General features: G+C 59.3%; 105 protein-coding genes and 3 tRNA genes (2 of these 108 running past the window's edge). 79 read left to right on the top strand and 29 right to left on the bottom strand.

The window, feature by feature from the left end:
• The 8 genes in view from RAH42_RS08660 to RAH42_RS08625 are tightly spaced (at most 59 nt apart) and all read left to right on the top strand, a layout consistent with a single transcriptional unit that may run on beyond the window.
• Positions 1-539, top strand: partial view of a DUF5693 family protein gene (locus RAH42_RS08660; RefSeq protein WP_143521668.1) — the 3' portion only. It extends 1,372 nt beyond the left edge of the window; only the last 539 of its 1,911 coding nucleotides appear in the window; the start codon falls outside the window, past its left edge; its stop codon occupies positions 537-539.
• 1 nt (position 540) lies between these two features.
• Positions 541-1,533 carry a polysaccharide pyruvyl transferase family protein gene (locus RAH42_RS08655; protein WP_317539269.1) on the top strand — a complete coding sequence of 331 codons (993 nt, stop codon included), beginning with the start codon at positions 541-543 and terminating at the stop codon, positions 1,531-1,533.
• Between the two features lie 59 nt (positions 1,534-1,592).
• A complete protein-coding gene (locus RAH42_RS08650; RefSeq protein ID WP_296427544.1) occupies positions 1,593-2,288 on the top strand; it encodes an ATP-binding cassette domain-containing protein in 696 nt (231 codons plus the stop codon).
• Positions 2,275-3,159, top strand: coding sequence for a permease-like cell division protein FtsX (locus RAH42_RS08645; RefSeq protein WP_078015179.1), 885 nt, complete (start codon positions 2,275-2,277; stop codon positions 3,157-3,159). The genes RAH42_RS08650 and RAH42_RS08645 overlap by 14 nt, the downstream gene beginning before the upstream one ends.
• A complete protein-coding gene (locus RAH42_RS08640; protein WP_296427541.1) occupies positions 3,140-4,369 on the top strand; it encodes a peptidoglycan DD-metalloendopeptidase family protein in 1,230 nt (409 codons plus the stop codon). The genes RAH42_RS08645 and RAH42_RS08640 overlap by 20 nt, the downstream gene beginning before the upstream one ends.
• 34 nt (positions 4,370-4,403) lie before the next feature.
• On the top strand, positions 4,404-5,861 hold the full coding sequence (locus RAH42_RS08635) for a S41 family peptidase (protein WP_296427539.1): 1,458 nt from the start codon (positions 4,404-4,406) through the stop codon (positions 5,859-5,861).
• Positions 5,858-6,829 carry a divergent polysaccharide deacetylase family protein gene (locus RAH42_RS08630; RefSeq protein ID WP_296427537.1) on the top strand — a complete coding sequence of 324 codons (972 nt, stop codon included), beginning with the start codon at positions 5,858-5,860 and terminating at the stop codon, positions 6,827-6,829. Before RAH42_RS08635 ends, RAH42_RS08630 begins: the two co-directional genes overlap by 4 nt.
• Complete coding sequence (locus RAH42_RS08625) at positions 6,826-8,112, top strand: adenylosuccinate synthase (RefSeq protein WP_296427535.1); 1,287 nt, start codon at positions 6,826-6,828, stop codon at positions 8,110-8,112. Before RAH42_RS08630 ends, RAH42_RS08625 begins: the two co-directional genes overlap by 4 nt.
• A gap of 73 nt (positions 8,113-8,185) precedes the next feature.
• Here the strand turns inward: RAH42_RS08625 and purE are convergent, their stop codons facing one another.
• The 8 genes from purE to purS all read right to left on the bottom strand — a co-directional run bounded on the left by purE (position 8,186) and on the right by purS (position 16,349).
• Positions 8,186-8,713: a 5-(carboxyamino)imidazole ribonucleotide mutase gene (purE, locus tag RAH42_RS08620; protein ID WP_078015174.1), complete on the bottom strand. Its 528-nt coding sequence runs from the start codon at positions 8,711-8,713 to the stop codon at positions 8,186-8,188.
• Positions 8,714-8,725: 12 nt separating this feature from the next.
• The gene (purD, locus tag RAH42_RS08615; protein ID WP_078015173.1) at positions 8,726-10,021 is read right to left on the bottom strand and encodes a phosphoribosylamine--glycine ligase; all 1,296 of its coding nucleotides are present in this window, start codon (positions 10,019-10,021) and stop codon (positions 8,726-8,728) included.
• A gap of 3 nt (positions 10,022-10,024) precedes the next feature.
• Entirely contained in the window at positions 10,025-11,545 is a 1,521-nt protein-coding gene (gene purH, locus RAH42_RS08610; RefSeq protein ID WP_078015172.1) for a bifunctional phosphoribosylaminoimidazolecarboxamide formyltransferase/IMP cyclohydrolase, read from the bottom strand.
• An 11-nt stretch (positions 11,546-11,556) separates the two neighbouring features.
• A complete protein-coding gene (gene purN / locus RAH42_RS08605) occupies positions 11,557-12,126 on the bottom strand; it encodes a phosphoribosylglycinamide formyltransferase (RefSeq protein ID WP_143521667.1) in 570 nt (189 codons plus the stop codon).
• A complete protein-coding gene (purM, locus tag RAH42_RS08600) occupies positions 12,123-13,118 on the bottom strand; it encodes a phosphoribosylformylglycinamidine cyclo-ligase (RefSeq protein WP_317539268.1) in 996 nt (331 codons plus the stop codon). The genes purN and purM overlap by 4 nt, the downstream gene beginning before the upstream one ends.
• 149 nt (positions 13,119-13,267) lie before the next feature.
• Positions 13,268-15,391 carry a phosphoribosylformylglycinamidine synthase subunit PurL gene (gene purL, locus RAH42_RS08595; protein WP_317539267.1) on the bottom strand — a complete coding sequence of 708 codons (2,124 nt, stop codon included), beginning with the start codon at positions 15,389-15,391 and terminating at the stop codon, positions 13,268-13,270.
• On the bottom strand, positions 15,388-16,095 hold the full coding sequence (gene purQ / locus RAH42_RS08590) for a phosphoribosylformylglycinamidine synthase subunit PurQ (protein ID WP_078015169.1): 708 nt from the start codon (positions 16,093-16,095) through the stop codon (positions 15,388-15,390). The genes purL and purQ overlap by 4 nt, the downstream gene beginning before the upstream one ends.
• Positions 16,092-16,349 carry a phosphoribosylformylglycinamidine synthase subunit PurS gene (gene purS, locus RAH42_RS08585; RefSeq protein ID WP_078015168.1) on the bottom strand — a complete coding sequence of 86 codons (258 nt, stop codon included), beginning with the start codon at positions 16,347-16,349 and terminating at the stop codon, positions 16,092-16,094. The genes purQ and purS overlap by 4 nt, the downstream gene beginning before the upstream one ends.
• Before the next feature lie 399 nt (positions 16,350-16,748).
• On the opposite strand from purS, the gene lepA reads away from it, so the two are divergent.
• Genes lepA through murB form a run of 4 tightly spaced genes read left to right on the top strand, consistent with a single transcriptional unit; the run spans position 16,749 to position 22,517 of the window.
• A complete protein-coding gene (gene lepA, locus RAH42_RS08580) occupies positions 16,749-18,569 on the top strand; it encodes a translation elongation factor 4 (protein WP_078015167.1) in 1,821 nt (606 codons plus the stop codon).
• A complete protein-coding gene (hemW, locus tag RAH42_RS08575) occupies positions 18,559-19,689 on the top strand; it encodes a radical SAM family heme chaperone HemW (RefSeq protein WP_317539266.1) in 1,131 nt (376 codons plus the stop codon). The genes lepA and hemW overlap by 11 nt, the downstream gene beginning before the upstream one ends.
• Positions 19,690-19,702: 13 nt before the next feature.
• The gene (locus RAH42_RS08570) at positions 19,703-21,598 is read left to right on the top strand and encodes a YgiQ family radical SAM protein (RefSeq protein WP_317539265.1); all 1,896 of its coding nucleotides are present in this window, start codon (positions 19,703-19,705) and stop codon (positions 21,596-21,598) included.
• Entirely contained in the window at positions 21,567-22,517 is a 951-nt protein-coding gene (gene murB / locus RAH42_RS08565; RefSeq protein ID WP_078015164.1) for a UDP-N-acetylmuramate dehydrogenase, read from the top strand. The genes RAH42_RS08570 and murB overlap by 32 nt, the downstream gene beginning before the upstream one ends.
• Positions 22,518-22,584: 67 nt before the next feature.
• Here the strand turns inward: murB and yedF are convergent, their stop codons facing one another.
• Complete coding sequence (gene yedF, locus RAH42_RS08560) at positions 22,585-23,184, bottom strand: sulfurtransferase-like selenium metabolism protein YedF (protein ID WP_078015163.1); 600 nt, start codon at positions 23,182-23,184, stop codon at positions 22,585-22,587.
• Positions 23,185-23,336: 152 nt separating this feature from the next.
• On the opposite strand from yedF, the gene selA reads away from it, so the two are divergent.
• From selA to RAH42_RS08500, 12 genes are all read left to right on the top strand, one after another.
• Positions 23,337-24,722 carry an L-seryl-tRNA(Sec) selenium transferase gene (gene selA / locus RAH42_RS08555; RefSeq protein ID WP_078015162.1) on the top strand — a complete coding sequence of 462 codons (1,386 nt, stop codon included), beginning with the start codon at positions 23,337-23,339 and terminating at the stop codon, positions 24,720-24,722.
• Positions 24,719-26,638 (top strand): selenocysteine-specific translation elongation factor, encoded by a 1,920-nt coding sequence (gene selB / locus RAH42_RS08550; protein ID WP_078015161.1) that lies wholly within the window; start codon positions 24,719-24,721, stop codon positions 26,636-26,638. Before selA ends, selB begins: the two co-directional genes overlap by 4 nt.
• A 95-nt stretch (positions 26,639-26,733) precedes the next feature.
• Positions 26,734-27,246 carry a hypothetical protein gene (locus RAH42_RS08545; protein WP_317539264.1) on the top strand — a complete coding sequence of 171 codons (513 nt, stop codon included), beginning with the start codon at positions 26,734-26,736 and terminating at the stop codon, positions 27,244-27,246.
• Complete coding sequence (locus RAH42_RS08540) at positions 27,243-27,569, top strand: hypothetical protein (protein ID WP_317539263.1); 327 nt, start codon at positions 27,243-27,245, stop codon at positions 27,567-27,569. Before RAH42_RS08545 ends, RAH42_RS08540 begins: the two co-directional genes overlap by 4 nt.
• Before the next feature lie 31 nt (positions 27,570-27,600).
• Entirely contained in the window at positions 27,601-28,389 is a 789-nt protein-coding gene (locus tag RAH42_RS08535; protein ID WP_078015159.1) for a phosphoribosyltransferase family protein, read from the top strand.
• A gap of 75 nt (positions 28,390-28,464) precedes the next feature.
• Positions 28,465-28,644: a ferredoxin gene (locus tag RAH42_RS08530; RefSeq protein ID WP_078015158.1), complete on the top strand. Its 180-nt coding sequence runs from the start codon at positions 28,465-28,467 to the stop codon at positions 28,642-28,644.
• A gap of 30 nt (positions 28,645-28,674) precedes the next feature.
• Positions 28,675-28,749: transfer RNA gene (locus RAH42_RS08525), tRNA-Ile, on the top strand.
• 183 nt (positions 28,750-28,932) lie between these two features.
• Positions 28,933-29,166: a hypothetical protein gene (locus RAH42_RS08520; protein WP_317539262.1), complete on the top strand. Its 234-nt coding sequence runs from the start codon at positions 28,933-28,935 to the stop codon at positions 29,164-29,166.
• Between the two features lie 74 nt (positions 29,167-29,240).
• Positions 29,241-31,034: an IS1634 family transposase gene (locus RAH42_RS08515; RefSeq protein ID WP_317539261.1), complete on the top strand. Its 1,794-nt coding sequence runs from the start codon at positions 29,241-29,243 to the stop codon at positions 31,032-31,034.
• 98 nt (positions 31,035-31,132) lie between these two features.
• Positions 31,133-31,207: transfer RNA gene (locus RAH42_RS08510), tRNA-Ile, on the top strand.
• Positions 31,208-31,390: 183 nt separating this feature from the next.
• The gene (locus RAH42_RS08505; protein WP_240496078.1) at positions 31,391-32,929 is read left to right on the top strand and encodes a DUF1538 domain-containing protein; all 1,539 of its coding nucleotides are present in this window, start codon (positions 31,391-31,393) and stop codon (positions 32,927-32,929) included.
• Positions 32,922-33,632, top strand: a complete 711-nt coding sequence (locus RAH42_RS08500) for a hypothetical protein (protein ID WP_078015156.1) — start codon at positions 32,922-32,924, stop codon at positions 33,630-33,632. Before RAH42_RS08505 ends, RAH42_RS08500 begins: the two co-directional genes overlap by 8 nt.
• 192 nt (positions 33,633-33,824) lie before the next feature.
• On the opposite strand, the gene RAH42_RS08495 is transcribed toward RAH42_RS08500, so the two are convergent.
• Positions 33,825-33,899, bottom strand: a tRNA-Val gene (locus RAH42_RS08495).
• A gap of 176 nt (positions 33,900-34,075) precedes the next feature.
• Here RAH42_RS08495 and RAH42_RS08490 point away from each other — a divergent pair.
• Both RAH42_RS08490 and RAH42_RS08485 read left to right on the top strand, forming a co-directional pair.
• Positions 34,076-34,507: a hypothetical protein gene (locus RAH42_RS08490; protein ID WP_078015155.1), complete on the top strand. Its 432-nt coding sequence runs from the start codon at positions 34,076-34,078 to the stop codon at positions 34,505-34,507.
• A 120-nt stretch (positions 34,508-34,627) separates the two neighbouring features.
• On the top strand, positions 34,628-36,286 hold the full coding sequence (locus tag RAH42_RS08485; protein WP_078015154.1) for a carbon starvation CstA family protein: 1,659 nt from the start codon (positions 34,628-34,630) through the stop codon (positions 36,284-36,286).
• Between the two features lie 394 nt (positions 36,287-36,680).
• Here the strand turns inward: RAH42_RS08485 and RAH42_RS08480 are convergent, their stop codons facing one another.
• Together RAH42_RS08480 and RAH42_RS08475 are read right to left on the bottom strand one after the other, a co-directional pair.
• The gene (locus RAH42_RS08480; RefSeq protein ID WP_317539260.1) at positions 36,681-37,316 is read right to left on the bottom strand and encodes an IS630 family transposase; all 636 of its coding nucleotides are present in this window, start codon (positions 37,314-37,316) and stop codon (positions 36,681-36,683) included.
• On the bottom strand, positions 37,237-37,719 hold the full coding sequence (locus RAH42_RS08475) for a winged helix-turn-helix domain-containing protein (RefSeq protein ID WP_317539259.1): 483 nt from the start codon (positions 37,717-37,719) through the stop codon (positions 37,237-37,239). Before RAH42_RS08475 ends, RAH42_RS08480 begins: the two co-directional genes overlap by 80 nt.
• A 341-nt stretch (positions 37,720-38,060) precedes the next feature.
• On the opposite strand from RAH42_RS08475, the gene RAH42_RS08470 reads away from it, so the two are divergent.
• The 9 genes from RAH42_RS08470 to RAH42_RS08430 all read left to right on the top strand — a co-directional run bounded on the left by RAH42_RS08470 (position 38,061) and on the right by RAH42_RS08430 (position 48,840).
• Complete coding sequence (locus tag RAH42_RS08470) at positions 38,061-38,687, top strand: GntR family transcriptional regulator (RefSeq protein ID WP_078015153.1); 627 nt, start codon at positions 38,061-38,063, stop codon at positions 38,685-38,687.
• A gap of 99 nt (positions 38,688-38,786) precedes the next feature.
• A complete protein-coding gene (locus tag RAH42_RS08465) occupies positions 38,787-39,791 on the top strand; it encodes a thiamine pyrophosphate-dependent dehydrogenase E1 component subunit alpha (protein ID WP_078015152.1) in 1,005 nt (334 codons plus the stop codon).
• A gap of 15 nt (positions 39,792-39,806) precedes the next feature.
• Positions 39,807-40,784, top strand: coding sequence for an alpha-ketoacid dehydrogenase subunit beta (locus tag RAH42_RS08460; RefSeq protein ID WP_078015151.1), 978 nt, complete (start codon positions 39,807-39,809; stop codon positions 40,782-40,784).
• Positions 40,785-40,993: 209 nt separating this feature from the next.
• Entirely contained in the window at positions 40,994-42,004 is a 1,011-nt protein-coding gene (locus tag RAH42_RS08455) for a DctP family TRAP transporter solute-binding subunit (RefSeq protein WP_317539258.1), read from the top strand.
• A 121-nt stretch (positions 42,005-42,125) separates the two neighbouring features.
• On the top strand, positions 42,126-42,596 hold the full coding sequence (locus RAH42_RS08450) for a TRAP transporter small permease (RefSeq protein ID WP_078015149.1): 471 nt from the start codon (positions 42,126-42,128) through the stop codon (positions 42,594-42,596).
• Between the two features lie 16 nt (positions 42,597-42,612).
• Complete coding sequence (locus tag RAH42_RS08445; protein WP_078015148.1) at positions 42,613-43,911, top strand: TRAP transporter large permease; 1,299 nt, start codon at positions 42,613-42,615, stop codon at positions 43,909-43,911.
• A 176-nt stretch (positions 43,912-44,087) separates the two neighbouring features.
• Positions 44,088-45,542 (top strand): 2-oxo acid dehydrogenase subunit E2, encoded by a 1,455-nt coding sequence (locus tag RAH42_RS08440; protein WP_078015147.1) that lies wholly within the window; start codon positions 44,088-44,090, stop codon positions 45,540-45,542.
• A gap of 69 nt (positions 45,543-45,611) precedes the next feature.
• Positions 45,612-47,333 (top strand): dihydrolipoyl dehydrogenase, encoded by a 1,722-nt coding sequence (lpdA, locus tag RAH42_RS08435; RefSeq protein ID WP_078015146.1) that lies wholly within the window; start codon positions 45,612-45,614, stop codon positions 47,331-47,333.
• A gap of 508 nt (positions 47,334-47,841) precedes the next feature.
• Positions 47,842-48,840 (top strand): lipoate--protein ligase, encoded by a 999-nt coding sequence (locus tag RAH42_RS08430; RefSeq protein ID WP_078015145.1) that lies wholly within the window; start codon positions 47,842-47,844, stop codon positions 48,838-48,840.
• A gap of 25 nt (positions 48,841-48,865) precedes the next feature.
• Here the strand turns inward: RAH42_RS08430 and RAH42_RS08425 are convergent, their stop codons facing one another.
• Positions 48,866-49,444, bottom strand: coding sequence for a GDSL-type esterase/lipase family protein (locus RAH42_RS08425; protein ID WP_078015144.1), 579 nt, complete (start codon positions 49,442-49,444; stop codon positions 48,866-48,868).
• A gap of 749 nt (positions 49,445-50,193) precedes the next feature.
• On the opposite strand from RAH42_RS08425, the gene RAH42_RS08420 reads away from it, so the two are divergent.
• From RAH42_RS08420 to RAH42_RS08370, 11 genes are all read left to right on the top strand, one after another.
• Positions 50,194-50,997, top strand: coding sequence for a PfkB family carbohydrate kinase (locus RAH42_RS08420; RefSeq protein WP_317539257.1), 804 nt, complete (start codon positions 50,194-50,196; stop codon positions 50,995-50,997).
• 248 nt (positions 50,998-51,245) lie between these two features.
• The gene (locus RAH42_RS08415) at positions 51,246-52,244 is read left to right on the top strand and encodes a M48 family metalloprotease (protein WP_168169948.1); all 999 of its coding nucleotides are present in this window, start codon (positions 51,246-51,248) and stop codon (positions 52,242-52,244) included.
• Positions 52,245-52,317: 73 nt separating this feature from the next.
• The gene (gene dnaX / locus RAH42_RS08410) at positions 52,318-54,270 is read left to right on the top strand and encodes a DNA polymerase III subunit gamma/tau (protein ID WP_317539256.1); all 1,953 of its coding nucleotides are present in this window, start codon (positions 52,318-52,320) and stop codon (positions 54,268-54,270) included.
• Between the two features lie 17 nt (positions 54,271-54,287).
• Positions 54,288-57,755, top strand: a complete 3,468-nt coding sequence (gene dnaE, locus RAH42_RS08405; RefSeq protein WP_078015140.1) for a DNA polymerase III subunit alpha — start codon at positions 54,288-54,290, stop codon at positions 57,753-57,755.
• On the top strand, positions 57,745-59,514 hold the full coding sequence (gene pyk, locus RAH42_RS08400) for a pyruvate kinase (protein ID WP_078015139.1): 1,770 nt from the start codon (positions 57,745-57,747) through the stop codon (positions 59,512-59,514). Before dnaE ends, pyk begins: the two co-directional genes overlap by 11 nt.
• Positions 59,515-59,615: 101 nt before the next feature.
• On the top strand, positions 59,616-60,443 hold the full coding sequence (gene cdaA / locus RAH42_RS08395; protein WP_078015138.1) for a diadenylate cyclase CdaA: 828 nt from the start codon (positions 59,616-59,618) through the stop codon (positions 60,441-60,443).
• 10 nt (positions 60,444-60,453) lie between these two features.
• Positions 60,454-61,671 (top strand): hypothetical protein, encoded by a 1,218-nt coding sequence (locus tag RAH42_RS08390; RefSeq protein WP_143521666.1) that lies wholly within the window; start codon positions 60,454-60,456, stop codon positions 61,669-61,671.
• Positions 61,672-61,695: 24 nt separating this feature from the next.
• Complete coding sequence (gene glmM, locus RAH42_RS08385; RefSeq protein WP_078015136.1) at positions 61,696-63,066, top strand: phosphoglucosamine mutase; 1,371 nt, start codon at positions 61,696-61,698, stop codon at positions 63,064-63,066.
• 279 nt (positions 63,067-63,345) lie between these two features.
• The gene (gene glmS / locus RAH42_RS08380) at positions 63,346-65,169 is read left to right on the top strand and encodes a glutamine--fructose-6-phosphate transaminase (isomerizing) (protein ID WP_078015135.1); all 1,824 of its coding nucleotides are present in this window, start codon (positions 63,346-63,348) and stop codon (positions 65,167-65,169) included.
• Positions 65,170-65,299: 130 nt separating this feature from the next.
• Positions 65,300-65,698 carry a hypothetical protein gene (locus RAH42_RS08375; RefSeq protein WP_078015134.1) on the top strand — a complete coding sequence of 133 codons (399 nt, stop codon included), beginning with the start codon at positions 65,300-65,302 and terminating at the stop codon, positions 65,696-65,698.
• Between the two features lie 20 nt (positions 65,699-65,718).
• On the top strand, positions 65,719-66,564 hold the full coding sequence (locus tag RAH42_RS08370; protein ID WP_317539255.1) for a GNAT family N-acetyltransferase: 846 nt from the start codon (positions 65,719-65,721) through the stop codon (positions 66,562-66,564).
• Positions 66,565-66,613: 49 nt separating this feature from the next.
• On the opposite strand, the gene RAH42_RS08365 is transcribed toward RAH42_RS08370, so the two are convergent.
• From RAH42_RS08365 to RAH42_RS08325, 9 genes are all read right to left on the bottom strand, one after another.
• Positions 66,614-68,299, bottom strand: a complete 1,686-nt coding sequence (locus tag RAH42_RS08365) for an ATP-binding protein (protein WP_317539254.1) — start codon at positions 68,297-68,299, stop codon at positions 66,614-66,616.
• Positions 68,300-68,302: 3 nt separating this feature from the next.
• Positions 68,303-68,971, bottom strand: a complete 669-nt coding sequence (locus tag RAH42_RS08360) for a response regulator transcription factor (RefSeq protein ID WP_317539253.1) — start codon at positions 68,969-68,971, stop codon at positions 68,303-68,305.
• The gene (gene phoU / locus RAH42_RS08355) at positions 68,968-69,624 is read right to left on the bottom strand and encodes a phosphate signaling complex protein PhoU (RefSeq protein ID WP_317539252.1); all 657 of its coding nucleotides are present in this window, start codon (positions 69,622-69,624) and stop codon (positions 68,968-68,970) included. The genes RAH42_RS08360 and phoU overlap by 4 nt, the downstream gene beginning before the upstream one ends.
• 1 nt (position 69,625) lies before the next feature.
• A complete protein-coding gene (gene pstB / locus RAH42_RS08350; RefSeq protein WP_296428681.1) occupies positions 69,626-70,375 on the bottom strand; it encodes a phosphate ABC transporter ATP-binding protein PstB in 750 nt (249 codons plus the stop codon).
• A complete protein-coding gene (pstA, locus tag RAH42_RS08345; protein ID WP_317539251.1) occupies positions 70,362-71,192 on the bottom strand; it encodes a phosphate ABC transporter permease PstA in 831 nt (276 codons plus the stop codon). Before pstA ends, pstB begins: the two co-directional genes overlap by 14 nt.
• Positions 71,189-72,040, bottom strand: a complete 852-nt coding sequence (pstC, locus tag RAH42_RS08340) for a phosphate ABC transporter permease subunit PstC (RefSeq protein WP_078015128.1) — start codon at positions 72,038-72,040, stop codon at positions 71,189-71,191. Before pstC ends, pstA begins: the two co-directional genes overlap by 4 nt.
• 4 nt (positions 72,041-72,044) lie before the next feature.
• Entirely contained in the window at positions 72,045-72,902 is an 858-nt protein-coding gene (locus tag RAH42_RS08335) for a substrate-binding domain-containing protein (protein ID WP_078015127.1), read from the bottom strand.
• A gap of 256 nt (positions 72,903-73,158) precedes the next feature.
• Complete coding sequence (locus tag RAH42_RS08330) at positions 73,159-73,725, bottom strand: chromate transporter (protein ID WP_199674628.1); 567 nt, start codon at positions 73,723-73,725, stop codon at positions 73,159-73,161.
• The gene (locus tag RAH42_RS08325) at positions 73,722-74,309 is read right to left on the bottom strand and encodes a chromate transporter (RefSeq protein ID WP_078015126.1); all 588 of its coding nucleotides are present in this window, start codon (positions 74,307-74,309) and stop codon (positions 73,722-73,724) included. The genes RAH42_RS08330 and RAH42_RS08325 overlap by 4 nt, the downstream gene beginning before the upstream one ends.
• A 287-nt stretch (positions 74,310-74,596) precedes the next feature.
• On the opposite strand from RAH42_RS08325, the gene RAH42_RS08320 reads away from it, so the two are divergent.
• From RAH42_RS08320 to RAH42_RS08290, 7 genes are all read left to right on the top strand, one after another.
• Positions 74,597-75,634: a ketoacyl-ACP synthase III gene (locus tag RAH42_RS08320; RefSeq protein WP_317539250.1), complete on the top strand. Its 1,038-nt coding sequence runs from the start codon at positions 74,597-74,599 to the stop codon at positions 75,632-75,634.
• Between the two features lie 101 nt (positions 75,635-75,735).
• Positions 75,736-75,888, top strand: coding sequence for a hypothetical protein (locus tag RAH42_RS08315; RefSeq protein WP_317539249.1), 153 nt, complete (start codon positions 75,736-75,738; stop codon positions 75,886-75,888).
• A gap of 124 nt (positions 75,889-76,012) precedes the next feature.
• On the top strand, positions 76,013-76,141 hold the full coding sequence (locus RAH42_RS08310; protein ID WP_255415953.1) for a hypothetical protein: 129 nt from the start codon (positions 76,013-76,015) through the stop codon (positions 76,139-76,141).
• Positions 76,142-76,218: 77 nt separating this feature from the next.
• On the top strand, positions 76,219-77,379 hold the full coding sequence (locus RAH42_RS08305; protein WP_078015124.1) for a sodium ion-translocating decarboxylase subunit beta: 1,161 nt from the start codon (positions 76,219-76,221) through the stop codon (positions 77,377-77,379).
• Positions 77,380-77,735: 356 nt separating this feature from the next.
• The gene (locus RAH42_RS08300) at positions 77,736-78,917 is read left to right on the top strand and encodes an MFS transporter (protein ID WP_120371633.1); all 1,182 of its coding nucleotides are present in this window, start codon (positions 77,736-77,738) and stop codon (positions 78,915-78,917) included.
• A complete protein-coding gene (locus RAH42_RS08295; RefSeq protein WP_078015122.1) occupies positions 78,917-79,573 on the top strand; it encodes a ribonuclease HI family protein in 657 nt (218 codons plus the stop codon). Before RAH42_RS08300 ends, RAH42_RS08295 begins: the two co-directional genes overlap by 1 nt.
• A 355-nt stretch (positions 79,574-79,928) precedes the next feature.
• On the top strand, positions 79,929-81,128 hold the full coding sequence (locus RAH42_RS08290; RefSeq protein ID WP_078015121.1) for a sugar diacid recognition domain-containing protein: 1,200 nt from the start codon (positions 79,929-79,931) through the stop codon (positions 81,126-81,128).
• Between the two features lie 149 nt (positions 81,129-81,277).
• On the opposite strand, the gene RAH42_RS08285 is transcribed toward RAH42_RS08290, so the two are convergent.
• Positions 81,278-82,885: a gamma-glutamyltransferase family protein gene (locus RAH42_RS08285; RefSeq protein ID WP_317539248.1), complete on the bottom strand. Its 1,608-nt coding sequence runs from the start codon at positions 82,883-82,885 to the stop codon at positions 81,278-81,280.
• Positions 82,886-83,017: 132 nt separating this feature from the next.
• A complete protein-coding gene (locus RAH42_RS08280; protein ID WP_078015119.1) occupies positions 83,018-84,223 on the bottom strand; it encodes a hypothetical protein in 1,206 nt (401 codons plus the stop codon).
• Between the two features lie 123 nt (positions 84,224-84,346).
• Between RAH42_RS08280 and RAH42_RS08275 the strand changes: the two genes are divergently transcribed.
• Positions 84,347-85,741, top strand: coding sequence for a hypothetical protein (locus tag RAH42_RS08275; RefSeq protein ID WP_317539247.1), 1,395 nt, complete (start codon positions 84,347-84,349; stop codon positions 85,739-85,741).
• Between the two features lie 115 nt (positions 85,742-85,856).
• Here the strand turns inward: RAH42_RS08275 and RAH42_RS08270 are convergent, their stop codons facing one another.
• The 3 genes from RAH42_RS08270 to RAH42_RS08260 all read right to left on the bottom strand — a co-directional run bounded on the left by RAH42_RS08270 (position 85,857) and on the right by RAH42_RS08260 (position 88,123).
• On the bottom strand, positions 85,857-86,111 hold the full coding sequence (locus RAH42_RS08270; RefSeq protein ID WP_317539246.1) for a hypothetical protein: 255 nt from the start codon (positions 86,109-86,111) through the stop codon (positions 85,857-85,859).
• A gap of 136 nt (positions 86,112-86,247) precedes the next feature.
• Positions 86,248-86,730, bottom strand: coding sequence for a YbaK/EbsC family protein (locus RAH42_RS08265; protein WP_078015117.1), 483 nt, complete (start codon positions 86,728-86,730; stop codon positions 86,248-86,250).
• 10 nt (positions 86,731-86,740) lie between these two features.
• Positions 86,741-88,123, bottom strand: coding sequence for a phosphomannomutase/phosphoglucomutase (locus tag RAH42_RS08260; protein ID WP_317540253.1), 1,383 nt, complete (start codon positions 88,121-88,123; stop codon positions 86,741-86,743).
• Between the two features lie 167 nt (positions 88,124-88,290).
• Between RAH42_RS08260 and RAH42_RS08255 the strand changes: the two genes are divergently transcribed.
• A complete protein-coding gene (locus RAH42_RS08255; protein WP_317539245.1) occupies positions 88,291-89,217 on the top strand; it encodes an AEC family transporter in 927 nt (308 codons plus the stop codon).
• Between the two features lie 112 nt (positions 89,218-89,329).
• Positions 89,330-89,815: a hypothetical protein gene (locus RAH42_RS08250; protein WP_120371638.1), complete on the top strand. Its 486-nt coding sequence runs from the start codon at positions 89,330-89,332 to the stop codon at positions 89,813-89,815.
• A gap of 40 nt (positions 89,816-89,855) precedes the next feature.
• Here the strand turns inward: RAH42_RS08250 and RAH42_RS08245 are convergent, their stop codons facing one another.
• Positions 89,856-90,008, bottom strand: a complete 153-nt coding sequence (locus tag RAH42_RS08245) for a hypothetical protein (protein ID WP_158606209.1) — start codon at positions 90,006-90,008, stop codon at positions 89,856-89,858.
• Between the two features lie 132 nt (positions 90,009-90,140).
• On the opposite strand from RAH42_RS08245, the gene RAH42_RS08240 reads away from it, so the two are divergent.
• From RAH42_RS08240 to coaD, 6 genes are all read left to right on the top strand, one after another.
• A complete protein-coding gene (locus tag RAH42_RS08240; protein ID WP_078015113.1) occupies positions 90,141-91,817 on the top strand; it encodes a nucleoside kinase in 1,677 nt (558 codons plus the stop codon).
• A 10-nt stretch (positions 91,818-91,827) separates the two neighbouring features.
• Entirely contained in the window at positions 91,828-92,655 is an 828-nt protein-coding gene (locus RAH42_RS08235; protein ID WP_317539244.1) for a LacI family DNA-binding transcriptional regulator, read from the top strand.
• Between the two features lie 58 nt (positions 92,656-92,713).
• Positions 92,714-93,538 carry an Mrp/NBP35 family ATP-binding protein gene (locus RAH42_RS08230; RefSeq protein ID WP_317539243.1) on the top strand — a complete coding sequence of 275 codons (825 nt, stop codon included), beginning with the start codon at positions 92,714-92,716 and terminating at the stop codon, positions 93,536-93,538.
• A gap of 328 nt (positions 93,539-93,866) precedes the next feature.
• Positions 93,867-94,811, top strand: coding sequence for a tRNA (guanosine(46)-N7)-methyltransferase TrmB (gene trmB, locus RAH42_RS08225; RefSeq protein ID WP_317539242.1), 945 nt, complete (start codon positions 93,867-93,869; stop codon positions 94,809-94,811).
• Positions 94,808-95,314 (top strand): RsmD family RNA methyltransferase, encoded by a 507-nt coding sequence (locus RAH42_RS08220; RefSeq protein ID WP_078015110.1) that lies wholly within the window; start codon positions 94,808-94,810, stop codon positions 95,312-95,314. Before trmB ends, RAH42_RS08220 begins: the two co-directional genes overlap by 4 nt.
• Positions 95,301-95,819 carry a pantetheine-phosphate adenylyltransferase gene (gene coaD, locus RAH42_RS08215; RefSeq protein ID WP_078015109.1) on the top strand — a complete coding sequence of 173 codons (519 nt, stop codon included), beginning with the start codon at positions 95,301-95,303 and terminating at the stop codon, positions 95,817-95,819. The genes RAH42_RS08220 and coaD overlap by 14 nt, the downstream gene beginning before the upstream one ends.
• Here coaD and RAH42_RS08210 read toward each other — a convergent pair.
• Entirely contained in the window at positions 95,816-97,027 is a 1,212-nt protein-coding gene (locus RAH42_RS08210; RefSeq protein ID WP_120371643.1) for a nucleotidyltransferase family protein, read from the bottom strand. The two genes, coaD and RAH42_RS08210, sit on opposite strands and share 4 nt — an antisense overlap.
• Positions 97,028-97,124: 97 nt before the next feature.
• Between RAH42_RS08210 and RAH42_RS08205 the strand changes: the two genes are divergently transcribed.
• From RAH42_RS08205 to rlmB, 17 genes are all read left to right on the top strand, one after another.
• Positions 97,125-98,312, top strand: coding sequence for an acetate kinase (locus tag RAH42_RS08205; protein WP_317539241.1), 1,188 nt, complete (start codon positions 97,125-97,127; stop codon positions 98,310-98,312).
• A 31-nt stretch (positions 98,313-98,343) separates the two neighbouring features.
• Positions 98,344-98,910, top strand: coding sequence for a DUF177 domain-containing protein (locus RAH42_RS08200; protein ID WP_317539240.1), 567 nt, complete (start codon positions 98,344-98,346; stop codon positions 98,908-98,910).
• Between the two features lie 2 nt (positions 98,911-98,912).
• Complete coding sequence (gene rpmF, locus RAH42_RS08195; RefSeq protein WP_078015105.1) at positions 98,913-99,128, top strand: 50S ribosomal protein L32; 216 nt, start codon at positions 98,913-98,915, stop codon at positions 99,126-99,128.
• Between the two features lie 301 nt (positions 99,129-99,429).
• Entirely contained in the window at positions 99,430-100,032 is a 603-nt protein-coding gene (fapR, locus tag RAH42_RS08190) for a transcription factor FapR (RefSeq protein ID WP_120371646.1), read from the top strand.
• A gap of 2 nt (positions 100,033-100,034) precedes the next feature.
• A complete protein-coding gene (plsX, locus tag RAH42_RS08185) occupies positions 100,035-101,066 on the top strand; it encodes a phosphate acyltransferase PlsX (RefSeq protein WP_317539239.1) in 1,032 nt (343 codons plus the stop codon).
• Positions 101,067-101,162: 96 nt separating this feature from the next.
• Complete coding sequence (locus tag RAH42_RS08180; protein ID WP_078015102.1) at positions 101,163-102,104, top strand: nitronate monooxygenase; 942 nt, start codon at positions 101,163-101,165, stop codon at positions 102,102-102,104.
• A gap of 15 nt (positions 102,105-102,119) precedes the next feature.
• Positions 102,120-103,070: an ACP S-malonyltransferase gene (gene fabD, locus RAH42_RS08175; protein WP_317539238.1), complete on the top strand. Its 951-nt coding sequence runs from the start codon at positions 102,120-102,122 to the stop codon at positions 103,068-103,070.
• A 2-nt stretch (positions 103,071-103,072) separates the two neighbouring features.
• Positions 103,073-103,810, top strand: coding sequence for a 3-oxoacyl-[acyl-carrier-protein] reductase (gene fabG, locus RAH42_RS08170; RefSeq protein WP_296428871.1), 738 nt, complete (start codon positions 103,073-103,075; stop codon positions 103,808-103,810).
• Positions 103,811-103,858: 48 nt separating this feature from the next.
• Positions 103,859-104,110 (top strand): acyl carrier protein, encoded by a 252-nt coding sequence (acpP, locus tag RAH42_RS08165; RefSeq protein ID WP_009164755.1) that lies wholly within the window; start codon positions 103,859-103,861, stop codon positions 104,108-104,110.
• 105 nt (positions 104,111-104,215) lie between these two features.
• Entirely contained in the window at positions 104,216-105,454 is a 1,239-nt protein-coding gene (gene fabF, locus RAH42_RS08160; protein WP_120371650.1) for a beta-ketoacyl-ACP synthase II, read from the top strand.
• Positions 105,454-106,149, top strand: coding sequence for a ribonuclease III (rnc, locus tag RAH42_RS08155; protein WP_317539237.1), 696 nt, complete (start codon positions 105,454-105,456; stop codon positions 106,147-106,149). The genes fabF and rnc overlap by 1 nt, the downstream gene beginning before the upstream one ends.
• Positions 106,150-106,287: 138 nt before the next feature.
• Entirely contained in the window at positions 106,288-107,592 is a 1,305-nt protein-coding gene (gene tilS, locus RAH42_RS08150) for a tRNA lysidine(34) synthetase TilS (RefSeq protein ID WP_317539236.1), read from the top strand.
• On the top strand, positions 107,583-108,122 hold the full coding sequence (gene hpt / locus RAH42_RS08145) for a hypoxanthine phosphoribosyltransferase (RefSeq protein WP_078015096.1): 540 nt from the start codon (positions 107,583-107,585) through the stop codon (positions 108,120-108,122). Before tilS ends, hpt begins: the two co-directional genes overlap by 10 nt.
• Before the next feature lie 27 nt (positions 108,123-108,149).
• Complete coding sequence (gene ftsH / locus RAH42_RS08140) at positions 108,150-110,126, top strand: ATP-dependent zinc metalloprotease FtsH (RefSeq protein ID WP_078015095.1); 1,977 nt, start codon at positions 108,150-108,152, stop codon at positions 110,124-110,126.
• A gap of 90 nt (positions 110,127-110,216) precedes the next feature.
• A complete protein-coding gene (gene uvrB, locus RAH42_RS08135) occupies positions 110,217-112,268 on the top strand; it encodes an excinuclease ABC subunit UvrB (RefSeq protein ID WP_317539235.1) in 2,052 nt (683 codons plus the stop codon).
• Positions 112,225-115,080 carry an excinuclease ABC subunit UvrA gene (uvrA, locus tag RAH42_RS08130; RefSeq protein ID WP_317539234.1) on the top strand — a complete coding sequence of 952 codons (2,856 nt, stop codon included), beginning with the start codon at positions 112,225-112,227 and terminating at the stop codon, positions 115,078-115,080. The genes uvrB and uvrA overlap by 44 nt, the downstream gene beginning before the upstream one ends.
• Positions 115,081-115,107: 27 nt before the next feature.
• A protein-coding gene (gene rlmB / locus RAH42_RS08125; RefSeq protein WP_317539233.1) for a 23S rRNA (guanosine(2251)-2'-O)-methyltransferase RlmB crosses the window boundary here: on the top strand, positions 115,108-115,343 show its 5' end (the start). 640 nt of this gene lie beyond the right edge of the window; the window shows 236 of its 876 coding nt (coding positions 1-236); the start codon lies at positions 115,108-115,110; its stop codon lies beyond the right edge, outside the window.

Below are 115,343 nucleotides of genomic sequence, written 5' to 3'. Positions count from 1 at the left end.
GCACGTTCAGCGGCGTCAAGCTGAGCTTGCTCCTTCCGCTGCTCCTCATTCTGCTGATCGACGTGCATAAGCGCGAACATCCCGAATCATTGCCCGAGATTTTGTCGCGGCCGCCGCTTTGGGGCGAAATCGTGCTGGCGGGAACGCTGCTGCTGGGCGCCGCAGTAATGCTGCTGCGCAGCGGAAATTACGGGCTCGTCGGAACGTCCGAGATCATGTTCCGCGACTGGCTTGAGAAAATCCTCGGCGCCCGTCCCAGAACCAAGGAATTTCTTATCGGCTATCCAGCCCTGGTCGTCTGGTACTATCTAAAACGTCAGGAAATGTGGGCTCATTGGCGGGAAATCCTTCGCCTGGCCGTGACGCTGGCTTTCTCCTCCGCGGTGAACAGCTTCTGCCATTTCCATACGCCCTTGCCTTTGACGTTGCTTCGGGGCTTCAACGGATGGTGGATCGGCCTGGTGCTGGGCAGCCTCGTCCTGTTTGTCGGCGTACGCGTGGGGCGGCCGCTCTTCCGGCGGCTGCGCAGTCTCTTGTAAAATGACGCGCCGCTGGAAAGTTCTGCTCTGCGGCTATTACGGCATGGGAAATCTCGGCGACGAGCTGCTGGCGGCCGCGACCATTCGGCTTCTGAAAAACTGCGGCCTGAAGGAACGCGAGATCGCCATGCTGTCGGGAGAACCGAAAAAAAGCGTGGAACAGCATCGCGTTTATCCAATCGACCGCTGGTCCCGCCGGGATGTTGTCCGGGCTTTGAGGCTCAGCGAGACTTTGCTGCTCGGCGGCGGCGGGATTTTTCAGGACAGTTCCAGTTTTCGCAGTCCGTGGTATTATTGGACGGTAGTTAGATTGGCTAAACTCTGCGGCTGCAAAACATGGGCGGTCGGCCAGTCCATCGGCCCGCTGTCGCGCCGGATCAATCGCCTTTTGGCCCAAGACGCCTTCCGAAGCTGCGAGATCGTTTCGGTCCGGGATCTTCACTCGCAGACTTTTCTCAATGGACAGTGCCTTCTTTCGGACGATCTGGCCCTGGCGCTTCCTTTCGGGAGAGAGAGCCGGCGCCCCGAATATTTCCTCGTAAATTTCCGCCGTCATGACGGGGAACTGGAGTACGAAGCCGCGAGGGCTTACGCCCGTTCGTCTCCTGCCGGGAAACTGAAAACCGTCGGAGTCGCGATGGACAAGAACGATCTCCAGCTGATGCGGGAGATCCGGGAACGCGGCGTGTGCGGAGTCGACGAGCTTATATATCCCGACGCTGAACAGCTGTCGAAACTTTTCAGCGGCGCCGCGGGAGCGTTTGGCATGCGCCTTCACTTTGGCGTGCTCTCGCTGAAGGCGGGCGTCCCATGCACGCTGATCCCGTACGATTCGAAAGTGTCCGATTTCGCCGGGCGTTGGGGAGGAACTCTATGGAACGGCGGCGGGGTCCTCTTTCCCCGCCCATGGCAAAAGCGGGCCGATCTGGAAGCGGCGTGCGCGGCGATCCAGTCCGACTTTGTCCTCTGCTTCGAAAGGGCAATGCGCTCGTGATTGTGGTATGATAATCAGCGGCGCTTTTGATTGGGAATGGCGACAGGAGGTGCATTGCTATGGAGATCCACATAAACGGACTGACGAAAATCTTTCCGCCGAACATCCTGGCCCTCAGCGATATCTATCTGGACATTTCGGAAGGAGAGTTCGTATACCTGATCGGCACTACCGGTTCCGGAAAAACGACGCTGATGCGGATGCTGACCCGGGAAGTGCTGCCGACACGAGGACAGGTCAGCCTCGACGGAATCGACCTGCGCCGGCTCTCGTCTTCCAGTCTGCCATACTTTCGACGCGACATCGGCGTGGTGTTTCAGGATTACAAATTGTTGCCGAATCTGACGGCATGGGAGAACGTGGCCTTTGTTCTCGAAGTGTGCGGGGTGCCGCGCGCGGAGGCACGCGAAAGAACCGACGACGTCATCGATAAGGTCGGCCTTTGGAACCGCAGGGGGCTTATGCCCGATCAGCTTTCCGGCGGAGAACAACAGAGAGTCGCCATCGCGCGGGCGATCGTGAATGCGCCGCGCCTCTTTTTGGCGGACGAACCGACCGGCAACCTGGACGTGCATACGGCGGAGTACGTGATGAAACTGCTGCTGTCCATCCATGCCGCGGGAACCACCGTGATCGTGGCGACGCACGATCAGCACTTGGTCGATACGTATCGTCAGCGCGTGGTGGAACTGCACATGGGACGCCTGGTCCGCGACGAGCGGGAAGGGAGGTACAGCATCAGTGGGGACTTATAGGTATGTTGTGCGCGACACGCTGCGGCTGTTTTTTCGTCACTGGGGTTTGAGCCTTCTGACGCTGGTCACCGCCGCCTCGGTCTTTTTTCTTGTCGGGGCAAGCTCTCTTCTGGCGCTGAATATCCGCAAAATTGCCGTGAACATCCAGAGCGACTTGGTAATACAGGCTTATGCTTCCTCGGAGGAAGCGGTGCATCACATTATCGACGCTTTGAAGGATAACCGTGACATTGCGGAGCTGAAGTACATCTCCCCTCAGGAGGGGCTGGATCGTCTGCGCGCGAAAATGGGCGCCCAGTCGAAAGCGGTGACGCTGTTGGGAGACAATCCTTTGCCCTGGACGATCGAGATCAAGGTGAGACAAGCTCCGCTGGTGACTTCGATCGTCAAGCAGCTTTCGGGGATGAGCGAGATCGACGACTTGATGTACTCCGGAGCGCTGGCCGAACGTCTGGTGAAGCTGTCCTCGCTGATTTCCAAAATCGCTCTGACGGTTCTCGTGATCGCGATGCTTGTGAGCGGCCTGGTCTTCTATAACACGATTCGCATCGGCATTTATTCAAGGCGTCAGGAGATATCGGTGATGCTTCTTGTCGGCTCGACCCGCTCATACGTGGCGTCTCCCTTCGTCCTCAACGGGATGCTGCTGGGGCTGTTAGGCGCTGTGGCCGCTGTGATCCTGCTGCATTATGGACAGTTGCATGTCATGGGGACGATCGATGCGGTCCTGCCGTTTCTGCGTCAGCAGTTGCAGTGGAGAGAGATCGTTTTGCTCGATCAGGTCCTGCTTTGCGCAGGTGTGACGATGGGGTGGCTGTGCAGCTTTATCGCTGTGCGCCATTACATAAAAAATGCGGCTGCCCCGCTTTAGAACCTGCGTCCTGCCGGTCTTGAAACGCCGCTTGCGCTCAGGAAAAGCCGTCTGGCTTTCCCTTTGTGCGGCGCTCGTTCTCGGCTCTCCGGCCTTGAGCGCGTCAAGCCTCGACGACAAGATCGCTCAGCAGAAAAAGCAGCTGGATCTGCTGAACAAACGCATTCAATATCATACTCGCGAACTTGCCGAAGCGAAGGCAAAGGAAAAGGGGTATCTGCGCGAACTGTCTGTGTTCGATCACCGCGTTCAGCAGTCCGAGGAGCAGATTGCCCTGCTTGATCTGCAGATCGAAAAGAACGAGCGGGAACTCAAAGAGGTCGGCGAAAGCATTGAGGAGCATAATAAGCGCATCGGAGCTTTGCAGGATATCCTCTCAAGACGGTGCGTCGCTATTTACAAATACGGCGGCGCGGCTGATTTGAACGCGATGCTCTCGGCGGCGGACCTGGCGGAGCTCAACAACCTGACGTATCTCATGAATCGTTTGAGTCGCCAGGACGAGAAAGACATCGAAGCTCTTGAAGCGGAAAAGTTAGCTCTGAAAAGCGACGAATTGAAACTTCAACAGACGCGCGGGCAATTGGCTCAGCGCCATAAACAGCGCACGCGGGAACAACAGGCCAATAAGCAGGCTGGAGCTCACCGCAGGGAACTTTTAGCTCGCGTGGAGAAGGATAAAAAAGCCCACGAAGCGGCGATGCGGGAGAGCGAAGAAGCCGAAAAAGCCCTGCAGAAAAAGATTGCCGAATACCTTAAGAAGAAGGCCCTTGCCGCTCGACCGGGGAAAAATAAAGGCGGCCGTATTCCCGCTTACGAAGGCAACGGCAAGTTCGACTGGCCGGTTCCAGACCGAAAGGTGACAAGCCGCTTCGGGATGCGGGTTCATCCTCGGTTCAAAACGAAACGTCAGCATACGGGCATCGATATCGCCTCTCCTCTGGGGACGCCGATCAAGACTGCCGGCCCTGGGGAGGTCATCTTTGCGGGGTGGATGAGAGGATACGGCCAAGTGGTCATCATCGATCACGGCGGCGGTTACGCCACTGTTTACGCTCATATGAGCAGGATTCAGGTCGATGAAGGGGACACCGTGAAGAGAGGGGCCACGATCGGCAGGGTCGGCATGACCGGCGTGGCGACCGGGGCGCATCTCCATTTCGAAGTGCGTGTGAATGGAGAGGCTCGCAATCCGTTGAAATATTTGTAGTGGAAGGAGTAGAAAGAGCCCTTTTGGGGAACTCATGAAAATACTGAAAAAATATCGCGATGTGGCGCTGGGGATTCTGATCGGCGCGGTCCTCATGACTCTTATCCCCGTGGTGTACGCCAGCAAGGGGGAATTGTCGCAGGTCGCTCCTTTCTCGACTGATTCGCTGTGGCTCCTGAAACAGGCGCGCGTTATTGTCGAGGCGTATCAGGTCGATGCGGCAAGCAACGACATCGATGAGAGTGAAATGGTCCATGGGGCCATGCGCGGAATGCTGGGCGCGTGGAAAGACCCATATACGCGTTTTCTCGATCCTCAGCAGTTGGAAGACGAGAAAACTTCCTTGGAGGGATCCTTTGGCGGTTTGGGAATCAATATCGCCAGCCGCGACGGGAAAATCCTCGTCATAAATCCCATTGAAGGAACGCCCGCCGATAAGGCCGGGCTGCGTCCCATGGACGAAATTGTCAGAGTGAACGATGATATCGTCATCGGCTGGGACCTCGACAAGGTTGTGAAACTGCTTCGCGGCGATCCCGGCACGGAAGTCTCCGTGGGGATCCGTCGCGCCGATACGGCCAGGCTGATCGATTTCAAGATCGTGCGGGACACGATCAAGATCGAGACCGTGCACGCGGAGATCCTCAGCGACGATATCGGTTACATTCGCCTGCGCCAGTTCATCAAGACCAGCGCGCCGGATGTGGGCAAGGCCGTCATCGATCTCAAAAACAAAAAAGCGAAGGGATTGATTCTCGATCTCAGGAATAATGGCGGCGGTCTGCTCGACTCAGCGCGCGATATCTGCGACCTGTTTATCGACGGAGGACTTGTCGTTTCGACGAAGGGGCGCGTTGATTCGGCGAACGAAGAGTTCTATGCGCATGAAGGCGTCCTGACTCAATTGCCCCTGGTCGTGCTGATCAACGAGGGCAGCGCCAGCGCTTCCGAGATCGTCTCCGGCGCTCTGCGCGACCGCAACGGTACGCTTCTGATCGGCGCCAAGAGTTTTGGCAAGGGATCGGTTCAGGTCCTCTTCAATCTTTCCGATGGCTCGGGGATGTTCGTGACGACGGCTCGCTATTTCACTCCGAAAGGAGTCCGCATTGACCACGTCGGCCTTTCTCCCGATATTTACGTGAAATCCCTGTGGAGCGACGAAGATCGCGACAAGGCGGATTCAAGCCAGGGAGACAAAGGCGAGGCGGAAGGAACTGGAACGCCGAATGGGAAAGCGAAAAACGGGCCGTCAGAAGAAAAATCCACAAAAGACGCCAGCCCCCGCGATCCCCAGCTGGACAAAGCGAAAGAGACGCTCTTGAAACTGATTGCGGGAGAAAAACCGGAAACGCTGAGGGATCCCATCCCTGAGCCCGTGTCTTCCGACGTTTCCGTCATTTCCGCAGATCAGGGCAGCGATGACGCTGCAGTGAAGAGCGAACGCGACGATAAGAGTTCGAATCCCGACAAGAAACCCGTTCTTGGCAAATGAAGAATCCCTTCTGGGTTCTGGCGGCGGTGATCTCCTTTGCCGTCGTTTGCGTTTTTACGAACATGATGCACAATGGAGAGAGCGTACGGCGTCGAGAGGCAAGAAAAGCGGAGAACGCGGTCGTCTTGTCGGCGGAGGAGCGGCTGTGGCGTCCAGGGGCGTTTCTTTCTCTGGAAAAAACGCTGTCCTCGACGAAGAAAACGATTCTCGTGGCGGCCTCTTGGGTGGCGAGGCTCCAGTCGGCGGCGCTGCCAAAGAAAGGGAAGCCCGCCGCGGCGTCCCGCCCTCGTCTGGCCCTTGTTATTGATGATTTCGGCTATAATTACGGCATGGCCGAGCGCATCGCCCAGTTGAGACTGCGCGCGACGTGGGCGATTATTCCCGGTACGCCGCACGGTCACAAGATCGCCGAATATGCAGTCAGACAGGGGCAGCCCTTTCTGCTGCACGTGCCGATGCAGGCGATAGGAGATCCGGACGGCGGGCGTAGTTACGTTGTCGGAGTCGATGTGCCGGAAGAGAAAATGACCGTGTACCTTGCGTCGCTGCAGAAAGATTTTCCGCATGCGATCGGCATCAACAATCACAGAGGTTCAAAAGCGACTTCCGACGCGCCGACAATGCGCCGCTTTATGAAAGCGCTGTCGGCGACCCGGTGGGGCTTTCTGGACAGCCGCACCAGCGGCAGGACAGTCGCCGAAAAAACGGCTCGGAACTATCATATCCCGACCGCTCAGAACAAAGTGTTTATCGATGGGACAACGGATTTGCCCACGATGAAGGCGCGCTTCAACGCGGCGCTTCATCTGGCGAGAAAATATGGCAACGCTGTCGCGATTTGCCATGCGCGCGAGAAAACGTTGCCTTTTCTGGCCTACCTGAGCACACTTGACCCGAATCCGGTGGAGCTGGTGACGGTAGACGAGATCTGGAATTCGCAGCAGCCTGTTAAGGAGGAAAAACAATGAAGGGCAAGATCGAGGCGCTTATCGGCGCTCAATGGGGAGACGAGGGAAAGGGCCGCGTTGTCGATTCCATCGGCTCGAGAGTGGATGTTTTCGCCCGTTATCAGGGCGGAGCGAACGCCGGCCATACCGTGTACGTCGACGGGGAGAAATACGTGTTTCGCCTTTTGCCTTCGGGAATGCTTTATCCCGGCAAAACCTGCGTGATCGGCAACGGCGTCGTCATCGACCCCGAGCAGCTGCTGAAAGAGTTGGGCGAACTGCGCGCCCGGGGGAAAGACCGCGCGTGCCTTCGCGTCAGCGGAGCGGCTCACGTGGTGATGCCGTACCATAAGCTTTTCGACCAGCTCCAGGAGGAATCCCGCGACAGCGAGCATAAGATCGGCACGACCGGGCGCGGCATCGGTCCTTGCTATGCCGATAAATACACGCGCATTGGCATCCGCGTGGAAGACCTCCTGGACGAACATGTGCTGCGCGAAAAACTCGGCGTCGCTTTGGCCGAGAAGAACCGGATCCTTACCGGCGTGTACGGCAAAGAACCGTTGGCTCTCGGCCCCATTTATGAGCAGGCGTTCCAATGGGGCAAGGAGCTCTCGCCTTATGTGGCGGACGTTTCGCTTGAGGTATACAACGCGCTCGAGAACGGACAGACGGTGTTGTGCGAAGGCGCGCAGGGCACGTTGCTCGACGTCGACCACGGCACCTATCCCATGGTGACGAGTTCCAATCCCGTTTCTTCGGGCGGCTGCGTCGGTCTGGGGATCGGCATGAAGTACGTGGACCGCGTCATCGGCGTGGCCAAAGCCTATCTGACCCGCGTCGGTTCGGGCCCGTTCCCGACGGAGGATTGCGGCCCCGACGGCGAAGAGATCCGCCGCAAGGGCGGCGAATTCGGCGCCGTGACCGGACGTCCGCGCCGCTGCGGCTGGCTCGATCTCGTCGCGCTCCGTTACGCCGTGCGGGTGAACGGCTTCACCTGTCTGGCTCTGACCAAGCTCGATATCCTGACCGGCTTCAAAGAGCTGAAAGTTTGCAATTCTTATAAAGTGGGCGACAAGATCGTCGCGGATTTTCCCTCCGCCATCGCCAAGCTGGCTCAAGTCGACCCCGTGTATTACTCGCTGCCCGGCTGGAGCGAAGACATTTCGGCGGCGCGTGCTTTCGAAGATCTGCCGGAAAACGCCCGCGAATATGTGCGGCACATCGAACAGGTCATCGGCATCCCCGTCGTTCTGATCGGCGTCGGCCCGGATCGCGAGCAGCTTGTGCTGCGCGGATTGTAAAAAACTCGTAAAAACAAAAATGGAATGAGGAAACGAATTTTCGTTTCCTCATTCCATTTTTGTTTTTTGAAGATCAGCGCAACGCTTCTTCGGGGGCCATGGGCAAGTCGGCGAAGACCTGGGCGTCGCGGCGCGACGAGCGCACCTTGGCCGCTTTCTCGTCGGCGTAGGACTGCAGCTTCTCAGCGACGGCGCCGTCATGGGCGGCGACGATGCGCGCCGCCAGCAGCGCGGCGTTGGCAGCGCCGTTGATGCCGACGGAGGCCACGGGCACTCCGGGCGGCATCATCGCCGTGGAGAGCAGCGCGTCCATGCCGAGCAGCGTGCCCGACTCGACGGGGATGCCGATCACTGGCAGCGTCGTCTGGGCGGCGACGGCGCCGGGAAGAGCTGCGGAAAGGCCGGCTACGGCGATGATCGCTTCCAAGCCGCGAGAGCGCGCGCTTTGAGCGTAATGCGCCGCGTCTTCGGGCGTGCGGTGAGCCGAAGCGACCGTAACCTCGAAGGGGATGCCGAGCTCGCGCAGCGTGGCGCCGATTTTCCGGGCGTGCGGGGCGTCGCTGGCGGAGCCGAGGATGATGCCGATTCTGGGATGGTTCATAAACGTTCTCCTTTAAACGGAATTTTTCTCGAAAACCTGATGGCCGATGTCGTTTCGATACTGCATGCCTTGGAAACGGATTTTGCCGACGGCCTCGTAGGCGCGTCCCCGGGCCTGCTGCAGCGTATCGCCGGTCGCCGTGACGCAGAGCACGCGGCCGCCGGCCGCCATGATTTTGCCGTCCTGGGCGGACGTTCCCGCATGGAACACGGTCACGCCCGCGACGGCGCCGGCGGCGTCAAGGCCGTGGATTTCCGCCGCAGCGGATGCGGCGGCGGGGTAACCGGCGGAGGCGAGGATCACGCAGAGGGCGTTTTTCTTTTCCGTGCGCCACGGGAAGGACGCCAGCTCGCCCCGGGCGACATGCCAGCACAGATCGACCCAATCTCCCTCGAACAGGGGCAGGAGCACTTCCGTTTCGGGATCGCCGAGGCGCACGTTGTACTCCAGCACTTTGGGCGTGCCGTCCGGGGCGATCATCAGGCCGACGTACAGAACGCCGCGATAGTCGAGCTTTTCTTTCCCGAGCGCGGCGACGGACGGTTCGATGATCTCGCGGCGGACGCGGTCCATCAGCTCTTCCGTGACCCACGGCGCGGGGGCGTAGGCGCCCATGCCGCCGGTGTTGGGGCCGCGGTCGCCGTCGAGAAGGCGCTTGTGGTCCTGGCTGGTGCTGAGGAGCCGGTACGTCGTGCCGTCGGTGACGACCATCAACGACAGCTCGCGTCCTGGCAGCGCTTCTTCGATGACCAGCGTCTCGCCGGCGGCGCCGAGCTTTTTGCCGACGAGCATCCGACGCGCCGCCTCGCGCGCGCCCTCGAGCGTGGGTTCGACGAAAACGCCCTTGCCGGCGGCCAGACCGGAAGCTTTGACGATATAGGGACTGGAAAAGTTGGAAAGCGCGGTTTCCGCTTCCTCCATCGTGCGGCACACGTAAAAGTCCGCGGTGGGAATACGATGGCGCGCCATGAATTTTTTGGAGAACTCTTTGCTCGCTTCGAGCTGCGCGCCCGCGCCGGACGGGCCGAACACGGCCACGCCGCGGGCGCGCAGCGCGTCGGCGACGCCGGCGGCAAGCGGCCCTTCGGGACCGACGATGGCCAGGTCGATCTGATGATCCAGACAGAAGGCGGCCAAAGCGGCGCCGTCCGTGACGTTCAGCGCATGGCACTCCGCCTCCTGGGCGATGCCGGGATTGCCGGGGACGGCGTAGAGTCTGCCGCAGCGAGGCGAGCGGGCGCAGGCGGACACGAGCGCGTGTTCGCGCCCGCCGCTGCCGATGACGACGACGTTCAGTCTGCTGTCCATGGCTTAATGGCGGAAGGTTCGGTGCCCGCTGATGAACATGGACACGCCGAGTTCCTGGGCGCGCGCGGCGACTTCTTCGTCGCGCACCGAGCCGCCCGGCTGGATGATGGCGGCGATCCCGGCGGCGGCCGCTTTTTCGACGCCGTCGGGGAACGGGAAGAAGGCGTCGGAAGCCATCACCGCGCCTTTGGCCTTTTCGCCGGCCTGGCGCGCCGCGAAATCGACGGCGAAGACGCGGCTGCAAAAGCCCATGCCGATGCCGACGGCCTCGCCGTCTTTGACCATGGCGACGGCGTTGCTCTTCGACACGGCCGCGACTTTCCAGGCCAGCACGAGATCGTCCCAGAGATCGGGGCGGGGCGCGCCGACCCACTGTCCCTTGCTTTGATCGGGCAGAGGCGCCAGTTCGTCGTCCTGCATCAGCATCCCGCACCAGGTCGAAACCATCTGCTTGTCGAAGGCGCGTCCGCCCTTCCACGTCATGACGCGCAGATTTTTGCGCTTTTCGGTCAGGAGCTTCAGCGCCGCGTCGTCGATGGAGGGGCACAGCAGCACCTCGGTGAAATGTTTGGAAATGGCTGCGGCCGTTTCGAGATCGATGTGGCGGGTGACGCCGACGACGCCGCCGAACGCCGACAGCGAATCGCAGGCGAAGGCGCGGTCGTAGGCTTCGGCGACCGATTTCCCGACCGCCATGCCGCAGGGCGTGGTGTGCTTGATGACGACGGCGCCGACGTCGCTTTGCAGCATGGCGGTGGCGCGCATGGCCGCGTCGAGGTCGAGCAGATTGTTGTAGGAGAGTTCCTTGCCGGCCAGCTGCGTCACGGGCGAGTCGGCCAGCGGCGGAAGATAGACGCCGGCCCGCTGATGGGGATTTTCGCCGTAGCGCAGTTCCTGCGTGCGCACGAGCGGCAGCGTCACGGAATCCTCGCCGGATTTTTCGCCCAGCTCGCGGCGCAGTCCGTCGCCGATGGTCGCGTCGTAGCGGGCGGTGGCGTCGAAAGCGCGCAGCGCCAGGCGGCGGCGCGTCGCGGGCGTCACGTCACCTTCGGCCTTGAGCTCTTCGAGAACGGGAGCGTAGTCGGCCGGATCGGTCATGACCGTCACGTAGCGGTAGTTCTTGGCGGCCGCGCGGATCAGAGCCACGCCGCCGATGTCGATGTTTTCGATCAGCGCGTCGAGGGCGGCGCCGGAGCGGGCCGTCTTTTCGAACGGATAGAGATTGACCGCCACCATGTCGATGCCGGCGATGTCATGATCTTTCATGTCCTTGACGTCGGCGGGCAGATCGCGGCGGGCCAGGATGCCGCCGAAAACGAGAGGATGAAGCGTCTTCACCCGTCCGCCGAGGATGTGGGGGAACTTTGTCAGATCGGAAACTTCGACGACGGGGACGCCCGCGTCGCGGAACATCTTCGCCGTGCCGGAGCTCGACAAAATCTCCCAGCCCAGCTCCGCGAGAGTTTGCCCGAGCTCAAGCGCCCCCGATTTGTCGGCCACCGAAATAAGCGCTCTGCGTTTCATGTACAGACCTCCTATGAAATCCGCTTGATGTAGTCTTTCAACGCCTGCCAGTAGAGCTGATGCTCCACGGCGTGGATTTTGGCCTCGAACGTCTCGATCGTGTCTCCGCTTTCGCGGGCCACTTCGCGCTGCGCCAGGATCGGGCCGTGATCCATCTTGTCGTCGACGAGGTGGACCGTGACGCCGCTGACCGGTTCGCCGCTTTTCCAAAAGTCCTCGATGCCGTGCGCACCGGGAAACTTCGGCAGCAGCGCCGGATGGATGTTGAGGATCCGTCCTTCGTGGCGGCCGACGAACTTGCCCGTCAGCAGGCGCATGAAGCCGGCCAGGACGAGCAGGTCGATCCCGCGCTCCTGCCAGAGCTTTTCGACGGCCGCCTCGCCGGCGGCGCGTCCGTCTTCATAGGGCAGCACGGCCGTGGGAATGCCGCGCTGCCGGGCGAGGCGCAGCCCCGCCGCGGAAGCGTTGTCGCTGGCCACGAAAAGCACCTGCACGTCGGCTTTTTCCGCGGCGACGTGAGCGACGATGGCCTCCATGTTCGTGCCGCGGCCGGAGATGAGAATGCCGATCTTGCAGGTCATGCTCTGACGACGCGCCCGACGCGGCGCGGTTTTTCGCCGAGCGATTCGAGGACCGCGGCGACCTCGGCCTCGTCTTCGGGCGAGACGATGAAGACGTAGCCGATGCCGAGGTTGAAGACACGGCGCATCTCCTCTTCGGAAACGCCCTTGGAGGCGATCAGATCGAAAACGGCCGGGCGCGGCCAGTCGTAGCTCAGCTTGCAGACGCAGGGAGAGGGAACGACGCGGTTGATGTTGTCTTCGAGACCGCTGCCGGTGATGTGCGCCATGGCCCTGACCTTGCCCGTCTTCGTCGCCGCGATGGCCTGGGGAACATAGAGGCGCGTCGGCTTCATCAGCGTCTGTCCCAGCGTTTCGCCCGCGACGGGGCCTTCTTTGTCCAGACCGTGGGCGATCTCCTCCGCCAGCGCCGAACGGACCAGCGTGTAGCCGTTGCTGTGGATGCCGGAACTGTGCAGGCCGATGATGACGTCCCCCTCTTTGACCTTGGAGCCGTCGATGATCTCCGATTCTCTGAGCGTGCCGACGGCGAAGCCGGCCAGATCGAAACTTTCCCTGCCGTAAACGCCGGGCATCTCCGCCGTCTCGCCGCCGAGCAGCACGCAGCCGCAATATTCGCAGGCCTCGACGACCGACGTGACCACGGCGGACATCATCTTTTCGTTCAGCGCGCCGCAGGCGATGTAATCGAGAAAGAAGAGCGGCACGGCGCCGCCGGTGACTAGATCGTTGACGTTCATGGCCACGAGGTCCTGTCCGAGGCCGTCGTAGATCCCCGAGGCGCGGGCGATCTCGACTTTTGTCCCCACGCCGTCGCAGCAGCCGGCGATCAGCCGGTCCCCGTCGAGGCGCATCAGCCCGCTGAATCCGCCGATGCCGCCGACCACCCGCGGGTCGGATTTGCGGCGTTTCATAATGCCCTTGATCGTTTCAACCCAATGGTCGCCGCCCTTGATGTCGACGCCGGCCTTTTCGTACGTCAGATTGCCCATGATCTTCTGTCCTCCAATTAGTCAAAGCCAGATATTTCGATTGCAGACGGTTCAGCCGCGTCCGTCAGCCCAAACTTCGGCGCGGCGCGAAAAAACGCCGTGGTCACACGAGCCGCTGCCGATGAAAGGACGCGGCTTGCACTTGAATTTTAAAGATTTCTGAACGCCTTGTTCAGCTCCTCGACGCTGCGAAGGCATTTCCCGCCGACGGCGAGGCATGGACCGCCGACAACGCCGATCTCCTCGAGAGGCACGTCCTTCCAGCAGCGGCGGAATTCTTCGACCTTCGCGGTCGGCACGGCGTAGATCGCCGCGGTCGCTCCTTCTCCGAAAAGATCGGCGGCGCTGTAATCCTTCTCTTTCAGATCAACGCCGACGCCGCTCTCGATCGCCTCTTTGGCGACGACGACGAGCAGTCCGCCGCCGATGATCGGGCGGGCGCTGTCTGCCGCCTGGGCTTTCGCCGTGGCCAGCGCCGCGGCGTTGAAGGCCCGCTCGCGCTCGGGCACGAAGGGAACGGGACGGCCGGCGAAGTCGCGCGCGTAATGGCGTTGATAGACGCTCGCCGCCAAAGTGCCTTCGTTCCAGCCGGCCAGGAAGAGCACGTCGCCTTCCCTCCACTGGCCGCATTTCATCACCGCCGGCGCTTCGACGATGCCGACCACGCCGAGCAGCGGCGTCGGCAGGATCGCCGTGGCGGACGTTTCGTTATAGAGGCTGACGTTGCCGGAGACGACGGGACAGTCGAGCTCGCGGCAGGCGGAAGCCATGCCCTCGACGCTGTGCGAGAGCACCCAGAAATGCTGCGGGTTTTCCGGCGACGGGAAGTTGAGGCAGTTGGTCAAACCGCCGGGAACGGCGCCGGCGACGGCCAGCGCGCGGCAGGAACGGGCCACCAGATTGGCGGTCGCCCGCTCCGGATCGAGCTCGCAGCCCCAGGGATCGGCTTCCATGCTGACGGCGCACAGCCGTCCCGAGTCGGCGACGCGGAAGACGCTGACCGGCGATCCCGGGCCGACGACGGTGTTCGTCTGCACCATCGAGTCGTACTGGACGTAAATGTCTTCCTTGCAGTGCAGATTGGAATCTCCCAACAGATCGACAAGGGCCTGTCCCGGGCAGGGCGCGTCGAATTTCAGATCCTCGTTCCAACGGGCTTCGAGATCGGGGCGCTGCTGCGGCCAGTCGATGGTGGGGCAGTCGCTGCCGATCGTCGTCGCGGGAATGTCGGCGGCCAGCGCGCCCTTCCAGTAAATGCGGTAATGGTCGCCCTCTTCGGTGCGGCCGATCTCCGTGGCGTCGAGCCCCCACTTCTCGGCGATCGCGTAAATTTCGGGCATCTTCGCGTCTTCGACGATCAGCAGCATGCGCTCCTGGGACTCCGACAGGGCGATTTCCCACGGCTCCATGCCTTCCGCCCGCAGCGGCACCTTGTCGAAGTCGATCGTCATGCCGACGCCGCTCTTGGCGGCCACTTCCGACGAGGAAGAAAGGATCCCGGCCGCGCCCATGTCCTGCATCGACACGAACAATCCGGCGTCGCGCATCTCCAGGCACGCTTCGGTGAGCAGCTTTTCGACGAACGGATCGCCGATCTGAATCGACGGACGGCTTTCCTTGGTGTTGTCCTTCAGTTCCGCGGAGGCGAACGCCGCGCCGGCGATGCCGTCGCGTCCCGTTTTGGAGCCGAGGATGACGACCGCCTGGCCGGGTCTGGCCGTCTGTGAGCTGACGATCTTGTCGAGACGGACCGTGCCGATGTTCATGGCGTTGACGAGCGGATTGCCCTCGTAGGTGGGATCGTAACAGGTCTTGCCGCCGATGGTGGGCACGCCGATGCAGTTGCCGTAGCCGCCGACGCCCTTGACGACGCCGTCGTGGACCGGCGACTGCTCGGAGCCGAAGAACAATCCGTCAAGCGAGGCGACCGGCCGAGCGCCCAGAGCGATGATGTCGCGGATGATGCCGCCCACGCCGGTTGCCGCGCCCTGATAGGGTGCGACCGCCGAGGGATGGTTGTGGCTCTCGACCTTGAAGGCGATGCCGATTCCTGCGCCGCCGTCGATGATGCCGGCGTTTTCCCCCGGACCGAGGACGACGTACTGCCCTTCCTTGGGCAGTTTCTTGAGCAGCGGGCGCGTGGATTTGTAGCTGCAGTGCTCCGACCACATCACGCCCATGATGCGCAGTTCGAGTTCGTTGGGCTCGCGCCCCAGCGTTTTCTTTAAAGAAAGATATTCGGACTCGCGGAGTCCTGCTTCTTTGTAATTCATCGGCGAAGGCCTCCTTCAAGCCAGCTTTTTACGGAAGTCCAGAATCCGGCGCCGTCGTTTCCGCCCAGCAGCGGATCGCTGTAGCGTTCGGGATGCGGCATCAGCCCCAGCACGTTGCCGCGATCGTTGACGATGCCGGCGATGTTGTTCAGCGCGCCGTTGGGATTGCTTTCCGGGGTGATATTGCCCCGCGCGTCGCAGTAGCGGAAGGCGACCCGTCCTTCGCCTTCCAGGCGTTTCAGGCCTTCGGCGTCGATGTAATAGCGTCCCTCGTTGTGGGCGATCGGGATCGTGAGGACCTCGTTTTTCTTGTATCGAAGCGTGAAGGGCAGATCGTCGCGCTCGACGCGGACAGTTATGGGCTTGCAGACGAAATGCATGCAGTCGTTGGCCAAAAGCGCGCCGGGGAGCAGACGGCTTTCCGTCAGCACCTGAAAGCCGTTGCAGATGCCGAGAACAAGCCCGCCTTTGGCGGCGTGTCCCTTGACCGCATTCATGATCGCCGAGTTCGCGGCCATGGCGCCGCAGCGCAGATAGTCGCCGTACGAGAAGCCTCCGGGGAGGATGACCAGGTCGGTGCGGTCCGGCAGAGACGTCTCCTTGTGCCAGACCGTGACGGCCGTCGCGCCGGCGACCGAGGCCGCCGCTTTTACGGCGTCCTGGTCGCAGTTGCTGCCGGGGAAAACGACAACGGCAGTCTTCATGCGCGGGCCGCCTCTGGTTCGATCGTGAACTCTTCGATAATATCGTTGACAAGCAGATCGTCGCACATCTTCTCAACCTGCGCGACGGCTTCGGCCTCGGAGGCGGCGTCGACGTCGAGATGGATGTACTTGCCGACGCGCAGATTTTTCAGGCAGCCGTATCCCATGCCCTTGAGAGACGCCGCGACCGTTTTGCCCTGAGTGTCGAGCACGCCTTCCTTGAGAAAAACAAGCAGACGGATTCCGTAAGTCATCAGTTCATACCTCTTTCTGGAAATTGCATTCCAAATAATTTTCTCCTTCAGGTTCAAAAAATATCCACGGACCTGAACGCAAAATCGCACTGACATTATTCTTCATCATGAAATAAAAGTCAATAAATAGAGCGCATGATTTTTGCCGAAAGAGACCCCGTTTTTTGTTCGAGGCCGTTCATAACGATAAAACGAGTCGTTGCGCGAGCCTTGAAACCTCTTCCACAAATAATAACAGAGAAAGGGCTCTTTCGCGAAAGTTTTTAACTTTTTCGAGATGGATCGGCACTCGAAAGCGTCGAATCAAAAAGACTTTGTGCCGGCCGGAAAATCGTGTATACTAGCTTGCAGATCAGAAATCGCAATTTTTGTATCACGCACGAAGGAAGGACGATTTTTGTGACAGCCGATCCTCGAAAAATACGCAACTTTTCAATTATCGCTCATATCGACCACGGCAAGTCTACGATTGCCGACCGGCTGCTGGAATCGACGGGAACGATCGCCAAAAGAAACATGAAGGAGCAGATCCTCGACAACATGGCGATCGAACGGGAGCGGGGCATCACCATCAAATCCGTCCCCGTGCGCATGGAGTATCGTGCCGCCGACGGGCAGGCGTACGTGCTGAACCTGATCGACACGCCGGGGCACGTCGATTTCGGCTACGAAGTGTCGCGCTCTCTGGCGGCCTGCGAGGGCGCGCTGCTCGTCGTGGATTCCACGCAGGGGGTGCAGGCGCAGACGCTGGCGAACGCTTACAAGGCGGTCGATCACGATCTGACGGTGCTCCCGGTTCTGAACAAAATCGATCTGCCCTCGGCGCGCCCGGAGGAAATCCGCCGCGAGATCGAGGACGTGATCGGCATCGACGCTTCGGAGGCCGTGTGCTGCAGCGCCAAGGAAGGCACCGGCATCCGGGACATTTTGGAGCAGGTCGTCGCTCGCGTTCCCGCGCCGCGGGGGAGCGAGGGCGCCCCGCTGCAGGCGCTGATCTTCGACGCCGTTTACGACAACTACCGGGGCATCGTCTGCTACGTCCGCATCATGAACGGCGCCATGCGCCCCGGCGACACGGTGAAGATGATGGCGACGGGGGCTTCCTATGCGGTCGAAGAGGTGGGCGTCTTTTCACCGGGCTGGACGCCGGTCGACGCGCTCGGGGTGGGGGAAGTCGGATACTTTACGGCGAGCATCAAGACGCTTGACGAAGCGCGCGTCGGCGATACCGTGACGAGCGTCGCCCGGCCGGCGGAAAAGGCGCTGCCCGGTTACCAGGCGGTGAAATCGGTGGTCTATTGCGGCTTTTATCCGGTCGAGCGCGACGACTTCCCGCAGCTGCGCGACGCTTTGGAGAAACTGAAGCTGAACGACGCCTCGCTGACTTACGATCCCGAGACTTCGACGGCTCTCGGCTTCGGATTCCGCTGCGGCTTTTTGGGGCTGCTGCATATGGACATCTCGCGCGAGCGGCTCGAACGCGAGTTCGACGTCCGTCTCGTCGCCACGGCGCCCAACGTGGTGTACCGCGTCGTCAAAAAAGACGGCGAAGTCGTCGAAGCGCACCGTCCCAGCGATTTTCCTCCGGAAGGAGAGATCCAGGAAGTCCTGGAGCCGATGATCCGCCTGACGGTCTACACGCCCAAGGACTACGTGGGCAAGGTCATGCAGCTCTGCCAGGACAAACGCGGCGTCTATATCAACCTCGACTACATCACGCCCGAGCGGGCGCGGCTGGTCTATGATCTGCCGCTGGCCGAGTTCATCGTGGAATTCTACGACAAGCTGCAGTCGCTGACGCGCGGCTATGCGTCTCTCGATTACGAGCACATCGGCTTCCGGGCCTCGAATCTGGTCAAGGTGGACATGCTCATCAATCAGGAGCCGATCGACGCGTTCTCGTTCATCTGCCACGTCGACGACGCCTATCACCGCGGCCACGCTTCGGCCATGAAGCTGAAAACGCTGATCCCCAACCAGCTGTTCGAGGTGCCGATCCAGGCTTCGATCGGCAAAAAGGTGATCGTGCGCACCAACGTGCGCGCGCTGCGCAAGGATGTGCTCGCCAAGTGCTACGGCGGCGACATCTCGCGCAAGAACAAGCTGCTCGAAAAGCAGAAGAAGGGCAAGGAACGCCTGAAGCAGATCGGCAAAGTTTCCATCCCGCCGGAAGCGTTCCTTTCGTTCCTCGACGTGAACGATGAAGAGGATGGCAGATAAACGCCGCCTTTCGCTTTACGTCCACGTGCCTTTCTGCCGTTCCAAGTGCCCGTACTGCGCGTTTTACAGCTTTGCGCCGCGAAGCGGGCAGATGGAACGGTGGCTGGCGTGCGTCGCCGCGGAACTGGGAACGATACGTCGCGGGGTGTCGGAAGGAGAACGTTTTTCAACGGTCTACGTCGGCGGCGGCACGCCGTCGTATCTGCCGTCGTCTCTTTGGCGCGGACTGCTCGGCGCGCTGGGCACGATGCCGCGGGAGCTCGCCTGCGAGTTCACGGTCGAAGCCAATCCCGAGAGCGTCGACGAGGAAAAACTGGCGCTCTGGAAAGATTTTGGCGTCACTCGCGTCAGCGTGGGCGTGCAGTCCCTCGACGATCGGGAACTGAAGATGCTGGCCCGACCGCACGACAGCGCGCAGGCGCTGAGGATTCTCGAACTCTGCATGAAAAAAGGTTTTCGCGTCAGCGCCGATCTGATCTTCGGCCTGCCGCGCCAGACGCTGAGGCGCTGGCACGAAAACATGTCGAAACTCGTCGCCGAAGGCGTGACGCACCTGTCCGTCTACCAGCTCATGATCGAAGACGGCAGTTTCTGGGGGCGCCGTCGGCCGTCGGCGCTTCCCGACGGTTATCCGATGTACCGTTGGGCGCAGTATTATCTGCCGCGCCAAGGATTGAAACAATACGAGATCGCCAGTTTTGCGGTCCCGGGATTTGAAAGCCGGCACAATCAAGCCTATTGGAAGCGCAGCGACGTATATGCCGCCGGGCCCGCCGCCTGGGGCTTCCTGGACGGCGTCCGCTTCGCCAACTGCCGCAGCTTGGAGCTCTGGGCGGAGCGGATCGAGGACGGCCAAAGCCCCGTGGAATTTCGCGAGGAACTGTCCGGCGCCGAAGAGGCCTCGGAGGCGGCGGTACTGGCGCTGCGCACGAGCGAAGGCATCCATTTCGAGGAGTTTGCCGCGCGCTATGGCAAAAGGTGGCTCGACGCGATAACGGAGCGCCTGCATTCCTTGCCGGAGCCGGATTTTTTATGGGGCGAAGGCCGAGTGGCTCTTTCGCCGCAGGGAATGCGCGTCGGCAATTCGATCTGGGCGGAACTGATGGATTTGGAACGGTAAAGAGACCATGGGAATGAACGATTTTTTGCCGGTCTGCCGGCACGACATGGAGCGCCGCGGCTGGGAACAATTGGACTTCTTGTTTGTCACCGGCGACGCTTACGTGGACCACCCGACGTTTGCCAACGGACTGATCGCCCGCTGGATGGAGTACCTGGGCTATCGCATCGGCGTGATCGCCCAGCCCGACTGGCGCAGCCGCCGCGATTTCGAAGCGATGGGGGAGCCGCGGCTGGCCGTCTTCGTCTCGGCGGGCAACCTCGATTCCATGCTGAACAAGCTGACCGCCTCGCGCAACAAGCGGGGGCGCGACGCCTATTCGCCCAACGGCGAAGCCGGACATCGGCCCGACCGGGCCACGATCGTCTACTGCAACCGCGTCCGCGAGATCTGGGGGACGAAGCCGTTGATCGTCGGCGGCATCGAGGCCAGCATGCGCCGTTTCAGCCATTACGACTACTGGTCGGACAAGGTGCGTCGGCCGATGCTTGCCGACTGCAAAGCGGATCTTCTGATTTACGGTATGGGCGAACTTCAGCTGAAAGAAATCGCCGCCCGGCTCGAGGCGGGCGTGCCGGCGCGTGAAATCGACTCGGTGCCGGGCACCTGCGTGATGAAAAGGTCCAAACCGGAGGGCTGCGTGGAAATCCCGTCCTACGAGGCGGTCGCGGCCGACAAGACGACTTATGCCGAAGCGTTCCGCCTGCAAAGCCTGGAGCAGGATCCCATCTGCGGCACGGCGGTGGCGCAAAAAGTCGGCGACCGCTACATGGTGCAGAACAAGCCCATGCGCCCGCTGACGACGGCAGAGTTCGATCTGGTCAACGAGCTGCCGTTTACCCGCGAAGCCCATCCCATGTACGACGCCCGCGGCGGCATCCCCGCCATTGAAGAGGTGCGCTTCAGCATCAACAGCACGCGCGGATGCTTCGGCAGCTGCGCTTTCTGCGCGATCCACGCCCACCAGGGGCGCATCGTTCAGGCGCGGAGCGAAGCTTCGATCCTGCGGGAAGCCCGCGAGATGACGCGCCACCCGAAATTCAAAGGCTACATTCACGACGTCGGCGGCCCGACGGGGAACTTCCGCGCGCCCGCCTGCGAGGCTCAGCTGCGCCGCGGCTGCTGCCGCCACCGGCAGTGCCTTTCGCCGAAGCCGTGCCCGCATCTGCACGCGACTCATCGCGAATTCATCCGGCTGCTCGAAAAACTGAGAGCCGTTCCCGGCGTGAAAAAAGTTTTTCTCCGTTCGGGACTGCGGTATGATTATATCCTCGCCGATCCCGAGGGGAAAAAGTTTATCGAGGCGCTGTGCCGCCATCACGTCTCCGGGCAGTTGCGCGTGGCGCCGGAGCATGCCAGCCTGCGCGTGCTGCGTTTGATGGGCAAGCCGCCCATCGAAGAGTACGTGCGCTTTAAAAAGCTCTTCGAAGAGGCGACGCGGCGCGCGGGAAAAGAACAGTACGTCTTGCCGTATCTGATTTCCAGCCACCCGGGATGTACGCTGAAGGACGCGGTCGAACTGGCGGAGTTCCTGCGCGACCAGCATTTTACGCCGGAGCAGGTGCAGGATTTTATCCCGACGCCGGGCAGCCTCTCGACCTGCATGTTCTATACGGGGCTCGACCCGACGACGGGCGAAAAGCTGTACGTTCCCCGCGGCGGCCACGAAAAAGCCCTGCAGCGCGCGCTGCTTCAGTATCGAAAGCCCGAAAATCGCGACCTTGTGGCGGAAGCTCTGCACAAAGCCGGCCGCGACGACCTGATCGGCTGGGACGAGCGCTGCCTGATCCGCCCGCCGAAAAGGAACCGGCAGGAATTTTCTGTGAAACGAAAAAAATTAAGCACGTCATTCGCTTCGGGAGGAGAAAAGAGGAAATATGGCCAACACACTCGCCGAAACCCTGACTGACTCGGGATTGATCTGGAGAAACGGAGTGCCGCTGCGGAACCTGTGCCACTGGAAGATCGGCGGCCCCGCGGATTATGTGATCGAACCGCGCAGCGCGGAGGAGGCTGCGGCGGCGCAGCGCATCGCCAGAGAAGCAAACGTTCCGTTTCTTGTCATCGGTCACGGTTCCAACATGCTTTTCGACGACGCCGGTTACCGCGGCGTCATCATAAAGTTGGGCAGCAGGATGAGCCGTTGCCGCTTTTCCGGCTCGAGGGTCAGGGCGGAAGCCGGGATCTGGGCGCCGATGCTGGCGCGGGCATGCGCCGGGCGTGGCCTGACGGGACTCGAACATATCGTGGGCATCCCTGGCAATCTCGGCGGACTGCTTTATATGAACGGCGGCAGCCTGAGGCAGAGCATCGGAGACGCCGTGGTCCGCGTGGACATTTTGGACGGGCAGGGGAATATCGCCGCCGTCTCTGCTGCGGAGTGTGATTTCTCCTACCGTCATTCGGTCTTTCAGGAAAAGAAGAGCATCGTTCTCGGCGTGGAATTGGAACTTCAACAAAGCACGCCCGGTGAAGTGCGCCGAAAGATGCTGGACATTCTGAGGGAACGCCGGGAAAAGTTCCCATTGGACCTGCCCAACTGCGGTTCGGTGTTCAGCAACGAGCCCCGGCTTTACGAAGCGTACGGGCCGCCGGGCATGGTGATCGAGCAGACGGGGCTGAAAGGCGCTCGTATCGGCGACGCGGAGCTCAGCGTGCGCCATGCCAACTTTATCGTCAACCGCGGACGGGCGTCCTCGGCGGATGTTTTCGCGCTGATCAGACACGTCCGGCGGAAAGTCCTGGAGCGAACGGGATTTCTGCTGCACTGCGAGGTCTGTTATGCGGCTCCGGACGGCCGATGCGGGCGTCTTGACGCTTTCCTGTAGATAAAAAATATGGAAGCTCCTCATTCTCAGAAGAGCTTCCATCATTTTTAGATTTGCAGTTGGGAATTTATAGAGAAAGAGTATTGCAGGCAAGCAAAGTGGAAACGATCTCGAACATGTTGGAGACGATCCCGACTCCGACTTTTTCCATCAGGCCGAAGTGCTTCAGGCAGGTCCCGCAGACAAGCACCGTGCCGCCCCGCGCCACATAATCGCGAAGCGTTTCGGCGCTGGACGTGCCCCGCTCCGCAAGCGTGACGCCCTCGTTCATCAGGGCGATGACTGACGGGCGTTCGTTTTCGTCGTACTGCACCAGCGTGCCGAGGAAGGCTTTCATCAGCACTTCGCCAAGCTCCGGATCGTCGCCGCCGATCCTGCTGTGAGCGATGAAAACGGCGTTCTTCAGCTTGGCCGACGGCACGAGATTGCCGCCGCAGGCTGCGGGGGCCGGCAGCGAACCGTCGCGGGTGCCGGTCACGGTGAAATCTGTGCCTTCTCCGCTGACAACGGCTTTGTAGCCCCTGCTTTCGAAGAAGCGCGAGACGTTCTGCGTGGCCGGGACGTTGTCCACGCGCACGGCGACGGCGTCAGGATTGTCGGCGACGGCGTTCTTGGTCATGATCACGGGTTCGGGGCAGGCTTTGCCTCTGGCATCGATTTGAATCATCTTTTTTCCTCCAATTCCGATATTCGTGAGATAATAAATGACAACAATAATGATTATAGCATTCAAGGTTGAAAATGCTACTCGAAATTTACTGTGGGAGCGTGTTCATATTGGTTAAGAAGCAGCGTAAGGTCGAGTCCGTCCAGGAGTTGATGCGTTCACTCCCTTCCATGGAAAAAATCCTCACCGACGGCCGCTTGGGCGAATTCGGCGGCATTATCGACCGCGACAGTCTCAAGCATCTGTGCCGCGACGCTCTGGAACGCTGGCGCGACATGATCCTCGACAGAGAGGTGCTGAATTTTGACGACGACGTTTTTTTTGCGGAACTGCGTCAGGAGTTGAAACGCCGGCTGCGTCCCAGTCTGCGTCCCGTGCTGAATTGCACCGGCGTCGTGGTGCACACGAATCTCGGACGCTCCTGCCTTTCCGCCGAAGCGGCCGAGGCGGCGCGCGCCGCCGCCTGCGGGTACAGCACGCTCGAGTACAATCTCGAAAGCGGCGCGCGCGGGCAGAGAAATTTCCACGTGGAATGGCTCCTTTGCCAGCTGACGGGAGCCGAAGCCGCGCTCGTCGTGAACAACAACGCGGGCGCGGTGCTGCTGGTGCTCGCCGCGCTGGCCGGCAAAAAGGAAGCGGTCGTGTCCCGCGGGGAGCTGGTGGAGATCGGCGGCTCGTTCCGCATCCCCGACATCATGAGTTTCGCGGGGACCCGCCTGGTGGAGGTCGGCTGCACGAACCGCACTCATCTGAAGGATTACGAAAACGCGATCGGCGAAGAGACAGCGATGCTGCTCAAAGTCCATCCGTCGAATTTCCGCATCACGGGGTACGTGTCCCTGCCGCTTCGGGAGGATCTGGCCGAACTGGCCCACGCTAAGGGACTGATGATGGTGGAGGATCTGGGAAGCGGCATTCTTGTGGACGCTCAGACGCTGGGGCTCGAGGGCGAGCCGACCGTGAACGAGTGTCTGAAAGCCGGCGTCGATGTCGTCACTTTTTCGGGCGACAAGCTTCTCGGCGGTCCGCAGATCGGCGCCATCGTCGGCAAGAAAGAGATCGTCGACCGGATCCGCAAATACCCGCTGCTGCGCGCTCTGCGCTGCGACAAAATGACGCTGGCGGCCATGGAAGCGACGCTTCGCCTCTATCTTCGCGGCGACTGGAAAAAGATTCCTTCGCTCGGCATGATCGCCGTTCCCGCGGACGAACTGAAAGCCCGCGCCGTCCGGTTGAAAAAAAGGATCGATGCCGAACTGGCCGATTTCTGTCTGCAGACGAAAGTCGTGCCGGTCGAAGACGCGGTCGGCGGCGGCGCTTATCCGGAACGTCCGCTGCCGGGCTGGGCGGTTTCGCTGCTTCCGGCCAACGAGAATTTAAACGCCGGCATTCTGCAGGAACGCCTGCGCCGCTGTACTCTGCCCGTCGTCGCCGGAGCGCGCAGCAATGAGCTTTTGCTCCATATGCGCACGCTCCCGGCCGAGAACGAGAGCGTCTTGATGAATTCGCTGAGAGAAGCTCTGGTGACGGAACGATGAGCCGGCGCGAAATTTCGCTCGTGGTCGGAACCGCGGGGCACATCGACCATGGCAAAACGCAGTTGGTCAAAGCTCTGACGGGAATCGACTGCGATCGTTTGGGCGAAGAGAAAAAACGCGGCATCACGATCGAACTGGGATTCGCGCCGCTGGTCCTGCCCAGCGAGCGCGTGATCAGCCTGATCGACGTTCCCGGTCATGACCGTTTCATCCGGCAGATGGTGTCGGGAGCTTCCGGCGTCGACGCGGTCATGCTGGTCGTCGCTGCGGACGAAGGCGTGATGCCGCAGACGCGGGAACATCTGGACATCCTGTGCCTGCTTGGCGTTCAGCACGGCATCGTCGCCATCACGAAAAAGGATCTGGTCGACGAAGAGATGCTCGCACTCGTCGAAGAGGACGTCCGCACTCTGACGGCCGGCACGTTCCTCGAGGGCTGCCCGGTCGTGAGCGTCTCTTCGGTGACCGGCGCCGGCATCGACGAATTACGGCGCGCGCTGGAGCGTCTGGTGGATCAGGTAAAGCCGCGGGAGCGCAGCGGCGCTTACTTCATGCCGATCGACCGAGCGTTTCCCGTGGCGGGATTCGGCACGGTCGTCACCGGTACGGCCTACAAAGGGAGCATTGCTCCCGGCGAGGAGATCGAAGTCTATCCTTCCGGGCGGAGATCGCGCGTGCGCTCGGTGCAGGTCCACGGGAAAACCGTCGAGTCCGCCTATGCCGGACAGCGCGTCGCCATGTGCCTGAACGATCTCGATCTGAATGAGATCCGGCACGGCGACGTCGTCTGCGCGGACGGCGTCTACAAAGCGACATCGTGTCTTGACGTGATGCTCAAACTGCTCGGCTTCGTTCCCGAACCTCTGGAACATTGGCAGCGCGTCCGGCTTCACATCGGCACGTCCGACGTCCTGGCCAGAGTTTCCCTGCTCGACGAAAAAAATCTCCGTCCCGGTCAGACCGCCCCCGTTCAGCTGGTTCTGGAAGAGCCGGTGGTCGCTTCGCTGGGGCAGCGCTTTGTGATCCGCTTTTACAGCCCGCTGCGGACGATCGGCGGCGGAGAAGTGCTCGTCCCCTATGCGAGCCGCCCCTCGGGCAGGAAACGCCGCGAATCGGAACGCGACCGTCTGGTCGCGCTCAGCGGGACGTTGACCCGCGAGGAACGGGTCGGCGCGATCGTGAACTTCGAGGGGAGCCTTTCCATGAGCGAACTCATGGTGCAGGCGCAAGAGCGCCGTCAGGACCTTGCCGCGGTCCTCGAGAAGCTGGAAAGCGGCGGCAAATTGGTGCGTCTCCACGTCGGCGACGGCATGATCTTTTCGGCGGAAAGCTATCGGAACGCCGTGGAAAAACTTCGTGCCGCAGCGAAGGCGTTCCATGCCGCTTATCCGCACCAGCGCGGGATCGCGCCGGAATCGCTGATCAATCAGGTCTTCTCTGAGTCGGAACGGAAAATCGGCCGCCTGATCCTGGAAAAGGCCGTCGAGCAGAGCCGGTTCAGAGTTGACGGAGACGTGCTGGCGCTGCCGAAGTTTGCAGCCGTCGACGATTCTGCGTACAGCGAGGCGCGGAAAAAACTGCTGGATCATTGTTCCAGGTGCGGTTTTCAGCTGCCGGAAATCGAGGCTTTGCCGAAAAACCTGAACATGACGGCCGGAGATTTTAGAAAACTGCTGGATCAGCTGAAAAAGAACAATGAAGTCGTCGTTCTTGAAGGGACGTTTGTCCTCGCGGTCGAGATTCTCAATCCGCTTCTGGCCCGGCTGAGCCGGATCGAGGGAGGGTTCACGCTGGCGCAAGTGCGGGATTTGACGGGCAGCAGCCGCAAGTTCGTCCTGCCTGTCCTTGAGTACATGGACGGAAGAGGGATCACGCGGCGCGTCGGCGAAAAGAGAATTCTCTTGAAAAAAGACTAAAAAGCAGAGTCTTCTCCGGAATGAAGAGGCGCTGATTATTTCAAAAAGAGGCTCCGGCCTCTTTTTTTGTCGCAGCGTGCAGGAGGCTGATCGAGGTGGAATTTCGGAACTGCTGGGCCAAGATAAATCTGTCTTTGCGAGTTGTGGGCAGGCTGCAATCCGGTTATCATGACCTGTGCTCCGTCTTTTTCAAAATCGGGCCGGTCGATTGCTTGACAATTAATGAGGACGTAGAGGATAATGTAAGGGTAATTTTTAGCCGGACAAAGTCAGGCATCCAGGGACGCAATATTCTTTTGAAAGCGCTGGACAGGATCCGTGCTGCGGGCATCGCCGTACCGCCGCTGGACATGTGCCTCGAGAAAAGAGTGCCGCCGGGAACGGGGCTGGGCGGCGGCAGCGGCGACGCCGCCGCGCTTTTGGATTATCTGGCGTCGGCGGGGTATCCCGTGGGACGATTCGCTGCGGAGATCGGCGCCGACGTTCCGTTTCTGCTCAGCCGGGTTTCTGCGGCGCTTGCGCGGGGGCGGGGGAAAAACTCTCGCCGCTGCAGGCCTCCCCAGCCCAATGGCGAGTCGTCGTCGCCATACCGACGTGGCGTTGTGTGACGGCCGATATGTTTGCCAGACTGGACGAATATTTTCATGACGAATGGAAAAGCACGAGCGAGCGGGCGTGCTCGGAAGCGCGTCAAGTTTTTGACCGGCTTGTGCGCGGAGAGTTCTGCGGCCTGCTGCCGAACGATTTTTCCGATCTGCTTTTAAGGGAACGCGGCGAATATCGAGCGCTTTTTGCCGATTTTTATCGGACCGGGGCCATCGCCTGGGGAATCAGCGGCAGCGGCAGCTCTGCCTTTGCCTTGTGGAATAAGAACGACTTTCGCGGTTTCAGCACCGCGTTGCCCTGGGTGGAGGACGTGCTTGTTTTTTGAATCGATCGAAAAAGAAAAGGTGTGACACGACATGAAAGGTCAGCGTACGGAACGGCTTATTCGTATAACTTCCAAATTTCTTTCTTCCCCGTCATGTCAGATTTCACTGACCGGTCTGGCCAATGAGTTCGGAGTTTCGAAGACGGTGATCAGCGACGACGTGTCCATGGTGAACGACGCCCTGACGCGGGAAGGGTACGGCCGTCTGGTCGTAGATCGCGGCCGTACCGGCGGGGCTTTTCTCGTCCCCGCGTTGTCCTCGGAACGCCGCGAAGAGTTTTTGAAGAACGTCGCGAAAATCCTTTCCGCTCCCAGTCGTTTGCTGCCGGGAGGGCTGATCTATTATGCGGACATCCTCTTCAATCCGGTTTATACGGACGTCTTGGGATTGGCTTTCGCTTCGGATTTCAAAGATCTTCATCCCTCTCTGATCATGACCTCGGAGGTGAAAGGGATCCCCCTTGGACTGGCGACGGCCAGGGCTTTGGGCGTGCCTCTGGCGGTGTGCCGCTTTCGAAACCGCGCCAGCGATGGGCCGGCCGTCTGCGTGCATTATCCGACGCAGAGCGGCGAAGTCCGCTCAATGTATATGGGGACGAAAGTCCTTTCGCCCGGCGACAAAGTGCTTCTGATCGACGACTTCATGCACGGCGGCAGCACTGCTGCCGGAATGGTTCAGGTCGTGCATGAATTTCGCGCGGAATTGGTCGGTATGGGCGTGTTTATCGCCGTGGACGAGCCGGAGGAAAAAGCCGTCGGCGAATATAAAGCTTTGCTGAGGCTCTCTTTGCATGGCGAAGAGCGCGTTTCGCTCTTCTGAACTCCGGGTGGATGATGGGTTGACTCATGTCGTGGCGCTGGTTATAATTGTGCGTCGTGGGAAGGGGACTGGCTCATGTTTGTGACCCTAGATACGGAGAAGTGCATTGGCTGCGGCGTCTGCGTGCAAATCGCGCCGGACGTTTTTTCTCTCGACGAGGAGCGCGGTGTGGCGAAAGTCATTCGCCAGGAAGGCAATGCAGCGGTGGAACAGGCTGTGAAAAGCTGTCCGGTTTCGTGTATTGCGGTTGAATAACGTTCGTCGTCTGGCTGCATGATCTGAAGAGGGCCCATAGCTCAAGGGTAGAGCTGCCGGCTCATAACCGGGAGGTTCCAGGTTCGAACCCTGGTGGGCCCACCATTTGACTGTCAGTTGATTGAATTTCTCGAGAAACCTCGCTTGCGGCGAGGTTTTTTTGTTATACTGTGTGTGTCGCTTTGCGGCTCTCTCGGAACGCCGCAAGGTTCGAGTTTTTAAAAGGGACACTTTTGTCAAAAATACAAAGCTGCCGTGTGCGGCAGCGTTTCAGGGAGGCTGAAGGCATTGAATAAGTTGAAGGGGAAGGTCGGCGAGGCGCTCAAGTCGGTTACGCCTATTTCTCTCTTGGTCGTCGCTCTGAGCGCATTGATCGTCCCCATGCCTGCGGAGATACTGATGCTTTTTCTTGTCGGCGCGGTGCTTTTGATCGTGGGGATGGGATTTTTTTCTCTCCCGACTTTTAGAAATCGAAGAAGCGCAAAGACTTGCAATAACTCTTTCGGCAGGGAGTTTTTATGACTTTTGAATATACGCTTAAGAATCGCTTAATATGTTATAATACTCCTTGAGGAATCGTCCTCCCGGAGGTCAGCATGAGTTTCCGAATCAAACTGATGAAAAACAAGGGCAGACTTTACGCGGCCATCGTCGAGGAGACTTACAATCCTCTCATCAAACGCAGTTCCGGAAAAACGATCCGCACGTACGGCGACCTGAACAAACGCCGCCTCACAGAGCCGGACATCGACGAAAGAATTCAGGCGGATCTTGCTGAGTTGAGGGCAAACGCAGATCTTGCAGAACGCCTCAAAGCGCAGACGCTTAAGGATCAGGTCGCAACATGTGCACCCAACAATAAACCGGACTGTGCGGGCATTTATAACTACGGCATCGCCCTTTACCGCAGATTATGGGAACGCCTTGGGCTGGACGTCTGGTTCAAACAGTATCGACGCAATCACCGACTCAAGTTCGACTTCGACCTTGCCGCATTCTTCCTCGCCGCACTGCGCATTCTGGCGCCTTGTTCGAAAAAACGGACGCACGAATACCGCGGGAACTTTGTCTTCGATTTCTCTTCCCTCACCCAGGCGGACCTTTACGAAACTCTCGGGCTCCTGAGCGGGAGCAAGGATGTCCTGATACGTAACGTCAACAAGGGGATCGCGGATATCTACGAGCGAACGATGACTGTCGCGCTTTACGACTGCACCACGTTTTACTTCGAGAGTTTTGATTCCGACGAACTTCGCGCGCGCGGGATGTCCAAGGAGAACCGCACGAATGAGGTGCAGGTGGTGATGGGACTGCTCGTTGACGCCGACGGCATCCCTCTTGACTATGAGCTGTTCCGCGGTAACACGTCGGAGATCAAGACCCTGCTGCAGGTCGTCCGGAAGCACAAGGTAAATTCCGGACTGGGGAAAGTCACGGTCGTCGCGGATCGCGGGCTCAACTGCAAGCTCAACTTGCAGCACCTTGCGGAAGAGGGTTTTGATTACATCGTGGCCCAGAGCATCAGTCGGCTGAAAAAGGACGTGAAGGAGCGGGTTCTTTCCGAGGAGAACTGGGAGCACAGCGAACGGTTCCACGAGGACGTGTTCAAGATGAAGCGTCTGGACGCCAGAGCGGATCCCGAACGTGACGCAGGCATCATCGTCACTTGGTCGCTGAAACGGCACCACCATGACCTGGACGTTCTGGAGGAATTGTGGACGAAGGGGAAAGAACTGGTCGCGAAGGGAGCCTCAGCCGTCGAGACATCCATGAAACACGGCTCAAGACAGTTTCTGAAGAGCAAGAAAGGGAAGAAAGGCGAATACGAGGTGAACACCTCTCTCTACGAAAAGCGTAAAAAGCAGGCGGGTTTCTACGTCATCGCCACCTCCAACAAGGACGCCTCCCCGCAGGAGATCTTCGCGAACCTGCGCCGGCTTTGGCGCGTCGAGGAATGTTTTCGAGTACTCAAGAGCAACCTCGATGCCAGGCCGGTTTTCGTCTGGACGCCGGAACACATCCGCGGGCACTTCCTCGTCTGTTACCTTGCGCTGGTTCTGGAACGTCTTTCCTGTCACCTCATCCGCATGAAGGGCATCAGAGACATCTCGCCTCACAAGCTCGTTGAACTCATGCGCCAGCAGAACGTCACCGTCCTGAGCGGCAGAGCCAGGAGCACGCCCATCAGCCTTCGACTGGGACACGACGGCAGCACGCCGGAGAGAAAGAACGCGGACATCGCGTCGGCCGACGCCGTGATGCAGATATTTGGAATCGCACCCGTCAATATGATGGAAGCCTATCCCGATCTCAAGAACAAACTCGCTTGTCGACTGCCTTTTGCTGCACGGGAGGCGACAGGAGGGATTATCCGTAGATCTCGCGGTTGAAAAAAATCGCGCTTACTCTTGATGCTGCTTGAGCTTGGCTTCGATTCCCCTTGGAAAAGTCGGGATAACGTTCGTCGTCTGGCTGCATGATCTGAAGAGGGCCCATAGCTCAAGGGTAGAGCTGCCGGCTCATAACCGGGAGGTTCCAGGTTCGAACCCTGGTGGGCCCACCATTTGACTGTCAGTTGATTGAATTTCTCGAGAAACCTCGCTTGCGGCGAGGTTTTTTTGTTATACTGTGTGTGTCGCTTTGCGGCTCTCTCGGAACGCCGCAAGGTTCGAGTTTTTAAAAGGGACACTTTTGTCAAAAATACAAAGCTGCCGTGTGCGGCAGCGTTTCAGGGAGGCTGAAGGCATTGAATAAGTTGAAGGGGAAGGTCGGCGAGGCGCTCAAGTCGGTTACGCCTATTTCTCTCTTGGTCGTCGCTCTGAGCGCATTGATCGTCCCCATGCCTGCGGAGATACTGATGCTTTTTCTTGTCGGCGCGGTGCTTTTGATCGTGGGGATGGGATTTTTTTCTCTCGGCGCGGACATGGCCATGATGCCGATGGGGGAGGGCGTCGGAAAGCAGATCACTCTGCTGCGCAAACTCTCCTTTGCCGTGCCCGTCTGTTTTTTGCTCGGCCTGATCACGACGATCGCCGAGCCGGATCTGCAGGTATTGGCCGGGCAGGTGCCGGCGGTTTCGGATTTTACGCTGATCATCACGGTTGCCGGCGGTGTCGGCGTTTTTCTTGTCATCGCGATGCTTCGCCCTCTGTTGAAGATCGATCTCGCCCACGTTTTGTTGTTTCTGTATGGGGTGGTTTTCCTTCTCGCGTACTTTACGCCGCAGTCGTTTATCCCCGTCGCTTTTGACGCCGGCGGCGTCACGACGGGACCGATCACCGTCCCGTTTATCATCTCTCTCGGCGTCGGCATGGCGTCGATGCGCCACGATGAATCGTCTCAGGAGGACAGCTTCGGTCTCGTGTCTCTCTGCAGCGTCGGCCCCATCTTGACGGTGATGCTCCTGGGGATGATCTATGATCCCCAGACAACGGAGGCATCCCAAACGATTGTGCCGATGGACAAGATGACTTCGATCGACATTGCCGAAAGCTTCTTTGTGAGAATTCCCGCTTATTTGAAAGAGGTCTCGCTCGCCTTGACGCCCGTTGTCGCTTTTTTTGTCGTTTTTCAAGGGATCTTTGCCCTTTTCCGCCGTGGCTCTCTGATCCGCATCGTCGTGGGGGTCGCCTATACGTTTATCGGGCTCGTGCTTTTCCTTACCGGCGTCAACGTCGGCTTCATGCCGGCCGGGCACTTCATCGGCAAGTCGCTGGCCATGTCCGAGTACAGATGGCTGCTGTTGCCCCTCGGACTGATTATCGGTTATTATGTGGTCGACGCGGAGCCGGCCGTCCACGTTCTGAACAAGCAGGTCGAAGAGATTACCGGCGGCACCATCTCGCAACGAGCCATGCATGTCAGTTTGGCCTGCGGCGTGGCCTGCTCCGTTGCGTTTGCGATGTTGCGCGCGATTACGGGACTGTCCATTTACTGGATCATCATTCCGGGTTACGCGCTGGCGCTCGTTTTGACTTTTTTCGTTCCCCCTATTTTTACCGGGATCGCCTTCGACTCCGGCGGCGTTGCCAGCGGTCCCATGACGGCGACGTTTCTTCTGCCTTTGGCCATGGGCGCGTGCGAAGGCGCGGGCGGTTCCATCCTGACGGACGCGTTTGGCGTCGTTGCCATGGTGGCGATGACGCCGCTCATTTCGATCCAGATTCTTGGCGTGTTGTATAACATGCGTCTGAAGGCCGCTGCCAAACAGCCGCCGGTCAGTAAGGTCTACGACAACTTCGTTATTATCGAGTACACTCCGGAGGAGCTTGCCTATAATGACTGAGAAATTGCCCGTAATGGAACTCATGGTCACGATCGTTGACCGAACCAAAGCGGTCCAGGCCACAAATTTCTTCAAAGGAAAAAACGTTTCCCTGACGCTTTCCTGCTGGGGGAGGGGAACGGCGAGCACCGAGATCTTGGACATCCTGGGCATCGGCGAAAAGGAAAAAGTCGTTGTGTTCGGCTTGACCCCGCGCTCCTGGATCCCCGCCCTCATCACCCAGATCTCGGACGCCATGCAGCTTCGCAACGCCGGGCGAGGGATCCTTTTTACCATCCCGCTTTCATCCGTGAACCGGGGAATACCGCGTCGTTACCTGTCAGCCGTTCGTGAGAAAAAAAACGAGGAGCGCGTCATGTATAAGACTAACGAAAACAAATATGAATTGATCATTGTCAGCACAGAAGATGGTTTCGTCGATTCGATCATGAAATCCGCTCGGAACGCTGGCGCGCGCGGGGGGACCGTGATGAAGGCCCGCGCTGTGGGCGACGAAACTACGGAAAGTTTTTTTGGGCTGAAGCTGTATGATGAGATGGAAATCTTGGCGATACTGGTCCAACGCGAAGAGAAAGCGAAGATCATGTCCGCCGTCAGCAGAACCCTGGCGGAGAAATCTCCGGAGAAAAGCACGATTTTTTCGGTGCCGGTCGATGATGTTGTAGGGGTTGGCGCGGATCTGGAGAATCCTGCCCCAGTATAATAAAGTAAGGAGAGAGCCCAATTCGTTCGTTTTATGGGCAGCACATGAGGCGCACGGAATATTAAAACTTTTGCGCGGTCCGGCATGTCGATTTTTATGTATTAATATGCTATACTGAAGCCGCGATAACAGCGGCTCGGAGAATAAAAAAATCCGCAAGACGATTCGTCTCACGGATTTGCTGGTTCCATATGGTGGGCGATACAGGGTTCGAACCTGTGACCTCTTCCGTGTGAAGGAAGCGCTCTTCCACTGAGCTAATCGCCCTTTTTGTTTGCAACGTATGAGATTATAAATGCTCTGTGCAATTTTTGCAACCCCCAAAAGAGAAAAGTTGCTTGTATACGGCGTTTTGCTTTTGTGGTAAGATTTGAAAAGTTAGATGGATAAAATACGCTGTATGCAGTCGAATGGATACCATATCGTGCAGGAGAGTGCCCGAGATGATCGATATGTCCTACTTAACGGGTGGAAAAATTTATTGGGACGACTGGCGTTTTGTGCCATGGCAAAGTGGCAGCGCGTCGGGAGTTTATCGTCGGGTCGATTTCATAAAAGCGGGGCTGCTGGGCGAGGTGGGGCGGTATAAAGCTGATGATTATATTATCTGGAAATATGAGGATGGGGACCTTGAGTGTCTGTTTAAAAATGCCAGGCACCAAAAAGGCTTGATGCTTCAACGCTATATTTTTGTCCGCCCAGAAGGGAATACCACTTCGAGAAGCAAATCGTTCCGAATGGGATTCAACGGCTTTGTCGAGGTCTATCAGTATACCCCTCTGGGAGATTCATTGAAAAGACTGACCGATCTTACCCAGCTCATCGACGCGGCGCACAAATATGCCTTGGCTCATAAGGGGGAATCGCCGGGATAAAACACAGGGGCGACGGAATCTCATGGGGTGAGTGCCGGTGGGGAAGCAGGTCCTCCCGGTTCACGATAGAAAAACGCCCAAGACGAAAGGGCGCAAAAATTGTATGGAGGTGTGTTTTATATGCTGTTCCCAATGATGTTTGGTATTTCTGCTGTCATATTTATCATCGGCTACATCGTTTATGGGCGCTTTATGGCGAATGTGTACGGCCTTTCCGACACGAACGAGACTCCTGCTGTCAAGTTCGAAGATGGGATCGACTATTGTCCTGCCCATCCGGCCGTCTTGCTGGGGCACCACTTTGCTTCGATTGCCGGCGCTGGACCCATCACGGGGCCCATCGCCGCAGCCATGAAGTTTGGCTGGCTGCCTACGATTTTATGGTGCGTCATCGGTTCGACCTTCCTCGGCGGACCTCACGACATGGGCGCCCTGGTTGCTTCTCTTCGCCACGACGGCCAGTCGATCGGCGCGGTCGTTGAAAAATGGATCGGCAAAACGGGGAAATTCCTTTTCCTGAGTTTTACCATCCTCACGCTGATCCTTGTCGTCGCCGTCTTCCTGGTCATGTCCGCCGGCACGTTTGCGGCTGATCCTGTCGTTGCGTTTGTCAGCTCTCTTTATATCATATTGGCGATTATCGCCGGCTTCATGATTTATCGCTGGCATGTTCCTCTCTGGGTTGTCACGATCGTCATGCTCGCTTTGATCGTCGGCGGCTGCGTCAAGGTGAACGCCGAGACGGCCCCTTGGCTGATCAACACCGTTTTTGCCCATGACATCAACTTCTGGAACGCGTTCCTCGGCGTTTATATTTTCTTTGCTTCCATCCTGCCGGTGTGGATGCTCCTTCAGCCCCGCGATTACCTTGCCTCTTACTTCCTGTATTTTGCCGTGGCCATCGGCGCGTACGGCATGTTCGCCGGCAGTGCGCTTGATTCCAAGACCGTTTCCGTAGTGGCTGCCAACGTCCGCTACTTCGGTTTCTCTTCCAGCGCCATGTGGCCTGCCATGTTCGTCCTGGTTGCCTGCGGCGCCATTTCCGGTTTCCATAGCCTCGTCGGCAGCGGCACGACGTCCAAGCAGCTCCGCAAGGAGAAGGATGCCGTTCTTGTCGGCTACGGCGCCATGCTGATCGAAGGTCTGGTGGCCGTCATCTCCATCGGTACGCTGATGGTGCTTGGCCTTGAAGGCGCAAAGGGACTTTCTCCCGTGCAGATTTTCTCGTTGGGTTTCGGTAAGTTCTCGACGCTTGTGGGACTTGACGCCACGTTCGGTGCCCGTTTGGGCGCCATTGCCATCAACAGCTTCCTGCTGACTTCTCTTGATACGGCGACTCGTCTGGCCCGCTATCAAGTCCAGGAGATTACCGGCGGCAAAGTCAGCATGTATCCTGCGACGATTTTCGTTATCGTCCTCGCTCTTTGCCTGGTCTACACCAAGACTCACGATGTGAGCGGCAAGGTGATCGCGGCGTGGCTGGCGATCTGGCCGATTTTCGGCGCCGCCAACCAAATGGTCGCCGCTCTGAGCCTTCTGAGCATCGCGGCCTGGGTCAAGCTTGGCCTCAAAAAGAAGCATACTTTTGTGTATGCTCCCTTCTGGTTCATGCTTGTAACGACGGTCTTCTCGCTGATCATCGAGGTGAAGGAGCGGTTCGCGGTCGCTCAGCCCAACTATCTGCTTTCCTGCTTGGCGGTTATCCTCATCGTTCTGGGGATCGCCATGTCCATCGCGGGAATCAGGACCATGCATTCCAGCGAAAAACAAAGCGCCTGATGCAATTTAGAATTTAAACGGTACGAAAAAAATCTTCCTCTTCGGAGGAAGATTTTTTTTGTGAACGAAAAGAGTCTGTCTCATGCTCTTTCTCGGGCGAAAGACCGAATTACGAGGGGCCCCGAGACAGTCCAACCGATCGGACTGCCTCGACCGCTGTACGGTCTGCGCAGCTCGCTTTGTTGTTTTCCCTCGGAGCGCCGCAAAGTTCAATCCTTTAGTGAGAAATCGGTATAATGTCGTTTTTGGGGCAGACGCCCCAACAGTCTTTTTATGGTGAGCGATGAAGAATTTGCTCTGCGGCAAAAGATGTGTTGAAAACTGTATAGGGTTACGTGTCATGTGTTTTTTGTAACACGACTGTGTGTAAACGCGGCGCTTTTTATACTATTTCTCATTTAAAGCACCTAACAATCCATTGTCTTGCGGTAATACTCCTTATGGTCTGAGCGGTGAGATTTCTGATCGTGCGGCACAGACGCTCGACAACGTTCTCAAGCGTCGAAAAAATCTCGTTTCGAAAGCCCTGACAGCGCAGCTCTCTCCAGATCTGCTCAATGGGGTTCATCTCGGGGGTATAGGGGGGAATATGGAACAGGGTGATGTTGGCAGGAACCTGAAGCGCTTTGGACTTGTGCCAGGCAGCTCCGTCACAGCAGAGCAGAATATGGTCTTCCGGAAATCGGTGTGAAAGTTCCCGCAGGAAAACGTTCATGCAATCGCTGTCGCAGTTGGGCATGATCAGAAAGAGGCTTTCTCCCGTAAGCGGCTCTACGGCACCGTAAGCATAGCGGTATTCGCGGATGTGAAGGCAGGGAACGTTCGGTCGAATGCCTTTCCTGCACCAGCAGTATTTGGGCGTGTTGATTCTGCCGAAGCCGGCTTCGTCCTGAAACATCAGTCTGACGTTCCCTGTTGTGGATAACTCTTTTAATTCCTGAACTTGAGCGTTAATTTTTTGAGGCCTCGATGGCCTCCTCGTTCGCTTTCCTGGGGTGACGGCTGCGCGGCATGACTTTTCTCCAGCCATGACGTTTCAGGACCGCGTAAATCTGAGTCGGACTGATAGTATGTCCCACCGCGGTCTGATAGGCTTGGGCTATTTCCGCCACCGAAACGATTTCTCCTTTCCCGGCTTTCTCCAGGTAAGGAGCAAGTACGGCTTCTTCCTGCTCATAGGTCATGTTCCGATGGTTGCCGAGGTAATGGCATTGCAGCACATACGAGAGACCGCGATGGATAAACTGCGAGATGATCTTGCTGACGTTCGTGAAGTGGTATTCCGTGATTTCGCTGATTTCTTTCAGGGTTTTCCCTTCGGCGCGCAAGCTGAGGATTCTCAGTTTGGCTTCGATCTTCTTGTTGCGATTCTTTTTCCGCGCTGCTTCGATTTCCGCCTGCTGTTCCGATGTGATCTCGTATTTTACGGGCATTCTCCATCACCTCGGGTGCATTATAACTGAGGTACGGATACTTTGGCTATACTATAATGAAATAGTATTAATTAGTTTTTTATTTGCAATGTGCGTTATCTATTTGTCAGATCCTCGTGAAATGGTGAGTTTAAGAAAAGAACCATCATTTTTATACATGTTAATTATTGTATTTGACAAAGAGTGGTAATTTTGATATTATTCAAACATAAAGCGGTATTTTCTTGGTATACTGCAAAAATACTACCGGAATTTTATGATGCTCCACTCACGTAAATGGGAAGTCGTTCTTTAAATAAGGAGATTTTACGTTATGCCACACCATTGAAGGAGGGGAAATATTGCTCACTACAAAAAGGGATATTGCGTACAAAAGAATCAAAGAAATGATTCTTCAAGGAGATTTAACGTCGGAATCCACCCCTTCGGAGAAAAGTCTCGGCGATGAGCTTGGCATGAGCCGAACTCCTGTACGTGAAGCTCTTCAGAGGCTAGTTATGGAGGGATTCATGAAGGGATTTTCGCATAAAGGTTCTATGGTCAACGAGATCTCGATAGTCGAAGCTGTGGAGATCGTGGAGTTACGTATGGCTGTGGAGGAGTTCGTCATTCAGAATCTCAGTCTTCCTCTGAGCGGCGAACAATGCGCGAAGCTGCAGGCGATGGTCGATTCTCAGGAGGGGCTCGCAGCCGCCGGCAATTCGTCGGCTTTCCTTGAGAGCGACGTGGAATTTCATGACTATCTGGCAAGTCTTTACGGCAATCAGCTGCTGAGAGATACGCTTAAAAGCGCTCGAGAGCGCTTTCTCGCCCCCGGCGGGGTCATTTTGCGCAACAAACCCCAGATGCTGGAGGCACTGGAAGGGCACGTGAAAATACTTGATGCCCTGCGAAAGGGGGACTCGGAAGAGGCCAAGCGGCAGATGCACGCCCACATGGTTTTTGCGAAGCACGTGCTGATTTCCTGATGGAACGTGAGAAAACAGAGGCTCAAGGGGGGTACTTCACCTCGCGATGGAGTCCACTTCACCGAGAGGAGTCAAAAAATCGTTAGGGAGGTTGTTTGGATGAGTGCGCTTGCCATTCATAAGGAACCGACGGTTCCTGTGAGGAAGTATAGCAAAAAACTGTTGACGGAGCTCTACGGAAAGATGGTAACCATCCGGCTTTTTGAACAGACGGTCGAATCTCATTTCCTTGCGGGTGAGATCCCTGGGTTCGTGCACCTCTACATCGGCGAAGAAGCCATTGCTGCTGGTATTATGGCAAATCTAACTAATCGCGATTACATCGAAAGTACCCATCGCGGCCATGGCCATACAATCGCCAAAGGAGCCGATCTAAAACGCATGATGGCCGAAATCTTTGGCAAAGCTACGGGCTACTGCAAAGGCAAGGGTGGTTCTATGCACATCGCGGATTTTAGCATTGGCATGCTCGGGGCTAACGGCATTGTGGGCGGCGGCTACACTTTAGCAGTTGGCGCTGGATTGGCCACAAAACTTTCTGGCGAAGACAAGGTTTCCGTTGTGTTCTTCGGCGATGGCGCTTCCAATCGCGGCACTTTTCACGAGGCTCTGAACATGGCGGCCATCTGGCAGCTGCCAGTGTTATTCGTTTGTGAAATGAACCAGTGGGCTTCCACGACTCCTTACAGAACCACCACATCCGTAGAAAACATTGCCGATCGTTGCCAGGGATACTCCATTCCCGGCTATGTTGTGGACGGAAACGATGTTTTAGCTGTGTATGAGGCCGCGAAGGACATTGTCGCAGATATCCGCGCGGGGAAAGGTCCCGCCCTCTTGGAGTGCAAGACGTATCGAATCAAGGGACACTTCGTGGGTGACCCCGAGAAATACCGCACAAAAGAGGAAGTTCAGCACGAATTCGAGACCAACAACCCGATCACCCGTTTTGAGGAAAAGGTTTTGAAGGCCGGAGCCTTGACCCAGGCTGATCTCGATGCCGTCTATAAGCAGGCGGAACAGGAAATTGCCGAGGCACTGAAGTTTGCCAAGGAAAGTCCGGAGCCATCGCCTGAAGCGATTTATGAGGATCTCTACGTATAAGGAGGCTCGTCAGCCATGAAGACCATCACTTTTTCTCAGGCAACTCAAGAGGCCATGATCGAAGAGATGGAGCGTGACCCCTCCGTATTCGTCATGGGAGAGGACATCGCCCGTCAAGGAGGCATTTTCGGCCAATTCAAGGAACTCCCGGGACGCTTCGGCACCGATAGAGTCCGCGACACGCCGATCAGTGAAACGGCGATCGTCGGTGCTGCCGTCGGGGCTGCTCTTGCGGGTATGCGTCCCGTTGCCGATATGCATTTTGCCGATTTTATGCTCGTCTGCGGCGACGAGGTGTTCAACCAAATGGCTAAAGTTCATTACATGTTCGGAGCTCAAAAGACTGTTCCCATGGTCCTCCGCGCTCCTGATGGATTGATCAGCCAGGCTGCCGCACAGCATTCTCAAATGGTTGAGGGGATTTTTGCACATATTCCTGGGTTGAAGATTGTTTCCCCCTCCAATCCCGCCGATGCGAAAGGACTCTTGAAATCTGCGATTCGTGATGACAACCCCGTTATCTACTTTGAGCACAAAGCCCTCTTCAGCACCAAAGGCGAAGTCCCGGAAGACAGCGATTTTTACGTTCCTATTGGCAAAGGCCGAATTGATAAAGTCGGTACGGATGTGACGGTGGTTTCTTGGTCTCACTGTTTGCACACTACGTGCCAGGAAGTCGTTAAACTGGCAGAAAAGGAAGGTATCAGCGTTGAGTTGATCGACCTTCGTACGATCGTTCCCTGGGATAAGGAAATGGTTCTTGAGTCCGTTACGAAGACTAGTCGCCTCTGTATTGTCCATGAAGCTGTGAAGCATGGCGGTTTTGGCGGTGAAATCGCCGCTACCGTTGCTGAAGAAGCCATCGGAATGCTTGACGCGCCGATCCTTCGTTTCGGAGCTCCCTTTACTCCGGTTCCGTTCGCTCGCACGCTGGAGCAGGCCTACCGCCTTTCGCCGGAGAAGATCGTGGCTGGCATCAGGAAAATGTTCTAGTGTTCTTAGAGACATAGCGTGAAAGTGATTTTTATTATGATCACTGGCATGCTTAAGTAAATGGATGCAATGTTCCGAGTATTGCAAGGCGTTTTCAAGCTCTTTTGAGAGCTTAATCCATGCTCAAAATAATGTGAGGAGGGTATTTTATGAAAAAGTTTGCAGCAGTGTTGTTGGCACTCCTGGCTGTTGGCATTACCGTTCCTGCTATGGCAGCCTACAAAAGCGAGTACAAACTTGATATCGTTCCCAGCATTACCACCGCCTGGGGGCAGGGAGCGCAATACTTTGCGGATCTGGTTCGTACCAGGACGGACGGGCGCGTCAACATTAAGGTCTATCCCAACGCTCAGTTGACTACCGGCAAGCAGACCAACGCCTTTATGATGATCCGCAACGGGGCTATCGACTTTGCCTGTCAGTCCTCGATCAACTGGTCTCCTCAGGTGGTGGAGCTGAATCTTTTCGCTATGCCCTTCTTCGTGGCGGAGCAGCCCGATCGCTATGCCGCGATGGACGCCATCACAGGCGGCAAAAGCGGCGCCATGATCAAGACTGCCGTGGAACTCAAGGGCGTTAAAGTTCTCGCTTACGGCGAAAACGGATTCCGCGAGTTAACCAACTCGAAAAGGGAGATCCACACCCCGGAGGATTTCAAAGGGTTGAAACTCCGCGTCGTTGGCTCCAAACTGTTCCTCGACACCTACAAAGCTATGGGAGCCAATCCCATCGCCATGAACTGGTCCGACACGATGACCGCCCTGCAGCAGGGCGTCGTCGACGGCCAGGAGAACCCAATCAACACCTTCTACCCCGTAAAAGTCTACGAGTACAACAAGTACATGCTAGACTGGCACTGTGTAATTGATCCCACATTGTTCTCGGTGAACCCTGGCGTCTGGAAGTCCTTCACTAAGGAAGATCAGGCAATCATCGAGGAGGCGGCCAAGGAAGCCGCGAAATTCCAGATTGCCCTTGCCCGGATTGGCCTTGACGACGGCTGGGCCTATGATTACCTTGCCAAGATGAACAAGTTGCCCGAAGTTACCGACTGGTATAAAGAACTCGCCAAGGTCGGAATGGTCGTCACCAAGCTGACTCCGGAGCAGACCGCCGCCTTCGCCGCTCTGGCAAAGCCGGTTCGCGACGAGTGGTACAGCAAGTTCCCTCAGATCATGGATCAGGCAGTCGCAGATATGGCCGCCGTCGCCAAGAAGTAGTTCTCTCGGTATTTCATACAGAAAGGGGAGCGCGCAAAAGCGCTCCCCACTTAACTGAGCGTTTTCTCGACAGCGCAACTTTTCTGTTCCGGTACACTTTCAACGTGAAAGGAGCAGCGTTATGTTGAAAAAATTCTTCGCCTACTTTGAAGAGATCGTGGGCGCGGTTGTCCTTTTTATAATGGTTTCGATCACCTTCGTAAACGTGATGACTCGCTATGTTATTGTTTATCCGCTTTCGTTTACCGAGGAAGTGACGGTTAACCTCTTCGTGTGGCTCGTGATGGCGGGAACATCCTTGGCCTTCCGCCAGAATGCGAATCTAGCCATGACCTTTGTATATAATCATCTACCGAAGAAAGTTCGCAAGATTTGTTTCTGCTTTTCCTGCTTTCTGACGGTGGTCTTCTTCGGTCTGCTGACGTGGCTCGGAACCTCTCAGGTGATAGATGAGATTGAACTCGGATCTGTCACAGAGTCGCTCGCTATCCCATCGGCCGTGTATTCTGCTGCGGTCCCCTTCTTTTCTGTCATTATTTTGATTAGATTTTCGCAGGCTGCGCGTGATTTCGTCGCGCAGGGCAGATATTGAGAAAGGGGCGATTCTTATGAGCGAATTCTTTTCGGATTCGGCGCTCTGGACTGTCATCCTTTTCTTCATCCCCCTGCTTCTCGGCGTGCCTATCGCCATTTCCTTGGGCATGACGGCCATCGTCGTCGCCATTGGTTGGGATATGGGTTACCAGATGCTTTCCTACAGCTACTTTTCAGGCATTGCCAAGTTCCCTCTGCTCGCAATCCCTTTCTTCGTCATGGCTGGCGTCATTATGGAGAAGGTGGGGATCGCGGAACGCCTGATCGCCCTGATTAAGCAGCTTGTGGGCGACATGCCCGGCGGACTTGCAGTGGCGACCGTTCTCGTCGCCGCTTTTTGGGGGGCCGTTTCGGGATCGGGGCCTGCTACGGTAGCCGCCCTGGGACTTATCCTTATCCCCGGCATGGTCAACGCCGGATACGACAAACCTTTTGCGACGGCCGTAGTGTCGGTCGCAGCGGGGCTCGCCATCATCATCCCTCCGAGTATTTGCTTCATCGTCTACGGGGATATCATGGAGCAGTCCATCGGCACGCTGTTTGCTGCCGGCGTGTTCCCCGGGTTGGTGGTTGCCGGATGTCTGTGCGTTCTCGTTTATCTCGTATCGGTAAAACGCGGCTACCGCGGCGCTCCCCGGGGGGCTTCCAGGGAGGTGTGGAAGGCCTTCGTGGATGCCTTGTGGGGACTTATTACTCCCGTGATTATCCTCGGCGGAGTGTACGGTGGAATTTTCACTCCGACCGAAGCCGCAGCTGTGGCCGTGTTCTACGGCCTGTTTGTCGGCATGGTGGTCTACCGCACCATGTCATGGAAGATGTTCTACGATATTCTCGTCGACACGGTAGTCTCGACCGCCGTAGTCATGCTCGTGGTCACCTGCGCCGGGCTTTACGGCTGGATTGGAGCCACTATCGGCCTGATCGATAAAATTGCGGCGGTCCTGCTGTCTGTTTCTGACAGCCCCGTCATTATCCTGCTCATGATCAACGTGATCTTGCTTTTTGCGGGCATGCTTCTCGATGCTATTTCGATCTGCTACATCTTTCTGCCCATTCTGATGCCCATTATCGCTCATTTTCAGTGGGATCCCATCTGGTTCGGCGTCATGATGACCGTCAACTTGGCAATCGGGCAGGTCACGCCTCCTGTAGCAGTCAATCTCTATGTTGGGGCTCGCATCAGCAACCTGTCGATTGAAGATATAGTCCCAGACGTCCTCCCTCAGCTTTTTGCTGCTTTGATTGCGCTGTTGCTGATCACGTTGTTTCCCTCGATTACGACGGCCCTTCCTCATTGGATGGGTATGCTGTAGGTTTCTTCGGCCTTCTCCTATCCGTTCGGATGGGAGAGTTGCAGCGATGCTTTGGCTGCGTGGATGGAGAAGGCAAGAGCAAACTTTTCTGGACACTTGGTCGGTGAGCCGGAGTGTTTGAACAGGAGGCATCTTGGCATCGGATTCTTTATTATAGGGAAAGAGGGAATTGATTCATGGCAACTTTTATTACAATGCCCAAACTCGGTCTGACGATGACTGAAGGAACGATTTCGAAATGGTTGAAGAAAGAAGGAGATTCAGTTGCGACGGGAGACTCCCTGTTCGTCGTTTCTACCGACAAGCTGACCTACGAGTATCGGGCGGAGGTAAACGGGACGCTGCTGAAGATCGTCGTGCCCGAAGAGGGAACAGTTGCCGTCGGCGGCGAAGTGGGCATTGTAGGAGGAGTCGGCGAATCGGCCGAGGCCGCTCCCGCGGCGAAGGTCGTTTCCGCCAAAGTCCCGGAAGCCAGCGTAACGTTACCCGCCGCGACGGTATCGCCGCTGCAGGAGAGCGCTGTTAACGTTTCGCCCAAGGCTCGCGCCTTTGCGAAAGCCCGTGGTATCGATGTTTCACTAATCGTGGGACACGGCGAACCTCCCATGGTTCACCTCTCGGACGCCAAGGCCTATGCGGATGCCCGTACCGTCAATGCGACGCCTAAAGCGCGGAGTCTGGCGAAAGAGAGAAAGGTGGATCTTTCCGCTGTTGCCGGTCACGGAGAGCCGCCTATGATCCACATGGCCGACGTGGAAGCATGGCTTGCCGCGAATAAGGTCAAGTCATCGCCGCTCGCTGCGAAGATGGCTGCGGAGCTTGGCGTGGACATGGCTGATTTGGGGCTCGGCCGTCGTCGCGTTATGAGCGGCGATGTCATGAAAGCCGCTGGGGTCGTTCCCGCAGCTTCTGCCACCAAAGTCTCAGAGGCTGTGAAACTCTGTGAGAACGACGCGGACGCAAGACCCATGACGAAAATGCGCCAGATTATCTCGGAGCGTATGACCGAAAGCGCCGCTGCGATTCCCTCGGTCAATTACCAGACTGAGGTGGACTGCACTGCTCTCAAGGCAATGCGCAATGCGTTGAAGAACGACGGCGCCAAAATCTCCTTCAACGACATTATCATGAAGGCCTGCGCTCAGATCCTCGTGGAGATGCCCATGTGCAACTGCTCGACCGACATGGAGCACAAGCGTTATATCATGCACAGCTTCGTCAATATCGGTCTTGCTGTGGCGGTGGACGGTGGCTTGATAGTTCCCAACGTCAAGAACGTGCAGGTCAAGGGACTGGCAGAAATTTCAGGCGAGAGTGCAGCGCTTGTGGAAAAGGCCCGCAGCGGCAGTTTGATGCCCGACGACATGTCCGGCGGCACCTTTACGATTTCCAGCCTGGGCATGTTCGGCATCAAGCACTTTACACCCATCATCAACCCGCCTGAATCCTGCATTCTTGGCGTAACCATGATTGAAGACCGCGCCGTGGTACGGAATGGACAGATCGTGATCCGCCCGATGAGCACCTTCTGCCTGACTGCCGATCACCGTTCTGTGGACGGCGCCGATGCGGCAAAGTTTCTGCAGAGGTTGAAAGAGCTTCTGGAAAACCCTTACCTGATGCTGCTCTGAAAAAGCTCTGCGAGAATTTTTGGCCCCTCCTCTTGTATTTCAGATATTGCGAAAGAAGGATAAAGATAAATGGCTCAATCCATCACCATGCCTAAGCTGGGCCTGACGATGACCGAAGGCACCATTTCAAAATGGAACAAGGCTGAAGGCGACGCTGTTGCCGTCGGCGAAGTTCTTTTCGTCGTGTCCACCGATAAGCTGACCTATGAGTATCAGTCGGAGGTCTCCGGGGTGCTTCTTAAAATTGAGGTGCCCGAGAACTGCAGCATTGCAGTGGGCGGCGAAGTCGCACTTGTCGGCGAGGCCAGCGAGATCGTCTCTTCGAAGTCCGTGCCGCCGCGGGGTTCTGACGGGAAAGAGGCGCCCGTGGCTCCGGTTGCGGTGTCCTCTGCAGCGTCTTCTGTTGGCAAGAAAAAAGTCGTCGTCATCGGCGGGGGCCCCGGTGGCTATGTCTGCGCCATCCGCTTGGCACAGCTGGGGGCCGACGTCACGCTCGTGGAGAGGGAGAGCGTGGGCGGTACCTGTCTCAACGTGGGGTGCATTCCAACCAAGGCTCTCGTCAAGTCGGCCGAGCTGTACGGCGAGATGAGACACGGGGCGGATTTCGGCGTCCTCTGCAGCGACCTTCGCGTGGACTGGGACGCTGTTCAGGGTCGAAAAAACGCGGTCGTCGAGCAGCTTGTGGGCGGGGTGTCAGGGCTTCTGACCGCCAATAAAGTTGCCGTCGTATCCGGCGAGGCTCATTTTCTCTCTCCCTCTGCCGTCGAGGTGTCGGGCAGGACCATCAAGGCCGATGCCTTTGTGATTGCCGCCGGCTCGGCTCCCGTGATTCCTCCAATCCCGGGAATCACGTCGGATGGCATCGTGACGAGTACCGAAGCTCTTTCCTTCGCGAAACTGCCCGAAAAGCTCCTTATCGTGGGCGGAGGCGTGATCGGCATGGAGTTCGCCTGCTTGTATGCGACTCTGGGCGTGGATGTGACCGTCGTCGAGATGATGCCGGCGATCCTTCCGCCCGCCGACGAGGAAATGGGAGCCATCGTCCGCAAGCGTATGGAAGCCCTTGGGGTGAAAATCCATACGAGCTGCAAGGTGACCGGTTTTGACTCCGTTTCGGGCGGCGTGGTGACTCATGTGCTCGATCCTCAGGGCAGAGAGCTGAGGTTCAGCTCCGACAAGGTTCTCCTTTCCATCGGCAGACGCGCCGATACGGCGGCTTTGAACCTTGACGCCGCGGGAGTGAAGGCCGAGCGCGGCCGCATCGTCGTCAATAAAAGGATGGAAACTTCCGTCAGGAACATTTACGCCATCGGCGACTGCTGCTCGCCCATCATGCTGGCGCATGTGGCTTCCGCGGAGGGGGAGGTCGCGGCGGAAAATATCATGGGGGGCTCCTGTGATATGAACTATAAGACCGTCCCATCCTGCGTCTATACTCTTCCTGAAATGGCCTGGGTGGGCATGACCGAGAAGGCTGCTGTTGAAACGGGACGCAAGATCAAAGTCGGGAGGTTCCCCCTGATAGGGAACGGCAAAAGTCTGATCATGAACGAAACCGATGGCATGGTCAAGATCATCGCCGATGAGAAATATGGCGAAATCCTCGGCGTTCACATCGTCGGCCCCCATGCTACGGATCTGATCGTCGAAGGTGCCCTGGCGCTCAGACTTGAGGCGACTGCGGACGAGATCATTTCTACCGTTCACGCCCATCCCACGGTGGGCGAAGCGCTCGCCGAAGCGGCGCTGGATCTGCAAGGCAGAGCCATACACTTGCCGCCACAGGCATAGACAATTTGAGGATGCATTCAGCAAGAGAGGGTGATTCGTGCGACGACCATCCTCTCTTGTCTTGATTGATGCAGCGCTTCCCATAAGATGGATTCACGCTGTTTCTTATACTATTTTTTGATAGAAAGTATTAACATAGTTCTCTGGGCGCTACGGGGGAGTTCAGTCGCTTGAACATACTCGACTGCTGCGCAGTCTGCGCAGCTCGCTTTGTGAATCTCCCCCGCAGCGCCCTCACGTTCGGCTTTTTGATCAGGAAATAGTTAATAGAAAACGACAAACGAATTGTTTCGCCCCCCGAGGGAGTCCACTCGCTTGGACATGCTCGACCGCTGTGCGGTCTGCGTAACTCGCTTAGTGGCTTGACCTTGACTTTTCCTCGGAGAATTTCTGTTGTGAATGAGTGTGAATGGCTTAGAGGCTGAACTTGGCAGCTTACGGAGTCTCTGCGTTTTTACGAGGGATCACGGACTGCGGACGACGCTTAAAGACAGGAGCGGGTAGGACGATGAATTTCACCTATATATTGAACGACAATCACGATCCCCGGTACAATCTGGCCTTGGAGGAAAGCCTTTTTCTGAAGGCGCAGAGCGACAAGGAAGGTTTTCTGATGCTCTGGAGCAACGATCCCACGGTGGTGGTGGGGCGTTTTCAAAATACGGCCGAAGAGGTGAACCGGAAATTCACCCAGGAACGGAATGTCTTCGTGGTACGTCGTATTACGGGCGGCGGAGCCGTTTACCACGATCGGGGAAACCTCAATTACACGGTCATTCTTCCCACCGAAGACGCGGCCATACTGGACGTCCACTCTTTTTCGATACCTCTGCTTGATTATCTTGCGTCGCTGGGAGTCAGGGCAGAGCGTACGGGCCGAAATGACGTGACCCTCGAGGGACGCAAATTCTCCGGCGTGGCGCAGCATTCAGGCGGCGGCGTGATGCTCCATCACGGCACGATCCTCTTTGATTCTAGGCTGGAGGACGTCGCGGACTCCTTGAGGGTGGATCCTGAAAAATTTCGGTCCAAGGGCTTGAAATCCGTACGCAGCCGCGTGACGAACCTTTTGCCCTGTCTGAAAAATCCCGTTGCCATGGAAGAATTTCAATCAGGCTTTGCCGACGAGCTGATCTCCTTTTATCGGGCTGAAACGGTCAGAACGCCTTCGAACGACGAAGCAGAGAAAGCGGAAGAACTTTTCGCTCAAAAATACTCCCGTTGGGACTGGAACTGGGGGGCTTCTCCGGAGTTCGATTTTATGGACAAACGGCGTTTTCCCGGCGGAACCGTGCAGTTCTGTCTGTCGGTGATGGACGGCGTCGTGGAGAACTGCCGTTTTTACGGCGACTTTTTCAGCTATCTTGGCACGGAAAAGATTGAGCTGCTTTTACGAGGGCGTCCCTATCCTTTTGAGGGGCTTGAGAAGATTCTGCCCGACGAGCTCCTCAAAGGCAGCTTTATCGGCGTGGCTCCCTCTCAGCTTCGGGCTTTTCTCTCTGAATGACCTGGCGAGACGGCAGCGGCGAAAGTCAGACCAGTTTTTTCAGCTCCTCGGCCATCAGATGGGCCATCATTTTATGTCCTTGGGCGGTCAGATGGAGGCCATCGAGGTAGAATGAAGTTCTCCGAGGATCTGGCATTTGCGCGAACAACCCCCAGAAATCCACGAACGGGACCCGAAAAACTTCGGCATAACGACGCAGCCATACGACATACTGGCGCAGGATCTCTGCTGCCGAGCGGAAATCCGTCAGAAGAGACCAGTCGTCCCGTACCAAGCTGGGCTCGAAAGGAACAGGAAAGCCGATTACGGGGGTAATCGCGCGGGATAATGCCTGCTGGACCAACGACCCCATATTGCACCGTGCCGTACTGTCGCTTCCCGTCAGAAAAATGTCGTTGCAGCCTCCCATAAGGATCGCGACGTCCGGCTTGATCCGGGGAACGTCGACGCAAAACCTCGCAAGCATGCCCGACGTAGTGTCGCCGTTGACCCCTCCGTTGATCATCTCATGACCGGTCGCCGCGCCGACAAGGGCAGGCCAGGCTTCGCGGCGGGAGACCCCGAAGCCGTAGGTCATGCTGTCTCCAAGACAATATACGCGCATCTTCGATCCGCTCCTTTGTGATAAGTTGATACCGTTGTTTGTCACGGCGAGCCTGCCATTCAATCCACATGGAGGAAGCGCATTCTTTAAATGTCTCCCCGCTTCGCTTCCCGTTGTTTTCAACTCCTTTTTCTGAAGCTGGTTTTATTGTACTCTTAGTGGCATAGAAAAGAAAACAAGGGAACGATATGAGCCTGTCTCGAAACTCGTAAAAAACGAGAGAAGAGACAGGCTCTTTTGTTCGATTCGCAGTGCTCTTTTGCCTTTTTGTCGCCAGGCTTTTGCCTGTCATGTGTCGATTTTTTCGTGAAAGAAATTGTCATGTTGAAGAAAACTGTAAAACTATTTCAGTGCCTATAAAACGTGGTATGATTTAGCATGGAGTGTTTTTCCGAAGAGATCGTTTCTCCTTGTCTGTGATTGATGCCGGTTCTTAATGGGACGGACTCACGGCGAACCGACGACATCCCGAGAGAATCCGGCCGCCCAAGCGTATTCGATTGCTGCGCGCTCTGGAGAGCTTGCTGTGCGGCTGCGATTCAACCTTTTGGCTGAGAATCAGAATGGATCCCCTGTATAAAAATTTTTGACGTGGCTTTCTCAAATGGAGGAATTACGATGATAGTGACTGTAACGCTGAACCCTTCGGTGGATGAAGAATATCTGCTTGACGAGATTGTTTTAGGCAGCTGGTCGCGGGCGAATTCTACCCTCAGGATGCCGGGGGGCGAGGCATCAACGTTGCTCTGATGCTGACGCAATTGGGTTACAGTGCCGTGGCAATGGGGTTCCTGGCCGGTTTCAACGGCGAATACATTCGCGACGCGCTGCGCCGGGCAAATGTAACGACGAACTTTGTGCATATCCAGGGAGAGACGCGTACGAATGTTTATCTTTCCCTGAAAAATCCCGATGAGGGGACGAGCATTTACGAAAAAGGCCCTCTGGTCGACGACGAGGCGCGCAAAAGGTTTCTCATGAATTACAAGCGCATGATCAACAGAGCGTCAGCGGTCGTTATCGGCGGCTCCCTCCCGGCGGGAATGCCGAAAGAAACCTACAAGGAACTTTCGCTGATGGCCAAGGAAGCGGGCTTGCCGGTGTACATTGACGCCTATGGTTCTCCGTTTCTGATGGCTCTGGAGACGCAGCCCCGCATGGCGAAAGTTCCCGATACGCAGATCGAGCATCTGGCCGGCCGGCCGGTGGACTCTCTTGAGGCTTACGTCGAGGCCGCGCACAAAGTGCATGAGATGGGGATCCCCTGGGGCGTGGTCTCGTATCAGGTTTACGGCGATGTCTTTGCCACTTCTCATGGAACGTATCTCGCGAAGATGACGCGGGACAAGACCCAGGCCTTTCTGTTTACAGCGCGGGATGCTCTCGTCACCGGGATGGTGATCGCGGATGCCGAAGGGATGGATACGGAAGATTCGATTCGCTTCTCCATGGCTTGCGCGATTGAGAGCTCTACCCACGTGGACAGAAACGTGAAAGGGCGCGTGTCGATAGAGTCGTATCTTGATAAAGTGATGCTGGAAAAGCTGGATTAAGGCTCGGCATCGATTAAAGACATCGGCGGCGCAGGGTTTCGAAGCGAAGCAAATCCTCCCGTGGGGAGCTCCTGCGGAGACCGGCATGGAGAACTCTGTCTGAAAGAAAAGAGGGATGATCCGTGTTCAGCCACAGAAAAAGCCAACGTTTCTGCATATTCGTTTTTTTGCTGTGCGGCCTGCTTGTCTGCGGCTGCACGGAGCCGGCCTCTGCGCGCAAGAAAAAGGAGTCGGGGATCGAAGCTTCCGTGAAGCGGGAAGTTGCCATTGGCGCGCGGGTTGCCGAAGAGATTGCCAAAAACATGGAATTTGTCGAAGATCCTCTTGTGACGGCTCGCGTGAGAGGCATTTTTAATCGTTTGACGCCCTGGGTGAAACGCCCGCTTCCATACAACGTCCATGTCGTGAAAGAAAAATCGCCGAATGCGTTCTGTATCCCCGGCGGCAATATCTATGTCACGACGGGGCTGATAGATTTCGTCAGGTCCGATGCAGAGCTCGCTTTCGTCATGGCTCATGAGTTGAGTCATGCCGACGGGAAACATGGGATCATCCAAATGGAGCGAAACCAGAAGCTCTCGCTTGCGGCTCTGGCGATCGCCGTCGCTTCGCGGGGGGCGGGCGCCGCGATGGTCCTTTCCAATGTGGCGGCCGTTGCCGTTTCGAACGCTTACAGCCGGGATCTTGAACAGGAAGCTGACCTCGGCGCGGTGACCATCTCCGAAAATGCGGGATATGACCTGTCCGCCGGCGTCACGGTCATGGAAAGTCTTGCCGCGGAAGAGTTGAAGCAGCCCTGGGTCGATCCCGGCGTTTATCGCGACCACCCCAAGATCTCAGAACGTACCCGTTACATCGCCGGCGCTGTCGAAAGCAGAGGGCATAGAATTCAGCGCAAAAACGTCCTCAAACTGCTGATCCCTCGGCTCAGCGAGGAGGAGAACAGGCTTGTGCTGAGAGTCGACGATACGGTGATCGTGCAGGCCCCGGCCTCTTCCGAATCCAGGCAGCTCTTTGAGGAGGCGCGGATGGTTCTGCGGCGGGCTCTGCAAATGGAGACCCCCGTCTATGATATTCGCGTCGACGAGGCTGGCGGCCGTCCGTCGGCGGTCTATATCGGGGTGAGCTGCGTTTTACGGGAACCCTTGCCCGAAGGAGCAGATTCTTTGGGGCACGTTCGTTTACAGCTCGTAAAGGCCTTGACGGAAGCGAGAAAGAAGCATCCGATGGCGAATTACAATCTGTAAGGCGAATGGGGAGCGATCGTACAGATGTCTTGTAAAGTACTCATATAACGTGGCCCATTCTGGAGGTAGGAAAGTGTATATATCCCTCTATCGGCGGTACAGACCGCAAAAGTTCTCCGACGTCGTCGGCCAGTCCGCGGCAATCGGCGTGATCACACGCGCTATCGAAAGCGGCGCGATAGGTCATGCCTATCTTTTTTCCGGCCCGAGAGGCTGTGGAAAAACCACCGTGGCGCGTCTCTTTGCAAAGGCGGCAAACTGCCCGCACAGAACGGGGGCCGAGCCTTGCAATGAATGCGAAACGTGCCGGGCCATCCGCGAGGGGAGCTGTCTTGACGTCATTGAGATAGACGGCGCTTCCAACAACAGCGTCGACGAGATTCGCAATCTCAAAGAACACGTCGCTCTGGCGTCGTTTACTTGCCCGTATAAAGTTTACATCATCGACGAAGTCCACATGCTGTCGATCAGCGCTTTCAACGCGCTTCTGAAGACGCTCGAAGAACCCCCTGAACGCGTGATATTCGTTCTGGCAACGACGGCCCCTCACAAAGTGCCCGTGACGATCCGTTCCCGCTGTCAGCATATTCCGTTCCACGGCATGACGTTGGAACAGATCGTCAATCGTTTGCAGCAGGTTGCGGAAGCGGAGAATCTCGATGCCCGGGATGAAGCGCTGTGGGAGATCGCCCGTAATTCGGAAGGCGGCATGCGCGATGCGCTGTCCCTGATGGAGCAGGCGATCGCTTTAGGCTCCGGCAGCGTGACGCGGGAGACGGTGGATAAACTTTTGGGGGGCGGCAGTTCGTCCTCGATCCGTCAATGGCTGTCCGGCAGTCATGCAGCGCCGGAGAATTCGCTCCCCGTTTTGGAAGGACTCTTCCGTTCGGGCGCGGAGCCTGAACGCTTCCTGTCGGTGCTGTTTGTGTGCGTACGGAATTTGTGGCTGCAAAAGCGCTGGGGCGAGAAGATCCTGCGCGCCTTGGCGCTTTCGGAAGAAGAGCGTCAGTGGCTGGCGCAGGAGAAAGATTTTCTGCCTTTGCCGCACCTTGAAGAATTAATGGCGCGGATTGCTTCTCTCTTGCCTCAGGTCCGACGCGGACTTTCGATCGATGTTCTGTGCGGGCTGTTGGTCAGCTGGACTCTGAAGAGCGCCGCCTCTGAAGTGCCGCCGGATGGAAAGACTGTCTCGTCGGCGACGGCGGTCTCTTCTGGGGGACGCGCGGCGCGGCTTCGAAGCGACGCGCGCGATACGGTCGTTCCCGCGTTCGCTCCGGCACGGAACGGTCCGTCGGAGAGCGCGGCCTCGGCGGCGCAGAAGATCCAGACCGCCCCTGAAACAGGGATACCGTCTTGCGAAAAAGCCGCCGACGCGGAGAGCGGCGGTTCCCCTTCTGCGGCGGAGGCCCCTCCTGCGGAGAGCATCGGCAGTCCGGTCCCTCTTCACAATAACGTGAAAGACGCTCTTCTTTCCGCCGTGGAAAAACACCCCAACGTCGCGGTGCCGTTATGTCTTGCGGATATCGTGTATGACCGGGAGAGACGGGAATTGGGCGTCCTCCTGAACGAAGACGACGTTCAGGCATACGAGACGCTGAACAGCGAGCGCATGGCCAAAGCGGCTCAGTCGGTCCTGCGGCTGGACGATCTGGCGATTCAGTCCATAAAACTCCAATGTGGAAGCCGCGTCGAGCGTTTCGATCATCTCGATGCGGGTTCTGTCCCCGAGAATGCGCCTCTGCAGCTGGCGCTCGCGGAGGATCAGCCCGGGAAGGACTCGCCGTATGCGGATTTTCTGCGCCATGACGCGGAAACGGCCGCTTCGGAGCGTCTTGAGAAAAAGAATCTCGTCCCGACAAAGCAGCCCCTTCTCCTTCGAGGAACAGTACGCTTGCGGAGTATCTGCGGGGAACTTTCATGGATGGAGATCTGCTGTACTGTCGTCCCAACGAAAAGACCGACGACGCCCCCGACGGGAATGATTCCTGAGAAGCGGAAAGCCGGGCGTTCGAACGTGTTTGTATGACATGAAAGGAGATCTTTATGCCCGCAGAGAAGAATTTTGTTCATCTGCACGTACATACCGAATATAGCCTTCTCGATGGCGCCATACGCTGCGCCGACCTGGCCAAGCGCTGCGCCGAGTGGGGAATGCCGGCGGTGGCCATGACCGATCACGGCGTGATGTATGGAGCCGTCGAATTTTATCAACAGTGCAAAAGCGCGGGCGTCAAGCCGATCATCGGCTGTGAAATGTATGTCAGCCCCGATGGCATCGACAATAAAGAAAAAAAGTACAACCACCTCCTGCTGCTTGCCGAGAACGATGAAGGCTATCACAACCTGATCAAACTTGTGTCGATCGCCAATACGAGAGGTTTTTACTACAAGCCGCGCGTTGACCATCAGCTGCTGGCCCAATACAGCAGGGGGTTGATCTGTTCTTCCGCCTGTCTGGCCGGCGAAATTCCCCGTTTTTTGCTTGAAGGGAACGAAAAAGGGGCGCTGGAACGCGCCCAGATGTACCGTGATATTTTCGGGCCGGAGAATTTCTTTCTGGAGATCATGCCCAATCAACTCCCTGAGCAGGTGGCGGTCAACAAACTGATCATCGAGATGGCGCGAAAGAGCAATTTCCCGTTGATTGCGACGAACGACGCCCATTATTTGGACAGCGGCGATTACGACTGGCACGAACTGCTGCTGTGCGTCGGCACGAAAAAGGTCATCACGGATCCTGGGCGCATGTCCTTCAAGGTGAATGACTTCTATTTCAGATCCGCGCAGGAGATGTGGGGGTATTTCGGCAGCGAAGCTCCCGACTCCCTGGAGAATACGCTGCGGATCGCGGAGCGGTGCAACTTCGATTTTGCCCTGAACACCGGGGATTATTTACTGCCCAAGTTCGAAATCCCGGCAGGGATGACGCTCGACACGTACCTTGGAAAGAAAGCGCGGGAAGGCTTGAAAGAGCGCCTTGGGGTCGAAGCGATTCCCGATGAATACGAAAATCGTCTGAGTTATGAGTTGGGAATCATCAAGCAGATGAGATTTCCCGGCTACTTTCTGATCATCGCGGACGTGATCGGCGCCTGCAAATCCCACGGCATCCCGATCGGCCCCGGACGCGGCTCTGCGGCCGGGTCTCTGGTGGCCTACGCCATGAAGATCACCGAACTGGATCCGCTCAAGTTTGGCCTGATTTTCGAACGGTTTCTCAATCCAGAACGAGTCTCCATGCCCGACATCGATACTGACGTTTCCGACAAAGGGCGCGATCGGCTGATCAAGTACGTGGTTGATAAATATGGCGTGGAAAACGTTTCGCAGATCATCACTTTCGGCCGCATGAAATCCAAGCAGGCCATCAAGGATGTCGGGCGCGCCATGGGAATGCCTTATGCGGACGTCAACAAGGTCGCCAATCTGGTGCCTGACGGCGCCAAGAGCATAAAGGAAGCCGTGGAACAGACGCCGGACCTGCAGGATCTTGAAAAGAGCGATCCGCAAATATCGAAGCTGCTGGCTTCCGCGAGCAGCATGGAAGGGCTGGCGCGTCACTGCTCTCAGCATGCGGCGGGAGTGGTCATCACCCCCAAGCCATTGACGGATCTCGTTCCGGTGCGTCAGATCGAAGAAGGGCAGGTCGCGACCCAGTTTTCCATGGATCCCGTTGCCAGTCTCGGCCTTGTCAAAATGGATTTTCTCGGCCTGCAGACGTTGTCGATCCTTGAAGAGGCGGTTGCCAACGTCAAGCGCAACGGCACGACGCTCGGCGATCTGAACCGTCTGCCGCTCGACGACCCCGAAGTCTATCGGCTGCTGCAAAACGCGGATACGTTGGGCATATTTCAGCTTGAATCGTCGGGGATGCGCCGCCTGATCAAAAAGATGCGGCCCGACCGCTTTGCCGATCTCGTCGCCATTTTGGCGCTGTATCGTCCCGGCCCTCTGGAAAGCGGCATGGTCGATCAGTACGTAAACTGCAAGCACGGCGAAGAAGTCCATTACTTGCATCCGATGCTCGAACCGGTTCTCAACGAAACATACGGGGTCGTGCTTTATCAGGAGCAGGTCATGAAATGCGCTTCGACGCTTGCGGGCTATACGCTGGGAGGCGCAGATCTGCTGCGCCGCGCCATGGGCAAGAAGAAAAAATCCGTCATGGACGAGCACCGCAGCATCTTCATCAACGGCGCGGCCAAGAACGGCATCGATGCCGAGAAGGCCGCGGAGATCTTCGATATTATCGAGAAATTCGCCGGTTACGGATTCAACAAGTCTCACAGTGCCGCTTATGCCCTCGTCACCTATCAGACGGCATGGCTGAAAGTACATTACCCCAAAGAGTTTATGGCGGCGTATCTGTCCAGCAAGATCGGCGCGAAAAAGGAAGTCATGGCCGGGTACGTGCGCGAGGTCCGCGCTTCGGGCATCGACGTTCTGGCGCCGGATATCAATCAGTCTTATGCGGATTTTACGGCGACGAAGAATGAAATTCGCTTCGGGCTTGGCGGCGTGACAAAAGTCGGGGAAGCGGCCTTGAGCTCGATTTTCAAAGCCAGAGAAGAAGGCGGCCCTTTTAAGGGTTTTTGGGATTTCATCGTTCGCGTCGACAAGCACAGCGTCGGCAAAGCCGTCATCGAAAGCCTGATCAAGGCCGGCGCCTTCGACAGCCTGAACTCGAACCGGAAGCAGCTTTTGACGTCGCTGGACAACCTGTTCGAAGTCGCTTCGAGGCGGGATTCGCAGGGCGATCAAGGGTCGCTCTTCGGCGATATGACGTCCGAAGATCAGCCGGAGCTCGCCGAAGTTGGCGACCTGAACGCGACCGAAAAGCTGGAAATGGAAAAAGAAGCGTTGGGCATGTATATCTCGGGACACCCTTTCGATGGATTCCGCCCCCTAGCAGCGCAAAAGGCGAACGCCCGTATCGCCGACCTTCCTTATTGGAAAAGCGACACCACGACGCCGACCTTTGCGGGGCTTCTGTCGGGATGGCAGGAAAAAATGACGAAGCGGGGCGACGCCATGGGAATCTTCAGCATCGACGACGGCGAGGACGAGATCAAGGTGATCTGTTTCCCCAAAGCGCGCAACGGAAAGTCGTGGCTTGAAATAAAGCCGACGTTGTTCGAGGGCAAGCCTTACCTTGTCACCGGGCGGCCGGACGACCGCGGTGAAAGATCGATCATCGCGACGGACGTTCAACCGCTTGAACATGACGCGTCAGACCACGAGTATGTGGAGATCTGCCTGTCGCTGGACGCTCTGCGGGAGATCCCGCAGAAAAGGTTCCTGGCGTTGCTGAAAGAACACCGCGGCAGGCAGACGGTTATTCTCAAGGTCGATAACGACGTCGAAACCGCGGCCATCGCGCTGCCGAATGTAAGAGTGACCTCGTCCAGAGCGCTTGAGGACGATCTTGCCTCGCTCTTTGGAAGAGGGGAAGCGCGGATCAGCGCTTCATTTCTCGGCGACAGAGAGGAGACGCCAGCCTATGGAGCATAAAGTTAAAATCGTCTGCACCCTTGGTCCTGCAAGCCTCAACAGGGAAATTCTCGGCGGCATCGTGGATGCCGGCATGAACGTGGCCCGGCTGAATTTCAGCCATGGAACGCATGAGAGCCATCTGGAAGCGCTTCGTTTGGTGCGGGATGTCGCCGCGGAGAAAAAAACGTCCGTAGCGGTCATGCTCGACACCAAAGGCCCGGAGATCCGCACGACGCTGCTCGAAAACGATCAGCCGGTCGCGCTGCAGCAGGGACAGCTCTTTGAACTGCGTCCCGATGACGGCAGCCGCGGCTGCGACAAATGGGTCGGCGTGAGCCATCCGACTCTGGCGCGCGAATGTGCGGTGGGGCAGGACGTTTTTATCGACGACGGCACGATCCATCTTAAAATCGTCGAGATCCGCGGCGACGTGCTTATCTGCAGGGTGATCGTCGGAGGCCTGCTGTCGAACCGAAAGGGGATCAACGTTCCCGATGCGGAGATCAGCCTGCCGACGCTTTCCGACAAGGATAAGGCCGACATCCTCTGGGGCGTGGAAAACGACGTCGATTTTATTGCCGTTTCCTTCGTGCGGAATCGCGACGACGTCTTGGCGGTCCGCCGTGTCGTCGAAGAAGCCGGCGGCGACATCAAGCTGATCGCGAAAATCGAGAGCCGAAAAGCGGTCGAGCGCCTCGACGAGATCGCCGACGTCGTCGACGGCATGATGGTGGCACGCGGCGATTTAGGGGTGGAGATCCCGACGGAAGACGTGCCCTTGGTTCAGAAACAGATCATCGACATTTGCCGCAGCCGGGGAAAGCTGACGATCGTGGCCACGCAAATGCTGGACTCGATGATCCGCAATCCGCGTCCCACGCGGGCGGAGGCGAACGACGTCGCCAACGCCGTTCTCGACGGCGCGGACGCGGTGATGCTGTCCGGTGAATCCGCGGCCGGAAAATATCCGGTCCGCGCGGTTGAGACCATGGCGCGGATCGTCCACCGGGCGGAGGAAGGCCTCGTTCGCTGGCAGAGGCCCTTTGCCGTTCCGACGCTGGAGGACAGCGTGCCCGACGGCGTGAGCATGGCGGCCGTCGAACTGGCGCGAAAATTGAGGGCGCGCGCGATCGTGTCGCTGACGCGCAGCGGTTCGACCGCCACCATGGTCAGCAAATACCGCCCGGAATGTCCGATCCTGGCCGTGACGCCGTCGGAAAAAAGCTGCCGGGAAATGTGCCTGTATTGGGGAGTTTTCCCTGTCATGTGCCCGGAAGGGGGCACCGAGGAGCAAACGATCAAGGACGCCGTGCGGACCGTCGTGCAGCGGGGCTACGCCGAAGAGGGCGATATGCTTGTGATCACTGCCGGAATGCCGCTGGGCGTTTCCGGGACGACGAACATGCTGCGCGTTTATACGATCGGCCAGATTGTGGCCAGAGGGCTGCCGGTGCTGCCGGGCGTCGTCACCGGACGGGTTCTCGTCGTCAAAAAGGTCGAGGATCTGGTGGGAATTCAGAATGGAGATGTTCTGGTCACCGGCAGCACGACAAAAGACTACGTCAAATATCTTGATAAAGTCTCGGCCGTGGTGACGGAAGAGGGCGGTCTCACCAGCCATGCGGCGATTGTTTCTCTGGAGCTGGGGTTGCCCTGCATCGTCGGCGCCAAGGGGGCCGTTGCGTCGCTCCGGACGGGAATGGTTGTGACGGTCGACACCAAAGCGGGACTTGTCTATAAGGGCGTCGTCAATACCGGCGCACGGACCGGCGCGTGATTTTGAGCGAAGGGGCGATGTTTTTGCGACGGGTTGTGTGATATGATTTAGCGGTTCTTCCAAAAATATCACAAAAATGAGCCGGAAAAGGAGTGTTGTTCTTGTCCGTAGGCGTGCTGAAATTTTTCAGATGGCAGGATGTCATCGATATAGCACTGGTAACCTATATTATTTATAAGACGCTCAGTCTTCTGGTCGGGACACGAGCGATACAGCTGGTCAAGGGCCTTTTCCTGCTTGTTGTTCTCTCTTTTGCCGCGCGCTGGCTCAATCTGGATACTTTTTCATGGATCTTGACCCAAGGATTCAGCGCGCTGCTCATCATCGTGCCGATCATTTTTCAGCCCGAACTGCGTCGCATCCTCGAAGAGCTTGGCCGCGGCAGCATGTGGCGGCGGAGCAAAGCGTTGAAACGGGCCGAAGTCGTCGCCGACGAAGTCTCCAAAGCGCTGATGTATTGCTGCGCGCATAAAATCGGCGCGCTGATCGTCCTGCAGAGGGGAACGGGGCTGAAGGATTACTGGCGGAACGCCGTGCTCCTCAACGCGGATATCACTCAAGAGCTGATCATCGCCATTTTCTGGCCGAACAACCCGCTTCATGACGGGGCCACGATCATCGACACGGAGCAGATCATTTCCGCCGGGTGCTATCTGCCTCTCACGGAAAATGCGGATCTGTCCCGCTGGCTGGGAACGCGGCATCGCGCCGCGATCGGCGTGACCGAAGTCTCCGACGCGGTGTCGTTGATCGTTTCCGAGGAACGCGGCGAGATCTCGCTGGCGATCGGCGGAAGAATCTCGAGAAATTTGAAAGAGTCACAGCTGAAAAAATATCTTGTCCACTATTTTTCCGGGCAGGATCAGGAGCAGCAGGGCGTTCTGGAAAGTCTCAAGGAAGAGCTGCGCTCTTTTGGCGGCAACGATTAGGTGATTGGCGATGAAAAAGAATCAGCGTGTCCGTCTTGACGATTGGCTTTCTTCCAGAAGTTTCCTGGTTGTTGTTTCGTTGATCCTCTCGTTTGTTTTGTGGTTCTACGTCGTCGGCAATCGCAACGAGGAAATTGCCAAGACGTATGAAGTGCGCCTCGATTTTTTGAACCCCCCCGCGGACCTCGCGCTTTTCCCTTCCGTGAGGACGGTTGTCGTCACGTTGAACGGCGAGCGTCGGGCGATGAACGTCCTGCAAAACTCCCAGCTCACCTCCGAAGTCGATCTGAAAGATCTGAGCGCCGGGCGTCATACCGTGCCCATTCATTTCAAAGCGCCGTCTCGTATGAACGTGGCGCAGATCGTTCCCAAGGACGTCGAAATCGAGCTGGCGCGCATGATCGACAAAGAGCTCAAGGTCAAGATCCTGCCCCCGGAGAACATGCCGGAAGGATACGTCATGGACGGCGCCGCCGCGGATCCAGGCGTGGTGATGGCTCATGGACGCGAAGATCAGCTTTCCTCGATCTACGAAATTTCCGTGCGGCCGACGTTGGAGGAACTTTTCCGCGGCGGCGCCTGGCGCATCCCGCTCAGATCCCCCAGCGGGGTGGCGCTGGATTTCTCGCCTGCCGACGTGACCGTGTCCGCAACCTACTATCAGGGAATACCGCGCAAAGAACTCCCCGTGGAAGTGAGGACTCGCGGCACCCTGCCGCCAAGCCTTCGCCTCCTTTCCGCGAAAGCGGTTCCCGAGGCCATTCTCGTCGAAGGGAGGGCGGAAGCGTTCGCTCAAGTTGCCAAGCTTTATACAGAGCCGATCAACCTGGCGCGGCTTTCCAAGAGCGCTTCCATACAGACGAAGATCGCGGAGGTCCCCGCCGGCCTGTCGCTGCTTTCTTCTCCGGCCGTGACGGTGAACGTGGAGGTGAAAACGCTGAACGATACCCGCGACTATGAAGAGATCCCCGTTTCGGTGACGGGAGCGTCCGCTGATGCGCGCTGGGCCGTTGAGCCGGCGACGGTGACCGTGTATGTCGAGGGAACCGCCGGCGTTTTGCAGGACTTGACGCTGGAAGATCTTGAACTGACGGCGTTCGTCGACGTTTCCAATATCGTCGCTCCGTCGATGCGCCTGCCGGTCCATCTGAAGCGAAAAGAAATCGCCGGAGTCGAATCGGTCGGCGTCGAACCGTTAACCGTAAAGGTGACGCGGCAGTCTCAATAATCTGCTCCGAGGGAGGAAAAACGAATGGATGTTAAAAGCACATCGGCGCCGCGTTGCCGCTGTCTGTTCGGCACCGATGGGGTGCGCGACATTGCCAACAGGGGATCTATGACTCCGGAAATGGCGCTCCGTCTGGGGAGGGCGTATGTCCTGTTTTTGATTCAGCGCGGCACGCCGCGTCCCAAGATCGTGGTCGGGCGCGACACGCGGCGTTCGGGCAGAATGCTGGAATCGGCGCTTGTGGCGGGGATGATGTCGGCGGGAGCCGAGGTTATTTTGCTGGGCGTCATCCCGACGCCGGCCGTAAGCTACGGCGTCCTTTTCTTCAAGGCGCAGGGCGGAGCGGTCATCAGCGCTTCCCATAATCCGCCGGAATACAACGGCATCAAATTTCTCAGCGGCGAGGGACAAAAGCTGCGCGACAGCGAAGAGCTGGAGATCGAGGACTATCTCGGGGACGACCTGATCGACGACTGGCGTCCGTCCGGAGCTTCCATCGGCGAGATGGCTTCGGAAGAAGGCTTTGCGATCATGTACGCCGACCGCGTGCTCCAGGTCCTCGACAGCGATCGCCTTGCCGGCATGAAAGTCGTCTTCGACTGCGCCAACGGCGCCGCTTCGACAGTCATTCCGCTGATCGCGCAAAAGCTTGAGTGCGAGAGCGTGCTGATTGGCGCCGAACCCGACGGACTGAACATCAACGAGAAAAACGGCGTCATGCATTTGGAGGCTTTGACCGAGGCGGTGCGGGCAAATGACGCCGACGTCGGCATCGCTTACGACGGAGACGCCGATCGCGTCCTGCTGGTCGACCGGCGGGGCGCGGTCATCAACGGCGACATCGTGCTCTGGGTCCTGGCGCGCTGGCTGCAGCGAGAAGGCATTCTCGGCAGCGGCGTCGTCGCGACGGTGATGAGCAACGGCATTCTGGAAAATCACCTGCGCAAGGAGGGAATTCAGGTTTTCCGCTGTGCCGTGGGCGACCGGTATGTCCTTGACATGATGAAAAGCACGGCTTCCGGACTGGGCGGCGAACAATCCGGGCACGTGATCATCGACCATTACGTGAGGACGGGCGACGGACTCTGCACGGGCTTCGCTTTCCTGCGCGCGTGCCGCGAGTTGGGGGAAGTGCCTGAAACGCTGGCGGAACGTTTCGATCCGTTCCCGCAGGAATTGACGAACATCACCGTCTCGGACCGGGATAAGGTTATGCAGGACGCGGACTTGAGAAATGCCATCGAACAGACGAATCGCGAGTTGGGGACGAACGGCCGCGTATTTTTGCGTTCTTCGGGGACGGAACCGCTGATCCGTCTGCTGGTGGAATGCAAGGACCGCGGTACGCTCGCGTCGCTGTCGAAGAAGTTCGGCGCGATGATCCGCGCTCTTTAGAGTTCGCCGCGCTCGTCGCATGGGGAGGACTGAACCGTACGGTTCAATCCTCCCCGTTTTTGTGATAAGATAAACGCCGGGAGGAGCGTACGAGCGGAAGCGCCAGGACTGAACCGTTTCTCATTCAGCGGCGACAGTCGACGAGGACGAAAGCGATCGAACCATTCGGCGGATGCTTTCGTGGCGGGCGAAGGGGAGCCATGAACCTCTGTCACAAAACCCCGGGGCGACCCGGATACAAACGGCAGAGGCCCTTCAATGCTGAGGAGGTTGCTCAGTATGTGTGGAATTGTTGGTTATGTCGGCGGCAAGAATGCCTGCGAGATTATCGTTCAAGGGCTGGAGCGCCTTGAATATCGCGGCTACGACTCTGCGGGAATTGCCGTCTGCGAGAAGGGCGTCTTCAAGACGGTCAAAACCGTGGGCAAGGTGGCGAAGCTCAAAGAACTTGTCGGCGCCGACGGGCTGAAGGGAAACGTGGGCATCGGGCATACCCGTTGGGCCACTCATGGCGGCGTGACGACGGCGAACGCCCATCCTCATACCGATGAAAAGCATTCGGTGGTTCTCGTCCATAATGGAATCATCGAAAACTATAAGGAACTTCGCGACGAACTCGTCGCCCGGAACGTGCACTTCAGCTCGGAGACGGATACGGAAGTTGCGGCGCAGCTTCTTGCCCGGCTCTATGACGGAGAGCCTGTCAAAGCTCTGTGCCGGCTTTTCAAGAAGTGCCGCGGAGCGTTTGCCTTTGTGCTTGTTTTCGGCGACCGTCCGAACGAGCTCTACTGCGTGAGAAAAGGCGCGCCGCTGGTCGTCGCGCTGGGAAACGGCGAAGCGTATTGCGCGTCGGACGTGCCGGCGATCGTCGAGCATGCGGACAAAGTGATCTTTTTGAACGAAGGCGAGATCTGTCGTCTGAGCACGTCGGGCGCCGAGTTCTGGGATCTTGACGGCGTGGCGCATCAGCGCCGCACTGTTTCCGTAGACGTGGACGCGGCGATGATCGACAAAGCCGGTTACCCGCATTTCATGTTGAAAGAAATCAACGAGCAGGGCTCCGTCCTGCGTCGCGCGCTTTTTGGCCGCACCGCAAGCGACCTGATCGACCTCAGCGGCGAATGGGGGATCACGCCTGAAAAAGCCAGGGCATTCAAGCGGCTGGATCTCGTCGCCTGCGGCACGTCCTTCTATGCCGCGACCGTCGCGCAGCGGGTGTTGGAGAAATATCTGAAGGTCGACATCCGCGTCGACATCGCTTCCGAATACCGTTACCGGCCGCTTAGAGCCGGCGGGGATACCATGGCGGTTTTCGTGTCCCAGTCGGGAGAAACGCTCGACACGCTCGAGGCGCTTCGGCATGTAAAGGCGTTGGGCGCCTACACCGTCGCCGCGACCAACGCGCCCAATTCGTCGATCGCGCGCGAAGTGGACGACGTGATCCGCCTGAACGCCGGCATCGAAATCGGCGTGGCGGCGACGAAGACGTTCACGGCGCAGATGGCGGTGCTGATTTTGGCCGGGCTGTATCTGGCCAAACTTCGCGGCGAACTGCCCGGCGCGGACGAAGAGCGCCTCGCCGAAGCGATGAAGGATCTGCCGTACAAGGTCGAACAGACGCTGCTTTTGAAAGACGTCATCCGCTCTTTGGCCCGCAAGTTCGGCACAGCGCGGGATTTTCTGTTCCTGGGAAGAGGCGTCTCGTATCCGGTGGCCATGGAAGGCGCTTTGAAGCTGAAAGAGATCTCCTACGTTCATGCGGAGGCGTATGCCGCCGGGGAGATGAAACACGGTCCCATCGCTCTGCTCGATGAAGAACTTCCGGTCGTCGTCGTCGCCCCGGCGGACGAGCTGCTGGAAAAGACGCTTTCCAACGTGGAGGAAACGCGCGCCAGAAAGGCGCCGGTGATCATCGTCACCACGGAAAACGTCCCCGACGTGAACGATGTGGCGGGGACGATCAAGGTGCCGGCGACCGAAGCCGAATTGACGCCTTTCCTGACGGTTCTGCCGCTGCAGATCTTCGCTTACGAATCCGCGCTGCTGCGCGGCTGCGACATCGATCAGCCGCGCAACCTGGCAAAGAGCGTCACCGTCGAATAGAAACGATCGTTCGGAATCGAGCCCGTTCCGAACGATCTTTTTTTGCGGAAATTTTACGGCGAAAACGGTTTGCGCACGCGCGCTCTTTTCTGTACAATAAACCCAGTTTTTGCGAAGGGATGAGCGCACCATGAGAAAGAGCGTGTTCCTGATGGCCGTCGCGGGCGTTTTCATGGGCTTCGGGTGGCGCGCCGACCACGCCGTGAAAATGCGGAAAATGGAAAACGTCGAAACGGTCGCGGCGCGGTACGTGGCGGAGCGCGCCGGACGGAAGGACTTCTTCGTCGTGGATTTGCGCGGCGCGTCTCCGGGGGGCGGACAGACGGCGGCTTACGAAGTCTTTCTGACGCCGGCTCAGCTCGAAAGCTCCGATGCCGCCGCGCGGCTCAAACGCGCGGGGATCACTTCCGACGCCGAGATCGTACTGCGCGGCGGCTCGGAGGAGCAGACCGCCGCCGCGGCGAAACGGCTTCTGACGCTGCTGAACTGGAACTCGCTGGTCGTGAAAAGACTGGCGACGGAGCCGTAAAAAAGAAAGGGAGCGGCCGGATGAGGATGACGCGCGGCGAAACGGAGATCATGCCGTTCCGGGCGGGCGACGAGCGCGAGATCCCCGCTCTGGTACGGTCGGTGTACGGAGAAAACTATGACCGGCGCTTTTACGAGCCGTCGGCGATCGCGCGCATGGTCGACGACGGTCTGTTCCTCGTCGCGGCGCGCCGGGGCGGACGCCTTGCGGGCATGACGGGATTCCGCGCCGAAGGAAGTTCCAACTGTCGGCTGTTCCGCACCTACCGCCGCATGGTCGCGCCCGAAGCGCGCGGGCTGGGGCTGGCGCGCGCCATGGAGGAACTGGGCGAACGGCTGCTGTTCGAACGGGATCTGGCCGACGCCGTTTACGCCCAGATCGAAGCGAACAGTCCGTCCAACCGGTTGCTGGCCGGGGGCGGATTCGCGCTGACGGCGGCGGAACCGGCCGCGGAGGCGCGCGCCGCCCAGACCTTTTTGTTCAAAGAGTTGGAGCCCGTTCGCGGCAGACTGAACGAAAACGGCTCGCTGACCGCGGCGTATGCGGCGGCGAACGGCCCGCTGGCACAAAGGATCGACGCCGCCCGAGTCGGGCGCGGACTGTTCGACGCGCTCGAACGGCTGTGCCGCGAAGGCAAAACGTTGGAGCTTTTTATGCCGCCGCCGAGCGCGGAAGATCGCGAGAGGCTGCGCGCCCTCGGATTTTTCCGCTGCGGCGTCGCGCGCCGCTGGAGGCCGGACGGCGACAGCGAGATCTTCATGAAAGTCTTCGCGCGCGCCGAGTTGCCCGCCCCGCCGCTGCGGGACGAACGGACTCTGGCGCTGTGGGAAGCCGTGCGCCGCGGTATGGAACGCGCCGTTTTATAAAAAAGCGAATGGGGAAGCCGGACGCTCCGGCTTCCCCATTCGCTTTTTTCTAGGCGAACCCGTGAAATTCTTTGTCGAAAATCACGGTGAAACGGCTGCCCGAACCGGGCGTGCTGGTCAGCTCTACGGACGCGCCGTGAACCGCAGCGGCGTGTTTGACGATGGCCAGCCCCAGGCCGGTGCCGCCGGTTTCCTTGCTGTGGCTCTTGTCCACGCGGTAGAAACGCTCGAAGACGCGGTCCTGATGTTCCGGCGGGATGCCGATGCCCGTGTCCTGCACGGTCAGCGCGACGTTTTCGTTCCCTTCGGCAACGTCGACGAGAACGGAGCCTCCCTCTCTGTTGTACTTGACGGCGTTTTCGATCAGGTTGAACGCCATCTCGTCGAGCAGGGGACGAATGCCCCAAACGCAGGCATGACAGCCTGTCAGTTCGATCAGCACGTTTCGCGCTTCGGCCGAAGGGGCGAGTCGCGACAAAATTTTTTCGCAGAGCTCGAAGAGGTCGACGTTTTCTCGGGGCGGCAGAGCCGCTTTCTCGTCGAGCTTCGACAGCTCCATGATGTCGTTGACCAGCGCGATCAGGCGGCTGGCTTCGCCGTGGATTTTTTCGGCGAAGCCGCGCAGGTCTTCCGGTTTGGCGAGTCCCGAGGCCATGATTTCGGAGTAACCGGCGATGGATGTGAGCGGCGTGCGCAGTTCGTGCGACACGTTGGCGGTGAATTCCCGGCGCTGTCGTTCCGCCTGCTGGCGGGCCGTGACGTCGAGCAGCAGCACGACCATGCCCGCTTGTTTTTGTTCACCGGCGACGGTCACGGGCGTGGAGAGAAGACGATAAACGCGGCCGTTGACCTCGAGCAGCGCTTCGCCGCTGCGCCCCGCCTGCGCGGCCTGGACGACGCTGTGCAGTTCGGCGCTGCGGCTGACGAGGAGGATGTTCTGACCGACGTATTGAGCGGGATCGACCGCGAAAATTCTCGCGGCGCTACGATTGATGGCCAGCACCGTTCCTTCTTTGTCGATGTGGAGCAGCCCTTCGCGCATGTTTTCCGTGATGGCGGCCAGTTCGCGGCGTTGGTTTTCCAGTTCGTCAAGCTGGCTGCGCAGCGTCTCGTTCTGATTTTCGAGGCGGAGCAGAAGCGGCGTCAGCTCGTCGTAAGCGTCGTTTTCCAGCGGTTCGGCGAGGTTGAGCCGGCTGATCGGAGCGGTGATGCCGCGGGCCAGAGCGCGCGAAAGAAACAGCGCCAGCAGCGCGGTCAGGGCTGCGGCGAGAGAAAGCGGCAGCATGAGACGGCGCGCCAGTCCGGCGATCGTGCCGCGGGTGACGGCGACGCGCAGAATACGCCCGTCGTCCAAGCGGACGGCGCAGTAATGCGTTTTTTCCGTGAGCGTGTTTGAATAGCGGTAACTTTCGCCGCGGCCGTCGCGAAGCGCTTCCTGTACCTCGGGGCGGGCGCGGTGATTTTCCATTGCGCCGCTGGGCGCGTGATTGTCGTAAAGGACCTGCCCGTCGGCGGAGATGAGCGTGACGCGGCGGCTGTCGGGCAACGCGCTCAGATATTCTTCGGCGTTGCGCAGAAGCGGCAGCGTCGCGGCCGCGGATCGGGCTTCGGCGCGGAGCTCTTCGGCCGCGCGCGCGTCGATGCTTTTGTAGGAGGCCCGGGCCGTAAACAGCCCGACGATGAAGACTGCGGCCAGCGCGGTGAGAAAAATGCTCCAAAAAATTCGCCGCTGCATTCGTCAACCTCCCAGTTTGTATCCCACGCCGCGCACCGTCTGGATCAGCGCAGCGCAGTCGCCGAGTTTGCCGCGCAGCGTCTGGATGTGCACGTCCACGGTGCGCGTGCCGCCCTCGTAACTGTAATCCCAGTTGCGTTCCAGAAGCTGTTCGCGCGTGAAGGCCACGCCGGGATGCCGCATCAGCAGTTCCAGCAGGGTGAATTCTTTCAACGTCAGCGCGACCGGGCGGCCGCCGGCTGTAACTTCGTGGCGCCGGCTGTCCAGTTTCAGCGCGCCGTAGCTGAGGACGGATGCGTCCTTTTCTCCGCCTGCCGCACGGAGGCGGGCTTTGGCCCGCGCCACCAGCTCCATCATGCCGAAAGGTTTGGCGATATAATCGTCGGCGCCCAGGTCGAGTCCCCGCACCTTATCGTATTCGGAACCTTTGGCGGTGACCATGACCGTCGGGACGCTTTTCAGCGAAGCGTCCTGACGGATGCGTTTGAGGACGCTCAGGCCGTCCTCGCGCGGCAGCATGATGTCGAGCAGGATCAGATCGGGCTTCCGTTCGGCGCAGGCGGCGTAGAACGCCTGACTTTCCGCAAAGCCGCGGGCTTCGAGCCCCGTCTGGTTGAGCGTGTAGACCACCAGTTCGCGGATGCCCGAATCATCTTCAACGTAATAGATCATTCTTTCTCTCCGTTTTTATGGACGCCCGTGAGGGAGAACTCCACCCATTCGGCGATGTTTTGCGCGTGGTCGCCGATCCGCTCGAAATACTTGGCGATCATGAGCTGGTCGATGGCCTGCTCGCTGCAGGAGGCGTCTTTGTGGATCAGTTCCACCAGCTCGTTCTTGACGATGCGGAAAAGTTCGTCGACCAGATCGTCGAGCTCGAAGATGCTCTTCGTTTTTTCGAGATCTTTCTGCACGAAGGCGTCGATGCTGCCGGTAACCATTTCGATGGCTCTGGCGGCCATCTGCGGCAAATGAATCAGCGGTTTGATGTAAGTCTGCCCGCGCAGGCGCAGGATGATTTCCGCGATATCCGCCGCCTGGTCGCCGATGCGTTCCAGATCGGTGATCATTTTCAGCGCCGCGGAGATCAGACGCAGATCTCCGGCGACGGGCTGCTGTTCGAGCAGGAGTTTGAGACAGAGCGACTCGACGGCGCGCTCCTGAGAATCGATTTCCCGTTCAAGCTCGATCGCCCGTCTGGCGGCGTTCTCGTCCTGCTCGGACAGCGCCCGGACGGCGCTTTCGATCGCCTGTTCCGTCAGGGCTCCCATTTCCAGCAGATTGTTGTCGAGCTGGTTCAGCTGCTTGTCAAATCGGCTTCTCATTTTAACCAAACCTTCCCGTAATGTAATCTTCGGTCCGCTTGTCCCGAGGATTGGAAAAGAGGCGATCGGTCTCGTCGTACTCGACGATCTCTCCGAGCAGGAAAAACGCCGTTGTGTCCGAGACGCGCGCCGCCTGCTGCATGTTGTGCGTCACCATGACGATCGTGTATTTTTCCTTCAGCGTCGTGACGAGATCTTCGATCCTAGCTGTGGAAAGCGGGTCGAGGGCGCTGGTGGACTCGTCCATCAGCAGCACCTCCGGTTCCACCGCCAAAGCCCGGGCGATGCAGAGGCGCTGCTGCTGGCCGCCGGAAAGGCCAAGCGCGCTGGATCTGAGACGGTCTTTCAGTTCGTCCCAGATGGCGGCGTCGCGGAGGGATTTCTCGACCACGGCTTCGAGGCGGGCGCGGCTGCGAACGCCGTGAGTGCGCGGCCCGTAGGCGACGTTGTCGAAAACGCTCAGCGGAAAAGGGTTGGGCTTTTGAAAGACCATGCCCACGCGCTTGCGCAGCGTCGTCGTCTCCATTGTATCGTAAATATCCTCGCCGTCGAGAAGCACTTTGCCGGTGATTCGGCAGCCTTCGACCAGATCGTTCATACGGTTTAAAGTTTTCATCAGCGTGCTCTTGCCGCAGCCGGAAGGGCCGATGAACGCCGTGATCCGACGTTCGGGAATGGAAAGGGAAACGTTTTTCAGCGCGTGGAATTTATCGTAATGCAGATTGAGATTTTCGACGTCAAACCGAGCCATGGGCGAATCTCCTTGCCGCAAAAGAGGACAACGCGTTGATGCCGGCGGTGATGATCAGCAGCATAACGGCGGTGGCATAAGTCTGGTTCATGTACAAACCTTCGCTGGACAACGTGTACATGTGTACGGCGAGCGTGCGCGACGAATCGAAAACGCTGCAGGCAACCTCGGCGACCGTACCCGCCGTGTAAATCAGCGCCGCCGTCTCGCCGACGATGCGTCCGATGCCGAGAATGACGCCGGCGAGAATTCCGGGAACAGCCGACGGAAGCACGACGCAAAACACCGTGCGCAGACGTCCCGCGCCGAGACCGAAGCTGGCCTCGCGATAACTGTCGGGCACGGCCCGCAGCGCTTCTTCCGCCGTGCGCATGACCAGCGGCAGAATCATCATCGCCAGCGTCATCGCTCCCGCCAGCAGCGAGATGCCCATGCGGCAGGCCGTGACGAAAAAGAGCAGCCCGAACAGCCCGTAAATAATGGAGGGGATGCCCGACAGCGTTTCCGCCGTGATGCGAACCGCTTTCACGAAAAAGCGCCCGCGCGCGGCGTACTCCGCCAGGTAGATAGCGGCTCCAAGACCGGCCGGAACGGCGGCGAGAAGCGCCAGCAGCGTCATTGACAGCGTGTTGATCAGCGCCGGCGTCAACGAAACGTTGACGGAATCGTACTTCCATGCGAAAAGATCCGGTGTCAGGTGTGGGACGCCGTGGCGCAGGATATCCGCGACGATGACCAGCAGCACGGCGACGGTAAAGAGCGAGGCGGCGTAAACGAGGCATTTCGTCAGCAGCGATTTCAAGCGGTTTGTTGTCACGCCTGCGACCTCCTTCGCAGCAGGGAAAAGGTGAGATTGACGGTCAGAATGAACGCGAAAAGCACGACACCCGTCGCGATCAGCGCCTCGCGGTGCAGGTCGGCGGCGTAACCCATTTCCATGACGATGTTGCTCGTCAGCGTGCGTACGCCGCGGAACAGGCTTGTGGGGATCACGGCGCGGTTGCCGGCGACCATCATGACTGCCATAGCCTCGCCGACGGCGCGTCCGACGCCGAGGATCATCGCCGCGATCACGCCGGAACGGGCGGCGCGAAGCACGACGCTGAACACGGCGCGTTCGTGGGTGGCCCCGAGCGCCAGCGCTCCCTCGTAATAACTCTGGGGCACGGCGTTCAGGGCCGCCTCGCTGACGGCGATAATCGTCGGCAGGATCATGATGCCCAGAAGCAGCGCCGCCGCCAGCAAACTTGAACCGCTGCCGCCGAAATACCGGCGGATCAGCGGTACGATCGTCGTTACGCCCCAGAATCCGTACACGACCGACGGGATTCCCGCCAGCAGCGAGACGGCCGGACGCAGGATGCGCGTCATGCGCGGCGAGGCGAAACGCGACAGATAGACGGCCGTCAATAAACCGGCGGGAGCGCCGATAAGCAGCGCTCCCGCGGTGACGTACAGCGATCCGAGAATCATGGGCAGGATTCCGTAGATATCGTTTCCCGGCCGCCAGCGAGTTCCCGAAAGGAACTCCCAGACGCCGATCTTCATTATTCCGGGAATGCCGCCCGCGAAGAGGAAGACGCAGATCAGCGCTACGGCGATTACCGACGCCGTCGCCGCCGCGGCGAAAATCCACTTCGCAGCGTTCTCTTTGGCCTGAGTCATCGTTTTATTTCAAAGCTTCCCAGTTTTCGGTTTTGCCCGTATAGATATCGCGAACCTGTTCCACGGTCAGCCCCTCCAGCTCGTTGGCCTTGTTGACGATCACGGCGATGCCGTCCATAGCGATCACGATCGGAGTCAGGCCGGCTTTCAGCTCGCTTTCCTTGAGGCCGCGCGAAGCCATGCCGAGGTCGCAGATGCCGGAGATGGCCGAGGTCATGCCGGTCGTGGAGTCGCTCATCTGCACTTCGATCTCGGCGGCGGGGTTCACAAGCAGATAGGCTTCCTTGAGCTTTTCCATGATTGGCGTGATGCTGGACGAACCGGCGACGACCACCTTGCCCACAACGCGCTTGGCGGCGAAAGGAACCGCTTTTTCATTGACGGCGATATAGCCGTTATCGGCGACGACTTTCTGCCCCTGAGCGCTCATGATGAAGTTGAGGAAAGCTTGCGCGGCGGGGCGGAGCTGTCCTTTCGCAGCGACGTTGAACGGACGCGCGATCTTGTAATCGCCCGTGCGGATATTTTCGACCGTAGCCGCCGCGCCGCCGATAGCCAGAGCTTTTACATCCGCTTTTTTGAGCGAGCCCATCGACGCGTAGCCGATGGCGCTGGGATTGCCGGCCACCATCGTCATCATGACCGAGGTGCTGTTGGTGATGTCGGCGTTGTCGGTCGTCATGTCGACCTTTTTGCCGCCGGCGTCTTTCTGCTGCACGCCGAAGAGCTCGATGAACGCTCCTCGCGTGCCGGATCCTTCTTCGCGGGAAATGACGCTGATCTCGCTTTTCGTTGCGGCAAACGCCGCCGCGCAGCTTACGCTCATAGCCAGAACAACTGCCGCCACTTTCTTTCCACTCATTTTTTATCTCCTCTTTCCTTTCGATTTTGTGCCTCGAGGATAACGCCGCTTTGTCAGGGGAAAATATTGGGCACGTAAAGAGATTGTAAAATCGTTTACGTCTCTTTCGCGAAAGCGGATGGCGTGAGGAGACACCGAAAGGACAAAAGGCCGTTCGCGCACCGGGACGATTTCCCGGCGTGCGAACGGCCTTTTCAGCGGGACGTTTTTAAGCGCGCGTCACGTGTCTCTCAAGCGAGAGCAGTTTTTCGAAAGGTTACGCCGCGGCGAGCGACGTCATGCCGAGGGCGTAAAGGACGACGGCCAGCAGCGCCATGCCGAACAGCAGAATCTGCGGATACTTGCGCAGGAACGGCACGGCGAAGTAGAGCGCGGCGCTCAGTCCCGCAAAGGCCCAGAGCTCGCGGCGATGGAGCACGGGCAGCGCCACCGTCCACAGCGCCACGGCCAGCAGCCCTACCACGACGGGGCGCATGGCGACGCGGATGCGGTCGACCCAGAGACGCGCCGTGCCGGAAGCGTTCTCGAAGATCCACACCAGCGCCATCACCACCAGCAGCGGCGCGACGACGACGGCCACCGTGCCGGTGATGGAGCCGGCGAGACCGGCAAAACGGTATCCCAGGAGCGTGGCCGAATTGAGAATGATGGGGCCGGGCGTCATCTGCGCGAGCGCGACGGTCTCGCTGAACACGCCGGCTGTCAGCCAGGCTCTTTCGGTGACGAAGACCTCGTAAAGGAACGGCAGCGACGCCAGGCCGCCGCCGAAGGTGAGCAGACTGACCTTGGCGAAGATGAAAAACAGGACGATCAGATCCGTCATGCCTTTTCCCCTTCTTTCTCGAGAAGCAGGTTGACGATCAGCGTGACGATCGTGCCGCCGATCAGTCCCCACACCGCGGAGACCTTGAAGACCAGCACCGCGGCGGCGACCAGCAGGCAGATGACCGTGTCCTTGACGCTGACGAGAGCGTTCTTCTTGCCCAGCTTCCAGACGATGGCCCCGAGCACGACCACCAGGGCGGCCGTGGCGCCGCTGAAGAACGCGGAAATGTAGCCCGAGCCCATGTGCGCCAGCAGCCAGCTGGAGAGCACGAGAATAGCGATGAAGGGCGGCAGCGCCATGCCAAACACGGCCGCCGCCGCGCCGGCGGGGCCGCCGAGCGCCAGCCCCGCCTGGTAGGACATGCTGATGCCCATCGCGCCGGGGGCGGCCAGCGAAAGCGCCAGCATGTCGGCCGTTTTTTCTTCGGGGACGACTCCCGTGCGGTTCACCGCTTCCTGGATCAGGCCGATGAGCACGGCGCCGCCGCCGAGCGTAAAGGCGCTGATCTTGAAGATCATCATGAAGATCGAAAAAAGCCCGAGCTTCTTTTCTTCTGCCTGTCCTTCTATCCGTGATTCCACCGTAGGACGCCTCTTTTCTCGAAATTGGAAACGCCGCGGGAAAAACGGCGAATTCGTATGGCCAGAACGGTAGCAGAATTGTCGTGCCCTGTCAATGAAAATGTTTCTCTTGTGCCGCGGTACGAAACTGGGGATCCGTGCCGACGAAAGAGTCTCGGTTGGATTATGTAATTAAGATGGCGTTGCGAAATGCCCCCGCATCAGTTAAAATTTATTACTAGCCATTAAAACCAAGTCATAAAGTCTGTGCGGCGGAAACGTTTTATGATAGAGGAGGAAGTGAGCGTATGAACAGAGGTATGTCAATCGGAGGGATTTCCTGGTGCCTGCCGGAACGGTTCGAGACCAACGAGGATCTGGTCAGGGAATTCGGCACGTGGACGCCCGAAAAAATTTATAAGAAAACCGGCATCGTCAGGCGCCATATTGCCGACGCCGACAAGCCGGTGTCCCACTATCTGGCCTTGGCGGGCGAGAAGTTCTTTGCCGAACATCCGGCAGTTTCCCGCGACAGCATCGACATGCTGGTGGTCTGCTGCGAGGCCCGCGATTACATCGCGCCTGCCACTGCGTGCGTGGTTCATCACAAGCTGGGGCTGCGGAAAAGCTGCGGCGCCGTGGACTACGAACTGGGCTGTTCCGGTTACGTGTACGGCCTTTCCATCGCCAAAGGCTGTATCGCTGCCGGAATTGCCGACCGCGTGCTGCTGATCACCGGCGATCAGGTGACGCGCTATGTCAACAAGCAGGACAAGGCGATCCGCACCATTTTCGGCGACGGCTATACGGCGACGCTCCTGGAAGTCAGCGGGCGCGATCGCGTCACCGGTTTCGCTCTCGGGACCGACGGCTCGGGGCTTCGTGATATCATCATCGAAGCGGGGGAGACGGCGCTGCCCCGTTCGGAAAGCACGGCCGCAGAGCGGGTGAACCGCTTCGGCAATGCGCACAGCCAGGAAAATGTGCTCATGGACGGCCGCAAGGTGCTCGAGTTCTCCTTGAGAGAAGTTCCCGGTTCGGTGCAGCGTTGCCTGGAGCGCGCCGGCGTCAGAAAAGAGGATCTTGACCTGATCGTTTTCCATCAAGCGTCCCGGCTTCTGCTGGAGCAAGTGCGCGACGAAATGCGGTTCCCCGAGGACAAGTTCGTGATCAACCTTGAAGACAAGGGGAACACGGTCTCTTCGACGATTCCGATCGCGCTGGGGGAATGCGCGGAGCAGGGGCGGCTGAAAGCGGGCATGAAGGTCCTGTTGTCCGGTTTCGGCGTTGGCTTATCGTGGGGAACGGTGTTGGTGGAGTGGGGGACGGATGACGGCGCAAAATAGCCGGCGAAAATCGTCGAGGCAGCGCCCAGTAAACCATGGTAATGCTTTTTATCAAGAAATAGTATAAATTCGAGGCGACGCATTGTATGGCGTCGCCGTTCATGACGAAAAGACGGCGCCTCGTTTTCCCGGGGGCCGCCTTTTTTGTTTTTGAGGCCGCAGCGCAGAACGAGAACGCCGGCACCGGCCTAAGTATCTTTTATCGGGACTTGAAAATTTGTGAAACTTTTCTGCTGGCGTTTAACTTCTCTTAGCCTTTTTTGTCTTGACGCTGAACCTTTTTTCCGTTATTCTTATTCGCATCGTGTCTATGTTGAAGTTTTTTAATAGCTTGTATTTATTGGTATCCAATAGTTTATTCTTTTGGAGGTGAACGGAATGGTCTTTGACGGCATGAGCGGGGCTACGGCTCTCTCGGCGATCGCGTTCAGCGTGGTGTTTCTCGTGCTCGCGGGACTGACCGGCGTGATTTACGCGATGCGTATCGTCAGCACCGGCCGCAAGTAAAGGCTTGCGGAGGGCGTAAAACGGTTTAAAGCGGCTCGAACCGCATCATCTTACGATTTTCCCAAGGAGGAAAAATTATGAGCGTTGTTTCTGAAGCGTTTGCCCGCATTGTCGGCGAATCCGGCTTTGCGGGACTGACGGGCGGCAACATTGTCATGTTGCTGGTGGCGTTTGCCTTGCTGTACTTGGCCATTGGCCGCGGCTTTGAACCGTTGCTGCTGATCCCCATCGCGTTCGGCTGCCTTCTGGCCAACCTGCCTCTGTCGGGCATCACCTCCGGGCCCGTGCTCGATGCGCTGGGCAACGAGACCCAGGCCGGCGGGTTCCTGTATTACATGTCCTTCGGCACGGTCAAGGAGATCTATCCCGTCATCATCTTCATGGGCATCGGCGCCATGACCGACTTTACCCCGCTTCTGGCCAACCCCATCACGTTCCTCCTCGGGGCCGCCGCCCAGCTGGGCGTTTTCATCGCGCTGTTCGGAGCCATGATGCTGGGCTTCAACGTGCAGGAAGCCGCTTCGATCGCCATTATCGGCGGCGCCGACGGGCCGACCAGCATTTATCTGTGTTCGAAACTGGCGCCGCAGATTCTCGGCGCCGTGGCCGTGGCTTCATACAGCTACATGTCGCTGGTGCCCCTGATCCAGCCTCCGATCATCAAGCTGTGCACCAGCAAAGCCGACCGTGCCATCACGATGGACAAGCTTCGTCCCGTCAGCAAGCTCGAAAGGATCATGTTCCCCATCGTCGTCACCGTCGTCACCGGGCTGATCCTGCCCATGTCGGTGCCTCTCGTCGGTATCCTCATGTTCGGTAACCTGATTCGCGAATGCGGCTGTGCCGACCGTCTCAGCGACACGGCTCAGAACGCGATCATGAACACCACCACGATCTTCCTGTCGCTGACCGTCGGCGCCACGATGGAAGCCGACAAGTTCCTGACTCTCGGCACGATCAAGATCATCGTCCTCGGACTGGTCGCCTTCATGGCCAGCACGGCCGGCGGCTGCGGCTTCGGCCAGCTTCTCAAGATCCTCAGCGGCGGCAAGATCAACCCGATGATCGGCGCTGCCGGCGTATCCGCCGTTCCCATGGCGGCCCGCGTCGTTCAGGTGGTCTGCCAGAAGGAGAACCCCGGCCATTTCCTGCTGATGCACGCCATGGGACCCAACGTGGCCGGCGTCATCGGCACGGCCGTCGCCGCGGCCGTCATGCTGACGCTGTTGTCTCACTGAGTTCTACGATCTGCACAAAATCCTCTCGTTCGCGAACGAGAGGATTTTTTGTGGACTGTCAATCCGTTTCCGGAGCCATGGTCGGGAACGCCGTCTTTCCCCGTAGAAAAGGCGGCCGACGGTAGGGCAAGACAACGCGGCGCCAAAGCACAGAAGTTTGCTGTGCGCTTTCATGGGATGTCTTCCCTTCCGTTGGAAACGATTTGTTTGGTATCATGGAGAAAAAGGTTTTTATGCGATTCGAGGTGTACAATGTCAACGTGCGACGTCGCCGTTTCTGAAGGGCGGTGACGGTCTGCAGGTTATCCTGCCGCCACGGGCGCGCAGGCATTTTTCTCGTTCGGGAGAGAGAGCATATGAGGCTGCCCTCTTATTTTCACAGTATTTTCACGCTGACGTTTTGCGCCCATAGCCTGGTTTCTGCCAGCTACGTGCTGCCGTCGCTGCTGTTGCAGATGGATTTCGGTTCGTGGCGGATGGGCGTGGTCATGAGCGTCTTTTACGTTGGTGCGACCTGTGCCCGTCCTCTCGGGGGCTGGATGGTGGAGCGCGTCGGCGTCCGCGGGGCCGTGACGGGGGCGGCGCTTTTGGGGGCCGCCGCAGGGCTGGGGTATCTGTCGCGGAATTTTTGCGCGCTGATGCTGGCGCGTTTTCTTGTCGGCATGGCTTACAGCGTGGTGTATGTGGCGATCACGGCGTATCAGGGGCTGGTTATCCCCGCGGCGGAACGCGGCCGGATTTTCGGTTATCTCTGCCTTGGCTCCATTCTTCCGCAGTTTGTCGTAGTGCCGTTGTCCGAATTCCTGATTGACCGCGGTTTCATCCGTCTGTTCATGATGCTTTCCTCCGCTATTTTGACAGCGCTGGCGCTTTATGCCCTACGCATGCCTCGCGCCGGAAAAGGGGCCACGGGGCAGGCGGTCATGGGCGTGGCGTGGGGAAGCTGGGGCGAACTGATAAGGCGCCGGGAGACGTGGGCGCTGCTCGCTTCGATTTTTACGGTTTCGCTGACGGCTACGGCGGCGATTCAGTACGTACCGAACCTGATGCGCGGGCTCGGCTTCAGGGGAACATGGTTCACGTGGGCGTTGACGCCGGTCAGCGTACTCGTGCGCGTGACTCTCTGCGCCTGGCTGCTGACGTCTTTCGATCGACGAACCTCCTTCTGTTTCTGGGCTGTGGGTGAGGCGCTTTCGCTTTTGCTGGCCGCCTCGTCGAAACAGATCCCTTGGTTCGTGGCGGCGGGCATGCTTTTCGGACTGAGCCACGGCGTCGATTATCCCGCCATCAGCGCGCTGGTACCGGACGTGTTTCCGCCGCGGCTGCTTCCCAAGGGATCGTCGTTGTACCTCCTGGCGAATGATCTGCCGCCGATTCTGCTGCCGTTGCTGATTGGCGCTCTTTCGGAACGTATGGGACTGGATGGAGTGCTGGCGGCTATCGGTTGTTTCGCGATAGGAACTTTTCCCGTGATCTACGCGACGCTGTGGCGTCATCCGCCGCTACGCGCACAAACGAACAAGGAGGCGAGAGCCTGATGATTCGAGGCCATTTTGACGGCGCCTCGCGGGGCAATCCTGGCGACGCCGGTGCCGGCATGGTGATTTACGACGGCGAGCGGGTGATCTGGCGCCGTGCGCTGCCGTTGGGCATGAAGACCAACAACGAGGCGGAGTATATGGCGCTGAGTCTGCTGCTTGACGAGCTTGAACGCCGCGGTCTGAAGAACGCGGAAATCTGCGGCGACAGCAAACTGGTGATATCGCAGGTAACGGGGCAGTGGAAGATCAAAGAACCCCGCCTGAAAGCGCTGGCCGAGCCGATCATCGAGCGTATGCGCGCTCTGCAAGCGCGCTGCCGCTGGGTGCCGAGGGCCCGGAACGCCGAAGCCGACCGCCTGTCCAACGTGGCGCTGGACAAGGGCGAATTCATCGAGAGCGTGCCTTTGGATCCCGGCGAGCCGATTCTTGAAAAGCAGGCTGATAATTTCGCCGCAGCCCGAGGGCTGTCGGCGGGAAAGGCCGGCGGCCCCGAACTTCGGCGGGTCGGAGCAAAGGTATGGCTCGTGGAGGAAAACGGCGAAGAATTTGCCGTGGACGTGGAGCATCGCTGTTGTACCTGTGAAGAGGGGCGTAAAACCGGCCGTTGTCGTCATATTGAGCGTGTTTTAATGGAAGATCCGTTTGTGCTGTAGTATCTTTTTCGATGATTTGTGGCGAGCCGTTTCTGCTGTTTGGGCGTGATTCATCCGATGAAATCAGGCAAGTTGCCGAAAATATGACGGGACGACGCGGATCGCCCTACATTTTTGTTCATAAAAATCTCAAAATCTTGAGACGAATAAATGAAAATGAGCTCCACAAAAATGCCGAAAGTGGTATTATAATACATGTTGGAATGCGTCTATATGACTTAAAAGTTTTTTCGTAACGAAATAAAATTTCGTTACGAAAGATCTCTGATAAACTTGTCGGCGAAAAAAACTTGCCTTAATTCCCGTCAAAATCAGGCAGATACGCCGCAATTACACAATGTCCGGGAGGAGACACATGCTTAGACCTATTGCTCAGGAACTTGCGGAAAACATTTCCCGCGTCATCGGATACGACGTCGTCATCACCGATACCGACGGAATCACGATCGGCTGCAGCGACCTCGACCGCGGTATCGGCACGCTGAACGAGGCGTGCGCCATTGTCGGCCGCACGGGCCAGTCCCGCTGGGAAACGGAAGAGGACGCCCGCCGTCTGAAAGGCGTCAAGCCCGGCGTCACCTATCCGATCCTCGATACTGAGCAGCATGTGATCGGCACGATCGCTATCACGGGCGATCCCGAAAAGGTCAAGCCGTTCGCTCAGCTCGTCAAAAGCCAGGCTGAGCTGTACCTGAAAGAGCGCATGATCACGCGCGAACTGCTGGAACGCGAGCGCAACCTGCAGGCGTTGGTGGCCGACATCGCCCTGTTCCGCCCCGGCATCAACGATCCGCAGGTGATCGAAACCAAGGCGGCGCTGATGGGCTACGACAAGACGCTGGCCTATTCGGTGATCGAGATCGACACGTCGTCGCAGAGCAGCGAGGACGGCGACTATCCCGAACGCGACCGTACGCTGATGGACATCCGCCAGATCTTCAACGCTCCCGGCGACGTTTCCGGCAGCGTCGGCCCGCACCGCTACGTGGTCTTCCGCAGCGCCATGCGCGGGCGCGAGTTCAATCGCGACAAGTTCTACGTGGCGGTGCGCGAGCAGTGCCTGCAGCTGACCGACCAGCTCAAGCGCCGCGGTTTTTCCGCCGCGGTCGGCATCGGCAGCGTGCAGGACGGCATTCCCGGCCTAGTCTCGTCGTATCGCGAGGCGCAGGTCGCCTTGGGCGTCGGCAGCAAACTGCTCCCGCGCGATAAAGTCCACATCATCACCGATTTTCGCGTCGAGGAACTGCTGCTCTGTTCCGAGCCCCGCCTGCTCGACAGCATGGTGGAGCGCGAACTGGCGCCGCTTTTCGTGCGGACTGACGGCGAGGAACTGCAGGAGACGATCGCGGCCTGGTGCGAAAGCGGCTTCAGCGTCGTGCGCGCCGCCGAGCTGCTGCACGTGCATCGCACCACGGTGGATTACCGCCTTGAAAAGCTGGAGAGCATCCTCGGCGTCAAGCCGCGCGATTTCCGCGAAATGAGCCGCTTCTACTGGTCCGTGATCCTGTGGCGGAACGGCAAGGGCAATCCCAAGACGATCAAAAACAAACGCTGAAAACTCACAAAACGAAAAGGGTCGGTCGCGTGACCGACGATGTCCTCCGCAGGACAAACCAAGCGGCCGGGATCTGATGATTCAAATGAATGCATCAGTCTCGGCCGCTTGGCGTTTGTGTGTTTCTGAGCGGAGAAGGGCGACTCGTTTTACCAGGCGGCGACGCAGCCGTCGGTGCGCGGCTCGGTGGCGCCGATGAGCACGCCGTCGTCGCCGCGCAGGATCATCTGACCGCGTCCGAAGCTGAGGAAGTCGCTGGTGACGGTCACTTCGTGACCGCGTTTGCGCAGCCCTTCGGCCACGGCGGGGTCAAAGCCGGCTTCCAGTTCCACCTTCCTGCCGCCGATCCACTGCCAGCGCGGCGCGTCGAGAGCTTCCTGGGGATTGAGGCCGTAATCGATCATGTTCATCAGCACCTGCACATGGCCCTGGGGTTGCATGAAGCCGCCCATGACGCCGAAGGGACCGACGGCCCGGCCGTCCTTCATCAGGAATCCGGGAATGATGGTGTGATAGGGCTTCTTGCCCGGGGCAATGCAGTCGTCGGACCGCGGGTCGAGCTTGAAGCCGTTGCCGCGGTCGTTCAGCGCGATGCCGTAGCCGGGGATGACGATGCCGCTGCCGAAGCCGCGGAAGTTGCTCTGGATGTGCGAGATCATGTTGCCCTCGCTGTCGGCGGCGCACATGTAAACCGTGCCGCCGCACTGCGGATCGATGGGTTTCGGCAGCAGCGCCTCTGCGCCGATTTCGCCGCTGCGTCCCGCGGCATAGGCGTCGCTGAGCAGAAAATCCGTCTTCATCTTCATGAAGCGCGGATCGGCGATATAAGTCTGTCCGTCGGTGAAAGCCAGCTTCATCGCTTCCAGCTGTTTGTGGACCGTCGGCTCGGCGTCGCGCCCCAGAGAAGTGTCCAGCTTCTGCAGTATGTTCAGCGTCATCAGCGCGACGATGCCGTGACCGTTGGGCGGAATTTCGCAGACTTCGTAGCCTTTGTAGTTGGTCGTGATCGGTTCGACCCATTCGGCCCGGTACGCCGCCAGGTCCTCGGCGCGCAGGAGGCCGCCCGTCTCTTTCGAGAACGCGTCGAACGCCGCGGCGATCCGGCCGCGGTAAAAGCTCTCGCAGTTCGTCTCGGCAAGTTCGCGCAGGGTCCTGGCGTGATCGGGGAGCTTGACCAGGCTGCCGATGGCCGGGGCGCCGTTTTTGAGGAACGTTTCGAAGAACGGACGGAATTCCGGCTTGTCCTTGAACGGCATGAAGACTTTGGCCGCATCGTTCCAAAGACGGCCGACGATGGGGTGGACGGGATAGCCGTTTTCGGCGTAGTCGATGGCGGCAGTGAACAGGTCTTTGAAGGGCAAGCGTCCGAAACGTTGGTGCAGTTCGCTCCAGGCCGATACGGCGCCGGGCACCGTGACGGAGTCCCAGCCGCGCTGCGGCATGGAATCGTAGCCTTTGGCCTTCATCTTCTCGAGGGTCTGAAGCTTCGCGGCGCCGCCGCTGCCGTTGAGCCCGTAAAGTCTGCCGCCGAACCAGACGAGGTCGAACGCGTCCGAACCGAGCCCGTTTCCCGTGGGCTCCAATACGGTCATGCAGATCGCCGTGGCGATCATGGCGTCGACGGCGTTGCCTCCCTTTTTCAGAATGTCCAGTCCGGCCTGGGCGGCCAGCGGCTGAGAGGTGCAGACCATGCCTTTGCGCCCGTAAATGACGCTGCGGCGAGACGGATAACGATAATTCAGCATGTCGAATTTCATGATTTTTCCCTCCGGCTTTCCTTGAGTTGTGGGCGGACTCGCACGGCGCCTGACGGTGCAGAGCGTTTTTTCGAGGCCGCCGCTATTATAAAACAGATCCGTCGGTTTCGTTCGTGTTTTTCGTGGCCGGATTTACGGCGCCGGGAACAGATGCAGGAAAGAGGCGAAAATCCCCGCCATGATGATCGAGAACGTCGTCACGGAGACGAAGCCCGACACGACGAAGGCCGGCGTCAGCTTCTCGACGACGTAGTTTTTCTCGTCGTCGTTCCGCGCGACGGCCGTCGCCACTTCGTTGACGATCAGGAACGTGGCGGGGAATCCCAGCAGCTGCGACATGGCGATGCCGACCACCATGTTGCGCGAGCCGATGAACTTCCACAGCGGCAGGACGTAGAGCAGCAGGAAAGTACCGATCAGCACCGCCCCGAATACCAGCGCCAGACTGACGGCCATGCTGCCCATGTCGGAGAGCTCGATCTTCGCCAGGGCGGGGATCAAACTGCAAAACGTCGCCGTCATGAACAGCCCGCTCGACTTTCCCCGGTCGAGGATACGCGAAGGGATCAGATGCAGCTGATTGAGCAGCATGCCGAAAAGCAGGCACCAGATCGAAGCGGCGATGCCCGTGACCCTGGCGATCAGGCTGCTGACGTAGGCGACTGCGGCTGCGATGCCGAGCGTCATGTAGACGGTGTAATATTTGTCGTACCGGACGCAGAACGGAACTTTCTTCGGTTGAGCGTCCGTTTCCTGGTGGCCCTGCGGCTGAGCGGCCTTTAAAAGATCGATGCCCTGGGCCTTTTTCTCGCGGTAGTCGCTGACCAGCAGCTTCGCTTCCTTGAGGCCGAAGTGCGAGGCGGGGATGGTGCCGACGAATTTCTGCACGGCGAATACCAGCGTGCCGAGCGCGGCGGCCAGGCCGAATCCTTTTTCGAGAGCGGCGGCGGTCATGATCTGCGTGGCGACGATGCCGCCGTTGACGATAGGAATGCACACCAGAGCGCTCTGCATGCCGATCAGCGGCGCGACGGCAAGTACGGAGACGACGGCGACCAGCATCGCCGCCAGCGACATGACGACGACTTTCCATTCCCTGCGCATCTGCGACAGGTTGATGGACGAGCCCATGGAGAAAACGAGAAACGGCGTCGCCATTTTAGCCAAATCGGTGAGTCCGGCGATCTTAATTAGATCCTGAGGCAGAACGCCGCTCAGAAACAGCACCAGAAAGCACATCAGGGCGACGAACACGGAGGAGAGGCGAGCCTTCGAGACGACGCCAAGGTAATCTCCCAGCGCGAAGATGCCGAACACGACGAGAAGAGCCCAATACATGAAGAGAACCTCCTTTTCGGGAATGAAGCGCAATGAATTCGTTTGTAAAAATAAATTCACTGCTTATTTCATTATATGGGCGTCTTGGATGCTATAAAACGACCTTAATTTGACCTTAATGCAATGGCCGCGTACAATGAAGCGGCATGTCCGAACCATGCGGAACGGGCAAGATTTCTCTATCGCGAGGGAACGATGATGATCATTGGCGTGATTGGCCCCGAGACAAGTCTGAGAATCCTGCAGAAAAGATCGGCTCGGTTTTCCGTACAGCTGATGCCTCTGGCGTATCGGGATTTTCACGAGGCGATAAAACTGATCGAAGAAAACGAGAGGAAATGCGACGCTCTGCTTTTCACGGGACAGACGCCTTATCTGTACGCGACGTCTCTGCTCCAACCCGCGGTCCCGTGGGATTTTATGCCGCGCAACATGCTGTCGACCATGTGCGCGCTCGTCAAGGCGGGACTGAAATACAAAAACAGGATCCAGAACGTCAGCATGGACGGTTTTGACGATGAAATCATCGAAGAGATACGCGAAGAGCTGAAGGGGACCGAAGAAAGCGTGCGGCTTTACAATACCCGCTTTGACATCATGGCCGAAGATTATTTTCAGCAGGTCGTTCAATATCACGCGGAAAATTACCGCACCGGCAGGGCGGATCTGTGCGTGACGGGACTGGAGAAGATCTACGAAAAACTTCGGGCGATGGGGATCCCTTCGATCAAGACCGGTCCGAATTTTTCTCTTCTGCAGCAGAAGCTCCAGTTTTTGCTGCTGAGACATCAGATCACCGTTGCCGAAAGAAACCTTCCCGCGGTGGTCGTGATCCGGCCGGAATTCCAGCTGAGCCGCGAGATGCACATGTACAGCGAGCTGCAGACGCTGAGACTGCAGGCGCAGATCGGCGAGTCCGTCTGCTATTTTGCGCAGCATCTCGGCGGCGCCGTGTTTCAGACGGACATGGCTGACTATTACGTGGCGTGCGATCTGAGGACGCTGATGGCCGAGACGGGGAACTTCACCGGTCTCAGTCTGCTGCACATGCCCTTTCAAAATCCCTGTCTGGAGAAGATTTCGGCGGGCATCGGCATCGGGTATACGGCCCGGGAGGCCCGTTACGCGGCCGACAAGGCGCAGCAGAGAAGCCGAAGAAGCCCGGCATCTTGCTGTTACGGTCTTGACGAGAGAGGGCATTTTTTCGGCCCGATCTCGCTGTCGGGCGATCCCGACGCGAAAGGGCTGTTCAACGAAAATCTGCGCCAGATCTCCGTGCAGACCGGGATCGGGATCAGATCGCTGAGCAAGATCGAGCAGGCCCTTCTGCAATACCGGACCGACACGGTCACTTCGTCCGAACTGGCGCGTTACTGCTCGCTGTCGCTGCGCAGCATGAACAGGCTGCTGCAGAAGCTGGAGGAGTTTCGCTATCTGACCGTGCTGGGAAAGGAGCCGCAGGCCGCGGCAGGCCGTCCGCGGCGGATCCTGCGCATCGATCTGCGCTATCACGACTGATGGTGAGTCCCAATTAAATTTTTTAAGTAAAATCGGCATCGAGTTCGTTTTCACGCGGATACGAAAAAAGAGACCGTCTCGGCCCGCTGCAGGCCGGGACGGTCTCATCTTGTATCTACGAGGCTGGAAGGACGCCGTCGATAGCGTCTTTCAGTTTTTCCCACTCGGGAATGCCGCGGAAGATCACCTTGCCGTTCAGCACCCAGGTGACTTCGTCGCCGCGCAGGCGATAGCGCAGCGTGTCGAAGAGAAATACGAAACAGCGCGGGTCGTAGAAGTTGATGTCGAGGCGGGGACCATACTCTTCTTTGAGCTTCATGTAAAGCTGCCCAACCGCGACGCGGTTGGCTGCACCGGGAAAATGTTTCAACTCGTTCTCGGTGTAGATGGCGGTGCTTCAGCCGCAGCCCATAATGGGACGTTCGCGATAGATCTTGAGTGCCGGAGTTTTCATGGGAAGCTCCTTTCTGTTCTTTCATCGTCAGGATGGAAGAAGGGGCGGAAGATCACGGCTGAGGGGGCTCTTTCTTGACGGCCGCTTTCTGTCCCTGGGTGTATTCTCGCAGCGTTTCCGGGGCGATGGGAAAGAAAGCGTGGTCGGTGCCGGCCGCAGCCCAGACAATGGAAAAATTCCACAAATCCTCGTCCAGCAGCGCGGGCAGCGTCCGCGGATAGCCGAGGGGCGGCACGCCGCCGATTCTGAAACCGAAGTTCTCGAAAACGTAGTCGGGCGAAGCCATAGTGACGCGATGTCCCTGGCTGAGCCGCTTGATCTTGCCCGAATGGACTTTGTTCGGACCGGACATGAGCACGAGCCAGGGCTGTCCGTCGACCATGAAGATCAGGCTCTTGAGGATCTCGCCCGGCGTGACGCCGATCGCTTTGGAAGCGTCTTCGACGGTGAAGATGGTGGCGTCGCTGTGGATGATGCTCCCTTCGTAGTGAAGTTCGTCGAGAGCCTTTTGCACTTTTTCAACGGGATCGGTCATGACAGTCTCCTTACATTTTCCATTGGAAGTCGGGCAGTCCGGCGCGAAGGATGCGGGCGCGGATGTCGGCGGCGATCTGGTCGCGCTTCTCGGGCGTCGTGCCTTCGCACCTGACGGCCAGCACGGGCTGGGTGTTGGAGGCGCGGATCAGCCCCCAGCCGCCGTCGTAGAGGATGCGCACGCCGTCGACGGTGATGGCGTCGTGGTCTTTGAGCGCCTGCGCGGTGATCTGCTTCATCTCCTCGAACTTGCGCTCGTCGGGGCAGTCGATGCGCATCTCCTCGGTGTGGCAGTAGGCGGGGATCGAGGCGCGCATCTGCGCCAGCGTCTCGCGGCCGGCGGCGACGAGGCGCAGCAGCCGGGCGGCGGCGTAGAAGGAATCGTCGTAGCCGTAATATTCATCGGCGAAGAACATGTGTCCCGAATATTCGCCGGCGAAGGGCGCGCCGATGCGCTTCATCTCGGCCTTGATCAGCGAATGGCCGGCTTTGTAATAATAGGGTTTGCCGCCGAGGCGGCGCACTTCTTCTTCGAGCGCTTTGGAGCATTTCACTTCGATGATGGCGGTGGCGCCGGGATGTTTGGGCAGGATCTCGCGCCAGAACAGGGCCATGAGAATGTCGCCGCCGACGATCCCGCCTTCGTTGTCGACGACGCCGATACGGTCGGCGTCGCCGTCGAAGCCGAAGCCGGCCTCGGCGCCGACCTCCACGACTGTGCGCGCCAAGTCCCGCATGTTCTCCTTCTTCTGAGGATCGGGATGGTGGTTGGGAAAGGTGCCGTCGGGCGTGTCGTACAGGGCGGTGACGTCGCAGCCGAGGGCTTTGAAGAATCTGCCGGCGAACAGCGCCGCCGTGCCGTTGGCGGGGTCGATGACGATCTTCATCGGCCGCGGCAGACGCACTTTTTCCGTCAGCATGGCGACGTATCCGTCGGCGATGTCGGCTTTTTCCAGCGCTCCCGGCGCGGCGGCGAGGTCGAAGTCGCCCGTCTGCGCCATGCGGCGGATCTTCTGGATTTCTTCGCCGAACAGCGTGGCTTTTTTGAACCCCAGCTTGAGGCCGTTCATGTCCTTCGGATTGTGACTGCCGGTGATCATGACGCCGCCGTCGACGCCGAAGCGGAAGAAGCTCCAGTAGAGCATGGGCGTGGTCACCGTGCCGAGGTCGACGACGTCGACGCCGCAGGAGCGCAGGCCTTCGATGGCGGCGGCGCGGATCCGCTCGGTGGACAGGCGTACGTCGCCGCCTACGGTGGCTTTGAGGATACCGGCGCGTTTCAAATACGTGCCGTAGGCGCGCGCGACCGCCCGCACGTTTTCGTCGGTCAGTTCGCTCTCGGCTTCGCCGCGGATGTCGTACTCGCGAAAAATGCGGGAAGGAACCGGGATCATGATGGATTTTTCCTTCTTTCTGGATGGTCTGATCGGGAATGCCGTCTCATATTTCAAGTCCATTATATCGTCTCGGGGAAGCTTCGACAATCGGATCGAAGCGGGGTTCCCTTTTTCCGCCGGAAAATTTATAATGAAAAACATTTTCCGGCGGAGGTGCTGAGGTCATGCTTGGCGGTTTTCTGTTGATCCTGCCCATCATGTGCTGCATCATGACGGGGTGGGGGTTGAAGCGCGTGGGGATCTTGAACGACGAGGGCGGCTCGCAGATGGGGCGCGTTGTTTTTTATGTGGCCGCGCCCTGCCTGGTTTTCCGCATCACGCTGTCGGTCAGCGCCCGCGGTCTTGGCGACGTCAATTTCGTCCTTGCGCTGTACGGCGGCTACTTGGGCATGATCTTCTGCGCCTGGCTGAGCGAGCGTTTTCGGCGCGGCGACGCGCGGCGCAAAGCTGCCTCGGTGATGATGGCGATCCGCTCGAACAACATGTTTATGGGCATGCCGGCTGTGGTCATGCTCTGGGGCGAAGGCGCGCTCGAATATTACGGGCGCTTCATGGCGCTTTCCGTGGCGGGTTTTGAAATTTTTTCTGCCGTCAGCGGTCTGATCGTGCTTCACGGCGGGCTGAGAAAGGATTCCCTGCGGCGCGTTTTCCGCTCGCTGAGCCGTAATCCCGTGGTGCTCAGCATCGTGTTGGGAGCGCTTTGGAATGTGGGCGTCGGCCTGCCTCTGCCGCGCTGGCTCGACCTGTCGCTGAAGATTCTCGGCGACCTCGGCACCGGGCTGGCGCTGATAACGCTGGGCATGAAGCTCAAGCCCGGCGAGCTGCGGCGCGATCTGCTTCAGGTCTGGCCCGACATGATCGTACGTCTGATCATTTCGCCGCTGATCCTCGCGCTGGGTTTTAGATTTTTCCCGTCTCAGCCCGAGATGGTGAAAACCTGCATCCTCGTCATGGCCATGCCGGTGGCCATGAACACGTTTCCAATGGCCGAAGCCATGGGCATGGACGGCGATTATACGGCCCGCGCCGTCATGGTCAGCACGATGCTGTCGGTGCTGACGCTGCCGCTGGTGATCCGTTTCCTGTTATGAGTCTAAAAAAAGGCGGCTCCGCGAAAAGGAGGCTGGCGGTTACGCTCCGATTCGGGTAAAATGAGTGACAGCATTCCGAGGAATGAAAGTTCCGGGAAGGAGACCTTCTAAAATGAAAGACATCGAGCACGCGTCGATCAACGGGGTGGAAATCCACAATCTGGCCGAGCGGGACAACGACGAGAGCCTTCTGTATTCCGGCGAGCTGTGGCTTGAAGGGAAGCCGGCCGGCAGTTTCAGGGAGCTGAACGAGAACGAGATGCAGCTCGACATCGCCCCCGAGTTCGAACAGACGATGAACGAACGCATCGCTTCCTATCTTCAGGCGCTGACGGAGGACGAGGAAGGCGCGGAGAGCGAAGGCGAACTGTCCAGCGAGATCTTCTTCGAGGACCTGATCGAGCTGGAACTGTACCTCCAGGCTTTCAAGGACGGCGTCAAGGAAGGCTACGGCTGCCTGCTCGTCAATTACACCGACGAGGGCGTGGACGTTTTCAGCGTGGAGAGCGAGGACGAGGTGGAAAACATCGCCCGCGAGAACAACCTCACCGACTTCCAGACCTTTTACGAACCCGAACACTTCATCATCAACTGCTAAGCCGCGGATCGAAAAAGGATCCCCGCTCCGGAGGAAATTTTTATCCTCCGGAGCGGGGATCCTTTCGTTTCGCCGCGGCCGTTTTCCCGCCGCGTTTTTTCTCGGCCGCCCCGATGCGTCGCGGCGCCGGGCGCGGCTTCATGCCGCCGTTGAAATAGGCTTCGCTGCGGTCGCTTTCGAAACCGTCGGCCATGGGTGTTCGCCTCCTTTGCACGAAGATTTCTCACTCGCGCTGCGCCGATTATTGTATGACACGGTATAATAAAAGGCAAAATGCGCGCGGTACGATTTCGCCGCGCAGACCTGTCTGTGAGGAGGCTGGGAGATGTTTAACGTGTTTTTCCCCGACGGAAAGAGCGTGCCGTGCGACGCGCCGACAAGCGGCGAGGAACTGTTGCGCCGCTTGGGCGGCTCGCAAAGCGGCGTGCCGGTGGTGGCGTGGCACGTCAATCATTATCTGCGTCCGCTGAACTGGATCGTGGACAAGAACGCCCGGATCAGCTGGGTCGACTTGGCCTCGGCGGAGGGCGTGAGCGTCTTTCAGAGCTCGCTGAGCTTCGTGCTGACCATTGCCGCCCGTCGCGTGCTGGGGCGCGGGCTGCGCGTCACCCATTCCATTTCCGAAGGCACGTTCTGGGAGCTTATGCCCCGTCCGGGGGAACGGCTTAACGGCGAAGACGAGGAAATCCCCGCGGACAAGGTCAGCGCCATCGCCGCGGAGATGGAACGGATCATCGCCGCCGATTTGCCCATCCGCGCCGAGATGACGCCGATCGACGAAGCGCGGCGTTTTTTCGAAGAACACGAGCGCCCCGACAAGGCGAAACTGCTGGCTCATATGTGGTCCGATCTGCCCGTGGAGATGGCCTGCTGCGACGGCGAGCGCGACCACTTCTATTCGCCGATGGTTCCTTCCACCGGCTATCTTCGTCCTTACAAGCTTTCGAAACTGACGCCGGGCGTCGTGCTGCGCTTCCCGGTCGCGCTGAGCCGCGGCGGGCTGCCCGAATACCGGCCTTCGCACAAGCTTTCGACGGTATTTCTCGACTACGCCGACTGGATGCGCAAGCTCCACGTCGTCAATCTCGTGGAGATCTGCGAAGCGGTGGCGCGCGACGGCGGCAAGGAACTGATCCTCATGTCCGAAGCGCTTCACGCCCAGAAGGTCGCCGAGGTGACGCAGGATTTTTTGAGCGTCCCCGAGCGCCGCGTCATCACCATCGCCGGCCCGTCGGGCTCCGGCAAGACGACCACGTCGCACAAGCTGCGCATCCAGCTGGAAGTGGCCGGCCGGCGCCCCGTGGCGATCTCGCTGGACGACTACTTCGTGGACCGCGACAAGTGCCCGCTCGACGAGGACGGCAAGCGCGACTTCGAGGCGGTCGAGGCGGTGGACACCGAGCTGTTGAACGAGCACATCCATGCGCTGCTGACGGGAAAAACGGTACGGCTGCCGCGCTTCGACTTTTACGAGGGGCGTCGCATGGCCGGAGCCGAACTGAAACTGGAAAAGGACGACGTGCTGATCCTCGAGGGACTCCACGGGCTCAACGACAAAGTGCTGGCGGCGATCCCTCCGCAGGCGCGCTATGGCGTGTTCCTCTCGCCGCTGACCAGCCTCTGCCTCGACCAGCATTCCCGCACCAGTACGACCGACCTGCGCCTGCTGCGGCGCTTGATCCGCGACAACCGCACCCGCGGCAACTCGCCCGAGGCGACGCTGAACCGCTGGCCCTCGGTGGTACGCGGCGCGGCAAGATATATCTTCCCCTATCAGAAGAACGCCGACGTGATGTTCAACTCGTCGCTGATCTACGAGCTGCCGGTGATGAAACCTTATGCCGAAAACTTGCTGCGCTCCGTCGGCGAGGAATCGCCCCAGCGCGGCGAGGCGATGCGGCTGCTGCGCATGCTGCGCTTCGTGCCGGCCATGGATCCCCGTCTGGTGCCCAGCAATTCGCTGCTGCGCGAGTTCATCGGCGGCAGCATCATCGAGATCTGAGGCGCCCGTCATGGCTCGGGTCACGATGGCCGACGTGGCGCTCGAGGCGGGCGTCAACAAAGGCACCGTCAGCCGCGCGCTGAGGGGCGACCGGCGCATTTCCGCGGAGACGCGCGGTCGCGTCTGGAAAGCGGCAAAAAAACTGGGCTACGAACTGGACGCGGTGGCCAGCGGACTTTCCAGCAAACGCACCGGCGTCATCGGCGTGGTGCTGGAACGTATGGACGCGCCGTGGACGGGCGAGTTCCTGAGCGCGGTATCCGGCGTGCTGTCGCGCTGCAAGATGGAGCTGCTCCTTTTTGAGGGCGGCAGCGCCTCGCTGGCCGCCAACGTGCTGCGTCGCGTCGAAGGGCGCAAGGCCGACGGATTAATCTGGTTCGGCGCGCAGGCGCGGGAGCTCGGCGCGTTGGAAATCCCCGTGGTCTGCATCGGACCGTCGGCGTGCGCAGGCCAATTCAGCGTGGCGCTGGAGCGCGAGAGCGTCTCGGCGCGGGTCCGCGCGCTGGCGGGGCGTCGTCCCGTGCGCTATCGCGGCGGCCCGGCGGCCGTGATGGAGTTCCTGGCGGAACTGGAAACGGAAATGGGCGACGGCGAACCGTTCGTGATCTGGGACGGGGCGAAGAATTCGCCCGACGGCGAACGCCCCGACCTGCTCTGCGGCGACGAACGGCTGGCGCGTCTGCTGCGCGCCAACTGCCTGCGCGTGCCGGTCAGAGAACTGGGCGTGCTGGCGGCGCGCGTGCTGACCAACGCGATCCGCGGCAGCGGCGTGCGTCCGGCGGTGACGCTGGTCAAAACGACGCTCGTTTCCACGGCTGGCGAGCTGATTCTCGGATAAAACGGCGTAAAAGTGGTATGATGGGGCCGTTGAGTTTTTATTTGGGGAGGCTTGTGTTATGAGCGAGACGTGTAATGGTTCGTGCAGCAGCTGCTCGTCGGCCGGAAACTGCAATAAGATCCCCGGCCCGACGCGGCAGGGCGTCGGCCGCATCATCGCCGTCGGCAGCGGCAAGGGCGGCGTCGGCAAAAGCACCGTGTCGACGCTGCTGGCGGTGGCGCTGAACCGCGCCGGCTACCGCGTCGGCGTGCTCGACGCCGACGTCACCGGTCCTTCGATCCCGAAACTGCTGGGCATCGATCGGCCGCCGTACGTGGAGAACAACAAGATCCAAATGCCTGCCACGGCCAATGGCATCAAAGTGCTTTCCGTCAATCTGCTGCTCAAGGACGACGGCGCGCCCGTCGTCTGGCGCGGTCCGCTGATCAGCGGCACCATCAAGCAGTTCTGGGAAGACGGCGCTTGGGGCGGGCTCGACTTCGCCGTCATCGATCTGCCGCCGGGGACCGCCGACGCGCCGCTGACGGTCATGCAAAGCATCCAGGTCGACGGCATCCTGGCCGTGACCATGCCGCAGGGGCTGTCGACGATGATCGTGCAGAAGCAGATCAATCTCGGCAAGATGATGAACGTGCCGCTGCTCGGCCTGGTGGAGAACATGTCCTATGCCGTGTGCCCGCATTGCGGCGAGCGCTGGGACCTTTTCGGCTCGTCGCACCGCGAGGAGATCGAGAAGCTTTTCAGCCTCAAGACGTTGGCGCGCATTCCCGTCGATCAGAAGCTGACCGAGCTCGGCGACGCGGGACGTCTCGAGGAATACGAAAACGACGAGCTCATGCAGGCTCTGACCGCCGCAGCCGTCGGCGTGAAGGGCCGCGTGTGACCGATTTTTGAACGGGGAGGCCGGACTTCTTTTTTTGTCGATGAAAAAGAAGCCCGGCCTTTTTTGCCCGCGCGGTTTCGCGCGCGATCGTCGTATTTCCTGAAAGATATCGCCGCGAACGCGGCGGCGCCAAGAAAAAATAGGAAATGTTCCACGTGGAACGTCTTTTCGCCCTCGAAAACGGCGGCGGACGGACCGTTCACGCGGCGCGGATTTTTTTGTTATAATGGGCCGTCTTTCAGAAAAAAACGAGAATTCCGCGCCTGCAAAACGCAGGGAAAGTCATGGATTTTCCCCCTGCGTGAAAAAGGCATTGGAGGGAAGAATTTTGAATCGTGGAGACGTGGTCCTCAGACCGACGCCGGAATGCCGCCTGCCGGCCGAGCGCGAGGGCGCGCCGCGGCTGATCGAGATCGGTTTCGGCAACGGCGATTTTCTCGTCGACCTCGCGCAGAAACGCCCGGAAGCGCTGGTTTACGGCGTGGAAGTTTCCCACATGTGCCTCGAAAAAGCGCTGTCGCGCGTCGCGCGCCTGAAGCTGGGGAACGTGCGCCTGCTGTGCGGCGACGCGCGCTTCCTCGTGCGCGAGTGTTTCGCCGATAACTCGGTGGAGCGCATCTACATGAGTTTTCCCTGCCCCTGGCCGAAGGAGCGCCATGCGCGCCGCCGCGTCACCTCGGAAGGTTTTTCCGCTCTGTTGGCCTCGGTGCTGAAGATCGGCGGCGTCTTTGAGATGGCCACCGACGAAGCCTGGTACGCCGACGAGGTCGAACGGATCCTCGGCTCGCACGCGGCGCTGAAGCTGGCTGAGCGCCGCCTCAATTTCCGGCGCGGCATCACCACCAAGTACGAGCGCAAATGGCTGGACATGGGCAAGGACATTCATCATCTTTACATCGAGAAAACGGCGCCCTGGAGCGTGCCGCGAATGGTGGAAGGGAGCGTGGAGGACATGCACGTAAGAATCGCGCCGGCGGTGCCGGTCGATCTTGAACTTCTCGACCGGACGGTGACCGGCCGGACGGGCAGCGCGCAGGGGCGCCATGGCGAGGATTCGCACTGGGCTTTCCGCGGCGGTTTTTGCGCCGCCGACGGCACGCTGCTGGAGGAGACGATCTGCACCGACTCCGGCTACGAGCAGAAGTTCTACGTCAAAATCGTCAGTAAGCCGGAGTGTACGCTGGTCAAGCTGGACGGCGTCTTCGTCCCGTTTCTGACGCCGGCGGTGCGCTTCGCCGTCGAGGATGCGGCGCGGAGGATCCGGGAACAGTGAAAGAGGTCAGGCCGACCGCCGGCAAGACGCTGGGGGCGCTGTTCAGTATCCTCGGGCCGCTGTCGGGCATGAGCTTTCTCGATCTGTTCTCCGGCACCGGGCGGGTGGCGAAGGAGGCGCGCGCCCGCGGCGCGTCGATCGTCACGGTGGAGCTGCTGCGCGACCGGGCGGCGGAGATCCGCCGCGCGCTGGGTGCGGAAAATCATACCGCCCTCTGCATGGACGTGCGCAGGGCGCTGAATTGGCTGGAAAAGCGCGGGCTGAGCTTCGACGTGATCTTCGCCGATCCGCCCTATGAGATGAAGTGGATGAGCGAGCTGCCGCGGCTCCTCGGCGCTCATGCCGGACTGTTGAAGCCCGGCGGCACGGTGATCCTCGAGCGCGCCGGGCGCGAGCCGCTCGACCTGGATGATTCGCCCTGGGAGCTGGCGGACGAGCGGCGCTACGGCGTTTCGGTGCTCGATTTCCTCAAACTGAAGGAGGTCTCCGATGTACAGGCATAAGGCGGTCTATCCCGGTTCCTTCGATCCGATCACGAACGGCCACGTGTTCATCGCCGAACGCGCGGCGGCGCTGTTCGACGAGGTTGAGGTCTCCGTGTTGATCAATCCCGACAAAAAAGGAGCCTTCGCGATCGACGAACGGGTCGACATGGCTCGCGAGGCTCTCAAACACCTTTCCAACGTCACGGTGAATTCCTTCTCCGGGCTGCTGGTGGATTTTCTGCGCCAGCGCAAAAGCAGTATCGTCATCCGCGGTCTGCGGGCGCTGTCCGACTTCGAGTACGAGTTTCAGATGGCGCTGATGAACCGTCAGCTGGCGCCGGAGATCGAAACGCTGTTCATCGTCACCGACGCCAAATATTCGTTTCTTTCCAGCCATACCATCAAGGACGTGTTCCAGCTCGGCGGCGAAGTGCGCAACCTCGTGCCGCCCTATGTGTACCGCCGTCTGGTGGAGCGCTTTCACAGCGGCGCCAAAGCCGGCGCCGGTCTGGTGAGAAGCTAGCCGTTCAGGACCAGCGGCACGGCTTTTTTCTCGCGCTCCCAGTCGGGGCGGGGCACAAGACTTTCCCACAGCGCCGCGCCGCGGAATTCCAGCGTCATGATCTTTTGGGCGTAGTCGTCGCCGCGCAATCCCGCGGGTTTCGTGATCACCGGCAGCGCACTCTTTTTGCGCATCAGGCGCAGCAGCTCGCGGCCGCGGTCGTTCATCGCCAGCGGACGGATGTAGGCGGGGCCGCGGCGCTGAAAGAGCTGGTTGTCCGCTTCGCCGACGTTCAGCAGCAGCCCCATGAGCTGACGGCGGACGCGCGTGCGCGGATAGCGGCGCGTGGCGACCCGTTCGGCCAGTTCTTCGAAACTTTCGCAGCGCGGATACTGGTCGAAAAAACGGTTTTCGATGCCCTCGCTCATGTCGGCGTATCGCGCCAGCTCCGCTTTCGCGGCGCGCATGAGCAGCAGCCGCAGCGCCAGCCAAAGCGGCTTCCAATCGAGGCAGCAGCGTCCGGCGGCGATATTTCCCCGAAGAATCGCCGCGCTTTCGTCCGGCATGGCGCGGTACGCGCGCTCCGTCCGCCCGTCCAGAAGCGCTTCGCGGATCCCCGTAGCGCTCATGATCTCGCCTTCGCTGCGGTCATGGTATCCGGTTCCGACGCGCCGCACCGGCAGCAGTTCGAATTCGGCCTGCTGGCGCAGCGCCGCCTCCGCGTAAGCGAGGGCCAGCGTGTTGTTGGGCTTGCCCAGCAGCGCGCCGGCGCCGGGACAAAGCCGTTCGGCCGCCTCGGCTCTCGCCTGGGCGTAAGAAGAACCTTTTTTTAAGAAATCCTGTAAAACAGCCTTGAAAGCCGGAGGTTCCTGGACTAAAATAGCAGAGATTGCGCCGAGCAGGTCCGTTTCGTCTTCCATGCCGAAGGAAATGGCCTCGACGACGCCCGTCGCTTTCAGTAGCGCCACGGCGCCGCCGGCGAAAACGCCGGCGTTGTTGCAGGAAAACGGCAGCGGCAGCTCGAGCGCCAGATCGACGCCGCAACGCACCGCGGCGCGGGCGCGTTCCCATTTATCCTGCAGCGCGGGCACGCCCCGCTGCAGGAAGTTCGACGACAAAACGGAGATAACGGCCGCGCCGGCGTTTCTTTTTTTTATCTCCTCGATCTGGTACCGATGGCCCCGATGAAAGGGATTGTATTCGGCGACGATGCCGATGATTTTTCTCATGATGGTGATTCTCCTCTGAATTTGCCCGCGGCGCAGGGGATGAGTGACAGTTTGGATATACGACAGAGCGTCAAAAACGTCAAGGAGGTTTTTTGTAATGAAGATTCTCGTTATCAACTGCGGCAGCTCCTCTCTGAAGTATCAGGTCTTCGACATGGACAACGAGTCCGTGCTTGCCAAAGGTCTGGTCGAGCGCATCGGCATCGACGGTTCCCGCCTCAAGCACACCAAGATCGGCATGGACGCGGTGGTCACCGAGACCGCGATTCCCGATCACAAGGTCGCCGTCGATCTCGTCCTCAAGTCGCTGCTCGACGCCAAAGTCGGCGTGCTCAAGAGCCTTGACGAGCTGGGGGCCGTCGGGCACCGCGTCGTCCACGGCGGCGAGGAGTTCGCCGGCTCCGTAAAAATCACGCCTGCTGTGATGGACGCTCTGAAACGTTGTGCCCCCCTTGCGCCTCTTCACAATCCCGCCAACATCATCGGCATCGAGGCGATCACGGCAGCGCTGCCTTCGGTCCCTCAGGTCGGCGTTTTCGACACGGCGTTCCATCAGACCATGCCCGACTACGCTTTCCGCTATGCCGTGCCTGAGAGATATTACAAGGAAGACCACGTGCGCCGTTACGGTTTCCACGGCACCAGCCACCGCTTCGTATCGTCCCGCTGCGCCGAAATTCTCGGCCGTCCCATCGAAGATCTGAAGATCATCACCTGCCATCTCGGCAACGGCAGTTCGCTGGCGGCCGTCGACTACGGCAAGGTCGTCGACACCTCCATGGGCTTCACGCCGCTTCCCGGCGTCGTCATGGGCACTCGCTGCGGCGACCTGGATCCGAGCGTTGTCACCTTTATCGCCCAGAAGGAAGGCGCCGAGAAAACCGACAAGATCCTCAACAAGGAGAGCGGTCTGCTCGGCGTCTCCGGCGTTTCCGCCGACCTTCGCGACGTCGAAGAAGGCATGAACAAGGGCGACGCTAAGTGCGCGCTGGCTTATAAAATGCTGACCTACAGCGTCAAAAAGTACATCGGCGCTTACGCGGCGGCCATGGGCGGCGTCGACGCCATCGTCTTCACGGCCGGTATCGGCGAGAACAGCGCCACGACTCGCCAGATGGTCACCGAAGGACTTGAATTCCTGGGCGTGAAGATGGATTATTCCAAGAATGATTTCCGCGGCGAGGAACGCGTCATCAGCGCTCCCGATTCCAAGGTCAAAGTCATCGTCATTCCCACCAACGAAGAGCTGGTCATCGCCCGCGACACCAAGAAGATGGCTTTCTGAGCGGGGACCAGGAGCGGAGAGAGCAAGACCTATGGCACTGACCGAACGGCCGGCAGACTGGCGTTTCGTTGTGCCTTTGCCGGAAGCGAAAGATTCGCAGCTCAGGCTCTCCCAAATCTGGACGTTGGATCTGAAAGAGCCCCTGTCCTGCGGCGCTCAGGAATTCTCCTTCACCGATCCTGTCAAAGTCACCGTGGAAACGCAGCGGACCCCTGAGGGGGCCGACGTTTTGATCGGAATTAGTGGAGAAGTTGCTGCCGAATGCCGTAGATGTTGCGCGCCTTTGACGGTTGCAATTCGGCAGGAATTCATGTATTCTTACGTCTTGCAGTCGGAAGATGTTGGGAAAGTACAGGAAGAAGAGGAATTATTCTACGATTCCAACAGGGTCGTTCTGCCCGTTACGTGGCTCGGCGGCAGCGTTGACGTGACCGATCTCGTGTGGGAATGCCTTGTGGTGGCTTTGCCGCTTTACGCGACGTGCCCTGAGGGATGCATTGAGATCGATTCGCTTCTCCCCGCCGAGGATCGAAGAGATCCGCGTTTCCTGGCTCTGGCGGATTTTGTGGATGAAGAAAAGCAAAAAGGAGGGAAATGACTATGGCAACCCCGAAGATGAAAGTGTCCCACCGCAGGACCCACATGCGTTTTGCCCATTGGCTGGGCGAAAAGACCGCTCCCGGCATGACGGCCTGTTCTCACTGCGGCGAGATGATCCCGACCTACAGCGCCTGCCCTGTCTGCGGCTATTACCGCGGCCGCAAGGTGCTCAAGGTCGCCGCCGACAAGGCCGAAACCGAAGCGAAAGCCGAATAAGCTCGAGCTGCTCACAGAAAACTGAAGAGCCCCCTGCGTAAAAATGCTACGGCAGGGGGCTCTTTGCGTTTCTCTTGGAAGTCAGTGTTCATTGTCAAGAAGAGCCGGTGCGAAGCGATGAAAATCCTTTTCCTGGAGAGAACGTGCCGGCACGGCGGGATATATCATTTCTGCACAGTTTCATACGTAAAAAATATTTGGGGACGGCTGAAAGTGTCTTGACCTTTCACGGTAAAGTCTTTATACTTCGCGTAGTTCGAGAGTAGATATTAGGACTAGGTGTTAAAAGCGAGGGAGGAACATGTCACTGAAAAATGGCAAGTTGAAGCGCCACGAAAAGTTATTCGCGCTGATAGAACAGAATCCTCTCTATACCGATGAAGATCTCGCTCGGCTGCTGAAAGTGAGTCTCAGTACGATCCGGCTTGACCGCGCGCTCATGGGCGTGCCGGAACTGCGCGAACGCACCCGCCAGATGGCCGAGCGGGCCGTCAGTCGCCTGCGTTCTCTGAAGCAGGAGGAATTCATCGGCGAACTTCTGGGGCTGGAGCCAAACGTCTGGGCGCTCTCCATGCTCCAGACCACCAAGGAAATGGCCTTTCGCCACACCGACCAGGTCTGGGATCAATACATCTACGCTCAAGCGAGCACGCTGGCGATCGCCGTGGTAGAAGCCGACATGGTTGTCGTGCAGACGTTCCGCGGCCGCTACAGCGCTCCTGCGGTTGTGGGAGACCGACTGGTGGCCCGGGCAAAAGTGGGCGTCCATGAAGGCGACAAGTACATCGTGAGCGTTCATACCAACGTGGGCGACCGAGAGATTTACGTGGGGCGCTTTATCGTGCGGGCTCTGTCGAGCGGTGAAGAAAGCACGGTTTCAGCCGTGCGGGGGAACGAGGGATAAACATGATCATTGCCGTAGACGCCATGGGCGGCGATCACGGCGCGTCTGCCGTCTGTCCTGGCGTCATTGAAGCATGCAATAAAAACAGCGATCTCGAGATCGCTTTGATTGGGGACAAAACCGTCATCGAACCTTATCTGGACAAAGCTGACAGCAGCGTCCGAAGCCGCATTCGCGTGGTCCATACCGATGAAGTGGTCGATCCGAACGAGTCGCCCGCAAAGGCGATCCGCTGCAAAAAACGTTCCAGCATGCGTATCGCTATGGAAATGGTCCGGTCCGGTGAAGCGAAGGGTTGCGTCTCTTCCGGCAGCACCGGCGCGATCGTGGCCGGCGGTGTGCTTGTAGTCGGCCGTCTGAAGGGGATCGACCGTCCCGGCTTGGGGATCTTGCTGCCGACGAAGAAACCGGTGTTCCTTCTTGACGCTGGAGCCACCGTTCGCTGCAAGCCGCTGAATCTGGTACAATTTTCGCTGATGGGTTCCGTTTACATGAAGGACGTGGAAAAGCTCTCCTCGTCGCCGCGGGTCTGTTTGCTTTCCAATGGTTCCGAAGAAATCAAGGGCGACGACGTGATCGTGGCGGCTCGCGAACGACTGCGCGCCAGCGACGACCTGAATTTCGGCGGGTATGTCGAAGCCAACCGCGTTCCCATGGGCGACGCGGACGTCGTGGTTTGCGACGGTTTTTCCGGCAACGTCATGCTCAAGTCCTTTGAAGGGTTGATCAAATTCTGCAAAGAACTGGTCAAAGAAACCATCCAGGAATCTTGGCTGGCGAAAGCCGGCGCGCTGCTGCTGTATCCTTCCATGAAGAGACTTGGCGCGCGCGTCGATTATCAGCGCTACGGCGGTTCCGCGCTGATGGGCGTGAACGGCGCGGTGATCAAAGCTCACGGGCGTTCCAAAGCGCCCGCCATCGCCAACGCCATTGGCGTGGCCTACAGCTTCGTGGCACGTAACGCGCTGGAACGTATCCGTGAGGATATTGCACAGGAATTGGAAAAAGTTGCTGCCGAGGAGACGCTGTGCTGACGATCGCGCACCGTTCGCCGGAACGTTTGATGAGGTTTGAGAGGATTGGTGTCGGCAGCGCTCTGACTGCGAAAAACGAAAGGGGTTCGTTTCTTCATGCTCGGTAAGGAAATCACGGAACTTTTGGGAATTAAACATCCTGTGATCCAAGGGGCTATGGCTTGGATCGCCAATGCGGAGCTGGCCGCTGCGGTCAGCAATGCAGGCGGCCTTGGTATCATCGCCGCGGGAGCGACGCCGCCCGAGCTGCTGGAGAAAGAATTGCTCAAGATTCGCGAGTTGACCGACAAGCCCTACGGCATGAACATCATGCTTATGTCGCCGACGGCTCCCGCCGCGGTGGAACTGGCCGCCAAATATCGCATCAAAGTCATTACGACCGGCGCCGGCAGCCCCGGCAAAGTGATCGAGCGGTTAAAACCTCTCGGGGCGATCGTCATGCCCGTCGTCGCTTCCACGGCGGTGGCGATCCGTGCCGTCCGCCAGGGTGCGCAGGCTGTGGTGGCCGAGGGCATGGAAGCCGGCGGACATATCGGCGAGCTGACGACCATGGTGCTCACGCCCCTCGTGGCTCAAGCGGTGAAAGTCCCCGTTGTCTGCGCCGGTGGCATCGTCGACGGCCGCGGCATGGCGGCCGCTTTCTCTCTGGGGGCCAAAGGAGTTCAGGTGGGGACGCGCTTCGTTTGTTCCAAGGAATGCACGGTGCATCCCGATTACAAACAGGAACTTGTCAGGGCGAAAGAGCGCTGCACCGCGGTGACCGGCGCCAGCACGGGGCATCCCGTGCGCTGCATCGCCAATAAACTGACGAAGGAATTCCTTGATCTCGAGTACAACCACGCCCCGGTGGCCGAGATCGAAAAGTTGGGCACAGGCCGTCTTCGTGCCGCCGTCGTCGACGGCGACATGGAACGGGGGTCCGTCATGGCCGGCCAGTCGGCTGCGCTCGTGAGTGACATCCGTTCCTGTGCCGATATCATCGAAAGCATGGTCGCCGAGGCCAAAACTATTCTCAAGGACTTGGAAGCCAACGCTTAAAAGGAGTCGAAGCCTATGAAGTATGCGATCGTTTTTCCCGGCCAGGGCTCTCAGGCCGTCGGCATGGGAAAGGAACTTTGCGGCGTTTCCAAGGCGGCAAAGGATACTTTCGCTGAAGCCGACGAGGCTCTTGGATTTTCTCTCAGCGACATCATTTTCAGCGGTCCCGAGGACAAACTGGTCCTGACGGCCTACACTCAGCCGGCTATTCTGACCATGTCCATCGCCGTGTTCCGCGCGCTTCAGGAAAAAGGCGTGACGCTGGCTCCCGCTTTTGTGGCCGGACACAGCCTTGGCGAGTACACGGCTCTCGTCGCCAACGGCGTACTGTCGTTGGCCGACGGCGTGCGTCTCGTGCACAAGCGCGGTTCCTTCATGCAGGAGGCCGTGCCTCGGGGCGTAGGCGCCATGGCGGCGATCCTCGGGCTTGAAGCCGACGCGGTCCGCGCCGTCTGCGCAGAGGCCGCTCAGGGCGAAGTCTGCGAGGCGGCGAACTACAACACGCCCGTGCAGACGGTCATCTCCGGCCATACGACCGCGGTGGAACGCGCCGTCGCGCTGTCTTCCGCAAAAGGCGCCAAGCGTTGCGTGATGCTGAACGTGAGCGCCCCGTTCCACTGCTCGCTGATGCGTCCGGTGGCGGACCATCTGGCGGCCGAAATGGAAAAGTGCGTCTGGAACGCCGGCGGCTGCCCGCTGGTCGCCAACGTTTCCGCTCAGCCGGTCAGCGACGTTTCCGCGATTCGCGACGGACTGTACGCTCAGACCTACAGTCCCGTCAGATGGGTCGAAAGCGTGCAGACCATGGCTGCGCAGGGAGTGGAAGGATTCATCGAGATGGGGCCCGGCAAGGTGCTGAGCGGTACGGTCAAGAAGATCGCCCGTCAGGCCGCGGTGCTCAACGTGGAACAGCCGGCCGATCTCGAGCAGGTCGCTCCCTTTACGGAACGGAAGGCGGCGGAATAACGATGGCTCGCGTTGCTTTGGTGACCGGCGCCGGCCGCGGCATCGGCCGCGCCGTGGCGAAACGCCTTGCCGCCGACGGTTGTTCCGTGGCGGTGAACTATCGTTCTTCGGCGGAAGCGGCCCAGTCTCTGGTCGATGAGATCACCGCCGCGGGCGGAAAAGCGATGGCTTTTGCCGGCGACGTCTCCAGCCCCGAAGCGGTGAAGAAACTTTTCGACGACGTCAAGGAATCTCTCGGCCCCGTCGAGATCCTCGTCAACAACGCCGGACGGACGAAAGACGGGCTGCTGATGCGGATGAAGGACGCCGACTGGGACGACGTGCTCGACGCCGATCTCAAGTCCGTGTTCCTCTGCACGCGCGAAGCGGTCAAGTCCATGGTCCGCGCCCGCTGGGGCCGGATCGTCAACATCTCTTCGGTGGTGGGCGTGACGGGCAATCCAGGACAGGCCAATTACGGCGCGGCCAAGGCCGGCGTGATCGGTTTCAGCAAGTGCGTGGCGCGCGAATATGCCGCCAAGGGCGTGACGGTGAACTGCGTCGCTCCCGGTTATATCGCCACCGATATGACGAAAGTCCTGAGCGACGCCGCCAAGGAAGCGATCCTGGCGGGCATCCCGCAAGGGCGTCAGGGTGATCCCGAGGACGTGGCCAATGCCGTGTCCTTCTTCGCTCAGGAAAGCAGTTCTTACATCACAGGTCAGGTTCTCGCCGTTGACGGCGGGATGACAATGGCATAGAGCGGTTCTTTTACAAGGCCGCATATTTTTATGGAGGTGCTTTGAGCTATGACTAAAGCAGATGTTCTCGCTCGCCTGAAGGAAATCATCATCGACCGTCTTGACGTGGAAGAGGAGCAGATCCGCCCCGAGGCTTCTTTCGTGGAAGATCTCGGCGCCGATTCCCTTGACATCGTCGAGCTGATCATGGGCATCGAGGAAGAGTTCGACATCGAGATTCCCGATGAGGATGCCGAAAAGCTGACCACTGTCGGCGAAGCGATCAACTACGCCGCCAGCAAGCTTGGCATCGAGGAGTAACGAAGCTGTATTTGTCGGGAGAGGATACCAGTACGGCGGTTCCTCTCCCCCTTTTCAAAGGACCATCTAGTGTATTCGTCCACCGAGACGCAAGGAGATCTCAAAATGAATCGAAGAGTCGTGATCACCGGGCTCGGCGTGGTCAGCCCCGTTGGCATCGGCAAGGAGAATTACTGGCGCGCTCTTGAAGCGGGAGAAAATGGCGTTCGAAGCATTACTGCCTTCGACACTTCAGACTATAACGTGAAAATCGCGGGAGAGGTCATCGACTTTGACCCTGCCCTTTATATGGCTAAAAAAGAGGCCAAGCGCACCGACCGCGTCATTCAGTTCTCGACGGCGGCGGCGTCAATGGCGATCGAAGACGCGAAACTCGATCCGGCTTCCGTCGATCCCTGGAAGTTCGGCGTCTACATCGGTTCCGGTACCGGCGGATTGCACACCAGCTGGGAAGGATATCAGGATCTTTCCGAAAAAGGGCCTCGCCATGTCGGGCCTTTCGCCATCCCGATGATGATCAGCAACATGACCTCGGCCTACATCGCCATCAAGTACGGCTGCAAAGGCCCCAACATGTGCATCGTCACCGCCTGCGCTTCGTCGATCAACAGCATCGGCGAGGCATGGTACGCTGTCCAGCGCGGCGATGCCGACGTGATGCTGGCCGGCGGCGCCGAGGCCTGCGTGATGGGACTGACCGTGGCCGGCTTTGCCTCCATGAAGGCGCTGTGCACGACCCACAACGACGATCCGGAGCGCGCGTCCCGTCCCTTCGACAAAGACCGCGCCGGCTTCATCGTCGCGGAGGGAGCCGGCGTCGTCGTCCTTGAGGATCTTGAGCGCGCCCGCGCCCGCGGCGCTCACATTTACGGCGAGCTGACCGGCTACGGCGCCACGTGCGACGCCTATCATCTGACCGCTCCCGATCCCGACGGCGCCGGCGCCATGAAGGCCATGGAGTTGGCCATGAAGCAGTCGGGCTGGGACGGCGTCGATCTGGTCAACGCCCACGGGACGTCCACTCATCTCAACGAGATCATGGAGTCCAAGGCCATCAACGGACTGCTCGGCGACAAGGCGAAGGATACGCTCGTCACCTCCACCAAGTCGATCTTCGGCCACACGCTCGGCGCGGCCGGCGGCGTGGCGGTCGTGGCGGCGCTCCAGGCCTTCGAGCAGGGGATCGTCCACAAGACGCGCAACTACGAAACGCCCGATCCCGAATGCGACGTCAACGTCGTCGCCGAAACGCTGTACGACCGGGACGTCAAACGCATCCTCGTCAACAATTTCGGCTTCGGCGGCCATAACGGCGTGCTCGCGCTGCAGAAGTACGAAGGATAATGAACGGAACGGAGCCGGCGCGGGCAAAAGATCTGCTCGAGTTTCAGCGGCGCATCGGCTACGAGTTCAGCGACCCGGCCCTGCTGGAAGAAGCGCTGACTCATTCTTCCTACGCGCACGAACGGGGAGTCCCGTTCTGGAACGAACGCCTCGAGTTTCTCGGCGACGCTGTGCTGGAAGTGCTGATCAGCGAAGAACTGTTCCGCGCCCGCCCCGACGCCAGCGAAGGACAGATGACCCGCGAGCGCGCTTCGCAGGTTCGCGAAGAGGTGCTTTCCGCCTGGGGCCATTCTTTGGGATTGGACGGCCTGCTCCTTTTGGGAATGGGACAGCGCGGCAGCGCCAGCGAAAACATGATCGGCGACGCGGTCGAAGCTCTGATCGGGGCGCTTTATCTCGACGGCGGGCTGGAACAGGCCCGCGCTTTTCTGAACCGTCGTCCGCGGGAAGCGTCGCGCGAGCAGCTCGACCCGAAGAGCCGTCTGCAGATCCTCTGTCAAGAACGGAACGGGCCGACGCCTTATTATGAACTGCTTCAGCGTAAAGGGCCGGAGCATGATCCGATTTTCATCGTCCGGGCTCTGCTGGACGGCAAAGAGCTCGCCCGCGGCAGAGGAACCAGCCGCAAGGCAGCTGAGCAGGCAGCGGCGAGAGCCGCCTTGAAACTGGTCGGATCGCCAAAAGAACAGTCTTGAGAAAGATCGCTTGTCCACCTATGGACGAGCGATCTTTTTATGACGGGGCGCGATTTTATTTGCGCCTTCAACTTGATTTTGCTGCGTATTCGATTTAGAATCAATTTCCGTGAGGCGAAGGAAAGGGGAGAACCTGACGTGACGAAAAGCGATGTGCCGCGGCGCTTTCGCGGCGTCATGGAACGATGTGGCTGGCTCGGCCAGACGCCGGTGCTGCTCGGCGTTTCGGGCGGCAGCGACTCGATGAGTCTGCTCTGTCTTTTTTCCCGGCTTTACGAGCCTTCGCAGCTGATCGTGGTCCATATGGACCACGGCATCCGAGGCGCCTCGTGCGGCGACGGCGAGTTCGTGAAAAAGCGCTGCGCCGAATTGAACGTGCGCTGTGTGGACGAACGCCGTCCGGTCCCTGAATTGTCTCGAAAAGGCGAGTCTGAAGAAGCGGCGGGGCGTCGGCTTCGCTATGAGCTCTACGAGGAGACGGCGCAAAGATTCGGATGCCGTCTGGCGGCCTTGGGGCATACGCGCGACGATCTGGCCGAAAACGCGCTCATGAACATGGCCCGCGGCTGCGGGCTTTGGGGCGTGGCGGGGATGCCGGAACAGCGCGGCAACTATATCCGCCCGCTGCTTTCGTTCCGCCGCGAGGAACTGCGCGATTTTCTCCGCGCGCAGGGCTGGAGCTGGGTAGAAGACGAGACGAACGCGTTGAACATTTACCAGCGCAACCGCGTCCGCAACGAAGTGATGCCTCTGCTGGCCCGCGAGGTCAATCCCGGCGTTGTCGAGCATCTGGCCTCTCTGGCCGAAGAGGCGCAGCTTTGGCGAAAGATGCAGGAAGAGCAGTCGGCCGCGCTGTGCCGTGAGGTCTCGCTGCCGCGGCGCGGCTGGCCGTGCCTGAGTCTGAGCAAACTGCGCCGCGTCCACGAGTTCCAGCGCCGTGAACTGCTGCGCTTTGTGGGGCGTCGGCTGGGGCTGGTCGCTCTGACCAGACCCCGCGTCGAAGAGCTGGATCGCCTGACGTGCCGTTCCGGACGCTTTGTGTTCCAATGGGGCTCCGAGGTCGACGTGGAAGCGGGGGACGGCCTGCTGTGCTGGCATCCGGCGGCGGAAAAGCGGCTGGAGGCGCTCCGGCTTTCGCTTGGCGAAACGGCGCGCTGGGGCGGCTGGAAAGTTTCGCTGCGGCTGAAGGGCGCGTCAGCGGAGTCCGATTTCGGCCCCCGCTGCCCACTCGATGAGGCGCGGCCGGTCGTTCTGCAAAAAAATACTGAAAAATATGATGTGACAACGTCTTTTTTCCCGGTGATCTTCCAAAAAAATGTTTTTCGGGCGGAAAAAAAACAAAACCGATGGGAAATCCTCCGCCATAGTGTAAAATATAACATTGTTGCTCAGGTCGTTTTGAGTCCCCTTGTCGGGCGCTGGAGGGAAACTTTATGGAATTGAAAGCAGCGGAAGTCCTGATCGCCAGGGAACAGATCGCCGCGCGCGTTCGCGTGCTGGCGTCGGAGATCAGCAAGAAATACGACGGGCAGAGTCTGACCGTCATCGGCATCCTGCGCGGCGCGGTGATCTTCATGGCCGACCTGGTGCGCGAGATCTCGCCGTCGGTGAACGTCGTCATGGAGTTCATGAAGGCCGCGTCCTACGGCGCTTCGACCACGTCGTCGGGCAAAGTGACCATTTCGCAGGGAACGGGCATCGCGGTGAAGGGACGCCACATTTTGATCGTCGAGGACATCGTGGACACAGGGCTGACGCTGCAGCACCTGCGCGGATACTTCAAGGACGAGGGCGCCGCGTCCGTGGAAGTGTGCGTCCTGCTGGACAAAAGGGAACGGCGCGTCGTCGACGTGCCGGTCGAGTACACGGGATTCGTGATTCCCGATGAGTTCGTGGTCGGCTACGGCATGGATTATGATCAGAAGATGCGCAACCTGCCTTCGATCCACACGGTGCGCTCCGTTTCGGAGTGATGTTATAAATTTTAAGGAGGCGCCATTGTGCAGCGATTAATGAAGAACCTCGGCGTGTATCTGATCCTCGTGGTGCTCGTCGTCAGCGTTGTGAACATGTTTCTCACGCCTCAGACCGCGGGCCCCGAAGTGGCGGAGATCCCCTACAGCCAGTTCAGGACCGATCTGGCCGCGGGGCGGATCAAAAACTTCACGATCAACGATATGAGGGCCCAGGGGCGTTACGCCGACGGCAAAGCGTTCGTCAGCAACATCGTCGGCGTCAAGGACGTGGCCGAAGAAGCCGCCGCCCGGGGCGTGGAAGTAAAGATCGCCGAGCCGCCGGAAACGCCGTGGTGGATGACGCTGGCTTCGTCCGTGTTCCCCACGCTGCTGCTGATCGGCGTGTGGATCTTCTTCCTGCACAACATGCAGGGCGGCGGCGGAAAGGTCATGAGCTTCGCCAAGAGCAAGGCGAAAATGTTCCTCGACAACCGCCCCAAGGTGACCTTCAACGACGTGGCCGGCTGCGACGAGGCCAAGGAGGAGCTCAAGGAAGTGGTAGAGTTCCTCAAATCGCCCGATCGCTTTACCAAGCTGGGAGCCAAAGTGCCCAAGGGCGTGCTGCTGCTCGGCTCGCCCGGAACCGGCAAGACCCTGCTGGCCCGCGCCTGCGCCGGCGAAGCGGACGTGCCGTTTTTCAGCACCAGCGGCTCCGACTTCGTGGAAATGTTCGTCGGCGTCGGCGCTTCGCGCGTGCGCGACCTGTTCGAACAGGCCCGCAAGTATCAGCCCTGCCTCGTCTTCATCGACGAGATCGACGCCGTCGGCCGCCAGAGAGGCACCGGCCTCGGCGGCGGCCACGACGAGCGCGAGCAGACGCTGAACCAGCTGCTCGTCGAGATGGACGGCTTCGACGAGAAGACCGGCATCATCCTGATCGCGGCCACCAACCGCGCCGACGTGCTCGATCCGGCGCTGCTGCGCCCGGGGCGTTTCGACCGCCACGTGGTCGTGGACACGCCCGACGTGAAAGGGCGCGAGGCGATCCTGAAAGTCCACGCCAAGGACAAGAAATTCGCTCCCGACGTCGATTTCAAGGTGCTGGCCAAGCGCACGCCCGGCTTCGTCGGCGCCGATCTGGCCAACGTCATCAACGAAGCGGCGCTGCTGGCCGCTCGTGGCGGCAAAACGGAGATCGGCATGGCCGAGCTGGAAGAGGGCATCGACCGTTCCATCGCCGGCCCCGAGCGCAAGAGCCGCCTGATCGGCCCCCGCGAGAAGAAGATCATCGCCTACCACGAGACGGGGCACGCGATGGTGGCGAAGCTGATCCCCGGCTGCGATCCCGTGCACAAGATCTCGATCATCCCCCGCGGCAGCGCAGCGCTGGGCTATACGCTCCAGCTTCCGGCCGAGGACCGTTTCCTGGCCTCGAAGAACGAGCTGACCAACAACATCTGCGTGTTGCTCGGCGGCCGCGTCACCGAAGAGCTGGTTTTCGGCGACATCACCACCGGCGCCAGCAACGATTTGGAACGCGCCACGCAGGTGGCCCGCAGCATGGTCACGCAGTACGGCATGAGCTCTCTCGGCCCCGTCGTGCTGGGACGCCAGCGCCATGAGGTGTTCCTCGGCCGCGACTTGGGCGAAGACCGCAACTACAGCGACCAGATCGCCTTCGCCATCGACGAGGAAGTCCGCAAGATCGTGGAGGAGTGTTACGTCCGCGTCAAGAATCTGCTGTCGGAGAACAGGGACAAAGTCGACCTCGTCGCCGAAACGTTGCTCGAACGCGAAGTGATGGACGGTCACGACTTGGCGGTGCTGCTCGGCGAGGAAGAGCCCGTCCCCGAGAAGCCCGAGGAAAAGCCCGCCTCCGAAGGCGCCGATGTCCCCGCGCCGGAAGGAACGGCTCCGGCGGGAGAGAAAGCGACAGACGGCTTTATCCCGCGGGCGCCCGTCGTTTCCAACGAGATGGCCCCGATGACGGGAAAAGAACCGCCCTCTGCAAAAGGCGAATAAACTGGTACAATAGAAGGACGGAGTGGATCTTTTCGCTCCGTCCTTTTCTTTTCGCTTTCGTCATCCGTTTTGTCTCGTGGAGGTCCGATCATGGAGACTGAAAAATTCAAATTGTGCGCGCCCTGGCCGCCGTCGGGCGATCAGCCGCAGGCCATCGATTCGCTGCTCGAAGGCCTGGAGCGCGGCGAGAAATGCTCGACGCTGATGGGTGTGACGGGCAGCGGCAAGACGTTCACCGTCGCCAACGTCGTGGCGCAGTATAACCGCCCCACGCTGGTGCTGGCGCACAACAAAACCCTTGCGGCGCAGTTGTTCAGCGAGTTCAAACGATTTTTCCCCGAGAACGCCGTGCACTATTACGTGAGCTATTACGATTACTACCAGCCCGAGGCCTACATCCCGAGCTCGGACACGTTCATCGAAAAAGACGCTTCCATCAACACCCAGATCGAGCGCATGCGGCTCGCCACCACCAAGTCGCTGATCGAACGCCGCGACGTAATCGTGGTGGCGTCGGTCTCCTGCATCTACGGCATGGGCAAGCGCAAGAACTACGAAGACGCGATCGTCAGCTTCGCCGTGGGCGAGCGCTGGAACCGGCGCAACTTCCAGGAAGCGTTGATGAAAGCCTATTACGAGCGCAACGACTTCGACCTGCAGCCCGGCAAATACCGCGTGCGCGGCGACGTGCTGGAAGTCTATCCCGTGTACAGCGACGCCACGCTGCGCTTTTCCTTCTTCGACGACGAGCTGGAATCCATCGAGGAGGTCGATCCCGTCAGCGGGCATTCCATCGCCCGCAAACAGCACGTCTCGGTCTTCCCGGCGCAGCATTACGTCACCAGCGACGGCGCGATCGCCGAATCGATGGACAAGATCAAGCGCGAGCTGGAACTGCAAGTCGGCCGCTTCAAGTCCGAGGGCAAATATCTCGAGGCCGAACGCCTCGGCAGCCGCACCCGCTACGACATGGAAATGCTGGCCGAGGCCGGTTACTGCTCCGGCATCGAAAACTATTCGCGCTATCTCGACGGCCGCGCCGAGGGCGAACAGCCAGGCACGCTGCTTGACTTTTTTCCTCCTGACTTTTTGATGGTCGTGGACGAATCGCATATCACCCTGCCGCAGGTGCGCGGCATGTTCAACGGCGACCGCGCCCGCAAGGAAGTGCTGGTGGAGCACGGCTTCCGCCTGCCGTCGTGCCTCGACAACCGGCCGCTCAAATGGCATGAGTTCGAACATTACATGCAGCGCGTCGTCTGCTGCTCCGCCACGCCCGGCGACTGGGAAGTGGAGCATTCGAAGCGCGTCGTCGAGCAGCTGATCCGTCCCACCGGCATCGCCGACCCCGAAGTGGAGATCCGCAAAGCGACGGGACAGATCGACGATCTGCTGGCCGAGATCCAGAAAGTCCGGGGCGCGGGCGGACGCTGCCTTGTCACCACGCTCACCAAAAAAGGAGCCGAAGAGCTGGCCGGATACATGAGCACGCTGCGCGTCAAGTCCGAATATATCCATTCCGAACTGAACGCCTTCGAGCGCGCCGAGGAGATCAACCGCCTCCGCAGCGGCGACATCGAGGTGCTGATCGGCGTCAACCTGCTGCGCGAGGGCATCGACATGCCCGAGGTGACGCTCGTGGCGATCCTCGACGCCGACCGCGAGGGGTTTCTGCGCTCCTACCGCTCGCTCGTGCAGGTGATGGGACGCGCGGCGCGCAACGTCGATTCGCGCGTGATCCTCTACGCCGACGAGGTGACCGACAGCATCCGCGAGGCCGTGAGCGAGTCGAGGCGCCGCCGCGAGGCGCAGCTGAAGTACAACGAAGAACATCATATCGTGCCGCGGACGATCCGCAAATCCATCGAACGCATGCTGCCCGAGGTGGAGTTCGAGGCCGCGCCCGAAGCGAAGAACAAGCGGGCGCAGCAGCGCATCGAGCACATGGACAACGAGGCTCTCGAAAAGCTCATGTGGGAGGCCGTGGAAAAGCTCCAGTTCGAAAAGGCCGCCCGGATCCGCGACATGATCCAGGCCATGGAAGAAGGCCGGACTCCCCAAGGCGGGTTCGGCGAAGAAGAAGGAGGAACCGGTCTCCGTGCCGCGTCAGGAAATCGTTATAAGAAACGCAAGAGAGCATAACCTCAAGGGCGTCTCTCTGGAAATCCCCAAGAACAAACTCGTCGTCATCACCGGCCCCTCGGGGTCGGGAAAAAGTTCGCTGGCGTTCGACACGCTCTACGCCGAAGGCCAGCGCCGCTACGTGGAATCGCTGTCGTCCTACGCGCGTCAGTTTCTGGGCGTGCAGAAAAAACCCGACGTGGACGACATCGAAGGGCTGTCGCCCGCCATTTCCATCGAACAGAAGGGGACCTCCCACAACCCCCGCTCCACCGTCGGCACCGTCACCGAGATCTACGACTACCTGCGCCTGCTGTTCGCCCGCGCCGGCACGCCGTACTGCCCCCGGTGCGGCAAGCCCGTCCACAAGTATTCCGTGGACGAGATCGTCGACCGCATTTACCGCCAGCACGGCGGCGCCCGGCTCGAAGTGCTCGCCCCGGTCGTGCGCGCCAAGAAGGGCGAGTTCAAGAACGTCTTCGCGGCGCTGCGCAAGAAAGGCTTCATGCGCGTGCGCGTCGACGGCGAAGTCCTCTGGCTGGAAGAAGAGATCCCTCTGGACAAGAACAAAAAACACAGCGTCGAAGTGGTCGTCGACCGCATGTCGGTGCAGCCCGACCGCAAAGGCCGCATGGCCGAAGCCGTACAGACGGCCCTGCAGCTCGGCGAGGGCTTTGTGATCATCGCCGCCGACGGATCGGAAGACATGCTGACGGAACGCTTCGTCTGCCCCGACTGCGATATCTCGCTGCCCGACATCCAGCCGGCGCTGTTCTCCTTCAACAACCCGATGGGAGCCTGTCCCGACTGCTCGGGGCTGGGCAGCCACAGCCATTTTTCCGAAGAACTGGCGGTCAATCCCGACCTCTCCGTGCGCGGCGGGGCGCTGCTGCCGTTCCGCGGCAGGCAGTACATGATGTACCGTCTCGAGGAGCTGGCGAAAAAGGTGAAGCTGGATCTCGACGCCCCCTACAAAGAACTTCCGGAAGCGCAGCGACAGATCCTGCTGTACGGCTCCGACGTACGCATGCCGCTGCAGTTCGAGCGCGGCGGCGAGGTGTCGGAGTATCAGGGACGTTACGAAGGGCTGCTGCCGTGGCTGCAGCGCTATTACGACAGCACCGAGTCGGAGGCGACCGCCGAGGAGCTGGAACGCTACCGCACCGAGGACGAATGCCGGACCTGCCACGGCACGCGCCTGCGTCCCGAGGCGCTGTCGGTGCGCTTCTGGGGAAAGAACATCGACGAGCTGACCTCGCTGCCCGTCGGCGATTTTTACGAGATCGTCAAACAGCACCAGAACGATCCCATCCAGAACGAAGTCATCAGCCAGGTCATCGTCGAGCTGGAAAAGCGCCTCAGCTTCCTCGTGGAAGTCGGCGTCGGGTACCTGACGCTGAAGCGCCGCGCCGACACGCTGAGCGGCGGCGAGAGCCAGCGCATCCGGCTGGCGACGCAGATCGGCTCGAAACTGTCGGGCGTCATGTACGTGCTCGACGAGCCGACCATCGGCCTGCACAGTCGCGATACCGGCAAGCTGATCGGCGCGCTGAAGTCGGTGCGCGACATGGACAACACCGTGATCGTGGTGGAACACGACCGCGACACGATGCTGGCCGCCGATTACATCGTCGAGATCGGCCCCGGAGCGGGCAGCTACGGAGGCGAAGTGGTCCAGCGCGGCGCGGCGGACGAGTTCCGAAAGACGAATTCTCTGACCGGCCCGTATCTGCGAGGCGACCGGTGCGGCATGGTGCGTTCGGAACGTTTGACGCTCCCTAAAGAGCGTCTTGAAATTCTCGGCGCGGCCGAACACAACTTGAAAGGTGTCGATATTTCTATCCCGCTGAACTCTCTGGTCTGTCTCACCGGCGTCTCCGGCTCGGGCAAAAGCTCGCTGATGTACGACGTGCTGTACCGCGGCCTGCGCCGCAAGCTGGACGCCGATTACCGCGACCGTCCCGGACGGCACAAAGACATCCTCGGCTGGGAACAGCTGAAGAACGTGGCCATGGTCGATCAAAGCCCGATCGGCCGCACGCCGCGCTCCAATCCGGCCACCTATACCGGCGTCTTCTCGGCGATCCGCGAGCTGTATTCGCAGCTGCCCGAGGCAAAACTACGCGGCTACGCCAGCGGGCGCTTCAGCTTCAACGTCAAGGGCGGACGCTGCGAAGCCTGCGGCGGCGCGGGCGAGCGGCGCGTCTCCATGCTCTTCATGCCCGACGTGTACGTGGAGTGCGACGTCTGCCACGGCACGCGCTACAACCGCGAGACGCTGGAAGTGAAGTTCAAGGGGCACAGCATCGCCGACGTGCTCAACCTGTCGGTCGACGAGGCCATGGAGCTTTTCAAGGATCTGCCCAGGATCGCGCGCAAGCTCGAATTCCTGCAGCGCGCCGGTCTGGGCTACATCCATCTTGGCCAGTCGGCGCTGACGCTCAGCGGCGGCGAAGCCCAGCGCGTCAAATTGGCCAAGGAGCTGAGCAAACGCTTCGGCGGCAGCACGCTCTACCTGCTCGACGAGCCGTCGACCGGGCTTTTCTATCCCGACGTGGCCCGTCTGCTGCGCATCCTTCACGCTCTGGTCGAGCAGGGCAACTCGGTGCTGCTCATCGAGCACAACATGGACATCATCTGTTCCAGCGATTACGTGATCGACCTCGGCCCCGAAGGCGGCAGCGCCGGCGGACGGCTGGTCGACTGCGGCACGCCGCGGGAGCTGGCCGAGCGCGGCAGGGGCTACACGGCTGAAGCGATCCGGGAATATCTTCATGATTTTGAGAAGAACGGGAAGGTGAAGAGCGATGGAACGGCCCGCCGAAAAAAATAATCGCGGCAGGAGAGACGGCCGCGGGGCTTGGGGCGTTCTGCGCGTCCCGGCGGTAAAAAGGACTTCGCGCCCCGTCAGGCATGGGAGAATCCCGGCGGTCGTCCGTTTCCCGAACGCCGGCCCCGGCCGAAGCGCGCCGCGCCGTCCGGTTCCGAAGATCTCTGTTGGGGGCGCAATCCCGTCCTGACGCTGCTGCAAAACCGGCCTGAGCTGTGCCGCAAGGTCTTTTTGCTGGCGGGCGCGCAGGACGAGTTCCGCGACAC

The organism is Pyramidobacter sp. YE332 (genome assembly GCF_033060595.1).
GTDB lineage: Bacteria > Synergistota > Synergistia > Synergistales > Dethiosulfovibrionaceae > Pyramidobacter.
The sequence above is the reverse complement of the archived record's forward strand: the minus strand, read 5'-3'. Positions and strand labels throughout refer to the sequence as shown.

Coding starts and splice junctions, on each gene's coding strand:
- RAH42_RS08655 (WP_317539269.1), top strand. CDS start 541: ATGACGCGCCGCTGGAAAGTTCTGCTCTGCGGCTATTACGGCATGGGA.
- RAH42_RS08650 (WP_296427544.1), top strand. CDS start 1,593: ATGGAGATCCACATAAACGGACTGACGAAAATCTTTCCGCCGAACATC.
- RAH42_RS08640 (WP_296427541.1), top strand. CDS start 3,140: ATGCGGCTGCCCCGCTTTAGAACCTGCGTCCTGCCGGTCTTGAAACGC.
- RAH42_RS08635 (WP_296427539.1), top strand. CDS start 4,404: ATGAAAATACTGAAAAAATATCGCGATGTGGCGCTGGGGATTCTGATC.
- RAH42_RS08630 (WP_296427537.1), top strand. CDS start 5,858: ATGAAGAATCCCTTCTGGGTTCTGGCGGCGGTGATCTCCTTTGCCGTC.
- RAH42_RS08625 (WP_296427535.1), top strand. CDS start 6,826: ATGAAGGGCAAGATCGAGGCGCTTATCGGCGCTCAATGGGGAGACGAG.
- purE (WP_078015174.1), bottom strand. CDS start 8,713: ATGAACCATCCCAGAATCGGCATCATCCTCGGCTCCGCCAGCGACGCC.
- purD (WP_078015173.1), bottom strand. CDS start 10,021: ATGGACAGCAGACTGAACGTCGTCGTCATCGGCAGCGGCGGGCGCGAA.
- purH (WP_078015172.1), bottom strand. CDS start 11,545: ATGAAACGCAGAGCGCTTATTTCGGTGGCCGACAAATCGGGGGCGCTT.
- purN (WP_143521667.1), bottom strand. CDS start 12,126: ATGACCTGCAAGATCGGCATTCTCATCTCCGGCCGCGGCACGAACATG.
- purM (WP_317539268.1), bottom strand. CDS start 13,118: ATGGGCAATCTGACGTACGAAAAGGCCGGCGTCGACATCAAGGGCGGC.
- purL (WP_317539267.1), bottom strand. CDS start 15,391: ATGAATTACAAAGAAGCAGGACTCCGCGAGTCCGAATATCTTTCTTTA.
- purQ (WP_078015169.1), bottom strand. CDS start 16,095: ATGAAGACTGCCGTTGTCGTTTTCCCCGGCAGCAACTGCGACCAGGAC.
- purS (WP_078015168.1), bottom strand. CDS start 16,349: ATGACTTACGGAATCCGTCTGCTTGTTTTTCTCAAGGAAGGCGTGCTC.
- hemW (WP_317539266.1), top strand. CDS start 18,559: ATGGCAGATAAACGCCGCCTTTCGCTTTACGTCCACGTGCCTTTCTGC.
- RAH42_RS08570 (WP_317539265.1), top strand. CDS start 19,703: ATGAACGATTTTTTGCCGGTCTGCCGGCACGACATGGAGCGCCGCGGC.
- murB (WP_078015164.1), top strand. CDS start 21,567: ATGGCCAACACACTCGCCGAAACCCTGACTGACTCGGGATTGATCTGG.
- yedF (WP_078015163.1), bottom strand. CDS start 23,184: ATGATTCAAATCGATGCCAGAGGCAAAGCCTGCCCCGAACCCGTGATC.
- selA (WP_078015162.1), top strand. CDS start 23,337: ATGCGTTCACTCCCTTCCATGGAAAAAATCCTCACCGACGGCCGCTTG.
- selB (WP_078015161.1), top strand. CDS start 24,719: ATGAGCCGGCGCGAAATTTCGCTCGTGGTCGGAACCGCGGGGCACATC.
- RAH42_RS08535 (WP_078015159.1), top strand. CDS start 27,601: ATGAAAGGTCAGCGTACGGAACGGCTTATTCGTATAACTTCCAAATTT.
- RAH42_RS08530 (WP_078015158.1), top strand. CDS start 28,465: ATGTTTGTGACCCTAGATACGGAGAAGTGCATTGGCTGCGGCGTCTGC.
- RAH42_RS08515 (WP_317539261.1), top strand. CDS start 29,241: ATGAGTTTCCGAATCAAACTGATGAAAAACAAGGGCAGACTTTACGCG.
- RAH42_RS08500 (WP_078015156.1), top strand. CDS start 32,922: ATGACTGAGAAATTGCCCGTAATGGAACTCATGGTCACGATCGTTGAC.
- RAH42_RS08490 (WP_078015155.1), top strand. CDS start 34,076: ATGATCGATATGTCCTACTTAACGGGTGGAAAAATTTATTGGGACGAC.
- RAH42_RS08485 (WP_078015154.1), top strand. CDS start 34,628: ATGCTGTTCCCAATGATGTTTGGTATTTCTGCTGTCATATTTATCATC.
- RAH42_RS08480 (WP_317539260.1), bottom strand. CDS start 37,316: ATGGCTGGAGAAAAGTCATGCCGCGCAGCCGTCACCCCAGGAAAGCGA.
- RAH42_RS08475 (WP_317539259.1), bottom strand. CDS start 37,719: ATGCCCGTAAAATACGAGATCACATCGGAACAGCAGGCGGAAATCGAA.
- RAH42_RS08465 (WP_078015152.1), top strand. CDS start 38,787: ATGAGTGCGCTTGCCATTCATAAGGAACCGACGGTTCCTGTGAGGAAG.
- RAH42_RS08460 (WP_078015151.1), top strand. CDS start 39,807: ATGAAGACCATCACTTTTTCTCAGGCAACTCAAGAGGCCATGATCGAA.
- RAH42_RS08455 (WP_317539258.1), top strand. CDS start 40,994: ATGGCAGCCTACAAAAGCGAGTACAAACTTGATATCGTTCCCAGCATT.
- RAH42_RS08450 (WP_078015149.1), top strand. CDS start 42,126: ATGTTGAAAAAATTCTTCGCCTACTTTGAAGAGATCGTGGGCGCGGTT.
- RAH42_RS08445 (WP_078015148.1), top strand. CDS start 42,613: ATGAGCGAATTCTTTTCGGATTCGGCGCTCTGGACTGTCATCCTTTTC.
- RAH42_RS08440 (WP_078015147.1), top strand. CDS start 44,088: ATGGCAACTTTTATTACAATGCCCAAACTCGGTCTGACGATGACTGAA.
- lpdA (WP_078015146.1), top strand. CDS start 45,612: ATGGCTCAATCCATCACCATGCCTAAGCTGGGCCTGACGATGACCGAA.
- RAH42_RS08430 (WP_078015145.1), top strand. CDS start 47,842: ATGAATTTCACCTATATATTGAACGACAATCACGATCCCCGGTACAAT.
- RAH42_RS08425 (WP_078015144.1), bottom strand. CDS start 49,444: ATGCGCGTATATTGTCTTGGAGACAGCATGACCTACGGCTTCGGGGTC.
- RAH42_RS08420 (WP_317539257.1), top strand. CDS start 50,194: ATGCTGACGCAATTGGGTTACAGTGCCGTGGCAATGGGGTTCCTGGCC.
- dnaE (WP_078015140.1), top strand. CDS start 54,288: ATGCCCGCAGAGAAGAATTTTGTTCATCTGCACGTACATACCGAATAT.
- pyk (WP_078015139.1), top strand. CDS start 57,745: ATGGAGCATAAAGTTAAAATCGTCTGCACCCTTGGTCCTGCAAGCCTC.
- RAH42_RS08390 (WP_143521666.1), top strand. CDS start 60,454: ATGAAAAAGAATCAGCGTGTCCGTCTTGACGATTGGCTTTCTTCCAGA.
- glmM (WP_078015136.1), top strand. CDS start 61,696: ATGGATGTTAAAAGCACATCGGCGCCGCGTTGCCGCTGTCTGTTCGGC.
- glmS (WP_078015135.1), top strand. CDS start 63,346: ATGTGTGGAATTGTTGGTTATGTCGGCGGCAAGAATGCCTGCGAGATT.
- RAH42_RS08375 (WP_078015134.1), top strand. CDS start 65,300: ATGAGAAAGAGCGTGTTCCTGATGGCCGTCGCGGGCGTTTTCATGGGC.
- RAH42_RS08370 (WP_317539255.1), top strand. CDS start 65,719: ATGAGGATGACGCGCGGCGAAACGGAGATCATGCCGTTCCGGGCGGGC.
- RAH42_RS08365 (WP_317539254.1), bottom strand. CDS start 68,299: ATGCAGCGGCGAATTTTTTGGAGCATTTTTCTCACCGCGCTGGCCGCA.
- RAH42_RS08360 (WP_317539253.1), bottom strand. CDS start 68,971: ATGATCTATTACGTTGAAGATGATTCGGGCATCCGCGAACTGGTGGTC.
- phoU (WP_317539252.1), bottom strand. CDS start 69,624: ATGAGAAGCCGATTTGACAAGCAGCTGAACCAGCTCGACAACAATCTG.
- pstB (WP_296428681.1), bottom strand. CDS start 70,375: ATGGCTCGGTTTGACGTCGAAAATCTCAATCTGCATTACGATAAATTC.
- pstC (WP_078015128.1), bottom strand. CDS start 72,040: ATGACTCAGGCCAAAGAGAACGCTGCGAAGTGGATTTTCGCCGCGGCG.
- RAH42_RS08335 (WP_078015127.1), bottom strand. CDS start 72,902: ATGAGTGGAAAGAAAGTGGCGGCAGTTGTTCTGGCTATGAGCGTAAGC.
- RAH42_RS08330 (WP_199674628.1), bottom strand. CDS start 73,725: ATGACGGATCTGATCGTCCTGTTTTTCATCTTCGCCAAGGTCAGTCTG.
- RAH42_RS08320 (WP_317539250.1), top strand. CDS start 74,597: ATGAACAGAGGTATGTCAATCGGAGGGATTTCCTGGTGCCTGCCGGAA.
- RAH42_RS08315 (WP_317539249.1), top strand. CDS start 75,736: ATGACGAAAAGACGGCGCCTCGTTTTCCCGGGGGCCGCCTTTTTTGTT.
- RAH42_RS08310 (WP_255415953.1), top strand. CDS start 76,013: ATGGTCTTTGACGGCATGAGCGGGGCTACGGCTCTCTCGGCGATCGCG.
- RAH42_RS08305 (WP_078015124.1), top strand. CDS start 76,219: ATGAGCGTTGTTTCTGAAGCGTTTGCCCGCATTGTCGGCGAATCCGGC.
- RAH42_RS08300 (WP_120371633.1), top strand. CDS start 77,736: ATGAGGCTGCCCTCTTATTTTCACAGTATTTTCACGCTGACGTTTTGC.
- RAH42_RS08295 (WP_078015122.1), top strand. CDS start 78,917: ATGATTCGAGGCCATTTTGACGGCGCCTCGCGGGGCAATCCTGGCGAC.
- RAH42_RS08290 (WP_078015121.1), top strand. CDS start 79,929: ATGCTTAGACCTATTGCTCAGGAACTTGCGGAAAACATTTCCCGCGTC.
- RAH42_RS08285 (WP_317539248.1), bottom strand. CDS start 82,885: ATGAAATTCGACATGCTGAATTATCGTTATCCGTCTCGCCGCAGCGTC.
- RAH42_RS08280 (WP_078015119.1), bottom strand. CDS start 84,223: ATGTATTGGGCTCTTCTCGTCGTGTTCGGCATCTTCGCGCTGGGAGAT.
- RAH42_RS08275 (WP_317539247.1), top strand. CDS start 84,347: ATGGCCGCGTACAATGAAGCGGCATGTCCGAACCATGCGGAACGGGCA.
- RAH42_RS08265 (WP_078015117.1), bottom strand. CDS start 86,730: ATGACCGATCCCGTTGAAAAAGTGCAAAAGGCTCTCGACGAACTTCAC.
- RAH42_RS08260 (WP_317540253.1), bottom strand. CDS start 88,123: ATGATCCCGGTTCCTTCCCGCATTTTTCGCGAGTACGACATCCGCGGC.
- RAH42_RS08255 (WP_317539245.1), top strand. CDS start 88,291: ATGCTTGGCGGTTTTCTGTTGATCCTGCCCATCATGTGCTGCATCATG.
- RAH42_RS08250 (WP_120371638.1), top strand. CDS start 89,330: ATGAAAGACATCGAGCACGCGTCGATCAACGGGGTGGAAATCCACAAT.
- RAH42_RS08245 (WP_158606209.1), bottom strand. CDS start 90,008: ATGGCCGACGGTTTCGAAAGCGACCGCAGCGAAGCCTATTTCAACGGC.
- RAH42_RS08240 (WP_078015113.1), top strand. CDS start 90,141: ATGTTTAACGTGTTTTTCCCCGACGGAAAGAGCGTGCCGTGCGACGCG.
- RAH42_RS08235 (WP_317539244.1), top strand. CDS start 91,828: ATGGCTCGGGTCACGATGGCCGACGTGGCGCTCGAGGCGGGCGTCAAC.
- RAH42_RS08230 (WP_317539243.1), top strand. CDS start 92,714: ATGAGCGAGACGTGTAATGGTTCGTGCAGCAGCTGCTCGTCGGCCGGA.
- coaD (WP_078015109.1), top strand. CDS start 95,301: ATGTACAGGCATAAGGCGGTCTATCCCGGTTCCTTCGATCCGATCACG.
- RAH42_RS08210 (WP_120371643.1), bottom strand. CDS start 97,027: ATGAGAAAAATCATCGGCATCGTCGCCGAATACAATCCCTTTCATCGG.
- RAH42_RS08205 (WP_317539241.1), top strand. CDS start 97,125: ATGAAGATTCTCGTTATCAACTGCGGCAGCTCCTCTCTGAAGTATCAG.
- RAH42_RS08200 (WP_317539240.1), top strand. CDS start 98,344: ATGGCACTGACCGAACGGCCGGCAGACTGGCGTTTCGTTGTGCCTTTG.
- rpmF (WP_078015105.1), top strand. CDS start 98,913: ATGGCAACCCCGAAGATGAAAGTGTCCCACCGCAGGACCCACATGCGT.
- fapR (WP_120371646.1), top strand. CDS start 99,430: ATGTCACTGAAAAATGGCAAGTTGAAGCGCCACGAAAAGTTATTCGCG.
- plsX (WP_317539239.1), top strand. CDS start 100,035: ATGATCATTGCCGTAGACGCCATGGGCGGCGATCACGGCGCGTCTGCC.
- RAH42_RS08180 (WP_078015102.1), top strand. CDS start 101,163: ATGCTCGGTAAGGAAATCACGGAACTTTTGGGAATTAAACATCCTGTG.
- fabD (WP_317539238.1), top strand. CDS start 102,120: ATGAAGTATGCGATCGTTTTTCCCGGCCAGGGCTCTCAGGCCGTCGGC.
- fabG (WP_296428871.1), top strand. CDS start 103,073: ATGGCTCGCGTTGCTTTGGTGACCGGCGCCGGCCGCGGCATCGGCCGC.
- acpP (WP_009164755.1), top strand. CDS start 103,859: ATGACTAAAGCAGATGTTCTCGCTCGCCTGAAGGAAATCATCATCGAC.
- fabF (WP_120371650.1), top strand. CDS start 104,216: ATGAATCGAAGAGTCGTGATCACCGGGCTCGGCGTGGTCAGCCCCGTT.
- rnc (WP_317539237.1), top strand. CDS start 105,454: ATGAACGGAACGGAGCCGGCGCGGGCAAAAGATCTGCTCGAGTTTCAG.
- hpt (WP_078015096.1), top strand. CDS start 107,583: ATGGAATTGAAAGCAGCGGAAGTCCTGATCGCCAGGGAACAGATCGCC.
- uvrB (WP_317539235.1), top strand. CDS start 110,217: ATGGAGACTGAAAAATTCAAATTGTGCGCGCCCTGGCCGCCGTCGGGC.